Source organism: Methylobacillus arboreus (genome assembly GCF_020532725.1).
Lineage (GTDB): Bacteria > Pseudomonadota > Gammaproteobacteria > Burkholderiales > Methylophilaceae > Methylobacillus > Methylobacillus arboreus.
The window spans coordinates 115,343-230,685 of sequence record NZ_JAJAVC010000003.1 but is presented as its reverse complement, the minus strand read 5'-3'; the positions used below and the strand labels follow the sequence as shown (position 1 = coordinate 230,685).

At 53.9% G+C, this 115,343-nt stretch carries 117 protein-coding genes, 2 tRNA genes and 1 riboswitch (1 of these 120 cut by a window edge); of the genes, 53 read left to right on the top strand and 66 right to left on the bottom strand.

Features of this window, described 5'->3' with window-relative positions:
* The 15 genes in view from LG198_RS01155 to LG198_RS01085 are tightly spaced (at most 50 nt apart) and all read left to right on the top strand, a layout consistent with a single transcriptional unit that may run on beyond the window.
* On the top strand, positions 1-281 hold the end of the coding sequence (locus LG198_RS01155) for a type I secretion system permease/ATPase (protein WP_230341338.1). The gene continues 1,432 nt to the left of window position 1, outside the view; only the last 281 of its 1,713 coding nucleotides appear in the window; its start codon lies beyond the left edge, outside the window; it ends in the stop codon at positions 279-281.
* Positions 282-292: 11 nt separating this feature from the next.
* Positions 293-1,654 carry an HlyD family type I secretion periplasmic adaptor subunit gene (locus LG198_RS01150; RefSeq protein WP_230341337.1) on the top strand — a complete coding sequence of 454 codons (1,362 nt, stop codon included), beginning with the start codon at positions 293-295 and terminating at the stop codon, positions 1,652-1,654.
* An 11-nt stretch (positions 1,655-1,665) separates the two neighbouring features.
* Positions 1,666-3,006: a TolC family outer membrane protein gene (locus tag LG198_RS01145; RefSeq protein ID WP_230341336.1), complete on the top strand. Its 1,341-nt coding sequence runs from the start codon at positions 1,666-1,668 to the stop codon at positions 3,004-3,006.
* 1 nt (position 3,007) lies between these two features.
* Positions 3,008-3,985 carry a hypothetical protein gene (locus LG198_RS01140; RefSeq protein WP_230341335.1) on the top strand — a complete coding sequence of 326 codons (978 nt, stop codon included), beginning with the start codon at positions 3,008-3,010 and terminating at the stop codon, positions 3,983-3,985.
* A gap of 46 nt (positions 3,986-4,031) precedes the next feature.
* Entirely contained in the window at positions 4,032-4,484 is a 453-nt protein-coding gene (gene gspG, locus LG198_RS01135) for a type II secretion system major pseudopilin GspG (RefSeq protein WP_230342035.1), read from the top strand.
* A 28-nt stretch (positions 4,485-4,512) separates the two neighbouring features.
* Positions 4,513-5,700 (top strand): type II secretion system F family protein, encoded by a 1,188-nt coding sequence (locus LG198_RS01130; RefSeq protein ID WP_230341334.1) that lies wholly within the window; start codon positions 4,513-4,515, stop codon positions 5,698-5,700.
* Positions 5,701-5,750: 50 nt separating this feature from the next.
* Complete coding sequence (locus LG198_RS01125) at positions 5,751-7,418, top strand: GspE/PulE family protein (protein ID WP_230342034.1); 1,668 nt, start codon at positions 5,751-5,753, stop codon at positions 7,416-7,418.
* Positions 7,399-8,256: a hypothetical protein gene (locus LG198_RS01120; RefSeq protein ID WP_230341333.1), complete on the top strand. Its 858-nt coding sequence runs from the start codon at positions 7,399-7,401 to the stop codon at positions 8,254-8,256. Before LG198_RS01125 ends, LG198_RS01120 begins: the two co-directional genes overlap by 20 nt.
* Complete coding sequence (locus LG198_RS01115; protein WP_230341332.1) at positions 8,247-8,777, top strand: hypothetical protein; 531 nt, start codon at positions 8,247-8,249, stop codon at positions 8,775-8,777. The genes LG198_RS01120 and LG198_RS01115 overlap by 10 nt, the downstream gene beginning before the upstream one ends.
* Positions 8,762-9,325 (top strand): type 4a pilus biogenesis protein PilO, encoded by a 564-nt coding sequence (pilO, locus tag LG198_RS01110; protein WP_230341331.1) that lies wholly within the window; start codon positions 8,762-8,764, stop codon positions 9,323-9,325. Before LG198_RS01115 ends, pilO begins: the two co-directional genes overlap by 16 nt.
* Positions 9,322-9,852, top strand: coding sequence for a hypothetical protein (locus LG198_RS01105; protein ID WP_230341330.1), 531 nt, complete (start codon positions 9,322-9,324; stop codon positions 9,850-9,852). The genes pilO and LG198_RS01105 overlap by 4 nt, the downstream gene beginning before the upstream one ends.
* A complete protein-coding gene (locus LG198_RS01100; protein WP_230341329.1) occupies positions 9,849-11,798 on the top strand; it encodes a secretin and TonB N-terminal domain-containing protein in 1,950 nt (649 codons plus the stop codon). The genes LG198_RS01105 and LG198_RS01100 overlap by 4 nt, the downstream gene beginning before the upstream one ends.
* A complete protein-coding gene (locus LG198_RS01095) occupies positions 11,795-12,271 on the top strand; it encodes a type II secretion system protein (RefSeq protein ID WP_230341328.1) in 477 nt (158 codons plus the stop codon). The genes LG198_RS01100 and LG198_RS01095 overlap by 4 nt, the downstream gene beginning before the upstream one ends.
* 2 nt (positions 12,272-12,273) lie before the next feature.
* Positions 12,274-12,663, top strand: a complete 390-nt coding sequence (locus LG198_RS01090; protein ID WP_230341327.1) for a type II secretion system protein — start codon at positions 12,274-12,276, stop codon at positions 12,661-12,663.
* The gene (locus LG198_RS01085) at positions 12,650-13,141 is read left to right on the top strand and encodes a type II secretion system protein (protein WP_230341326.1); all 492 of its coding nucleotides are present in this window, start codon (positions 12,650-12,652) and stop codon (positions 13,139-13,141) included. The genes LG198_RS01090 and LG198_RS01085 overlap by 14 nt, the downstream gene beginning before the upstream one ends.
* Positions 13,142-13,535: 394 nt before the next feature.
* On the opposite strand, the gene LG198_RS01080 is transcribed toward LG198_RS01085, so the two are convergent.
* From LG198_RS01080 to glyA, 4 genes are all read right to left on the bottom strand, one after another.
* A complete protein-coding gene (locus tag LG198_RS01080; protein WP_230341325.1) occupies positions 13,536-14,336 on the bottom strand; it encodes a TatD family hydrolase in 801 nt (266 codons plus the stop codon).
* The gene (gene ribD, locus LG198_RS01075; RefSeq protein WP_407659135.1) at positions 14,330-15,460 is read right to left on the bottom strand and encodes a bifunctional diaminohydroxyphosphoribosylaminopyrimidine deaminase/5-amino-6-(5-phosphoribosylamino)uracil reductase RibD; all 1,131 of its coding nucleotides are present in this window, start codon (positions 15,458-15,460) and stop codon (positions 14,330-14,332) included. Before ribD ends, LG198_RS01080 begins: the two co-directional genes overlap by 7 nt.
* A gap of 184 nt (positions 15,461-15,644) precedes the next feature.
* On the bottom strand, positions 15,645-16,091 hold the full coding sequence (nrdR, locus tag LG198_RS01070; protein WP_230341323.1) for a transcriptional regulator NrdR: 447 nt from the start codon (positions 16,089-16,091) through the stop codon (positions 15,645-15,647).
* A 151-nt stretch (positions 16,092-16,242) separates the two neighbouring features.
* Positions 16,243-17,490: a serine hydroxymethyltransferase gene (glyA, locus tag LG198_RS01065; protein WP_230341322.1), complete on the bottom strand. Its 1,248-nt coding sequence runs from the start codon at positions 17,488-17,490 to the stop codon at positions 16,243-16,245.
* 257 nt (positions 17,491-17,747) lie between these two features.
* Here glyA and LG198_RS01060 point away from each other — a divergent pair, with 257 nt between their 5' ends.
* The 5 genes from LG198_RS01060 (at position 17,748) to LG198_RS01040 (ending at position 22,639) form a co-directional block, all read left to right on the top strand.
* Positions 17,748-19,271, top strand: coding sequence for a fumarate hydratase (locus LG198_RS01060; protein WP_230341321.1), 1,524 nt, complete (start codon positions 17,748-17,750; stop codon positions 19,269-19,271).
* A 29-nt stretch (positions 19,272-19,300) separates the two neighbouring features.
* Positions 19,301-20,368 (top strand): NADH:flavin oxidoreductase/NADH oxidase, encoded by a 1,068-nt coding sequence (locus LG198_RS01055; RefSeq protein WP_230341320.1) that lies wholly within the window; start codon positions 19,301-19,303, stop codon positions 20,366-20,368.
* Positions 20,369-20,545: 177 nt separating this feature from the next.
* On the top strand, positions 20,546-20,740 hold the full coding sequence (gene iscX, locus LG198_RS01050; protein ID WP_230341319.1) for a Fe-S cluster assembly protein IscX: 195 nt from the start codon (positions 20,546-20,548) through the stop codon (positions 20,738-20,740).
* A 46-nt stretch (positions 20,741-20,786) separates the two neighbouring features.
* Positions 20,787-22,160: a phosphomannomutase/phosphoglucomutase gene (locus LG198_RS01045; RefSeq protein WP_230341318.1), complete on the top strand. Its 1,374-nt coding sequence runs from the start codon at positions 20,787-20,789 to the stop codon at positions 22,158-22,160.
* Between the two features lie 2 nt (positions 22,161-22,162).
* Complete coding sequence (locus tag LG198_RS01040) at positions 22,163-22,639, top strand: retropepsin-like aspartic protease family protein (protein WP_230341317.1); 477 nt, start codon at positions 22,163-22,165, stop codon at positions 22,637-22,639.
* Here the strand turns inward: LG198_RS01040 and LG198_RS01035 are convergent.
* Positions 22,620-23,198 carry a GNAT family N-acetyltransferase gene (locus tag LG198_RS01035; protein ID WP_230341316.1) on the bottom strand — a complete coding sequence of 193 codons (579 nt, stop codon included), beginning with the start codon at positions 23,196-23,198 and terminating at the stop codon, positions 22,620-22,622. The genes LG198_RS01040 and LG198_RS01035 overlap by 20 nt on opposite strands.
* Entirely contained in the window at positions 23,198-24,829 is a 1,632-nt protein-coding gene (locus LG198_RS01030; RefSeq protein WP_230341315.1) for an alpha-D-glucose phosphate-specific phosphoglucomutase, read from the bottom strand. The genes LG198_RS01035 and LG198_RS01030 overlap by 1 nt, the downstream gene beginning before the upstream one ends.
* A 107-nt stretch (positions 24,830-24,936) precedes the next feature.
* On the opposite strand from LG198_RS01030, the gene LG198_RS01025 reads away from it, so the two are divergent.
* Positions 24,937-25,012: transfer RNA gene (locus LG198_RS01025), tRNA-Lys, on the top strand.
* A gap of 938 nt (positions 25,013-25,950) precedes the next feature.
* Here LG198_RS01025 and LG198_RS01020 read toward each other — a convergent pair.
* The gene (locus tag LG198_RS01020; protein ID WP_230341314.1) at positions 25,951-26,457 is read right to left on the bottom strand and encodes a Crp/Fnr family transcriptional regulator; all 507 of its coding nucleotides are present in this window, start codon (positions 26,455-26,457) and stop codon (positions 25,951-25,953) included.
* A gap of 177 nt (positions 26,458-26,634) precedes the next feature.
* Between LG198_RS01020 and epsA the strand changes: the two genes are divergently transcribed.
* Positions 26,635-27,408 carry an XrtB/PEP-CTERM-associated transcriptional regulator EpsA gene (gene epsA, locus LG198_RS01015; protein ID WP_230341313.1) on the top strand — a complete coding sequence of 258 codons (774 nt, stop codon included), beginning with the start codon at positions 26,635-26,637 and terminating at the stop codon, positions 27,406-27,408.
* A gap of 302 nt (positions 27,409-27,710) precedes the next feature.
* On the opposite strand, the gene cheZ is transcribed toward epsA, so the two are convergent.
* The 16 genes from cheZ to flhD form a co-directional block, all read right to left on the bottom strand.
* A complete protein-coding gene (cheZ, locus tag LG198_RS01010) occupies positions 27,711-28,379 on the bottom strand; it encodes a protein phosphatase CheZ (protein ID WP_230341312.1) in 669 nt (222 codons plus the stop codon).
* Between the two features lies 1 nt (position 28,380).
* Complete coding sequence (cheY, locus tag LG198_RS01005; RefSeq protein WP_230341311.1) at positions 28,381-28,779, bottom strand: chemotaxis response regulator CheY; 399 nt, start codon at positions 28,777-28,779, stop codon at positions 28,381-28,383.
* A gap of 62 nt (positions 28,780-28,841) precedes the next feature.
* Positions 28,842-29,909, bottom strand: coding sequence for a protein-glutamate methylesterase/protein-glutamine glutaminase (locus tag LG198_RS01000; RefSeq protein WP_230341310.1), 1,068 nt, complete (start codon positions 29,907-29,909; stop codon positions 28,842-28,844).
* Between the two features lie 58 nt (positions 29,910-29,967).
* Positions 29,968-30,579, bottom strand: coding sequence for a chemoreceptor glutamine deamidase CheD (cheD, locus tag LG198_RS00995; protein WP_230341309.1), 612 nt, complete (start codon positions 30,577-30,579; stop codon positions 29,968-29,970).
* Positions 30,580-30,581: 2 nt separating this feature from the next.
* The gene (locus LG198_RS00990) at positions 30,582-31,433 is read right to left on the bottom strand and encodes a CheR family methyltransferase (RefSeq protein ID WP_230341308.1); all 852 of its coding nucleotides are present in this window, start codon (positions 31,431-31,433) and stop codon (positions 30,582-30,584) included.
* Positions 31,434-31,461: 28 nt separating this feature from the next.
* Positions 31,462-33,273 carry a methyl-accepting chemotaxis protein gene (locus LG198_RS14365; protein WP_328484874.1) on the bottom strand — a complete coding sequence of 604 codons (1,812 nt, stop codon included), beginning with the start codon at positions 33,271-33,273 and terminating at the stop codon, positions 31,462-31,464.
* A gap of 94 nt (positions 33,274-33,367) precedes the next feature.
* Complete coding sequence (locus tag LG198_RS14360; RefSeq protein WP_328484873.1) at positions 33,368-35,047, bottom strand: methyl-accepting chemotaxis protein; 1,680 nt, start codon at positions 35,045-35,047, stop codon at positions 33,368-33,370.
* Between the two features lie 59 nt (positions 35,048-35,106).
* The gene (locus tag LG198_RS00965) at positions 35,107-35,628 is read right to left on the bottom strand and encodes a chemotaxis protein CheW (protein ID WP_230341307.1); all 522 of its coding nucleotides are present in this window, start codon (positions 35,626-35,628) and stop codon (positions 35,107-35,109) included.
* Between the two features lie 11 nt (positions 35,629-35,639).
* A complete protein-coding gene (locus LG198_RS00960; RefSeq protein ID WP_230341306.1) occupies positions 35,640-37,991 on the bottom strand; it encodes a chemotaxis protein CheW in 2,352 nt (783 codons plus the stop codon).
* A gap of 70 nt (positions 37,992-38,061) precedes the next feature.
* Positions 38,062-38,427, bottom strand: coding sequence for a response regulator (locus tag LG198_RS00955; RefSeq protein WP_230341305.1), 366 nt, complete (start codon positions 38,425-38,427; stop codon positions 38,062-38,064).
* Between the two features lie 66 nt (positions 38,428-38,493).
* Positions 38,494-39,042, bottom strand: coding sequence for a chemotaxis protein (locus LG198_RS00950; RefSeq protein ID WP_230341304.1), 549 nt, complete (start codon positions 39,040-39,042; stop codon positions 38,494-38,496).
* Between the two features lie 67 nt (positions 39,043-39,109).
* The gene (gene motB, locus LG198_RS00945; RefSeq protein ID WP_230341303.1) at positions 39,110-40,036 is read right to left on the bottom strand and encodes a flagellar motor protein MotB; all 927 of its coding nucleotides are present in this window, start codon (positions 40,034-40,036) and stop codon (positions 39,110-39,112) included.
* Between the two features lie 23 nt (positions 40,037-40,059).
* Complete coding sequence (motA, locus tag LG198_RS00940) at positions 40,060-40,920, bottom strand: flagellar motor stator protein MotA (protein ID WP_230341302.1); 861 nt, start codon at positions 40,918-40,920, stop codon at positions 40,060-40,062.
* 160 nt (positions 40,921-41,080) lie between these two features.
* Positions 41,081-41,878, bottom strand: a complete 798-nt coding sequence (locus LG198_RS00935) for a class I SAM-dependent methyltransferase (protein WP_230341301.1) — start codon at positions 41,876-41,878, stop codon at positions 41,081-41,083.
* Between the two features lie 43 nt (positions 41,879-41,921).
* The gene (gene flhC / locus LG198_RS00930; protein WP_230342033.1) at positions 41,922-42,470 is read right to left on the bottom strand and encodes a flagellar transcriptional regulator FlhC; all 549 of its coding nucleotides are present in this window, start codon (positions 42,468-42,470) and stop codon (positions 41,922-41,924) included.
* 40 nt (positions 42,471-42,510) lie between these two features.
* Positions 42,511-42,828 (bottom strand): flagellar transcriptional regulator FlhD, encoded by a 318-nt coding sequence (gene flhD, locus LG198_RS00925; protein WP_230341300.1) that lies wholly within the window; start codon positions 42,826-42,828, stop codon positions 42,511-42,513.
* Between the two features lie 574 nt (positions 42,829-43,402).
* Between flhD and flhB the strand changes: the two genes are divergently transcribed.
* From flhB to motD, 7 genes are read left to right on the top strand one after another with little or no spacing between them, the layout of a single operon-like run.
* Positions 43,403-44,548: a flagellar biosynthesis protein FlhB gene (flhB, locus tag LG198_RS00920; protein WP_230341299.1), complete on the top strand. Its 1,146-nt coding sequence runs from the start codon at positions 43,403-43,405 to the stop codon at positions 44,546-44,548.
* A 3-nt stretch (positions 44,549-44,551) separates the two neighbouring features.
* A complete protein-coding gene (flhA, locus tag LG198_RS00915) occupies positions 44,552-46,624 on the top strand; it encodes a flagellar biosynthesis protein FlhA (RefSeq protein WP_230341298.1) in 2,073 nt (690 codons plus the stop codon).
* Positions 46,621-48,015 (top strand): flagellar biosynthesis protein FlhF, encoded by a 1,395-nt coding sequence (gene flhF, locus LG198_RS00910; protein ID WP_230341297.1) that lies wholly within the window; start codon positions 46,621-46,623, stop codon positions 48,013-48,015. Before flhA ends, flhF begins: the two co-directional genes overlap by 4 nt.
* On the top strand, positions 48,012-48,836 hold the full coding sequence (locus tag LG198_RS00905; RefSeq protein WP_230341296.1) for a MinD/ParA family ATP-binding protein: 825 nt from the start codon (positions 48,012-48,014) through the stop codon (positions 48,834-48,836). Before flhF ends, LG198_RS00905 begins: the two co-directional genes overlap by 4 nt.
* Positions 48,837-48,849: 13 nt before the next feature.
* Positions 48,850-49,584 carry an RNA polymerase sigma factor FliA gene (locus LG198_RS00900; RefSeq protein ID WP_230341295.1) on the top strand — a complete coding sequence of 245 codons (735 nt, stop codon included), beginning with the start codon at positions 48,850-48,852 and terminating at the stop codon, positions 49,582-49,584.
* A complete protein-coding gene (locus LG198_RS00895) occupies positions 49,566-50,306 on the top strand; it encodes a flagellar motor protein (protein WP_230341294.1) in 741 nt (246 codons plus the stop codon). Before LG198_RS00900 ends, LG198_RS00895 begins: the two co-directional genes overlap by 19 nt.
* Positions 50,307-50,322: 16 nt before the next feature.
* Entirely contained in the window at positions 50,323-51,099 is a 777-nt protein-coding gene (gene motD, locus LG198_RS00890) for a flagellar motor protein MotD (protein ID WP_230341293.1), read from the top strand.
* Positions 51,100-51,185: 86 nt separating this feature from the next.
* Here motD and LG198_RS00885 read toward each other — a convergent pair whose 3' ends face one another.
* The 3 genes from LG198_RS00885 to flgA form a co-directional block, all read right to left on the bottom strand.
* Positions 51,186-51,635, bottom strand: coding sequence for a flagella synthesis protein FlgN (locus tag LG198_RS00885; RefSeq protein ID WP_230341292.1), 450 nt, complete (start codon positions 51,633-51,635; stop codon positions 51,186-51,188).
* 30 nt (positions 51,636-51,665) lie between these two features.
* Positions 51,666-51,968 carry a flagellar biosynthesis anti-sigma factor FlgM gene (gene flgM, locus LG198_RS00880; protein ID WP_230341291.1) on the bottom strand — a complete coding sequence of 101 codons (303 nt, stop codon included), beginning with the start codon at positions 51,966-51,968 and terminating at the stop codon, positions 51,666-51,668.
* A gap of 154 nt (positions 51,969-52,122) precedes the next feature.
* A complete protein-coding gene (gene flgA, locus LG198_RS00875; protein WP_230341290.1) occupies positions 52,123-52,830 on the bottom strand; it encodes a flagellar basal body P-ring formation chaperone FlgA in 708 nt (235 codons plus the stop codon).
* A gap of 221 nt (positions 52,831-53,051) precedes the next feature.
* Between flgA and flgB the strand changes: the two genes are divergently transcribed.
* From flgB to flgL, 11 genes are all read left to right on the top strand, one after another.
* Positions 53,052-53,447 carry a flagellar basal body rod protein FlgB gene (flgB, locus tag LG198_RS00870; protein ID WP_230341289.1) on the top strand — a complete coding sequence of 132 codons (396 nt, stop codon included), beginning with the start codon at positions 53,052-53,054 and terminating at the stop codon, positions 53,445-53,447.
* A gap of 36 nt (positions 53,448-53,483) precedes the next feature.
* Entirely contained in the window at positions 53,484-53,891 is a 408-nt protein-coding gene (gene flgC, locus LG198_RS00865; protein ID WP_230341288.1) for a flagellar basal body rod protein FlgC, read from the top strand.
* Positions 53,892-53,921: 30 nt separating this feature from the next.
* Entirely contained in the window at positions 53,922-54,608 is a 687-nt protein-coding gene (locus tag LG198_RS00860; protein ID WP_230341287.1) for a flagellar hook assembly protein FlgD, read from the top strand.
* A 35-nt stretch (positions 54,609-54,643) separates the two neighbouring features.
* Positions 54,644-55,852: a flagellar hook protein FlgE gene (flgE, locus tag LG198_RS00855; RefSeq protein ID WP_230341286.1), complete on the top strand. Its 1,209-nt coding sequence runs from the start codon at positions 54,644-54,646 to the stop codon at positions 55,850-55,852.
* 37 nt (positions 55,853-55,889) lie between these two features.
* Complete coding sequence (gene flgF / locus LG198_RS00850) at positions 55,890-56,630, top strand: flagellar basal-body rod protein FlgF (RefSeq protein WP_230341285.1); 741 nt, start codon at positions 55,890-55,892, stop codon at positions 56,628-56,630.
* Positions 56,631-56,705: 75 nt separating this feature from the next.
* On the top strand, positions 56,706-57,488 hold the full coding sequence (gene flgG / locus LG198_RS00845) for a flagellar basal-body rod protein FlgG (protein WP_230341284.1): 783 nt from the start codon (positions 56,706-56,708) through the stop codon (positions 57,486-57,488).
* 34 nt (positions 57,489-57,522) lie between these two features.
* Complete coding sequence (locus LG198_RS00840) at positions 57,523-58,191, top strand: flagellar basal body L-ring protein FlgH (protein WP_230341283.1); 669 nt, start codon at positions 57,523-57,525, stop codon at positions 58,189-58,191.
* 10 nt (positions 58,192-58,201) lie between these two features.
* Entirely contained in the window at positions 58,202-59,308 is a 1,107-nt protein-coding gene (locus LG198_RS00835; RefSeq protein ID WP_230341282.1) for a flagellar basal body P-ring protein FlgI, read from the top strand.
* Between the two features lie 12 nt (positions 59,309-59,320).
* Positions 59,321-60,196 carry a flagellar assembly peptidoglycan hydrolase FlgJ gene (flgJ, locus tag LG198_RS00830; RefSeq protein WP_230341281.1) on the top strand — a complete coding sequence of 292 codons (876 nt, stop codon included), beginning with the start codon at positions 59,321-59,323 and terminating at the stop codon, positions 60,194-60,196.
* Between the two features lie 175 nt (positions 60,197-60,371).
* Positions 60,372-62,309, top strand: a complete 1,938-nt coding sequence (gene flgK / locus LG198_RS00825) for a flagellar hook-associated protein FlgK (protein WP_230341280.1) — start codon at positions 60,372-60,374, stop codon at positions 62,307-62,309.
* A 14-nt stretch (positions 62,310-62,323) separates the two neighbouring features.
* Positions 62,324-63,238 carry a flagellar hook-associated protein FlgL gene (gene flgL, locus LG198_RS00820; protein ID WP_230341279.1) on the top strand — a complete coding sequence of 305 codons (915 nt, stop codon included), beginning with the start codon at positions 62,324-62,326 and terminating at the stop codon, positions 63,236-63,238.
* A 64-nt stretch (positions 63,239-63,302) separates the two neighbouring features.
* Here the strand turns inward: flgL and LG198_RS00815 are convergent, their stop codons facing one another.
* The 14 genes from LG198_RS00815 to fliF form a co-directional block, all read right to left on the bottom strand.
* A complete protein-coding gene (locus tag LG198_RS00815) occupies positions 63,303-64,520 on the bottom strand; it encodes an EAL and HDOD domain-containing protein (RefSeq protein WP_230341278.1) in 1,218 nt (405 codons plus the stop codon).
* Positions 64,521-64,548: 28 nt separating this feature from the next.
* Positions 64,549-65,349, bottom strand: coding sequence for a flagellar biosynthetic protein FliR (fliR, locus tag LG198_RS00810; RefSeq protein WP_230341277.1), 801 nt, complete (start codon positions 65,347-65,349; stop codon positions 64,549-64,551).
* 10 nt (positions 65,350-65,359) lie between these two features.
* Positions 65,360-65,629, bottom strand: a complete 270-nt coding sequence (gene fliQ / locus LG198_RS00805) for a flagellar biosynthesis protein FliQ (protein WP_230342032.1) — start codon at positions 65,627-65,629, stop codon at positions 65,360-65,362.
* 17 nt (positions 65,630-65,646) lie between these two features.
* Positions 65,647-66,399 (bottom strand): flagellar type III secretion system pore protein FliP, encoded by a 753-nt coding sequence (gene fliP, locus LG198_RS00800; protein ID WP_230341276.1) that lies wholly within the window; start codon positions 66,397-66,399, stop codon positions 65,647-65,649.
* A 6-nt stretch (positions 66,400-66,405) separates the two neighbouring features.
* Complete coding sequence (gene fliO, locus LG198_RS00795; RefSeq protein WP_230341275.1) at positions 66,406-66,834, bottom strand: flagellar biosynthetic protein FliO; 429 nt, start codon at positions 66,832-66,834, stop codon at positions 66,406-66,408.
* Positions 66,835-66,845: 11 nt separating this feature from the next.
* The gene (gene fliN, locus LG198_RS00790; RefSeq protein ID WP_230341274.1) at positions 66,846-67,274 is read right to left on the bottom strand and encodes a flagellar motor switch protein FliN; all 429 of its coding nucleotides are present in this window, start codon (positions 67,272-67,274) and stop codon (positions 66,846-66,848) included.
* Positions 67,264-68,271: a flagellar motor switch protein FliM gene (fliM, locus tag LG198_RS00785; RefSeq protein ID WP_230341273.1), complete on the bottom strand. Its 1,008-nt coding sequence runs from the start codon at positions 68,269-68,271 to the stop codon at positions 67,264-67,266. Before fliM ends, fliN begins: the two co-directional genes overlap by 11 nt.
* 12 nt (positions 68,272-68,283) lie before the next feature.
* Positions 68,284-68,793, bottom strand: coding sequence for a flagellar basal body-associated protein FliL (gene fliL / locus LG198_RS00780; RefSeq protein WP_230341272.1), 510 nt, complete (start codon positions 68,791-68,793; stop codon positions 68,284-68,286).
* Between the two features lie 233 nt (positions 68,794-69,026).
* Positions 69,027-70,142, bottom strand: coding sequence for a flagellar hook-length control protein FliK (locus tag LG198_RS00775; protein WP_230341271.1), 1,116 nt, complete (start codon positions 70,140-70,142; stop codon positions 69,027-69,029).
* Positions 70,143-70,156: 14 nt separating this feature from the next.
* Entirely contained in the window at positions 70,157-70,609 is a 453-nt protein-coding gene (gene fliJ, locus LG198_RS00770) for a flagellar export protein FliJ (protein WP_230341270.1), read from the bottom strand.
* A gap of 24 nt (positions 70,610-70,633) precedes the next feature.
* Positions 70,634-72,052: a flagellar protein export ATPase FliI gene (fliI, locus tag LG198_RS00765; RefSeq protein ID WP_230341269.1), complete on the bottom strand. Its 1,419-nt coding sequence runs from the start codon at positions 72,050-72,052 to the stop codon at positions 70,634-70,636.
* Positions 72,045-72,725 (bottom strand): flagellar assembly protein FliH, encoded by a 681-nt coding sequence (locus tag LG198_RS00760; protein WP_230341268.1) that lies wholly within the window; start codon positions 72,723-72,725, stop codon positions 72,045-72,047. The genes fliI and LG198_RS00760 overlap by 8 nt, the downstream gene beginning before the upstream one ends.
* Positions 72,718-73,713 (bottom strand): flagellar motor switch protein FliG, encoded by a 996-nt coding sequence (fliG, locus tag LG198_RS00755; RefSeq protein WP_230341267.1) that lies wholly within the window; start codon positions 73,711-73,713, stop codon positions 72,718-72,720. Before fliG ends, LG198_RS00760 begins: the two co-directional genes overlap by 8 nt.
* Positions 73,706-75,466, bottom strand: a complete 1,761-nt coding sequence (gene fliF, locus LG198_RS00750; protein WP_230341266.1) for a flagellar basal-body MS-ring/collar protein FliF — start codon at positions 75,464-75,466, stop codon at positions 73,706-73,708. The genes fliG and fliF overlap by 8 nt, the downstream gene beginning before the upstream one ends.
* Positions 75,467-75,706: 240 nt before the next feature.
* Between fliF and fliE the strand changes: the two genes are divergently transcribed.
* The gene (fliE, locus tag LG198_RS00745) at positions 75,707-76,072 is read left to right on the top strand and encodes a flagellar hook-basal body complex protein FliE (protein ID WP_230341265.1); all 366 of its coding nucleotides are present in this window, start codon (positions 75,707-75,709) and stop codon (positions 76,070-76,072) included.
* On the opposite strand, the gene LG198_RS00740 is transcribed toward fliE, so the two are convergent.
* From LG198_RS00740 to LG198_RS00700, 9 genes are all read right to left on the bottom strand, one after another.
* Positions 76,069-76,371, bottom strand: coding sequence for an EscU/YscU/HrcU family type III secretion system export apparatus switch protein (locus LG198_RS00740; RefSeq protein ID WP_230342031.1), 303 nt, complete (start codon positions 76,369-76,371; stop codon positions 76,069-76,071). The two genes, fliE and LG198_RS00740, sit on opposite strands and share 4 nt — an antisense overlap.
* Positions 76,364-77,386 (bottom strand): flagellar hook-length control protein FliK, encoded by a 1,023-nt coding sequence (gene fliK / locus LG198_RS00735; protein ID WP_230341264.1) that lies wholly within the window; start codon positions 77,384-77,386, stop codon positions 76,364-76,366. The genes LG198_RS00740 and fliK overlap by 8 nt, the downstream gene beginning before the upstream one ends.
* Positions 77,383-77,724 (bottom strand): flagellar protein FliT, encoded by a 342-nt coding sequence (locus LG198_RS00730; protein ID WP_230341263.1) that lies wholly within the window; start codon positions 77,722-77,724, stop codon positions 77,383-77,385. Before LG198_RS00730 ends, fliK begins: the two co-directional genes overlap by 4 nt.
* Entirely contained in the window at positions 77,721-78,185 is a 465-nt protein-coding gene (fliS, locus tag LG198_RS00725; protein WP_230341262.1) for a flagellar export chaperone FliS, read from the bottom strand. Before fliS ends, LG198_RS00730 begins: the two co-directional genes overlap by 4 nt.
* A gap of 14 nt (positions 78,186-78,199) precedes the next feature.
* The gene (gene fliD / locus LG198_RS00720; protein WP_230341261.1) at positions 78,200-80,212 is read right to left on the bottom strand and encodes a flagellar filament capping protein FliD; all 2,013 of its coding nucleotides are present in this window, start codon (positions 80,210-80,212) and stop codon (positions 78,200-78,202) included.
* Between the two features lie 40 nt (positions 80,213-80,252).
* On the bottom strand, positions 80,253-80,603 hold the full coding sequence (locus LG198_RS00715; protein WP_230341260.1) for a flagellar protein FlaG: 351 nt from the start codon (positions 80,601-80,603) through the stop codon (positions 80,253-80,255).
* Positions 80,604-80,673: 70 nt separating this feature from the next.
* Positions 80,674-81,516 carry a flagellin domain-containing protein gene (locus LG198_RS00710; RefSeq protein ID WP_230341259.1) on the bottom strand — a complete coding sequence of 281 codons (843 nt, stop codon included), beginning with the start codon at positions 81,514-81,516 and terminating at the stop codon, positions 80,674-80,676.
* 442 nt (positions 81,517-81,958) lie between these two features.
* Positions 81,959-82,606: a response regulator gene (locus tag LG198_RS00705; protein WP_230341258.1), complete on the bottom strand. Its 648-nt coding sequence runs from the start codon at positions 82,604-82,606 to the stop codon at positions 81,959-81,961.
* A gap of 34 nt (positions 82,607-82,640) precedes the next feature.
* A complete protein-coding gene (locus LG198_RS00700) occupies positions 82,641-84,077 on the bottom strand; it encodes a sensor histidine kinase (RefSeq protein WP_230341257.1) in 1,437 nt (478 codons plus the stop codon).
* A 197-nt stretch (positions 84,078-84,274) separates the two neighbouring features.
* On the opposite strand from LG198_RS00700, the gene LG198_RS00695 reads away from it, so the two are divergent.
* The 4 genes from LG198_RS00695 to LG198_RS00680 all read left to right on the top strand — a co-directional run bounded on the left by LG198_RS00695 (position 84,275) and on the right by LG198_RS00680 (position 90,880).
* Positions 84,275-86,335, top strand: a complete 2,061-nt coding sequence (locus tag LG198_RS00695) for a TonB-dependent receptor plug domain-containing protein (protein WP_230341256.1) — start codon at positions 84,275-84,277, stop codon at positions 86,333-86,335.
* A gap of 24 nt (positions 86,336-86,359) precedes the next feature.
* Positions 86,360-87,619, top strand: coding sequence for an ABC transporter substrate-binding protein (locus tag LG198_RS00690; RefSeq protein ID WP_230341255.1), 1,260 nt, complete (start codon positions 86,360-86,362; stop codon positions 87,617-87,619).
* A 157-nt stretch (positions 87,620-87,776) separates the two neighbouring features.
* Positions 87,777-89,150 carry a di-heme oxidoreductase family protein gene (locus LG198_RS00685; RefSeq protein ID WP_230341254.1) on the top strand — a complete coding sequence of 458 codons (1,374 nt, stop codon included), beginning with the start codon at positions 87,777-87,779 and terminating at the stop codon, positions 89,148-89,150.
* Positions 89,151-89,236: 86 nt separating this feature from the next.
* Positions 89,237-90,880 (top strand): SulP family inorganic anion transporter, encoded by a 1,644-nt coding sequence (locus LG198_RS00680; RefSeq protein ID WP_230341253.1) that lies wholly within the window; start codon positions 89,237-89,239, stop codon positions 90,878-90,880.
* Positions 90,881-90,908: 28 nt separating this feature from the next.
* Here the strand turns inward: LG198_RS00680 and LG198_RS00675 are convergent, their stop codons facing one another.
* Positions 90,909-91,103, bottom strand: coding sequence for a DUF779 domain-containing protein (locus LG198_RS00675; protein WP_230341252.1), 195 nt, complete (start codon positions 91,101-91,103; stop codon positions 90,909-90,911).
* Between the two features lie 65 nt (positions 91,104-91,168).
* Positions 91,169-91,267, top strand: a riboswitch (TPP riboswitch).
* Between the two features lie 75 nt (positions 91,268-91,342).
* Between LG198_RS00675 and LG198_RS00670 the strand changes: the two genes are divergently transcribed.
* Positions 91,343-93,499 (top strand): TonB-dependent siderophore receptor, encoded by a 2,157-nt coding sequence (locus LG198_RS00670; protein ID WP_230341251.1) that lies wholly within the window; start codon positions 91,343-91,345, stop codon positions 93,497-93,499.
* Between the two features lie 167 nt (positions 93,500-93,666).
* On the opposite strand, the gene LG198_RS00665 is transcribed toward LG198_RS00670, so the two are convergent.
* From LG198_RS00665 to LG198_RS00590, 16 genes are all read right to left on the bottom strand, one after another.
* Positions 93,667-94,041: a DUF779 domain-containing protein gene (locus tag LG198_RS00665; protein ID WP_230341250.1), complete on the bottom strand. Its 375-nt coding sequence runs from the start codon at positions 94,039-94,041 to the stop codon at positions 93,667-93,669.
* Positions 94,042-94,143: 102 nt separating this feature from the next.
* The gene (gene adh / locus LG198_RS00660) at positions 94,144-95,664 is read right to left on the bottom strand and encodes an aldehyde dehydrogenase (RefSeq protein ID WP_230341249.1); all 1,521 of its coding nucleotides are present in this window, start codon (positions 95,662-95,664) and stop codon (positions 94,144-94,146) included.
* Between the two features lie 253 nt (positions 95,665-95,917).
* Positions 95,918-95,994: transfer RNA gene (locus tag LG198_RS00655), tRNA-Pro, on the bottom strand.
* A gap of 84 nt (positions 95,995-96,078) precedes the next feature.
* Positions 96,079-96,495 (bottom strand): MerR family transcriptional regulator, encoded by a 417-nt coding sequence (locus tag LG198_RS00650; protein WP_230341248.1) that lies wholly within the window; start codon positions 96,493-96,495, stop codon positions 96,079-96,081.
* Positions 96,476-96,778, bottom strand: coding sequence for an integration host factor subunit alpha (locus LG198_RS00645; protein ID WP_230341247.1), 303 nt, complete (start codon positions 96,776-96,778; stop codon positions 96,476-96,478). The genes LG198_RS00650 and LG198_RS00645 overlap by 20 nt, the downstream gene beginning before the upstream one ends.
* A gap of 24 nt (positions 96,779-96,802) precedes the next feature.
* Entirely contained in the window at positions 96,803-99,157 is a 2,355-nt protein-coding gene (gene pheT, locus LG198_RS00640; RefSeq protein WP_230341246.1) for a phenylalanine--tRNA ligase subunit beta, read from the bottom strand.
* A 27-nt stretch (positions 99,158-99,184) separates the two neighbouring features.
* Complete coding sequence (pheS, locus tag LG198_RS00635) at positions 99,185-100,168, bottom strand: phenylalanine--tRNA ligase subunit alpha (RefSeq protein ID WP_230341245.1); 984 nt, start codon at positions 100,166-100,168, stop codon at positions 99,185-99,187.
* 152 nt (positions 100,169-100,320) lie between these two features.
* Positions 100,321-100,683 carry a 50S ribosomal protein L20 gene (gene rplT, locus LG198_RS00630; RefSeq protein WP_230341244.1) on the bottom strand — a complete coding sequence of 121 codons (363 nt, stop codon included), beginning with the start codon at positions 100,681-100,683 and terminating at the stop codon, positions 100,321-100,323.
* Between the two features lie 11 nt (positions 100,684-100,694).
* Complete coding sequence (gene rpmI, locus LG198_RS00625; RefSeq protein ID WP_025872951.1) at positions 100,695-100,892, bottom strand: 50S ribosomal protein L35; 198 nt, start codon at positions 100,890-100,892, stop codon at positions 100,695-100,697.
* Positions 100,893-101,000: 108 nt separating this feature from the next.
* Positions 101,001-101,510 (bottom strand): translation initiation factor IF-3, encoded by a 510-nt coding sequence (gene infC / locus LG198_RS00620; RefSeq protein ID WP_230341243.1) that lies wholly within the window; start codon positions 101,508-101,510, stop codon positions 101,001-101,003.
* A gap of 83 nt (positions 101,511-101,593) precedes the next feature.
* Positions 101,594-103,501, bottom strand: a complete 1,908-nt coding sequence (gene thrS / locus LG198_RS00615; protein ID WP_230341242.1) for a threonine--tRNA ligase — start codon at positions 103,499-103,501, stop codon at positions 101,594-101,596.
* Positions 103,502-103,612: 111 nt separating this feature from the next.
* Positions 103,613-104,623, bottom strand: a complete 1,011-nt coding sequence (locus tag LG198_RS00610) for a TIGR03790 family protein (RefSeq protein WP_230341241.1) — start codon at positions 104,621-104,623, stop codon at positions 103,613-103,615.
* A gap of 119 nt (positions 104,624-104,742) precedes the next feature.
* A complete protein-coding gene (locus LG198_RS00605) occupies positions 104,743-105,186 on the bottom strand; it encodes a PEP-CTERM sorting domain-containing protein (protein WP_230341240.1) in 444 nt (147 codons plus the stop codon).
* A 10-nt stretch (positions 105,187-105,196) separates the two neighbouring features.
* Complete coding sequence (locus tag LG198_RS00600) at positions 105,197-105,673, bottom strand: PEP-CTERM sorting domain-containing protein (RefSeq protein ID WP_230341239.1); 477 nt, start codon at positions 105,671-105,673, stop codon at positions 105,197-105,199.
* Positions 105,674-105,851: 178 nt separating this feature from the next.
* Positions 105,852-106,862, bottom strand: a complete 1,011-nt coding sequence (galE, locus tag LG198_RS00595) for a UDP-glucose 4-epimerase GalE (RefSeq protein WP_230342030.1) — start codon at positions 106,860-106,862, stop codon at positions 105,852-105,854.
* A 42-nt stretch (positions 106,863-106,904) separates the two neighbouring features.
* Positions 106,905-108,572, bottom strand: a complete 1,668-nt coding sequence (locus LG198_RS00590) for a glycoside hydrolase family 5 protein (RefSeq protein ID WP_230341238.1) — start codon at positions 108,570-108,572, stop codon at positions 106,905-106,907.
* A gap of 59 nt (positions 108,573-108,631) precedes the next feature.
* Between LG198_RS00590 and rfbB the strand changes: the two genes are divergently transcribed.
* The 7 genes from rfbB to LG198_RS00555 all read left to right on the top strand — a co-directional run bounded on the left by rfbB (position 108,632) and on the right by LG198_RS00555 (position 114,875).
* Positions 108,632-109,723: a dTDP-glucose 4,6-dehydratase gene (gene rfbB / locus LG198_RS00585; RefSeq protein WP_230341237.1), complete on the top strand. Its 1,092-nt coding sequence runs from the start codon at positions 108,632-108,634 to the stop codon at positions 109,721-109,723.
* Complete coding sequence (gene rfbA, locus LG198_RS00580) at positions 109,720-110,598, top strand: glucose-1-phosphate thymidylyltransferase RfbA (RefSeq protein WP_230341236.1); 879 nt, start codon at positions 109,720-109,722, stop codon at positions 110,596-110,598. The genes rfbB and rfbA overlap by 4 nt, the downstream gene beginning before the upstream one ends.
* Entirely contained in the window at positions 110,598-111,146 is a 549-nt protein-coding gene (rfbC, locus tag LG198_RS00575) for a dTDP-4-dehydrorhamnose 3,5-epimerase (RefSeq protein ID WP_230341235.1), read from the top strand. The genes rfbA and rfbC overlap by 1 nt, the downstream gene beginning before the upstream one ends.
* Entirely contained in the window at positions 111,146-112,066 is a 921-nt protein-coding gene (gene rfbD / locus LG198_RS00570) for a dTDP-4-dehydrorhamnose reductase (RefSeq protein WP_230341234.1), read from the top strand. The genes rfbC and rfbD overlap by 1 nt, the downstream gene beginning before the upstream one ends.
* Before the next feature lie 429 nt (positions 112,067-112,495).
* A complete protein-coding gene (locus tag LG198_RS00565; RefSeq protein ID WP_230341233.1) occupies positions 112,496-112,894 on the top strand; it encodes a c-type cytochrome in 399 nt (132 codons plus the stop codon).
* Positions 112,891-113,286, top strand: a complete 396-nt coding sequence (locus tag LG198_RS00560) for a hypothetical protein (RefSeq protein WP_230341232.1) — start codon at positions 112,891-112,893, stop codon at positions 113,284-113,286. The genes LG198_RS00565 and LG198_RS00560 overlap by 4 nt, the downstream gene beginning before the upstream one ends.
* Positions 113,287-113,297: 11 nt before the next feature.
* The gene (locus LG198_RS00555; RefSeq protein ID WP_230341231.1) at positions 113,298-114,875 is read left to right on the top strand and encodes an FAD-dependent oxidoreductase; all 1,578 of its coding nucleotides are present in this window, start codon (positions 113,298-113,300) and stop codon (positions 114,873-114,875) included.
* The last annotated feature ends 468 nt before the right edge of the window (positions 114,876-115,343 follow it).

Sequence of the window (115,343 nt, the reverse complement as noted above, 5' to 3'; positions counted from 1 at the left end):
GCCTGGCAAGGGCGATCTACCAGCAACCGGCTGTCATTGTCCTCGATGAGCCCAATTCGCACCTTGATGACCAAGGCGAAGCCAGCCTGATTACCGCGCTGCTGTTGTTGAAAAACCAGGGCAAGACCATCGTCATCGTCTCGCACCGCACGCACATCCTCAAGATTACAGACAAGTTACTGGTGCTCGACCAGGGCGCCGTGGTGTGCCATGGCCCGCGCGACCAGGTGATCGCTACGCTCAACCGAGCAAGACAAGCCCCAGCAAGCAAGGTGGCATAAGGATGGAGCATATGAACCTGCCTTTGAAGCATGAATTAGCAGAGTTGCCTGTGGATGATCACAAGGTCATCCCCTTGCATGAGAAAAAGCATGAACAGCATACGACCCGGCTGGGATTCATCATCCTGCTGCTCGGCTTTGGCGGCTTCATGGCATGGGCTGCCTTTGCCCCCTTGGATGAAGGCGTGCCTACAGAGGGCGTGGTGACGGTAGAAGGACGGCATAAAACGGTACAGCACCTGACTGGCGGCATCATCAGCAAGCTGATGGTGCATGAAGGCAAGGCCGTGCAGGCAGGCGACGTGCTGTTTACGCTGGATGAGACTGCCAGCAAGGCGCGCTTTGACGAAGTCAGGCAGCGCTACCTGGGGCTGCTGGCGCAGGAAAGCCGCCTGGTTGCGGAAAAGTTGGGTGCCAGCAGCATCAGCTTCCATGAAGAATTGCTCAAGCAGCAAAGCGACCCCTATGTACAGCAGTTGATGCTGAACCAGTCGCAGTTGTTGCGGGCACGTCAATATGCCTTGCGCGCCGATGTGGAGGCATTGCGTGAATCCATCCAGGGCCAGGAAGCCTTGATCGAAGGCTACCAAGGGGTTGCAGGCAGCTACCGCTCGCAACTGGAATTGCTGACCCAGCAGACTGCCGGCATCAGGCAACTGGTCAGCGAAGGCTATGCCCCGCGCAACCAGCAGAACGAACTGGAACAGAAGCTCGCCCAGACCTACGGCCTGATCGCCACCAACGATTCCAATATCCTGCGCAGCCGCAAGGCGATCCTCGAACTGCAGCAACGCATTACCGCGCGCGAGCAGACCGAGAAAAAGGAAATCGACACCGAGATGGCGCAGGTCAAGCTCGCCGTGCAGGCCGATGCCGAGAAATACAAGCCGCTATGGGATGAATTGCAGCGCGTGACAATGACTGCGCCGGTGAGTGGCCAGGTGGTGGGCTTGCAGGTGCACACCCTGGGGGCAATTATCCAGCCCGGGCAGAAGATCATGGATATCGTGCCGTTCGACGAGCCCCTGATCCTGGATGCGAGAATCCCGCCGCACCTGATCGACAAGATCCATGTCGGGCAGGATGCCGATGTCCGCTTCTCAAGCTTTTCCAATACGCCGCAGCTATTGCTGGAAGGCAAGGTCAAGACGGTTTCAAGCGACCTCCTGGTAGATACGGACCACCAGCCCCCGTCGAGCTACTACCTCGCCCGCATCAACATCACGGAAGAAGGCATGAAAACGCTGGGCGACCGTCGCCTGCAACCCGGCATGCCGGTGCAGGTCGTGATCCGCACCGGCGAACGCACCCTGCTCACCTATCTCATGCACCCCCTGGTCAAGCGCATTGCGGCTTCAATGAAGGAGGAATAAGGGTTAGCAATATGGGCAAGCATTTCCATCACATCCTATTGGGCGGTTTGCTGATCGGCGCCAGCGTGCCGCTGCATGCTACGGAAAACCTGCTCAGCCTGTACGAGAAGGCGTTGCAATATGATGCCCAGTACAAAGCGGCTGAGGCCAACACCGCTGCGGAACGGGAGGAGATCAACAAGAGCCGCGCCCTGTTCCTGCCCCGGGTGCAATTTGGCGCCAGCGTCGGCCACGGCGTGACCGACCGTACCACGCAAACCAGCCTGGGCGCTGTGGACAGCAGGCTCAACTACGACATCCACAACTACACCTTGAGCCTCAGGCAGTCCCTGTTCAACAAGGAAAGCCTGGCGACCTATCGCGGCGCGGAAGCCAGCGTGCAAAGCAAGGAGGCCCTGCTGCTCAAGGAGAATGCCACGCTGATCAGCCGGCTGGCCGCGACCTACTTCGAAACCCTGTATGCGCAGGAAAAGGCCGAGGTACTGCGCAGCAACATCGCCGCCACCAGCCAGCAGCGCGACCAGGCCCAGCGTCGCTATGACAATGGCGAAGGCACGATCACCGAGATCAACGAGGCGCAAGCCAACCTGGAGCTCGCCCAGGCCGAACTCATCACCACCGAAAATTCACTGGACGTGTTCAAGCAGACCTTGAGCAACATGACCGGTACCATCGTCAACGAAATTGCCCCGCTCAATACGGCACAATTGCCGCTAAACGTGCCGGATTCGGACAACCTGGATTTCTGGCTGCAGCAATCGCTGGGCAACAATCCCGAGATTGCCGCCGCCAGGCTATCCGTCGAGGTCGCCAGGCAGGACGTGGAAAAGAGGCGCGCCGGGCACTTCCCCACCCTGGACCTGGTCGGGGTGCGTTCCTATAGCGAAAACGACAGCAACAATACGCTGGGCTCGCGCTTCGACACCACCACGTTTGCCTTGCAGCTCAATATGCCCTTGTTTGCCGGCGGCTTTACCAGCGCCAGCGTGCGCCAGGCATTCAACCGGGTAGATGCCGCTGAGGAATTGCTCAATTTGCGCACCCGCGACATTGAAGCCAATACCAGGAAATACCTCAACAGCATCCGCAGCGGCCTGCAAGCGCTGGCCGCCTACCGCCAGGCAGTCAAGTCCAGCGAAATCGCCCTCGAAGGCACGCAAAAAGGCTTTGCCGCCGGCACCCGCACCAACATCGAGGTTTTAAATGCACAGCAGAAGCTGTTTCGCAGCCGTTTGGAGCTTAGCCGCGTGCAGTATGTCCTGGTCAACGACATCATCAACCTCAAGCAGGCCGCCGGGATGCTCAACGAGTCCCAGCTGCATGCATTGAACCAGTATTTTTCGGTGAACTAACATGATGATGACGCTGCGCTATCATCCAATCGGCAAACGGCTGACACCCGGCGCCGGAGGGTACCTGCTTGGCGGCCTGCTTAACATGATGGGTTTGTTCGCCTCTGCCGCGCATGCAACAGGCTTCGAACCGTTGCCTATTGACGGCGTACCGCTGGAAAACGGTAAGAGCGCCTATATCCTCTGCAACGATACCGGCAAGTTCGACCCTGCCAGCCATCACGACATCCCGCATAAGCCCACTCCAAGCAACAGCAATACCTGCGCGGTGTTCCCCGACCGGGAAATTGTCGCGCCATTGCCGGATTTCAGCCTGGTCAAGCATGCCAGCCGCCAAGCGCTGATGAATAATGCGCTGACAGGGCACCAGGACAAGAAGGTCGCCAGCGTAATGGATTTTGTCTGGCGCAACCCGGCAGCAGGCGAATGCATTTATGGCACCAAGGTATTGGCCCTCTCCAGCAAGGATGCCGACTACAACACCCAGTTGGCAGGCAAGCAGTTTTTCAAGATCAGCGACATTGCCAGGGGCGGCTTTGCCGGGCAAGCGCTTGAGGTGGCATATACGGTGTATTCGTCGAGTGCAGAGCCTGTCTACCGCATCGGGCGCAGCTTTACCTCGGTGCAGTACCGCAAGCACGCCGGTTTTCAACGCCAGCCTCCCATCGAGCCGGCATATCACCGGGCAATCAATGGAGTGGAGAGCAAACAGCGTGTTGCGCCAGACCCTGGCCAGCAATCTGCATCGCTCAATGACAACTGGGTCAATTTCACGACATCGGTCGGCCTGACCAAGCGCCCTGCATCGCCAACGCTGTACATCAAAGCGCGTTGCGGCGACGAGACACCTGTTGAGCTCTCTGGCGCCATTCGCCTGCGCCAGACCATGCCCCCTTTCATTGAACTCAGCGTCCCCGGCTTTGCACCGCCCGGGGCAACACTGGATGAAATACCCGAACATGAAACAGCAAAACCTTGAGGATATCGCCATGCCCATTTTCACAACACGTTCTATCGCAACCAATATGCACCAATGCGGAATCCAGCACTCCGCACCATCCCGTTTCCAAGGTTTCCATAAGGGCTTCACGCTGCTCGAGCTGCTGGTGGTCATGGTGATCATCGGCCTGCTGGCAGGCTACGTGGGGCCAAAGTACTTCGCCCAGATCGGCAAGTCGGAAGCCAAGACGGCAAAGGCGCAAATCGAGGCCCTGGGCAAGGCATTGGACCAGTACCGCCTTGATACCGGGCGTTATCCCAGCACCGAGCAAGGCCTGGCGGCACTCAACACGGCACCATCGGACGAACCCCGCTGGCATGGCCCCTATCTGCAAAAAGCCCTGCCCCAGGACCCTTGGTCCAAGGCTTATCAATACCGCTCACCCGGCGAACATGGGGAATACGACTTGTGGTCTTTCGGCAAGGATGGACAACCCGGCGGCACGGAGGAATCTGCCGACATCGTGAGCTGGCAGTAGCCCCTCACGAACTTCACAGGATGCCGGCATGAAATTCGAGCTCAAAGTCGCACGCGGCGCCGAGGTGCAATCCCTGACCTTGGAGGCCAGCGATAGCCTGCAGGCGCAACTGCAGGCAGAAGCCCAGGGTTATAGCGTGCTCGGCTGGAAACGCTCGGGAAAAACCGGGATAGGCGCACGTTTGCGCAAGCCCAGGTTCAACCTCATGCTGTTCAGCCAGGAGCTTCTATCCCTGCTGGATTCCGGACTGAGCCTGGTCGAGGCAATCGAAGCCCTGGCGGAAAAAGAAGGCCATGGCGAATCCCGCAGCCTGCTCAAGCAGCTGCTGGCATTGCTTTACGAGGGCCTGCCGCTGTCGAGCGCGCTGGAGAAATTTCCCGCCATCTTCCCCCCGCTCTATGTTGCGCTGATCCGCAGCAGTGAGCGCACCGGCGACATGGTGCAGGCACTGGGCCGCCATGTGACGTATCAAGGCCAATTGGACGCAGTGAAAAAGAAGATCACCACCGCCTCGATCTACCCGGTGCTGCTGATCGTCGTCGGCGGCCTGGTCATGCTGTTCCTGCTCGGTTACGTCGTGCCGCGCTTCAGCGCCATCTATGAAAGCGCCGGGGACAGCCTGCCCTGGATGTCGCAGCTCCTGCTCGCCTGGGGCCGCATGCTGCATGACCACGGACAAGCGGCGCTGATGATTTCCATCGTCGCCATGGGATTGCTTGCGCTGATATTGAGCCGTCCCATGGTGCGCAATACGCTGATGCAGCAGCTCTGGAAAATACCCGCGCTGGGCGAAACCATGCGCATCTACCAGCTGGCGCGCTTTTACCGCACCCTGGGCATGTTGCTGCAAGGCGGCATTCCCCTGATGACGGGCATGCAGATGGTGTCTTCCCTGCTGCAGCCCAGCCTGCGTCATCAATTGCAGTTGGCAGAGCAGGATATCCGCGAGGGCAAGCCGCTTTCCAGCGCCATGGAGGAGCACGGCATGACTACCACGATTGCACTGCGCATGCTGCGCGTCGGGGAGCGGACCGGCCGCATGGGCGAGATGATGGAGCGCATCGGCAGCTTCTACGACGAGGAGATCGCCCGTGCCGTGGACTGGTTCACCCGCCTGCTCGAACCCTTGCTGATGGTCGTGATCGGGCTGATTATCGGCGTTGTGGTCGTACTCATGTACATGCCGATTTTCGACCTGGCGGGGAGTATCCAGTGAACCAGCCATTGGACCACCTGCCCTTGCTCCAGGCGGATTCCCACGCCTCCATGGCCCAGCTCGACCTTGCTAAAGTTCAACAGGCGCGCGTGCTGGCACAGCACAGCCAGCAGCATCTGCTGGACGTGCTGGAAGAGATTTCCGGGCTGGACTCGGAGGGGTTCATGCGGGCGCTGGGTCACCTCATGCGCTATCCCGTCCTGGACATCCTGCAATTGTATGAGCTGCAGCCGGATTTCCAGCTGTTGCCCTTTGCCGAGGCCGGCAGGCAGGAATGTATCGCCTTGCGTGATGCCAGCGGCAGGCTGCACATGGTATATGCCAACCCGTTCGATGCGCAGCTTTACAGCCGCATGAACCAATTACTGCCAGCGCCTGCGCAATGGAGCATTGCGCACCGCAAGGATATCGCCGCCTTCCTCTCGCGCTTCGAGGACAGCATGCGCGCCATGGATGGCCTGCTGCCCGAACAGGCAGTCAGCGAGACAGGAAGCAATGGCATTGAGGACATCTCGCTGCGTTCGATTGCAGAGGACACATCGCCCGTCGTGAAGCTGGTGCGCTCCACGCTGTATGACGCGCTCAAGGCAGGCGCCAGCGATATTCACATGGAAACCGACGCCCAGGGTCTGACGATCAAGTACCGCATTGACGGCGTACTGAGCAATGTCGGCAGCGCCCATGGCGTGATGCAGGCGGAACAGGCCATTTCACGCATCAAGGTCATGTCCGAACTGGATATCGCGGAACGCCGCATTCCGCAGGATGGCCGCTTCAAGGTCATGGCGCTGGGCCGTGAGGTGGATATGCGCGTATCCATCATGCCGAGCGTGTTCGGCGAGGATGCGGTGCTGCGCATCCTGGACCGCAAGGCCTTGTCCGACCAGGCCCAGGGATTGAGCCTGGATGTGCTTGGCTTTGAAGCCGAGATCATGGCGCGCTTCCGCCTGCTTGCCGAGGAGCCCTACGGCATGCTGCTGGTCACCGGCCCGACCGGCTCCGGCAAGACCACGACGCTGTATGGCGCCATCTCCGAAATCAACCATGGGCAGGACAAGATCATCACGATCGAGGACCCTGTCGAATACCAGCTGCCCGGCGTGCTGCAAATCCCGGTCAACGAGAAGAAAGGCCTGACCTTCGCTCGCGGCCTGCGCTCCATCCTGCGCCACGACCCGGACAAGATCATGGTCGGCGAAATCCGCGACCCGGAAACCGCGCAGATTGCCGTGCAATCCGCGCTGACCGGCCACTTGGTGCTGACGACGGTGCACGCCAACAACGTGTTCGACGTAATCGGCCGCTTCACCAACATGAATGTCGACGCCTACAGCTTCGTGTCCGCTATCAACGGCATCATGGCCCAGCGCCTGGTGCGCACCATCTGCCCGCATTGCGCCATTGCCGACACGCCGGACACGGAACTGCTCGCCAAGTCCGGCATTCCGGCAGAAACAGCCCATGAGTACCGCTTCCGCATCGGGCAGGGATGCGGCCAATGCCATGGCACAGGCTATAAGGGACGCAAGGCAGTCGCGGAACTGCTGGTTTTCAACGACCTGATTCGCGAACTCATCGTCACCCGGGAACCGGTGCGCAAAGTCAAGGAAGCCGCACGCGCCAACGGTACCCGCACCATGCGCGAGGCCGCGCTCGACATGGTAAAACGCGGCGAAACCACCTTACAGGAGATCAATCGTGTTACCTCGCTCGTTTAACTGGCCGCCAAGCGGATGGGAGCTCCCATGGCGGGATGAGCTCCGTATCCTGATCCAGCCCCACAAGCTCAGCCTGCTCAGGGTCAAGCGCGGCATCAGGCATCAACCGGTGGCAAAAGAGGATATCCTGCTGGAAACAAGCGGTGCATCATTACCCAGCAGCGAGTTCTGGCAACCCGCAATCTCCAGCCTGCACCAGCAACTGCAAACGCGCCAATGGCATGGCTGCCAGCCCAGAGTGGTGGTATCCAACCACTTTGCACACTACGCCATCGTGCCCTGGAATACGGCGCTGAGTAACCGCCAGGAGCAGAACGCGTTTGTGCGCCATTGCTTCACCCAAGCCTACGGCGACTTTGCCCGCGGTTGGGATATCCGCACGACGCCCGTGCCTTACGGGCATCCGGCGCTTGCAAGCGCAATCGATGACAAGCTGTTGCAAGCCCTGCGCGAAGAATTCCGCCTGGCAGGCATGTCCGTGCGCCACATCAACCCTCACCTGATGGTCGCCATCAACGTCGTCCGCCACCGACTTGCCCGCACCCCGTTGCTCAATTCGCTGAATCTCGTCATGCTGGAAAACGACCGTTTGATCGTATCGCTGTTCCATCAAGGGCAATGGTTGAGCCTGCAAAGCTATGCGGCTGAAAGCGATATTGAAGACCAGTTGCAGGCACTGCTGGAGCGCGAGTCCATCATTGCAGGCATCGATACCAGCCAATGGCCTGTCATCTTCTACGCGACGGAAACGCTGGAGGAGCTCAATCTTCCCGGCCGCAAGGTCTACAACATCCTGCCCCACGCCCAACATCATCATGGCTTGGAGGCATGGCATTGATGCTGCCCGCGGTTTCACTCAACCACGCCCCGACCAGGCAATTCAGCAATCCTTGGGGCATTCCATTGCTGGTGCTGTCCATTGTCGGCGCCATTCTCCTCATGGCCTGGCTGCAGCAACTGAATGCAGAGCGCCAGCGCTTGAATACCGACATGCAGCGAATCCAGCAGCCAGCCAGCGCACCAGCACTTACCGGCAAGGAAAACCAGGCCAAGCAACAGGAAATCGCCGCAGTGAAAGATGCCATGAACGAACTGGCCCTGCCATGGCAAAAGCTGTTCACGGCCCTGGAAAACATCCAGGGAACGAACATCAGGCTGACTGCAATCGAGCCCAATGCCAGGCTGCGCAAATTGCGCATCACCGCCAATACCGATGACGTCATGCATATGTTTGGCTATGTGCGCAGCCTGGCCGCACAGCCCATCTTCAACGATGTATTGCTGATGTCGCATGAATATCACAACGACCAGCCCATGCCTGTGCATTTTATTGTGGAGGCGGTATGGATACAGCAGTAAGCGGCAGAAAAATGGACCGTCTGCGCTATGGCCTGAACCGGCTTGGCTGGCAGGGGAAGCTGGGATTACTGCTGCTGGCGGCATGCATGGCCATTGCACTTGCCTACGCATGGCCCCAAGCCAGGTCATTGAAACAACTCAAGCTTGATGTCACGGCCATGCATCGCGCCATCCCCCAGCACCAGGGCCAATGGATAGACCGCTCCCCCCAGGCCTCGCTCAACACCTTTTACCAGTTTCTGCCGCCTGAAGGCGAAGCCACCGGCCTGCTGAGCCAGATATTGCTGATGGCAGAGCAACATGGCCTGATCCCGGAAAAAGTGGACTATTCCCTGATCCGCCACCCTGCGGCAGCGTACTCCCGATATCAGCTCAGTTTGCCCGTGCAGGGCAGTTATGTGGAGATTCGCCGCTTTATCGCCGCAGTGCTGACTTCCCTGCCCTCTGCCGCATTGAACGAGGTCTCGCTCCGGCGGGAGGATGTGCTGAGCGACCATGTCGAAGCCAGGTTGAAGTTCACGCTGTATTTGCACAAGGATGGGCAATGAAACTCACGCCAGGACAGTGGCTGGTATGGTCGGCATTGCTCGCGACATTGGCCGCCACAGCCTGGACTTCGTTCACCGATACCGATATTGACGCGGTGCAGGCAGCTGCCCGCCAGCCAGACACCCCCCGGCAAGCGGCAAGCATGCCCAAACCCGGAGCACCTGCCACCGAGGTCGAGATTGCCGGGACAGGTTCCCTGGACCTTGCCCAGTTGAAACGAACGCCCTGGCAGGACAGCGAAAACAATCTGTTCAGCGGCACGCGGGCTGCGTCATTGGCGATGGCAGAAGCACCGGTCGTGCAACAAGCCATGGAAATTCCCCCGGTGCCGTTTACCTATGCAGGCACGCTGGAAGACCAAGGCCAGTACATCGTCTTCCTGTCCATGGGAGACAAGAATGTCAGCGTCAAGACCGGCGATGTGATCGGTGACTGGAAAATCAAGGAAATCAAACCGCCGCGCATGACCTTGAGTTATCAACCATTGCGAGCAGATGTGCCATTAATGATGGGAGAGAGCAATTGAACGCGAACATAAGATTAGGTGTGGTATTGCTGGCCCTCACGCTCGCCGCTTGCTCGACAAACGAAATGCGGCAGAACCAGGGAAACCTGGAGTTCCAGCAAGCCAGGGAAATAATCAACGCCGGGCAGATCGAAGCGGGAATAGAAAGACTCAAGAGCCTGGTTCGCACTTTCCCCGACAATCCGGAATATCGTAACTACCTGAAGCAGCAGCAGGATCTGCAGCTTGCCATCCTGTTGAAGGAGGCCGACCAATTCAAGCAACAGAAACGCTGGGGAGAAGCCGATATCGCCTATCGGCGCGTGCTTGACCTTGACAGCCAGAACCAGCGGGCGCAGAACGGCATACAACAAATGCGCATTGCCACGACGCATGACGCCGCACTGCAACGCGCTCAGGACATGCTGGCTAACAACGACTGGGAAGGCGCACAGAACCTGGCACGTGAAATATTGGCGGAAGACTCCGGCAATGGCAGTGCCCGCGGCTTGTTCGAACAGATCGAGCAAAGACGCCTGGACAAGGTAGTCAACCCGCCGCATATCCGCTCATCGTTCAAACGCCCTATTTCACTGGAATTCAAGGACGTCACCATCAAATCCGTTTTTGAATTCATTTCCCAGGCCGCCAATATCAACTTCACTTACGACCAGGAGCTGCGCAGCGACCAGCGCACCAGCGTATTCCTGCGCAACACGCCGATCGAGGAGGCGATTGACGTGATTCTCGCCAGCAACCAGCTGGGGAAGAAAATACTCAACGACAACACGCTGCTGATCTATCCCTTGAGCCGCAGCCATGAATATCAGGAGACCTTTGTCCGCAGCTTTTATTTGAGCAACACCGATGCCAAGAAACTCATGAACATGGTCAAGACCGTGGTAAAAACCAAGGACATCTACATCGATGAAAAGCTCAACACCCTGGTGATGCGCGATACGCCGGAAGCGATCCGCACCGCGGAAAAGCTCATCATGTCGCAGGACATGGCAGAACCGGAAGTCATGCTGGAGGTCGAGGTGCTGGAAATCAACCGCCGCAGCCTGGAAAACATCGGCATCCGCTATCCCACCACGGCCAGCATCGGCGTGCAGGGGCGCGACACTGTCAATGGCACCACCACGCTCACGCCAGGCAGGCTCACCATCAACGAGCTCAAGAACTTCAATTCCAACCTCGGGGTATTCAGCATCAGCGACCCAGTGCTGGCATTGAATTTGTTGCAGCAGGACACGGACACCAACCTGCTCGCCAACCCCCACATCCGCGTCAAGAACCGTGAAAAAGCCAAGATTCATGTAGGAGACCGCATTCCGGTGCTCACCAGCGTCGCCAACTCCACCGGGTTCGTGTCGCAAACGGTGAACTATATCGAGGTCGGCATCAAGCTCGACGTCGAGCCCACCATCCTGCTGCGCGACGAAGTCTCCATCAAGGTAGGTCTTGAAGTCAGCAACCAGATTGACCGCATGACCACCAGCTCCGGCACCGTCACCTACACAATCGGCACCCGCAATGCGAGCACCATCCTACGCCTCAAGGATGGTGAAACCCAGATTCTTGCCGGCCTGCTGCGCGATGACGAGCAGAAAATTTCCAACCGCGTGCCCGGCCTCTCCAAACTGCCGCTGGTCGGCAGGCTATTCAGCGACCGCAACAATGACCGCAGCAAGAAGGAAATCGCCCTGTTGATCACGCCGCGCATCATCAACAACCTGACGCCTGCACAGGCAATCTACACGACCTTTCCCGCTGGCATAGACCGCAGCGCAGCGCGCCCCGGGCGCAGTCCGGATAACGCGGCGGTTGCCACACAGGCTGTTGCGCCTGCGCCAGCCAAGACAGCGCAGGAAATCCAGGCTGAACGCGCCGACGCAGACCGCGATTTTGCCGGGTCGGTGATGCGGCCGGTGGAAGAGATTGCCCTCCCGGATGACCCGCGATGAAAAAACAGCTGGCAGGATTCACGCTGATCGAGCTCATGGTAGCGCTGGTATTGCTGGCGCTGATCCTGAGTTCGGCGGCGCCCGTCATGCAAATTACGGCCAAGCGCGCCAAGGAGCAGGAGCTCAAGCGCAACCTCTGGCAATTGCGTGACGCAATTGATGCCTACAAGAAGGCAGCGGACGATGGCCTGATCAAGAAAAGTCCCGGGGAATCCGGCTATCCTCCCAACCTGCAAATCCTGGTGCAAGGCGTGGAAAACCCGCGCGACCCGAAGAAGCGCAAAATCCATTTCCTGCGCAGCATTCCGCGCGACCCGTTTGCCCCCGACACAGAGCTGCCCAATGACGCAACCTGGGGCAAGCGCAGCTACGCCAGCTCATTTGAAGAGCCAGCCGAAGGCGAGGATGTCTATGACGTGTACTCCCTTTCCGGCGATACCGGCCTCAACCAGCAACCCTACCGGGAATGGTGAGCATGAAAAATCAATTATCCAGACTGCGCGGGTTCACTCTGATCGAGGTCCTGGTCGTGCTTGCAATCATCGCCACGCTCCTGAGCCTGGTCACGCCGCGTTACTTCTCCAGCATTGATCGCGCACGGGAAAGCTCGCTCAGGCACGACCTGATCGTGATGCGTGATGCGATCGACAAGTTCTACAGCGATACCGGACGCTATCCCGACAGCCTGTTTGACCTGGTGGAGCGCAAGTATTTGCGCGCGATTCCTGAAGACCCGATCACGGAAAGCACCGAAAGCTGGATATTGGTTGCACCCGAGGATGCCAATATCCCCGGCGAGATTTACGATATTCGCAGCGGCTCGGAAGCCGTGGCCTCGGACGGAAGCTATTATGCCGAGTGGTAAGCACCAGCACGGCATGGCGCTCATGGGTGTGCTGATGGTCATCATGCTCGCGGGCCTGGGCCTGGCCGAGGCGGGAAGCCGCTGGAGTGACATGCAGCGGCGCGAACGCGAACAGGAGCTGCTCAAGGTCGGCGACACCATGCGCAAGGCCATCGGTAATTACTACAACCTGTCGCCCGGCATGGTAAAACAGTTCCCCCCGACGCTGGAAGCCCTATTAAGGGATGAGCGCTTCCCCACTCCGCAACGCCATTTGCGCAAACTCTACACCGACCCGGTCACCGGCCGGCCTGGCTGGGGACTGCTCTACGCACCCAGCGGCGGCATCATGGGGGTGTATAGCCTCTCCGGCGAACAGCCGTTCAAGACGCGGAATTTCCCCCATCCTTACCAGGACTTTGAAAAGAAAAAGGCCTATATCGAATGGATATTTGCCTATATGCCTGAAACCGACAACAGCAGCGCTATATCGCCTTAGAGCCTGTTCAAAGTCTTTTTATGGGGTACGCATGGCTTCAGATTTAGTTTCACCCCTTTGTCCGATCAAAGCGCAGTCCACAGGTAATGCTCATTGCCTTGCCAAGGACTGCAACGCAGAGCGGGCGCTTGGGGTCATGCCCTTCGGGTTGTCCCGGCAGCGCGGCCGGGGCAACGTGCCCTATGAAAAGACTTTGAACAGGCTCTTAAATTTACTGAAACTGAGCTATCCACAAAAACTGTGGATAATTGTGTGGATAGCTGTGACTTAAAAGTGTAACTTCCCAATTCATAATGGTTTTTTCATTTCGCACAAAAAATGAACTTATAATTTAATTATTAATAATCAATGACTTATTTTAAGTCATTGGATTATTAACATTTTTTAACACATCTTAAAGTGTCACATGAGGTGATGTGTATAAGTTTGCCAGTCCTGGAAAAATGTCAAGCGCATTTTGCGTAGTCATTGTGGCAATTTTTTCAACCTCTTCATTCCTGATTTCCGCCAGGGCATTGGCAATCTGCAATAGCTGATCGGGCCGGTTGCGACCATGATGGCCCAGCCATGAGGGAGGAATGTCGGGCGCATCGGTTTCCAGCACGATGGACTCCAATGGCAAATCCCGCGCCAACCCACGGATTTTCAGCGCTCGATCATAGGTCATCGCCCCGCCGAACCCCAGCTTGAATCCCAGCTTGATGAACTCCTGTGCCTGTTGCAGGCTGCCATTGAAGGCATGGGCAATGCCGCGCACCTTGAAGCGCCGCACTTGTTTCAACACCTGGTCCACCGAGCGCCGCACATGCAGCAGCACCGGCAGGTCATATTCGCGGGCCAGCTTAAGCTGTTCAATGAAATAAAATTCCTGGCGCTCACGGTCATAATGCTCAATGAAGAAATCCAGGCCAATCTCGCCAACCGCGACCACCTCCGCGTGGCTCTGCTCAATTTCCTGCGCCAGGAAGGCCAAGTCCTCTGGCTCGGACTGGTCAACAAACAAAGGATGTATCCCCAGCGCCATGGCACAGCCGGAATAACGTTCCGCGAGCGCGCGCACCGCGGCAAAATTACTGCGCACGACAGCAGGCACGACAATCACGCCGACGCCCGCTTGCCAAGCCGCCTCGGCCACTTTCGCCCGGTCCGGATCAAACTCGGGGGCATCAAGGTGGCAATGGGTATCGATCAGCATGGCATTACCAAAACAGGCCTGGCGCGCACAAACCAGTCCACACCCACCTGGCGGGTCTCTAACGCTTGCAGCTGAATTTTCTGCTGCATGCTTTGCAAGGCTGGCATGGCAAACATATCGCGGGCCTCACCACCCAGAAATACCGGTGCGTAATAAAGCAGAAGCTCATCCATCAGCCCTGCCTGCAGCAGGCTGCCGTTCAGCACAGCACCGGCCTCTACCATCACCTCATTGATCTGGCGTTCGGCAAGCGCTTGCAGCAATCCTGCAAGATCAACCTTGCCCGCCTCGCCGGGCAAGGCGAGCAAGTCGGCACCGGCACCACGCAATGCCTGCGCTTGCTGCGGCAGGCTTGCCGCATGGGCGATCAACACTCGGCCTGCTTGCAAAATAGTGGCATCCGGCGGGGTATGCAACTGGCTATCGACAATCACGCGCCAGGGCTGGACGCCATGCCGCGCAGCCAATAATTCAGGATCGCGCACCGTCAGCATGGGATTGTCGGCAAGCACGGTTCCCACACCTGTCAGGATCGCGCAGGATTGGGCCCGCCATTGCTGCACGTGCTGTCGTGCTGCCGGGCCGGTGATCCATTGGCTTTCCCCGTTGCTCAGCCCAGTCTTGCCATCCAGACTGGCTGCGATCTTGCTGCGCAGCCAGGGACGCTGCCTGGTCATGCGTGAAATAAATCCTGCATTCAATGCCCTAGCCTCGGCTTCCAGCAAGCCAGAGGCGACGCTGATGCCATGCTCTGCCAACCGCCTCAAGCCGTTGCCGGCCACCAGGGGATTCGGGTCCTGCATTGCGGCGACCACGCGCTTGACGCCGGCCTGGACCAAGGCATCCGCGCAAGGCGGAGTACGGCCAAAATGGCTGCAAGGTTCCAGGGTAACGTAGGCCTCTGCACCCGCGGCCAACGCACCCGCCATGCGCAAGGCATGCACTTCGGCATGCGGTTCTCCCGCCTTGAGGTGGGCGCCCTGGCCAACCACGCGGCCATCTTTCACAATGACACAGCCGACCCTGGGATTGGGGCTGGTGCCGTACAAGCCTCGCGCGGCCTCACGCAATGCCAAGGCCATATAGGCGTGGTCATCGGCAGAAAAATTAGGGGAATCAGTCATCATGCAGCCATGATAAAGGCTGGCGAGGCAGTGGCACAAGCCGGGAATCAGCCTGGAGAAAGGTTAAGGCGCTTGCGGAATCAAGCGCCTCTTAATGGTTTTGCCTTCAAGCTTAGAACAAGGCGGATCGCCACAGACAGTACTTATGTCCCAACGCGGTTATATACTCGAAGGCAAAGCCTTATCAATCCAGGTCGCGGATCACGTCGCTGAAATCATCCACATCCTGGAAGCTGCGATAGACAGAGGCAAAGCGGATGTACGCTACCTTATCGATGGCTTTCAACTCCTGCATGACAATTTCGCCGAGATCGCGGGCAATGATTTCACGCTCGCCCTTGGCGAGGATTTTCTGCACGATGTGCTCAAGCGCCCGGTCCACATATTCGGTAGGCACCGGCCGTTTGTGCAAGGCGCGCGTGAATGAAAGGCGCAACTTGTCGCGGTTGAATTCTTCACGGTTGCCGTTCTGCTTGACCACCTGCGGCAAGTGCAGCTCTGCTGTCTCATAGGTAGTAAAGCGCTTGTCGCAGGCATTGCAGCGACGACGACGACGGATGGAGTCACCTTCCTCGTTGACCCGGGAATCGATCACCTGTGTATCATCGGCACCGCAAAACGGACATTTCATCGAGTAATTTTGTCCTGCAATTCCTGCAATTTAAAGAAGAAATCCATATGTAAGTGCTGCTAACAAAACTCAGCCTAGCAGTCCTGGCTAGGCGCTCTGCTGCAGTACGACAAGGCAGAGCAACAACGCCAGGAGAATTTTGTTAGTCGCACTAAGCGCCGTAAACCGGGAAGCGCGAGGTCAAGGCATGCACCTTGGCCTTGGTCGCGGCAATCACGGACTCATCCGTCGGATTATCCAGGATGTCGGCGATTAAATTAGCCACCTCTGTAGCTTCAGCTTCCTTGAAACCGCGTGTGGTGATTGCAGGCGAACCGATACGGATGCCGGAGGTTACGAACGGGCTTTCCGGATCGTTCGGGATCGCGTTCTTGTTGACAGTGATGTGCGCCTGGCCGAGGTAGGCATCGGCGGCCTTGCCGGTCAATCCCTTTGGACGCAAATCCACCAGGAACACATGCGACTGCGTGCCGCCGGAAATAATGCGCAGGCCACGTGCCGCCAAGGTCTTGGCCATGGTATCGGCATTTTTCAATACCTGTTCCTGATAAGCCTTGAACTCAGGCTGGGCCGCTTCAAGGAAAGCCACCGCCTTGCCCGCAATCACGTGCATGAGCGGGCCGCCCTGCAGGCTTGGGAATACGCTTGAGTTGAGAGACTTCTCAAACTCGGCCTTGGCCAGGATCAGGCCGCCGCGCGGGCCGCGCAGGGTCTTGTGCGTTGTCGAGGTCACAAAATCGGCATGCGGAACAGGATTGGGATAAACACCCGCCGCAATCAAACCTGCATAGTGCGCCATATCCACCATGAAATAGGCGCCTACCTTTTTGGCAATCTCCGCCATGCGCGCCCAGTCGAAACGCAGCGCATAGGCGGACGCGCCGCCAATCAGCAGTTTGGGCTTGGTTTCCAGCGCAATACGCTCCATCTCGTCGTAATCGATCTCTTCCTTGTCATTGAGGCCATAAGCCACAATATTGAACAGCTTGCCCGACAGATTGGCCGGGGAGCCATGAGTCAGGTGACCGCCGTGTCCGAGATTCATCCCCATCACGGTATCGCCGGGCTTGAGGATGGAGAAATACACTGCCTGGTTGGCCTGCGAACCGGAATGCGGCTGCACGTTGGCATACTCGGCACCGAACAGCTTTTTCAGGCGGTCGATCGCCAGCTGCTCGATTTCATCCACGAACTCACAGCCGCCATAGAAGCGCTTGCCTGGATAACCTTCAGCATATTTATTGGTGAGTTGGGAGCCTTGTGCCTGCATAACTGCGGGACTGGTGTAGTTTTCAGAGGCAATCAGCTCGATGTGCTCATCCTGGCGATTGCGCTCAGCTTCCACATATTTCCACAAATCTGGATCAACAACGCTGAGGTTTTTGGCCGTGCTAAACATGTTCTATTCTCGGATAAAAATGAATAGGCAGGATTTTAACATGTTCGCAGCACAGCAGCTTTGAAACAGATTCACAGCCAATGAAAATGATTCATTGGCTTACTTCATGGCAATTGATCACGGCCACCATCCGGTCATAAACAGCCACTCATGCGTTCCCATTTTCGCCAGAGCCAGTTAACCCTCTGGTTGCTGGCAGTCTTTTCTCCCCGGTCAGGTATAATTCCCTTTAACTCCATCATCGGCTCTTTCGCAACATGGCATTGATCCGCCAAGAAGATTTCATCAGCAGCATCCACCAGGCATTGCAATACATTGCCTGCTACCATTCGCCCGACTTTCTCGCGGCGATGCACGATGCATGGCGACGCGAACCGTCCCCTGCCGCGCGCGACGCCATTGGGCAAATCCTCATCAATTCCTACCTCTGCGCACAGGGCCAGCGCCCCTTGTGCCAGGATACCGGGATTGTCGTGACTTTTATCAGCGTAGGCATGAGCGTGCAATGGCAAAGCGAGTTGAGCCTACAGGCCATGGTGGATGAGGGCGTGCGGCGCGCCTATCTCGACCCGGACAACCGCCTGCGCGCCTCCATCGTCAATGACCCCGCCGGAAAGCGCCTGAATACCCGCGACAACACACCCTCTGTCGTCCATGTAGAAATGGTGCCCGGCGATACGGTGGAAGTCCACATCGCGGCGAAGGGCGGCGGTTCGGAAAACAAATCCAAGCTTGCCATGCTGGAGCCTTCTGACGATATCGTGGAGTGGGTGCTCAAGACCGTGCCAGGCATGGGCGCCGGCTGGTGCCCGCCTGGCGTGCTCGGCATCGGCATCGGCGGCACCGCAGAAAAAGCCATGCTGCTCGCCAAGCAATCCCTGTTTGCCCCCATCGATATCCAGGCACTGAAAACACGCGGCGCGCAAAGCCGTGCCGAGGAATTGCGCCTGGAAATCTATGAAAAGGTCAACCGGCTTGGCATAGGCGCTCAAGGGCTGGGCGGGCTCACCACCGTGCTGGACGTCAAGATACTGGAGGCACCCACGCACGCCACCTCGTTGCCCGTCGCCATCATTCCCAATTGCGCCGCCACCCGCCATGTGCATTTCACCCTGGATGGCAGCGGGCCTGCCCACCTGCCCGTTCCCAGGCTGGAGGACTGGCCACAGATCGCGCTGGATGCCAGCACGCCCATGCGCCGCGTCAACCTGGACCAGGTCACGCATGCAGATGTCATCGCCTGGCAACCGGGCGAGAAGCTGCTGCTGTCAGGCAAGCTGCTGACCGGCCGCGATGCCGCCCATAAGCGCATCGTGGACCTGATTGCCCGTAACGAGCCCATGCCGGACGGCCTGGACTTCACCAACCGCTTCATTTACTACGTTGGCCCTGTGGACCCGGTAGGCGAAGAAATCATCGGCCCCGCTGGCCCGACCACGGCAACGCGCATGGACCGCTTTACCGACACCATGCTCGGCAAGACCGGCCTGTTAGGCATGATAGGCAAGGCCGAGCGTGGCGAAGCCACCGTGCAGTCGATCCGCCGGCACCAGTCCGTTTACCTGATCGCGATAGGTGGTGCCGCCTACCTGATTTCCCAGGCGATCAAGGCCTCCCGCGTCGTGGCCTTTCCCGAGTTGGGCATGGAAGCCATTTATGAATTCACGGTGGAAGACATGCCAGTCACAGTCGCGGTAGACAGCAGCGGCCACTCTGTCCATGACTCGGGCCCGGCCGAATGGCGGCCCCGCATTGCAGACATACCGGTGTTCAGCGCATAACCACAGCAATCATTCCAAGACGGCGACCCATGGCAAAACTTTTCACCCCCATACGCTTCCGCGATACTGAAATCAAGAACCGTATTTTCGTGTCGCCCATGTGCCAGTATTCCGCCGAAGATGGTATCGCCAACCACTGGCATCTCGTACACCTTGGCGGCCTTGCCGTTGGCGGCGCTGGCCTGGTTATCGTCGAGGCCACGGCTGTTGCGCCTGAAGGGCGCATCACCCCTTTCTGCCTGGGATTATGGTCGGATGAACACACCGAGGCATTCAAGCCCATCGTGGACTTCATCAAGCAGCAACATGCCGTCCCGGCGATCCAGATTGCGCATGCGGGACGCAAGGCATCCTGCGATGTGCCCTGGCGCGACGGAAAATTCTTAACTGCTGAGCAAGGCGGCTGGCAGACGGTGGCGCCATCCGCCATTCCAGTTACTCCGGAGCATGGCACGCCACGTGCGCTGAGCAGGGAAGACATCCAGCAAGTCGCAACCCAATTCCGCACTACGGCACAACGTGCGCTGGAAGCAGGCTTTGAGGTATTGGAACTGCATTGTGCCCACGGTTATCTGCTGCATGAATTTCTCTCTCCCCTGTCGAACCAGCGTGATGACGAATATGGCGGCAGCCTGGAAAACCGCTGCCGGCTGACATTGCAAATTGCAAAGGAACTGCGTGACCTGTGGCCGCAAGGCAAGGCCATGTTCGTACGTATTTCGGCTACGGACTGGGTGGAAGGCGGATGGGATATTGAGCAATCCATCCAACTTGCCCAGTGGCTCAAGGAAATCGGCATTGACCTGATAGACTGCTCCAGCGGCGGCTTGATCCTCGATGCGAAAATTCCCGCAGGTCCAGGCTATCAAACCGAATTCGCTGAACGCATCCGCCATGAAGCAGGCATTGCCAGCGGCGCAGTGGGCCTTATTACGTCAGCATTGCAAGCCGAGCATGTCCTGGTCACAGGCCAGGCCGATGTCATCATGCTTGCGCGCAAATTGTTGAGCGATCCGCACTGGCCATTGCATGCAGCAAAAGAATTACGTGTGGATTTAACCTGGCCAGACCAGTATGTCCGCGCCAAGCACATTTAGAGTGGCTAACAAAACTCTCCTGGCGTTGTTGCTTCGCCTTGTCGTACTTACTTGTACTGCCTGCGGCAAAGCGCCTAGCCAAGAGCGCTTCGCTGAGTTTTGTTAACCGCTCTTAGAGCGACTCTTAATTTTCACAGTTGCCGGATAATATAGGCAGACAATTGCAAGGAAACCATCATGAAATGGACTGATAGCCAGCGCATTGCTGAAGAACTCTTTGATAAACATCCTGATGTCGACCCCAAGCTCATCCGCTTCACCGATCTTTACGACTGGATATTGGCGCTGGAGGATTTCAATGACGATCCGGAGAAATGCGGAGAACGTATTCTGGAAGCCATCCAGCTTGCCTGGATAGAAGAAGCGGAATAACTCGGCATTCACCACACCACATTCAAAATCAAATCAAGGGAGCACCATGACGGCACCAAAGGAAATCTTCAAGGCCTACGATATACGTGGCATCGTCGGCAAGACCCTCACCCCGGAAATAGTGGAGGCAATCGGCCATGCGATCGGCAGTGAAGCCGCGCAACGCGAGCAGAAAACCATCTGCGTCGGCTATGACGGCCGATTGTCAGGCCCCGAGCTTGCTGCTGCGCTCTCGCGCGGCATCCGTAAAAGCGGCCTGGATGTGATCAATCTCGGGCTGGTGGCAACCCCCATGGTGTATTTCGCAGCCTACCACCTCGACACAGGTTCCGGCGTCATGGTCACCGGCAGCCATAACCCGCCTGAATACAACGGCCTGAAGATGGTTGTGGCTGGCGAGACCTTGTCCGGCGACACCATCCAGCGCCTGCGCACACGTATCGACAAACAAGACTTTGTACATGGCGAGGGCCAGGAAAGCAGCCATGACATTGCGCCCGCCTATATCGAACGCATCGCCTCCGATATCAAGCTCAAGCGTCCACTCAAGCTGACTGTAGACTGCGGCAACGGCGTACCAGGCGCTTTTGCAGGCAAGCTCTACCGTGCGCTGGGCTGCGAGGTGGAAGAATTGTTCTGCGAGGTGGACGGCCATTTTCCCAATCACCACCCCGACCCGTCCGTTCCAGAGAATCTCAAGGACCTGATCAAGAACCTGATAGCGGGCCAATCAGAAATCGGCTTCGCCTTCGATGGCGATGGCGACCGTCTCGGTGTCGTCACCAAGGATGGCAGCATCATCTATCCTGACCGCCAGCTCCTACTGTTTGCAGAAGACGTACTCAAGCGCAATCCGGCGGCCACCATTATTTACGACGTGAAATCTACCCGTAACCTCGCCCCATGGATCAAGCAACGCGGCGGCGAGCCCTTGATGTGGAAAACCGGACATTCACTGGTCAAGGCCAAGATGAAGGAAACTGGCGCCGCACTGGCCGGGGAAATGAGCGGCCACGTATTTTTCAAGGAACGCTGGTACGGGTTTGACGACGGCCTCTACGCCGGCGCCCGCCTGCTGGAAATCCTCAGCCAGTTCGATGATCCCTCTGCCGTCCTGAATGGATTGCCCGATAGCGTCAGCACCCCAGAGCAGCACATCAACATGAAGGAGGGCGAGCCGCATCAACTGATCAGCAAGCTGCAAGCCAGTGCCAGGTTCGAAGATGCGAAAGAAGTCATCACTATAGACGGCCTGCGTGTGGAATACAGCGATGGCTTTGGCCTCATGCGCCCTTCCAATACCACGCCGGTGATTGTATTGCGCTTCGAGGCGGATAGCACTGATGCGCTCAAGCGCATTCAGGAGCAGTTCCGTAGCGTGATTCTTGCTGCTGTGCCTGACGCCAAGTTGCCGTTCTGAACATGGGCGGCACGCGTCTGCTATGGTGGGTGGTCTGGCTGGCATTGGCCGGCGGCGTCTATTACCTGGCAGACCGCGCCATCAATCCCAATAAGCTCAGCATCCTGGGGGATGCGCCCAACGTCACCTTGCAGCGCGGACAAGATGGCCACTACCGTGCCGAAGCATTGATCAATGGCAGCAAGGTCAATGTATTGGTCGATACAGGCGCCACTGGGGTCGCAATATCGCAACGGGTTGCCGACCGCCTGCAACTGCAAAGCAAGCAGGCCATCCGCACTTCCACAGCCAATGGCAATACCGTCGCCTATATGACCCGGCTGGAGTCGGTCCAGCTTGGCGGCGTGAAGGCGCAGAATGTGGCTGCTGTCATTGCGCCGGGACTCGAAGGCGATGTGCTGCTGGGCATGTCCTTCCTCGGCCGCATGGATGTACGCTTATTTCAGGGGAAGATGACGATCACCCAGGTTGAGGAGTAGCCCAAGCCTGCTGCACCCAATCCTCACGCCGCAGACGATAGAGCACATGCACGCGTAGGGAAAGAATATGCAAAACACTGGGATGATCGAATGTTTCGGCGTCCTGCTGCATGCCGAGGCGTTCCATCAAGGCACGTGAACGCGTGTTTTTGAGGGTAGTGAATGCCACAATCTCGTCTAAGCCTAAAGCGCCGAACCCAATATTCAAGGCTGCTTTTGCCGCCTCAAATGCATAGCTTTTTCCCCAATACGCGCGAGACAAACGCCACCCGATTTCGACACAAGGCATGAAAGGCAGGTCATGCGAGGGCACGTGTAAACCGACAAAACCGATGAAAGCATGGCTTAGCCTATCCTCCACAGCCCAGAATCCCCAGCCACGTTCCTTGATCAGGCTGGCGCAACGCTGAACCATCTCATCGCTGCGCGGCCTGTCCAAGGCTTGCGGAAAATACGCCATCACCTCAGCATCTGCATTAAGTGCAGCAAATGGCGCAAGATCATCCTCCCGCCATTGTCGTAATATCAACCTATCTGTCAGGATCGAAGCAAACTGCATCAAGTAATGACAGTGGGTTGCTCGCGGCCTGTACGCTGCTTCAACTCGGAAATTTGGTGAGCAATCTCAATCAACTCGCCTAGCGCCTCCTGCGCATCCAGGCCATGCTTGGATGCATTGGGCTCAAAAGCCTCCAAGTAAATCCGCAAGGTTGCGCCTTCAGTCCCCGTTCCCGAAAGCCGGAACACAATCCGCGAACCATCCTCGAACAGGATACGGATCCCCTGCTTCTGGCTGACACTGCCATCGACAGGATCGGTATAACTGAAGTCGTCGCAAGTCTTGATCGTGTAGCGCCCCAACACCTTGCCTTCAAGCACAGGGAAGCTCGCACGCACATGCTCGATCACACCTTGAGCGGCCGCACTCGGCAACTCCTCATAATCATGACGCGAATAGACATTGCGGCCAAAACGCGCCCAATGCCGCTTCACGATAGTTTCCACCGGCTGGCGCTTGATGGCAAGAATGTTGAGCCAGAACAACACCGCCCACAAGCCGTCCTTTTCACGTACATGGTCCGAGCCAGTACCGAAGCTCTCCTCGCCACACAATGTCACCTTGCCGGCATCCATCAGGTTGCCGAAGAACTTCCAGCCAGTCGGCGTCTCGAAGCATGGGATATCCAACTCTTCGGCCACACGGTCTACCGCCGCGCTGGTCGGCATCGAACGCGCCACACCGGCAATGCCTTGCACATAGCCTGGCACCAGGCGCGCATCCGCCGCAATCAACGCCAGGCTGTCAGAAGGCGTCACAAAGAAATGCTTGCCCAGAATCATATTGCGATCGCCGTCACCATCCGATGCAGCGCCGAAATCTGGCGCATCCGCACCATACATGATCTCGACTAGGTCATGCGCATAGGTCAGGTTGGGATCAGGATGTCCGCCACCAAAATCAGGCAATGGAACGGCATTCATCACAGCGCTTGCTTCAGCGCCTAAGCGATCAACCAGAATGGCACGAGCATAAGGCCCTGTGACCGCATGCATGGCATCAAAACGCAGCCGGAAACCACTTGCCAGCAATTGGCGGATCGCCTCAAAGTCGAACAGAGTCTCCATCAGCTCGACATAATCGGTGACCGAATCAATCACTTCGACCTTCATTCCCGCTAGTTCTGTTTCACCCAAGGCATCCAGTGCCACATCAGGCGCATCAATGATCTTGTACTGAGTGATCTCCTTGCTACGCACAAAAATCGCCTCAGTGACCTTTTCCGGCGCCGGGCCGCCGTTGGCTGTGTTGAACTTGATGCCGAAGTCGCCTTGCGGGCCGCCGGGGTTATGGCTTGCCGACAGGATAATGCCTCCGAAGGTCTGATACTTGCGGATCACACAGGAGGCAGCGGGCGTGGACAGAATGCCATTCTCCCCCACCAGCACATGGCCGAATCCGTTGGCTGCCGCCATTTTGAGAATGATCTGGATCGCTTCAATATTGTAGAAACGGCCATCCCCGCCAACAACCAAAGTTGAACCGGCCGGCGCCTTGATAGCATCGAAAATACTCTGGACGAAATTTTCAAGATAATGCGGCGCCTGGAAAACTGTGACACGTTTGCGCAACCCGGATGTCCCCGGCTTTTGGTCGCTGAACGGCTGGGTTGGGATAATTTGAACTGCCATGCAATGTACTTTCGGGGGAGTGGTGGAAAAAGCTAAGGTACTCGATTAATTTGCCGCTTTCAAGTTGACACGTGCCTCAAAGGCACGCATAATGCCGTTCCTCGATTGGGGCATTAGCTCAGTTGGTAGAGCAGCGGACTCTTAATCCGTTTGTCGTAGGTTCGACCCCTACATGCCCCACCAGTCATATTAAGGCTTACAGCAATGTAGGCCTTTTTCATTTTTTCCGCAAAGACCTCAATCATTTGCAAACTATCTTAGCTTAGAAATTCGTGAAGCACTCCAAAACTTTCAGTCTGGGTACTACTGTATGTCAGCCGCGGACGCCACAAATCCAATGCATTTTTCACTTATAACAATTTGAATTGACTACCTGCATTAGCCAATCCATTGTCAAATACCTAGCGGTCCTTCAACCTAAAAATGGTAATACATATCTCGGGAGTAGCCATGACAAAAACCACGCCGCACGGCGTAGCTTTGAAATATCTTCCCTTGAAACCATTCAGCATCAACTTAATATCGCGGACTCTGGCAAACTCGCGGATCTGGCGCTTTATTTTACTTTTCTTACCCAGCAACCTGGCTTCCAGATTAAAGAGAAAATACATCTACCTCTTTGAAATTCTTCTCGATTACATACCTGGCATTGTTGGTTAGTACGAATTCATCACCATTGGACATGCCAATCCAGCCCCCATTATTGACTAATCACAATGAATTAAGCCATTTTTAATATAAATGCATATTATTTACTATATAATATGACAATTTATTTGACAAATTAATTCTATTCGCGCTATTGCACAATCTAGAGGCTTTAGTCAACGTTGGTCTATCTGGATTACTTGGCGGATAAAGCCTGGATGGTATTCATGTGAATCTTTACTACGCTAATACAGGATAAGGAGATATCTGCACTGCTAGTAATCGTGGAAGTCGCCCGCCTTACTGGACAAGCGTGGTCTTGGCAATAGCACCCAGCATTTATGGTAGTTACATTTCTTAATATCCTGCCAGTCATAAAAAAATCCCGCGATGCGGGATTTTTTTATGACTTTATTTTTAGCGCGCTATTCAACTTTCCCAACCAGAATGGTCCGTAACGCAGGCATTTTCGGTCAAATCAATTCGCCTAGCGTTTTTGGAAGGAATCTATCAGAACTCTCACGGAAACGAGCGGTAAGCAATTGCAGCAATCTGACCAATACTTTATTTCCCAGCTTGGGCATATTGGCAAGCAACTGATAAAGAGAGTCACGAGTCAGCACTGCAAAATCGGTGGGCAAGCTGGTGACACAACTCGCCGACCGTGGCAAGCCATCAACTAGGGACATTTCACCGATGATAGCGCCTGCGCTGACCTTGGCAATGGTTTGTATTCCTTTAGTCGGAATGTCTTTGATGACATTCACTTCGCCGGTCAAAATCAGAAGAAGGTAATCGCCCGCATCGCCCTCCGTCAGTAACTGACAGTCCCGGGGAGCGGCATAGCATTGCATATAGGAGCATAAATAGCGAACTTCCTCATCAGTAAAATCCCCGAACAGCTTGATTGTATTAACAATCTCAAGGATTTCCTCGACGTATTTGTCAGCACCACCTAAATGCACCAGATCGGGATACATGTAATTTTTGCCTTTAACTAAAGGAATGCATTAATATCCGTAAAATATTTATGGACATAACACATAAAAGCTATCAAAAACTCTCATCAATCAAGCTATTTACGTCATAATAATGTCAGCTTATACATATGACACAAGAATTAGACCTGAATTGCTTAGCAAATTATAACCGAGTTCATGTCCCTAAATAAAAACTTAAACGATATTGAAAAAAGCCAGTTAATTGAGTTAATGCATGAATCTTTGAGAATTCGCTCACACTTTGAGCTTTTTCTCTGGATGCAGGGGAAACTCCAGATTTTCCTGCCGCATGAAATCATGATTACGGCTTGGGGAGACTTTTCACTTGGAGTCATATACTTCAATATTGTCTCTCCCCTTCCTGGCATACGTTCTGACAAAATTGCCAGCCAGGAAATCAATCAATTTCTGCAAAATCTGTTTAACTATTGGCTAAACCATGCCAAAGCACCCTTTACGCTTGCGGCTGCCGATAACATTTTGCATGACTATCAATTTTCCAATGCAGAATCAAGCTATTACTTAAAAAACATGAAATCAGCGCTAGTCCATGCGATCAAGGATCATCGTGGTCGGCATGATTGCCTTTATGTGTTGCTTAGCTCCAACTTAAGCTTCCCACCGGCTTCCCGCCCTATGCTGGAAGCGCTTTTGCCCTATATCGACAGTGCGTTGCGACAAATTGAGCACCTGCCAGAGCAACAGCCAACGCCTATCAAGATCGAGCCAGAGCCCAAGGATGAAACCTTGAATATCCTTTCCGGTAGAGAACTTGAAATCATGGACTGGGTTACCAAAGGCAAAACCAATCAGGAAATCGGCATGATTCTTGATATCAGCGCTTTTACTGTCAAAAATCATCTGCAACGCATATTCAAGAAGCTTAATGTGCTGAATCGTGCGCAAGCAGTTTCCAAATTCCGCAAATAATATTTTTAACTACTCTACGCATCAAAAAGGCTGTGATCTTCACAACCTTCCTTTGCTTTTTAATATTGCTTAACCACGAACTTAAGCAATATTTAGTTACTGCTAAGCTGAATACCTTACGGGAATTCCCCTGAAAATGAGATATGAAGCGTGTTTTTTACACATTTTATTTTTTCACTACTGCTGAGCTAGAATAGTCACTGATTGCCATCTAATAAGCAATAGCCCAATCGGACTAGCATTACTACCTCCAGAGGTCCAGATACAACGACCTCATACAGAAAAGTTCAGCGGCGGTAAATTTAAAAACCCAGGCTGTCAAGCAAGTCGTCAACCTGCTCCTGACTAGCCACAACATCAATGGCCGCTTCTGGATTAATTTGCGGACCGTTCATCAAGCCAGTGTCACCTTCTTTTTTGGTAACTGTCGTTGGCGAAAAGTCTATCAGCACCTGTACCAGCTGTTGCTCAATCTCTTGCGCAAGCTCAGTAATTTTCTTGATCACCTGCCCAGTCAGGTCCTGGAAATCCTGCGCCATCATGATATCCAGCAGTTGCGCTTTCGTCGCATCGGTATGCCCAACCGCCTTGGTCATAAACGCAACGGTTTCATCCGCAACCTGATCATAGTCCTTCTTGAGTGAAGGTACTGTCAATATGCTTTTCCAACGCGCTTCCAGGCTGGCCGCCTCCTGATTCAATTCATCCTGCAACGGTGTGGCGATATCTGTCGCATTCAGCACACGCTCCGCTGCCTGCTCCGTCATCCTTGCCACATAGTTGAGACGATCCCGTGCATCGGGTATGCCGTGGGCCGCCTGCTCCAGCAACTTGTCAAAACCCAAGCCGCGCAAACTTTCATGGAGGTTGCGAGTCAGCAGACCAATCCGATGCAACATCTCATCATGCTGCGTTTGCAAACTCTCAGCTTCGTCATGGACATGAGGTATGTTTTGAAGCGAGTCATTCATATCAGCCCCCTGCTTTTTCAAGCTTTTCAAAGATTTTGCTGAGTTTCTCATCCAGGGTAGCAGCCGTGAACGGCTTCACCACATAGCCATTGGCACCAGCCTGCGCGGCAGCAATGATGTTTTCCTTTTTGGCTTCAGCGGTCACCATTAACACGGGTAACGATGACAATGCAGGATCAGCGCGTATTTGCTGCAACATCGTCAGTCCATCCATGTTGGGCATGTTCCAGTCGGACACAACAAAGTCAAAATTTCCGCTTCTCAGCTTGGCCAGGGCCATTACGCCATCTTCAGCCTCATCTACATTGTTGTAACCCAGCTCCTTGAGCAGGTTGCGTACGATGCGGCGCATGGTGGAGAAGTCATCGACCACCAGAAATTTGGTATTGGGATTTGCCATTCGTTACTCCATTTCAACTTTTATTTGTACTATTCGCAATTACCAAGCATTCATGCCTGGAATTAGACACGCAACGCGCGTGCGCTGTTTGCGGCAAGGTATTGCAAGACCTTGCCGGGCATTTCGTGCAACGCGCTCACTTCATCAACACCGCCTGCCGCAATCGCCTCTTTCGGCATGCCAAATACGACACAACTCGCCTCATCCTGGGCAAAGTTATATGCACCAGCCTGCTTCATTTTCAGCATGCCGTCCGCACCATCCTTACCCATGCCCGTGAGAATAACACCAATTGCATTCTTGCCTGCGCTACTTGCGGCAGAACTGAACAAGACATCCACGGATGGCTTATGCCGGCTGACAGGCGGCCCATCATCCAGCTGGGTGACATAGTTGGCACCGCTCCGTGAAAGCAACAGGTGTGAATGTCCCGGAGCAATATAGGCATGCCCAGGCAGGATGCGCTCACCACCTTTCGCTTCTTGCACCGAGATTTTGCACAAGCCGTCAAGCCGATTGGCAAACGATTGGGTAAAGCCGGCCGGCATATGCTGGGTTATCAGGATGCCAGGGCAGTCCGATGGCATTTGCATCAAAAAGGACTTAATGGCCTCCGTACCACCGGTAGATGCGCCAACAATAATCAGTTTCTCGCTACTGATCAGGGGATTGCCCACCGCTGGCAAACCACTTCCGCTTCCATTTGCAACGACCGGCTTGCGCGCAATCAGTCGGGCCTTGGAAGCTGTCCTTATCTTGTCGGCAATCAATTCACTATATTCATGCATGCCGCTGGCGATCGACATTTTCGGCTTGGTAATAAAATCAACTGCCCCCAACTCCATGGCACGCATGGTAATTTCCGAGCCACGCTCGGTCAGCGATGAAATCATCACCACCGGCGTTGGGCGTAAACGCATCAAGCGTTCAAGAAAATCCAGGCCATCCATTTTAGGCATTTCTACATCCAGCGTAAGCACATCCGGATTTTTCTGCTTGATCATTTCACGTGCGATCAAAGGATCAGGCGCAGCACCAACCACTTCCAAATCTGGCTGCTGATTGATAATTTCAGTCAGCAGGCTGCGAATCAGCGCCGAGTCATCAATGATAAGAACTTTTATGGTCATGACATTGCCTTTTATTTAGTTATTGCTTGGCATCTGGTCTCCTCCCAGTCACCACCTGCTAGAACAACTCCACATCGCCAGCCACCTTGTCCGTCTTGAGTTTTTTCGCGTAGGTTTCCTCGCGCGTAATCAAGGTGTTATTGTGCAGTTGCTTCAACTTTTTCACTAATACGCGCCCGGTTCTTGGAAAGAAATACACCTTGCGCGGATAAACATCATTCAGGTCCTCGCCTACCACCCGAATATTCTCGTTCTTCAGATATTTGCGTACAAACGCGGCATTTTTCTCGCCGATATTGATGGAGGTGAAGCCACTCAGCACGTTCCCGCCGCCAAAAATCTTTGCCTCGAGGTTTTCGCGACGGGCACCTCCCTTGAGCAACTGATTGATCAATACTTCCATTGCGTAAGTACCATAACGGGCCGACTCCGAGATCGGGTTGTTGGCATCTGCCGGACTGCCTTCTGGCAGCATGAAATGATTCATGCCGCCAATACCCGACACCCTGTCGCGAATGCATGCCGATACACAAGAACCCAACACTGTCACAATCACAATATCCCTATTGGTTGTGTAATACTCCCCAGGCAATATCTTGGCAGCCTCGCAATTGAAAGTCTTGTCAAAATACAGGTTGGTAGCCAACTGTTCGTCTATAGCATTGACCATATTCAGCCTCCTCGTTGACTGAGGGTATATACCGTCTTGCCTAGGAGCCTGAATGCATCGGTCGCATAAAGGAAGTTTTCAGAATGTCCGGCAAAAAGCAACCCATCGGGCTTCATCAATGGTACAAAACGCTTGAGAATCGCGGCCTGTGTCGGCTTGTCGAAATAGATCATGACATTGCGGCAGAATATGGCATCGAACTGTCCGCTTAGCGGCCAGCTGCCGCCAAGCAGGTTCAAGGGCTTGAATGTAATGAGCTTGCGCAGATCATCACGAACCCGCACCAAGCCTTGCTGGCTGCCTGTGCCTCTGAGAAAGAACTTTTTCTTCTGCTCCATTGACAGTTTCTCTATGCGGTCATGGTTATAGATACCTGCCGCCGCTGTCGCCAACACATTCGTATCAATATCCGTGGCAATGATCTCGACCGGTGGGCGCAGGCTGCCAAATGCTTCACATGCCGTGATAGCGAGACTATAAGGCTCCTCCCCGGTGGAACTCGCGCAGCACCAGATTGAAATCGGTTGGGAAACTTTGCGGATGTGTTCTGTCAGAATAGGGAAATGATGGTGTTCACGAAAGAATGATGTCAGATTGGTGGTCAGCGCATTGGTAAATGCCTCCCACTCCTCAGAGCCAGACTGGTTCTCCAAAGCATCAAGGTAACGCTGGAAGCTGGAAATTCCAGTAGCACGCAACCGTCTGGCAAGACGGCTATAGACCATTTCGTGCTTGGATTCAGAAAGAGAAATTCCCGCAGCCTGGTAAATCATTTTGCGCACACGCGCAAAATCCTCCTCCGTAAAGTCAAACTCCTTGCCTGAATTTGATTTGCTTGCTGTGCTTGGATTCAATTACGCAATTCCCTCTGCATAAGCGCTGTTAAAACTCTTCCCACTCATCGCTGGAGAGGTCCGACCCAATGACTTTTTTGGCAGGCACAACCTTGGGTGTAGATGCAGACGGAGCGATAGGATCCCTACTTTTTATATTCGTCGTTTTTGCTGCGACAACTTTAGCTTTGGCTGGGGCTGCTTGCACAAGCTCGGCTTTAGGCTTTGATGCCGGCGCAGCCGTATTGGACGCTGGCTTGGTCTTAGCAAGGGCAGCCTGTTGTTCCAACCTGGCATCCATCCCACTGCCTAGCTTGAACACACTTGCCGCACGCTCAAGCTGTAAAACATCGCTTTTCAAATCTTCTGCCGCAGCCGCGGACTCCTCAACCAGCGCAGCATTACGCTGCGTCACCTCATCCATGTCATTCACGGCATGGTTGACCTGGTCTATGCCTGAACTTTGTTCAGTGGAGGCCGCGGAAATCTCGGCCATGATATCGGTGACACTGCGCACGGAAGCCACAATTTCTGACATGGTAGTCCCTGCCTGGTCAACAAACACCACCCCGGCTTCAACACGCTCTACCGAGTCAGAAATCAAGCCCTTGATTTCCTTGGCGGCCGCAGCTGAACGGTGTGCGAGATTGCGTACCTCCGCCGCGACGACAGCAAACCCGCGGCCCTGCTCACCAGCGCGTGCAGCTTCGACGGCGGCATTCAATGCCAGGATATTGGTTTGGAAGGCAATACCGTCAATGACGCCGATAATGTCTGAAATTTTGTTGGCAGACTCACTGATCAAACGCATTCTATCCCTTGCTTCACCAATAACCTCTCCGCCGCGCGCAGCCACACTGGAAGCAGATATGACCAACTGGTTGGCTTGCCGGGCGTTATCGGCATTCTGCTTCACGGTAGAAGCCAGTTCCTCCATGGAACTGGCAGTTTCCTCCAGCGAGCTGGCCTGTGATTCGGTGCGTGCCGACAAGTCATTATTGCCTTTGGCAATCTCACTCACACCCGTATTAATCCGCTGCACATTGGTACGGATATCGGAAATCATCGCCACAATGTTGACATTCATCTGATTGAGCGCGCGCAACAACATCCCGGTTTCATCAGTCTTGGCGCTACTGAACTTATGCGAGAGATCGCCGCTCGCAAGCGCGTTGGCAATATCCGTCGCCTCGCGCAGAGGCCGGATCACGGAAGCAGAAAGCGAAACAGCCAGGCTCACAGCCGCCACAATGGCAACCAATGCACCACCGATCACAAACGTTGAGCCTAACCCACTCAACGTTGCCACAATCACAATGATCATCGCCAGAACCGTGGCAAGTGCCGTCGCTGCCACTCGTGTTTTCAACGTCATTTGCATTGCCCTTCTTATCCTGGATATCACATCCGTTTTCAGGATTTCACCACGGTATAGCTTGAGACCGTGATGCTTGCTTTCACGCAGGCGCGCATAAATACGCGATGCATTTTCCACCTGCTGGCGTGTGGGCTTCACCCGCACAGACATATATCCCACGACGTTACCGTTCTGACGCATGGGTGTTGCATTTGCCATGACCCAGTAATAATCGCCATTCTTGCGGCGGTTCTTCACCATTCCGGTCCACGGCGAACCTGCCTTCAGCGTATCCCACATATCGGCAAAGGCCTCGGGCGGCATATCTGGATGTCGCACAATATTATGAGGAGCGCCTATCAGCTCTTCTTCAGTAAAGCCGCTGACCCGGATGAAATCCTGGTTGATATAAGTAATTCGCCCTTGCAAGTCGGTGGTGGAAAGAATGGACTCACCGTCTTGCAGCAAATACTCATTGGTAGTTACAGGCATGTTGACACGCATATTACTGTTCTCCTGATATCAGGGCGGATTCCGTAAATCCGCCCTGTGTGCGTTTTTCTGCCTTTTAACGAAACAAGTACTTTTTTATTTATTTTTAATTAATTTTGAAAACACTGACTGTGGATGACAGTTTCTGCGCCTGTTCCTCCAGACTTTCGGCAGCGGCGGCTGCTTGCTCAACCAATGCAGCATTCTGCTGTGTCATTTCATCCATCTGCCCAACCGCAATATTGACTTGCTCAATGCCCGAGCTTTGCTCCTGGCTGGCAGAGGTAATTTCACCCATGATGTCAGCGACACGTTGAACCGAATTCACAATCTCGCTCATCGTGGCGCCGGCCTGATCCACCAATTTATTGCCGACATCCACCTTTTCTACTGAATCGCCAATAAGGCCCTTGATTTCTTTTGCAGCCGCAGCCGAACGTTGGGCCAGGTTACGCACTTCACTCGCAACCACAGCAAAACCACGCCCTTGCTCACCCGCACGTGCAGCCTCCACCGCCGCGTTCAGGGCCAGGATATTGGTCTGGAATGCAATGCCGTCAATCACGCCAATGATATCGACAATCTTGCGGGAGCTTTCCTTGATTGAGCCCATGGTGTTGACAACTTGGTCCACTACCTGCCCGCCGCGTACCGCAGACTCTGAAGCAGTAATCACCAATTGGTTGGCCTGCCTTGCATTGTCAGCATTCTGCCGTACGGTAGAGGTCAGCTCTTCCATGGAGCTGGCTGTTTCTTCCAGGCTTGAAGCCTGGGATTCGGTACGAGAGGAAAGGTCGGCATTGCCGGAAGCAATCTCACTGGTAGCCACCAGCATGGTGTCGGTGCTGCCACGCACTTCAGTAACGAGTTTGCGCAACTCCTGGACCATGAATCGGATACCAACCAACAACTTGCCTGGTTCATCAGCTGCATTTTCATCAATCATGTCGAGCAAATCATTTTGCCTTGGCGCAAGGTCGCCTTTTGAGACGCGCCCGATGACGCGAATGCCATAATTGATCGGCTCAACAATGGACACTGTGATGACCCGGGCGAATACCACGCCCAACAGAATCGCAACCAGGCCAAGCACCACCACCAGGATCCGGCCCTGGTTACTGGCGCTCCTGTTGGCTTCAGCAAGCTCCAGTGACCTTGCACGCTCATGCTGCAAGAGCTCGTCCACTGCACCCTGATATGCAGTGCGTGCAAGCTGGAAGCTCTGGTCAATGCTTGCATAGAAGTCTTTTTCGTCAGCAAGCAATTTATTGCTCACATTGCGTTTTTCTTCCAGGCTGACTTGTTCATTCGTGAGCCAGTTCTCAAAGGCGGCTACCCGAATATTGAGTGCTACCCGCACCTTGAAAGCATCGGCACGTATCGACCGGTATTGCTCTCGCGCATCCTGGATTTTTTGCAGAAAAGGCTGGTACTCCTCACCCTTCATGGACTCGATCACTTGAGACTGCAACTTGTCCACCTCTTGGGAATACTCATCCATTCTTTCCTGGAAGTATGCTTCTTGGTCCTTGCTGCGATTTCTCATATAGGACACTGCATTGATGATGTTCATATTGGTATACAGCTTCCAATCATTGAGCATCGCCTGCCTGGCAGCCGACTCTTCCACAATCGCATTAGTCCGACTGCTCATGGATGTCATCAAGCCAATGCTGAGCACCACAATGACGGCCAGCAATACCAGCAACGTCCCGAAACCAATCACAAGGCGCTTGGTAATCTTCAGGCTGTACATATAATTCATTAATGGATTCAGTAGCTTCATTTCTCGTCTCCGCCCTTCTTAGTTCAATTTTTTAGTTCAAACTTTTGTCGTTATAGTTATTAAATGTCTGCCACAATAGTCTCGATCAGTCCCATTTCTGAACTGGTCATTAATTTGTCAATATCGATCAGAATCAACATCCGGTCATCCAACGTTCCCAGCCCGATCAGGTAATCCGTGCTGAGGATAGACCCCATTTCTGGTGCCGGCTTGATCTGCTGTGGACTCAGCGTAGTGACATCCGATACGCTATCCACCACGATCCCGGTGACACGACCATTGATGTTGAGGATGATCACGACGGTAAACTGGTCATAGGTAGGCGAACCCAGCTTGAATCTGATCCGCATATCGACGATAGGCACGATAATGCCGCGCAGGTTGATCACCCCTTTGATAAACTCGGGGGCGTTGACAATCCGGGTAACACTTTCATAACCCCGTATTTCCTGCACCTTGAGGATATCGATTCCGTACTCCTCGCTGCCCAGCGTAAAAGCAAGGAACTCACTGTTTTCGCCTTGCGCTGCCCCTGGTGGGGCCGATTGACTTTCAGCCTTACTGCCTGCTGCTTCTAACATGACAACACCTCTTAATGAATGGAAGGTTCAGCGATCAATTGCCTGCTGGATCGCAGCAGATTGGCCACATCGAGAATCAGTGATACGCCGCCATCACCGAGTATGGTGGCACCGGAAATCCCCGCAACCTTGCGATAATTGGATTCAAGATTCTTCACCACGACTTGCTGCTGACCCACCAGCTCATCAACAAATAAGGCGGCTTTCTTGCCATCTGCCTGCAATACCACGAGGATGCCGTTTTCCGGCTCACGATGGAGCGGCTCAATACCAAACATCTGATATAACGGGATCAATGGCAGGTAGTCTTCGCGAACCTTGACCAGGCGCCCCTGCCCGGTCACATCCTTGACGTCATCCGCCGAGGGCTGTAACGACTCCATGACAAAGCTGAGCGGCAGGATATATACCTCGTCACCGACACGGACAGACATGCCATCCAGAATGGCGAGGGTGAGCGGCAGGGAAATTGAAATAGTAGTGCCATAGCCGGAAGCCGAGCGTATGTCGACCACGCCGCCCATGGCTGTGATGTTGCGCTTGACGACATCCATGCCCACACCGCGCCCGGATACATCAGTCACTTGCTCGGCAGTGGAAAATCCGGGAGCAAAGATCAATTGCCAGACATCGCTATCAGGCATGTTGTCTGAAACGCTGAGCCCCGAGGATTTGGCCTTGTTGAGGATACGCTCGCGGTTGAGGCCGCCACCATCATCACTCACCTCAATAATGATATTGCCGCCCATATGGCCTGCTGAAAGCGACAAACGGCCGATCGGGTTCTTGCCTGCAGCGGTTCTCACCTCAGGCGACTCTATGCCGTGGTCCACACTGTTGCGCACCAGATGGGTCAATGGGTCGACAATGCGCTCGATCAGTCCCTTGTCCAGTTCGGTCGCGGCACCATTAGTGACAAATTCGACCTTCTTGCCGAGCTTGCCTGCAAGATCACGCACCATGCGTGGAAAACGCGAAAATACATAATCCATCGGCATCATGCGGATGGACATGACGGCTTCCTGCAAGTCGCGCGTATTGCGCGTGAGTTGGCCTACGCTATTAAGCAGCCGTTCATGCAGCATGGGATCCAACGTACTGGTGCGCTGCTCTATCATGGCTTGCGTAATCACCAGCTCGCCCACCAGGTTGATCAGCTGGTCAACCTTTTCAATGCCGACCCGGATAGAAGTCGTCTCCTGGCTGGCAACTGCCTTGTCTGATTCACGGCGCGGTGCAACACGCTTGTTTTCCACCGGCTCCCCTTGCTGCACCTTGGCTTCAGGTTGCGGAGCAGCAGATGCCGGCTTGGCCTCGCTGCTGTCAAACAAGCCAAAATCACCTTCATCCAGTGACTTAGCCTTGGCTGGCGCTGCCTGGGCAGGCGCTAGTGTTACGGCATCGCCTCGCTCGCTGATTTTCAGCTTGTCTGCATCCACGACAAATGAGCTCACGGCCAGAATACTGTCCCGGCTTTCCTCAGTTTCCAGCCACAACGATTGCAGGTTGCCGGCCGCAGGTTGTAGCGTGACTTTGCCCAGCAACTCCAGCTCGGAGACGAGCGTCGCCATATCCTTGTCTGCAACATCCGGGATTTCCAGCAAAAGCTGTTGCTTGCCGCTCGCCGCTGCCTTTGTGTGGCCTGACGAGTCAGTCGCAGCTTCCAGTTCGGTGATTACGAGGTCATCCGGATCAAGAATAAAGGAGCAAATTGCCACAATATTGTCCAGACTCTCTTCTGTGCTCAGCTTGAGCACATGACACTTGCCAACGGCAGGCAATGCCTCCACCGTGCCGAGCAACGCGAGCTCCTCGCTCAGTGCAGTCACGTCTTTCTCGGGAAGCTCCGGCAATTGCACCCGGTATTGCTTTGTTGCATCCGTCGATAACGCCTGCTCTGCTTCCTGGGCCACTGTCTCAGCAACCTGCGCAGCAACAGCCAATGTGACCGGCGGCGGAGTAACGGCCCTCCCCCCCTCCTGGGCCAGCTTCTGCAATGTCAGCTTGATATCGTTGACCGCATCCTGGTCCACTGCCGAACCACTGCGATGCCCATCCAGCTGCATTTTGAGGATATCCTTGGCAGCCAGGAACACATCCACATGTTCGGCCTTCAGTTCCATCTCGTTCTTGCGGATGCGGTCCAGCAGGTTCTCAAGCACATGGGTAATCTCGGTCATATCGGTCATGCCGAAAGTGGCCGCCCCGCCCTTGATCGAATGCGCTGCCCGGAAAATCGCATTGAGGTCTTCCGAACTGGGATCCCCGATATCAAGTTCGAGCAGCAAACGCTCAGCCTCTGCCAGCAGTTCATCCGATTCATCGAAGAACACCTGGTAAAACTGGCTCATATCAATTGTCATTGTTCACTCCACATTGATTCATGCTTATCCATCCCTGCCGGGACAGGAGTTCTGTGCAGTACTGACGGCATCATCCGATGACGCGCTGAACAACATCCAATAAACGCTTTGGGTCAAATGGCTTGACCAGCCAACCAGTCGCTCCCGCTGCCTTGCCCAATGCTTTTATCTCGTCGCTAGACTCTGTCGTTAACATTAATATCGGCACTTTCTCGTAAGAACTGAGGCTGCGCAGCGACTTAATCAGTGTCAGGCCATCCATGTTCGGCATATTCTGGTCAGTCAATACCAGGTCTACGACGTTGGATTTGGCCTTGCTCAGCGCATCTTCCCCATCCACAGCCTCTATCACCTGATAGCCAGCCGCATTCAGACTGAATACGACCATCTGCCTCAACGACCCAGAGTCATCTACAGCCAGTATTGTCTTTGCCATATTTAAATCCCCGTTTTTGCGTGCCTAAGCGCTCCCCGGCACGCATCTACTTGTTAAAAAAGAATCCTAGAAAAGCTCAATATCACCCGCCCCCATATGCTGCTGATTCACGGAGGACTGCAAATCCTTGTGCATGGAGGCACGCCTTTCGTTAAGCGACTCACTCATCCGCTGCAAAATGGCAGCAATATCTTCATGAGAATGGCCAGAAACCAGGGACTCGTGCTGATCTGCCATTGCCAGCAGCAACATCTTGAGCCCCCCTACGCGGGCAAGCGCGCGCATCAACAATTGATTGGTCATGTCCTCAAACTGCATGCCCGTCACTACGCGGTTGACCTCGCTCTCGATCTGGCGGCTATACATCGCCACTTCGGCAATATGCTGTTGAGACAATTGCGTGCTGCTGCTTAAACTCAGCAATATCTGTTGTTGTGCCTGGGCTGCGCGGTTAATGGCCATAAAACCATCCACCAGCATGCTGATCGCTTCGCGCAACAGTCCATTGGCGCGGTTGAGGTCGGTCTCAACATGCTCAAGATGTTCCTCGCCCCAGCCCCCGAGGCTGACCAGCAACTCTTTTAATTCATCTACCGGTATAGTCTGACCTGCCATATAAGCTACCTTGTCCAGACTGTATTCAATCTGCAAAAAACAAGAGAAAAATCCTGCTTGATCAATATCATTGGTTATTGAAATTCTCAGTCAAGCCAGGCACCTTGTCGGCCGCATCCACCTCTGCCGAACCATTGTCACTCATGGTTTCCTCCTCGGCTTTCTTGTTCATGATGATGATGCTGATACGACGATTCACAGGGTTTAGCGGATTATCGTTGTCGAACAACACCGCAGAGGACAGCCCGACCACACGCAACAGCTTTTCTTCCTTCAACCCGCCCGAAACAAGCTCACGACGCGAGGCATTGGCCCGGTCTGAAGATAACTCCCAGTTGCTGTAATAACGTCCGCCATTGGGATAAGGGGCCGCATCAGTATGCCCGGACAAGCTGATCTTGTTAGGCACATCGTTGAGCAGTTGGCCGATTTCGTGCAGTATCTGCCGGGCATAAGGCTGGAGCTCAGCTTTCGATAAGGCAAACATGGGCCGGTTCTGCTCATCGACAATCTGGATGCGCAGGCCCTCAGTCGTAATATCCAGCAACAGCTGTTTCTTGAACTGCTGCAACGTTTTGCTGGCCTCAATTGCCTCCTCAATACGCTTTTTCAGTTCCTTGAGCTGTTGCAATTCGGCCTTGGCCACTTCCTCTTTGGCGGTCTTGAGATCAGGTTTCTTCTTGGCCTCGATATCCTCGGCTTTTCTGATCTGCCCCTGCTTCTTGGTCATATCATTGCCGCCGCCTTTGAGAACACTATCGCTGGCACCCGCACCCGAACCGCCCTGCATGGCAACCTTGAGCGGTGTCTTGAAGTATTCGGAAATCCCCTGCAAATCTGCCTTGGTCGTGGAACCCAGCAACCACATCAGCAGAAAGAACGCCATCATGGCCGTGACAAAGTCGGCATAGGCTATTTTCCAAGCGCCCCCATGGTGGCCGCCACCATGGCTTTTAACGCGCTTGACGACAATCCTGACGTTTTCCTGGGCCATTTCGTTCTCCGCTGCTTCCGGTCCTAGCGGGCCTTGGCCTGCTTGACGTGAGCCTCCAGCTCGGCAAATTCCGGGCGCTCGGTGGAATACAACACCTTACGGCCGAATTCCACCGCAATTGCAGGCGCATAACTATTGAGGCTGGCAAGGAAAGTCACCTTCGCGCACTGGAACATCTTGGAAGATTCATCCGCCTTGCGTTCCAGCAAGCTCGCAAGCGGGCCGACAAAGCCATAAGCGAGCAGGATGCCAAGAAAGGTTCCTACCAAAGCATGGGCAATCAGCATGCCCAGCTCATTCGGCGGCAAACCGACTGATTCCATGGTATGCACTACCCCCATCACGGCAGCCACAATGCCGAATGCCGGCATGCCGTCGCCCAGGCGCGCAATGCAATGCGAGGGCACCATGCTTTCGTGGTGGTGGGTCTCGATTTCATTTTCCATGAGGTTCTCGATCTGGAACGCATCCATGTTGCCCGACGACATCAGGCGCAGGTAGTCGCAGATAAAATCCATCAGGTGGTGGTCGGACAAGAGGTCCGGATACTTGGAAAAAATCGGGCTACTTTCAGGGTTTTCGATATCGTTTTCGATCGCCATCATGCCGTCGCGGCGGATCTTGGTGAGGATTTCAAACAGCAGCGCCAGCAGATCCATGTAGCGCGACTTACTATATTTCGAACCTTTGAAAACACTGGGCAAGGCTTTCAGCGTAGCCTTGATAGCTTTTGCATCATTGCCAACTAGGAAGGCGCCGATCGCCGCACCGCCGATCATGAGCAACTCTATCGGCTGGAACAGAGCCGCCAGATGGCCACCCGCCATGGCAAATCCGCCAAACACACTTCCAAGTACTACCAGATACCCCGCTATCACCAGCATAATCAGCAAGCTCCGTTCGGGTTTCAACAGACCCGATTCTCAAGTTATTTTCAGCATAACAATCAAGCTGATGTTCTGATCGCGGTAATTAAAGTGCAATAACCCTTTATATCTGAATCATCGTGGCTTGAATGCCTTCCTAAAGCGCAATGCTCCGCGCTTAAAATTCCCAGACGAAAATACTTGGGGCATCCGGCCTCTCCTGAATCTGCAATTTGGGAGCCACTCCCGGAATCTCAAATTCATAACTGATCAGCAAACTGCCTGCCTGCATTTCCTTCTCAGCCTTGCGCCATAAATCAGGCATCGCAGCCGGGGAAAGGTATGCAAAAACTACGTCATACCTAGAAAGGTTAACGGCTTGGTAATCGCCATACTTGAATATCGCAGGGGATTTTTTTAATACTGCCAGCAGGACGCTAAGCAGCCATGGCAAAGGAGCTAGCTCGATTCCGGCACATGTGGCATTCGGGCGCTCCCGTGCAAGATACATGACAAGCCCGCCCAGGCCGCTACCAATGTCGAGCACACTGACTGGCTTGTCTACCGGGATCAAATCCTTGACCTGGCGCCAGGTTGCGGGCAGCGATGGATAAAAAGGCACCTGGGTACGATAGGTACTCCAGAATAGGGCCAGGGTAAAACAAAATGCCAGCAGGTACGCCCACGCAGGCACCTGCCATTGCAGCATGAATAGGATGGCCAACGGAAATAACAGGTGGATCAAACGCCACCAAACTGCCATCCCCAATAGCATTGAGAGGAGGCTGGCAAAAGCGCCTTGCGCGAGAAACAAGGCCCAGCCTGGCAGGCTGCCCCACTCGAGCCACGACACCACCTGCCCCATGCACCAGAGAAGGACAAGGGCGGCTACCTGAATAAAAAAAGCCAGGATAGCGGGGGGAAACCGCCTCCTGGCACCACTCAACTCCGGGGTTGGACCTTGCTTAAACTGCATGGGCAAGGTCGCATGAAAGAATTTTACGCAACATACTTATGTATTATGCAATCAGTGCCGCAGCCTGCTCCTTGGCTTTTTTGGTCTTGCCTGCGCGAGAAGGCACATGACAGAGGTTGCATTGATAATGCTCATGCAGGTCATAGGCATTGACGACAAACTCGCCGCCACAACAGCGACACTTCTGCATTTTCAACATATTGCTATCAAGGAAGCGAATCAACGTCCAGGCGCGTGTCAGGGACAAGACCATTTCATCATCGGGCTCGCTGCCCACCTGCTGCAAATACAGTTTATAAGCCTTCATGACTGCCGTGATCCCTCTCACACCGGCATGTTCAATCAGAAAACGGTAGATATTCACGAAAATCGAGGAATGGATATTGGGTTGCCAGGTCAGGAACCAGTCGGTTGAGAATGGCAGCATTCCCTTGGGAGGCGACATGCCCTTGATCTCTTTATACAGCTTGATCAGCCGCTCGCGCGACAAGGTAGTTTGAGATTCCAGCAATTGCAGCCTTGCACCCAGATTGATCATCTGGATAGCCAACTGGATTTGTTCCGCCTCATTGATAACACTCTTGGCCATGATACCCCCCGATACCTAAATTAACCGTCGACTACTTAATTATTTAAGCTATTTCCTCAACACCCTGACCTGCCATCAAGATAGCGGCATGCGCTTGTGCCTGCATGCGATCCTTGGTGTAGCTGGTCAACATGCTCAGGATAGCGGTATCGTCAAAGCGGAAGCGTGTCAGCATCATATTGAAGCTGCTCAGCTTAAGAAGCTGGGCGTTACTCAGACCTTCCAGCAGATCCGCAATTTCCTGGCTCAACCCCAGGCGGAAAATTGCAGTTGCCTTGTCGGCACGGATCATTTGTTGAGCAAGCATCAGATAACTAAGATTAGCGTCTTTAATTTCTGCCATGATTTCTTGTTCATTCATTTTCCAGTCCCCTTTTACTTGAGAAGCCAGCACTGCTTAAGTGCAGAGCAAGTGAGACGTACTTTGAACTTTTTACGGCAAGGGAGAAACTAGTGTCTGTCGGTTTTTTACGTAAGACGAACGCGCACAGCCGATACAGTGTTTGTCTTACAAACACTGTATCGGCCTTGGGAGGCAAGGCTTTCAGAGGAGGAGCACCAGCATTTTTCAGTTAAAAACTAATTCTAACGACACTTATCCTTCAGAATATTTTTTACATCCATGAATTGCTTAACGGCAATGCTTTAAAAACCTTTAGGGTAATTTTTAAAATATTTTTAAAAATTTTATAAGTGATTAATTTTAAAATTAAATTAACCAAAAATATTTTCAACGTATTTCATATATCGGCAGGCTTTAAACAAACTTTAGGAATTTTTTAAGAAATTTTTAAACTTTTTTATCAGGAATAACCGGTTTTCCCCCTTCTATTCTTCAATTTCATTATTTTCTCCGTGACCAATAATGCAGCCATCGTGGAAGGCAATATGCACTAGATAGGCATGCCGCCTCCATCAATGAAGGATAGACGAGCATGGCGCAAGACAGCGATTTGGAAAAAACGGAACAGCCCACGCCACGGCGCATAGAAAAAGCCCGTGAAGATGGCGATGTGCCGCGTTCGCGCGAGTTTTCCACCTGCGCCGTGCTGCTTACGGGAGGCATCGGACTCATGATCATGAGCGGCCGCCTCAACCAGGCCATGCTGGGGAACATGAGCAGCAACCTGCGCTTCAGCCGCGAGGCTGCATTTGATTTCAGTTTGTTATTGAGCCAGATTTCAAGCGGCATTCTGGATTTGTTGATTGCCTTTGCACCGCTGGTCCTGCTACTGCTGCTGGTGATTGTCGGCGCCCCTGTCCTGATTGGCGGCTGGAATTTCAGCAGCAAGGCATTTACGCCGAAGTTCAGCAAGCTCAACCCGCTCAATGGCATCAAGAACCTGTTCTCCAAGAACTCACTGGTCGAACTGATCAAGGCCATACTCAAGGCCACGCTGGTCGGCACTGTCTCTTATATGGTGATGGCGCATGACTTTGACACCATCATTTCCCTTTCAACGCAGCCGCTGGAAACCGGGATTGCCCAGGTGGACGGCATCCTGATCAAGGGGTTTCTCTTCATCGTCTCGGCATTGGTGCTGATTGCGCTCATTGATGTGCCTTATCAGCGCTGGAATTACACCAACAAGCTCAAGATGACCAAGGAGGAAGTCAAGCAGGAAGCCAAGGAAAGCGAAGGCAATCCGCAGATCAAGGGCCGCATTCGCCAGCAACAACGTGAAATGGCCCGCCGCCGCATGATGGCCGAGATTCCCAAGGCAGATGTCGTGATCACCAACCCAACCCATTATGCGGTTGCGATCAAGTATGACGATAACGCGATGGCCGCCCCGCGCGTCGTCGCCAAAGGTGCCGATGACATTGCGCTCAAGATCAGGGAAATTGCCAGTGAGCACAAGGTGCCCACGCTCGAATCTCCCAAGCTGGCACGTGCGCTCTTTGCCCACACAGAACTGGGCGATGAAATCCCTCAGGCACTGTATGCGGCTGTTGCCGAAATCCTTGCCTATATCTTCCAGTTGCGCACCTACAAGACACACGGTGGCTACTACCCTGATATGCCAACCGCACTGGATGTGCCGGACGCCCTGGATCCGCACCTGAAAGGAGCCAAGTAAATCATGAATTCGTTCAGAATCCCTGCCTGGCTAAGCGGCAGCAGCTCCGTGGCTGCGCCCATCATCATCGTCATGCTGCTGGCGATGATGATTCTGCCATTGCCAGCTATTGCCCTGGATGCATTGTTCAGCTTCAACATTGCACTTTCCATCCTGGTACTGCTGGTCGGCCTGCAAACGGCCAAGCCTCTCGATTTCATTGCCTTCCCTACCGTGCTGCTGGTTACCACCATGCTGCGCCTCTCGCTTAACGTCGCCTCTACCCGAGTGGTATTGACTGAAGGACATACCGGGCCTGATGCGGCAGGCAAGGTGATCGAAGCCTTCGGCCACTTCCTGATCGGCGGCAATTACACCGTGGGTATCGTGGTGTTTGTCATTCTCACCATCATCAATTTTGTGGTGGTCACCAAGGGTGCCGGCCGTATTGCTGAAGTGGGTGCCCGTTTTACCCTGGATGCCATGCCCGGCAAGCAGATGGCGATCGATGCCGACCTGAATGCCGGCCTGATCGGTGAAGAAGAAGCGCGCAGCCGCCGTAAGGAAATCGGCCAGGAAGCCGAGTTCTACGGCGCGATGGACGGTGCCAGCAAATATGTACGCGGCGATGCGGTTGCAGGTATTCTGGTGATCGTGATCAACATTATCGGCGGCCTGATTGTCGGCATGGTCCAGCACGATCTCAGTTTTGCCGATGCCGTGAAGAATTACACACTGCTCGCGATTGGCGACGGCCTGGTGGCGCAAATTCCCGCGCTTATCATCTCGGTGGCAGCCGGTGTTGTGGTTTCCCGTGTTGCCGATGAACGCGACATCGGCAATCAATTGACCGACCAACTATTTGCCAAGCCGCGAGCGATTTATGTCACCGCTGCGATCATTGCCGGGCTGGGGCTGATCCCCGGCATGCCACATTTCGCATTCCTGATACTGGCCGCGCTTCTGGCAGGCATCGCTTATGCCGCCGAGAAAAAACAGCAAGTACAGGAAGTCGAGACCGAGGCAGCCCCCTCGCCTGTCGCAGAATCTCCCGAAGCCAGCTGGGATGACGTCACTCCGGTTGATGTGATTGGCCTTGAAGTCGGCTATCGCCTGATCCCGCTGGTGGATATGGCCCAGGGAGGTGACTTGCTGAAACGTATCAAGGGATTGCGCAAGAAATTTGCGCAGGAAGTCGGCTTCCTGCCACCACCTATCCATATCCGCGACAATCTGGAACTGCGCCCTGCAGGTTATCGCATCACATTGAAAGGCGTCGAAATCGCCAACGGCGAATCCTTTCCCGGGCAATACCTGGCAATCGATCCAGGCAATGTCACCGGCTCACTCAGTGGCACTGCAACGACCGACCCCGCATTCGGGCTGCCTGCCGTATGGATCGAGGCCAATATGCGCGACCAGGCACAAGCCATGGGCTATACCGTGGTGGACACCAGCACCGTGATTGCCACTCACCTAAACCACATGATTACCTCTCATGCAGCCGAGCTGCTGGGCCGCCAGGAAGTGCAGCAACTGCTGGACCATATCGGCAAGGAGTCACCAAAACTGGTGGAAGACCTGGTACCTAAGTCGCTCAGCCTGTCCACCGTGCAGAAAGTGCTGCAGAACCTGTTGGTAGAAGGCGTGCACATCCGCGATATGCGCACCATTATCGAAACCCTGTCCGAGCACGGCCAGCGCGTCCAGGATACGGATGAACTGACCTCTTTGGTCCGCATTCAACTAGGCCGCGCCATCGTGCAGCAACTATTCCCCACCGGTAATGAGGTACCCGTCATGACACTGGACCATAACCTGGAGCGCCTGCTAATGCAGGCATTGCAGGCAAGCGCTGCAGGAGGGGCGGCTATTGAGCCTGGCCTGGCCGAGACCCTCTCCACCCAGACAGCCAATGCCGCAAAACAGCAGGAGCAAATGGGCCTCGCCCCGGTGCTGCTGGTGCCCGGCTCATTGCGTACCGCATTATCAAGATTCCTGCGCCGTGCGGCACCTCGCCTGCGCGTGCTCTCACATGAAGAACTTCCTGATACCAAAACCATACGCGTTACCAGCCTGATTGGAGGCCAAGCATGAACATCAAACGTTACTTCGGCAAAAATTCCCGTGAAGCACTGAATATGGTGAAACAAGAACTGGGAGCCGATGCCGTCATTCTTTCCAACCGTGCCGTCGAAGGCGGGAACGAAATCCTGGCGTTCCGTGAGGAGGATATGGCAAACCTGGTCGCCCGCAACAAGCCCAAACCAGCCATAGTCCAGCCTGCACCCGCAGCTCCTGCCGCAGAGGAAACCCTGGTTTCCATGCTAAGCCGCAACCAGCGTATCCTGAAAACGGCACAGCCACTGAATCACCAGGAGCTGCAACAACAACGCAGCCAGGCCACCAGGCAAAAAACAGTGCTGACTGCACCCCAGGTTGCCAAGCCTCAAGTCGCCAAACCGCTGGTCCAGAATGCAGCCAAGCCAGTGCATGAGCAAGTTAAGCAAACCAACCACACCCAGCGCGAAATGGCACACATGATGCAGGAGCTGCGCTCCATGCGCGGCGCCATAGAGTCGCAATTGACTGAAATGACCTGGACCAACATCCAGCAACGTGACCCGGTCAAATCCAGCATGCTATGCAAGATGATCGCGGCAGGCTTCAGCGCCGGCCTTGCACGCCAGATTGCCGAGAAGGTGCCCGCTGACCGTACCGAGGCTGAAGCCATGAAATGGCTGCACAGCGTTATCGGCAACAACATTCATACCATCAGCGATGAACAGCAGATGCTGGACCAGGGCGGTATTTATGCATTGATCGGCCCGACTGGCGTCGGCAAGACCACCACCACGGCCAAGCTTGCCGCCAGGTTCGTCATGAAACATGGCGCAGGCAAGCTCGCGCTCATCACCACGGATTCCTACCGGATAGGCGGGCATGAGCAGTTGCGTATTTACGGCAAAATCCTCGGCGTCATGGTACACGCCGTGAAGGATGAGGCCGACCTGCGCATTGCACTCAATGAGCTCAAGGGCAAACACACGATCCTGATCGACACCGTTGGTGTCAGCCAGCGTGACCGCATGGTGACAGAGCAAATTGCCATGCTCTCCAACACCGGTTTGCCAATCAAGAAAATTCTCTGCATGAACGCGACCAGCTCTGGCGAGACGCTGGCAGATGTCATTGATGCCTACAAACGCCGCGGCCTGGATGGTTGCATCATCACCAAGCTGGACGAAGCCGCTTCGATAGGCAGCACTTTGGATGTCATCATCCGCGAGCGGCTCAAGGTTTATTACGTCGCCAATGGCCAGCGCGTGCCTGAAGATATTCATCTCGCCAACAACACATTCCTCGCGCACCATGCCTTCAAGATGGCGCGCAAGAAAAGTGAGCAGTTCCAGTTTCGCGATGCAGAAATGCCCTTCCTGATGGCTAACATTGCCAGCAACAACAAGATGTCAGGAGACTTGGCATGATCCAGCCTCATAAAGACCAGGCCGCAGGCTTGCGCCGCCTGATGACTGGCCCTAGGCCAAGAGTCATCTCACTGCTCTCTGCCGCCAGCAAAACAGAACATGCAAGATTCATGACCAACCTTGCAGCATCACTGCACCGCCAGGGCAACAAGGTACTGATCATGGAAGCGACAAGCACCTCCATGCAGGAGGTAAAACATTACGGTATTGATGAGAATCAGGGCACGTTGCTTGAAGCCGTGATGCGGCCGGAACTGCACCAACCGTTAATAAATCATGGCAGTCAGGGCTATTCTGTTGCAAAATTACTATCAGGCAGCGCCGCTCATCGTTTTTTGCATCATGAAAACACCATGAGGCACATCGAGCGGATATTCTCGGCCATGGCAAGCCAGCATGACGTTATTCTGGTTGATGCTGCGCTCACTATTCAAGATACCATGCCACTGAACATACTGAATCATGGGGAGATATTGATACACATGACACGGGACGCGAGCTCAATTACACAAGCCTATTCCCTCATCAAGCAGCTATGCCAACAGGTTGGCAGGCGCTCTTTTGGCATTGTCGTCTCGCATGCCAGCGAATCCCAGGCCCGGGTCATATTCAACAACATTGCAGAAGTAGCACGCCGCCACCTTTATATTGAGCTCAGCTTTGCCGGGCTGATCCCCTCCGATGAACACCTGGGAATTGCAGCAAAGCTTGACCGCAGTGTCATTGACGCTTTCCCCATGACCAGGGCTTCAGCGGCATTTAAGGCATTAGCCGGCAAAATAGACCATAATCACGGTTTATTAGAAACATCGCTCAGCTAAGAGGACTGTATTGATGTACACCTTGCATGGAAAAACCAGCCAAAAGGAAGAACTGCTGAAGCAGCATGCAAGCCTGGTCAAGAAAATTGCCTACCAGCTCAAGGCCAAGCTACCTGCCAGCGTCGAGATAGACGACCTGATACAGGCGGGCATGATGGGGCTGCTGGATGCAAGCAATCGCTATGAGGACAATCATGGCGCCCAATTCGAGACCTATGCCGCCCAGCGCATCCGTGGCTCCATGATTGACGAACTTCGCCGTGCCGATTGGCTTCCGCGCAGCGTGCGCAAGAACATGCGCGACGTGGAAACGGCCGTGCATACGCTGGAACAGCAGCTTGGCCGCCCGCCCACTGAAGGCGAAATTGCCCGCGAACTCAACCTGCCCATGGATGATTTCCATGAAATGCTTGACGACTGCAGCGGCCATCAACTGATCTACTATGAAGATTTCAGCGAGCAGGAAAATGGCGATCACTTTCTTGACCGCTATCAATCCGATGATTCCGACGACCCGCTCAAGGCATTGCTTGCCACCGACTTCCGCGAGGCATTGATTGATGCAATCGACACCCTGCCAGAACGCGAGAAAATCCTCATGGGCCTTTATTACGAACAAGAAATGAACCTCAAGGAAATCGGCGCCATCATGAGTGTCTCTGAATCCCGGGTTTGCCAATTACACACACAGGCTGTTGCTCGCCTGCGCGCCAACCTGAAAGAGAAACTGTGGACTGGAGCAGCCTAGGCGGCATAGTCCTCGCCCTGGCTGGTATCCTGCTGGGACAAGCGCTCGAAGGCGGCAGGGTCAGTTCGCTGATCCAGCCAGCCGCGTTCATGATCGTGCTGTTTGGCACCATGGGCGCCGTGCTGTTGCAAACCCGCCCCAATTTCTTTATTCAGGGAATACGCCTGCTGAAATGGATAGTCCGCCCGCCTATAGATGACAGGGAAAAGCTTGCACGCCGTATCAGCACCTGGAGCCAGATTGCCCGCAAGGACGGTGTACTGTTGCTGGAAAACCATATGTATTCCGAACCGGACCCTTTTGTGAAAAAAGCCTTGCGCCTGCTTATTGACGGCACCCCGCCAGAGAAAATCCGTGACATCTGCAATGTTGACATCAACCGTTACGAGGCTGCACAACGCAATGCCGTCAAGATCTGGGAAGCGGCTGGCGGCTATGCCCCTACCATCGGCATCCTTGGTGCAGTACTCGGCCTGATCCATGTCATGGAAAACCTTTCCGACCCGAGCAAGCTGGGCAGCGGTATCGCCATTGCTTTTGTTGCCACCATTTACGGCGTTGGATTCGCCAACCTGTTCTTCCTGCCAGTCGCCAACAAGCTCAAGGCCTTGGTGCAACTGGAGACGACACGGCACGAAATGGTAGTCGAAGGCATGGTTGGCATCGCCAACGGAGAAAACCACAAGATTGTAGAAGAACGTTTGAACGCTTACCTACGTTAAATCCGGGACTGGCTGCATGGCAAGAAGAAGAAAATTCGAGGAAGAACCAGATAACCATGATCGCTGGCTGGTCTCCTATGCCGACTTCATCACCCTGCTTTTTGCCTTCTTCGTGGTGATGTATGGCATATCCTCGGTCAACGACCAGAAATACAAAGAACTGACCTCCGCACTCGGCAATGCATTCAGTGGCACCTCAAGCAATAGCGAGAACAATACGCCCCCGCCAAATACTGCGCTGCCCACAGACAAGCACGTACTTAAGGGTACGCCGCCCCCTTCGCTGATCCAGTCACTGCCGCTTGCCCGCCTGCAAAAAGACAGGCAGCGCCAAGAGCAGGAAAACATCGTAGCCATTATCACCAGCCTCAACCGCTCGCTCAGCACCCTTGCAGGCAACGGTAAAATCAATATCAGCAAAACTGACCGTGGCATGCGCATTGATATTGCCGACGGCGTGCTGTTCCCGGCTGGCTCTTCCCAGATCAAGGCTGAAGCCAGCGAGCCGCTCAATGACATTACCCAGGTACTGGCTGACACAGCCTATGTCATACAAGTTGAAGGCCATACCGACAACCTGCCCATCAAGAACGTCCAATTCCCTTCCAACTGGGAATTATCTGCCATGCGTGCCACCAGCGTCGTACGCAAGATGATAGAAAACGGCATCAGTGAAGACCGCCTGAGCGCAGTGGGATATAGCGATACGCAGCCCGTTGCGGACAACGATACGGCAGAAGGCCGCGCACAGAACCGGCGTGTTTCCATCATGGTGCTGTATAAGAAGCCTTAGAGCCTTTTTATGATCTTTATCCGCAACAATTTTCAGCAATAAAAAAGCCGGGAATTCCCGGCTTTTTGTGCCTGTCTGTCAGCTAGTTACGCCTGTGTATTGTAGAGTCCGGAACCCGCGCTGGCCTGGCCATTTGGGCCATAAAACTGGCTTGAGGCAGGAGGACGTCCCAAGGTATCCAGCACTTGCTGGTTGCGGTTGAAATGCTTGTTGATCAGCATGCCATTCAGGCGATTGAACTCTTTCGCCTGCCCAATCAGCCCCTGGAAGTGGTTCCATGAAGTCTTGATATCATCATCCTGAACGGCCAGCCAGGCGGCGAGTCCACGTTCATTGGCATCAAAACCCAAAGCTGCCACTGCCTGATAACGGGCCTGGGTATGACTGTTGAGATCCTGCAAGACGCGGGATTTCTCATTGAGCAATCCTTCCATGGCATCCACATCTACTTTTACCAAACTTGTCTGCTCGCGCTTCAGAAGCTCCAGCAGGTTGTCAGTCAAGGCAATTTCACGTTCAAAGCTAGCCGTGGTCATGGTCAGGATCACCTTTTCTCCTGTGCAGCCTTAACGTGGGGCCGTCAACAGGTCTCTTACTGTGTTAATAAGGCCATCCGCAACCTTTTCAGAATCTACTCTGAATTGACCACTGGAAATGGCAGACTTGATCGCGCTTACTTTTTCCGCGTCATACACTTGCTCATTAGCGCCGGCAGCCTCTATTGACTGCAGCTGCGAGGCCAATGGAGACAGGGTAACACTCTCACCGGCAACAGGGGTTTTGGCTTCGCTTGCGCGCGGAGCTGGCTTGTTTTCCGTCTTGTCATTGTTAAGCGCAACTGCTTTTTGAAGTGCGTCATCGATTTTCATGGCAAATCCTTAAGCTCGTTCATCTACGGCATGGACACATACCGATATATTGCTCTTATCGGCAGCATTTGTGTTAACTTTAGTAAAAAATTCCAAAGTTTTCCACTCGAATCAATACCATCCATGCTCTAAATTACGGGCTTACATCGCCACGCTAGAAAATCACCTCAATCAGCCCTCCATGGCGTGCCAACCCGCTCACTACCTGGCCATTGGTGACTTTTACCTTGACACGCTGCCCCTCACCCGCATTGCTCAATGCCGTGCCTTCGGCCGACACCCTAAACCCATTACCTATCGTGTTAAGTACCACTTTCTGGCCTTGTTGCACCACCGGCAGTACCCGTAGCATTTCCTGGCGGAGTACCGTGCCTGCGCTCAATGGCACATAAACAGCACGGCCCACGGCCTGAGTGACATCAGTGAATACGCCTGGGGGCAGTTTAGCCAAGTCACCCTGGCTCTTGGCCAGATCCTGTTCGGTGATAATATGCCCCTGCGCCAACGGCCCGGCCGCAATCAGGTAGTCAGCCATGACCTGTACATTGGCCTGCACATAAATTGTCCAGACCTGGGGAGCATTGCAGCGCACGCCGACGCTGGTACGCCCCCATATCCTGCTGCCATTGGGCAGAAACAATTGCAAATTGTCGCAACTGGCTAGCTTGAGGCGCGCATCCACCGCCACAGCCGACACCAAAACCTTGCCCGGATGCCCTGTACTCTGGCTCAGCAAGAATTTTTCAACCTGCTGGCGCAATTGTGTCAGATCCTGATGGCTACTGCTGGCAGCTGCTGGCGTGGCACAAAGACAGGCAAACAATAAGGCCACAATACGCCCACTGTTATATACTTGCCTCATTGCACACCTCCTTGTCGCCGTCCCTGCCGGATGGCCTGGGATTAAGAATCACGGTGCATTTTGGCTCAGTTTCACCAATGCAAAAACCAGGAACAAAGGGAAAAATCCCCTTTTGTTCGCACAATGGAATTTGCAAGACAGGTTCTAGACTCGCAATCATCTGAAATAACGGCAGTCGCAAGCATTTCTTGACCGCCGCCGTTAGCAAAGGAGGTTGTACGATGAACAAGCTGGATGCCACACTCAATTTTCATGAAACCGCGCTACGCGTGCGCGGGCAGCGCCAGGAGCTATTGGCCGCAAACATCGCCAATGCCGATACACCGGGCTACAAGGCACGCGACATCAACTTCACCGAAACCTTCAAGCAGGCGCTTGCGGGTGCATCAGGCGGACTAAAAGCCGCCACCACCGACGCTAGCCATATCCCGGCTACAGCCGGCCATCAGAATGGCGTTCTGTTCCGCTCCATTATCCAGGGAAGTGTTGACGGCAATACTGTGGACATGGATGTAGAACGTACCCAGTTTGCCGATAACGCATTGCGTTACGAAGCCAGCGTGACCCTGATCAGCGGCCAGATCAGGAAGATGCTGGCAGCGGTGCAAGGCCAATGAGCATGTCCGCCTACCATATCCTGAAAGGAGACATCCATGTCGCTTTTTAACGTATTCAATATTTCCGGGTCGGCCATGAGCGCCCAGGGGCAACGCCTGAACGTCGTGGCAAGCAACCTGGCCAATGCCGATAGCGTCACCAGCTCCAACGACCAGCCGTACCGCACAAAACATATTGTGTTTTCCGCCGTGCCAGTGAATGCCAATGGTGATGCTCAAGGCGTCAAGGTGCAGCAGGTCATGGAAGACCAGGCGCCGCCGCAACTCAAGTATGACCCCAAGCACCCGCTGGCAGACGAGAATGGCTATGTCGCCATGCCCAACGTCAATGTCACCGAGGAAATGGTCAACATGATTTCTGCCTCCAGGTCTTACCAGAACAATGTTGAAACCATGAACGCAGCCAAATCGATGCTGCTGAAAACCCTGACCATTGGCCAATAACCTCAATAACCCTGAAAGCGAGTAAATACCATGGCTAGCACCTCAGGCATTTCCGACACGCTGTTCAATACCATGAACAGTACCAGTTCCAGCACGTCCACAGGCAGCATTTCCGAGGTACAGGACCGCTTCATGACGCTGCTGATCGCCCAGATGAAGAACCAGGACCCGCTCAACCCCATGGACAATGCCGAGGTGACCAGCCAGATGGCCCAGCTTTCCACGGTGACCGGTATAGAAAAAATGAATGCCTCGCTTGCGACCTTCATCAGCAGCATGCAGGCCACTCAAGCGTTGCAGTCCTCAAGCCTGATCGGCCACGCGGTATTGGTAGAAGGCAATAGTACCTATCTTGCGGCAAGCGAGGTTGAAGGCGAATCGGAAGCTTATTTCGGCGTCGAGCTACCAATAGGCGCGGACAGCCTCAAGGTCAACATCAAGGATGCATCGGGCGCAGTCGTCAAAACCATCACGGTCGCCAACCAACCCGCCGGCATCACGCAACTGAGCTGGAACGGCTACAGCGATGACGGCACCAAGCTTGACAACGGCCGCTACACCATCGAGGCCACCGCTACCACTGCCAATACCACGGTGACTTCCACGACATTGAGTTATGAACAAGTCATGAGTGTTTCCACCGGCGCGGATGGCGTCAAGCTCAACCTAAGCAACCTGGCGGCAATTACCACCGACCAGATCAAGCAGATTTTCTAACGGCAACCCAGGCGTATTTTTACCAGGAGAACAACATGGCTTTCCAGCAGGGTTTGAGCGGCCTTAACGCCGCTTCCAAAACAATCGAGGTAATAGGCAACAACGTCGCCAATGCCAGCACCGTAGGCTACAAGCAGTCGCGTGCCGAGTTTGCCGATGTCTACGCAAACTCGCTCGGCGGCGGCAGCGCTTCCAAGATCGGCATTGGCACCAAGATCGCCGCAGTCACGCAGCAGTTTACCCAAGGCAATATCTCGAACTCCACCAACCCGTTGGATGTCGCGATCAACGGCAATGGCTTTTTCCGCATGAGCGACAACGGCACGATCAGTTACACCCGCAACGGCCAGTTCCAGCTTAGCAAAGAGGGCTATATACAAAATGCCTCGGGCCAGCGCCTCACCGGGTATGCCGTCGTCAACGGCGTCGTGCAGACTGGCGCGCTCACTGAGCTACAGATCGACGCCTCCGACCTTGCACCTCGAACAACTACCTCGATTACCGGGCCACTCAACCTCGACTCCAGGGCTAGCGTATTGGATATCGCTGATTTCGATATCAATGACCCTACCAGCTATAGCCACTCTACCCCGATTGAGGTTTACGATTCTCAAGGCAACTCCCATAGTGTCCAGCTTTACTACATCAAAACCGCTGCCAATGAATGGAACATCATGGCAAGCGTGGATGGCAACCTTGTCACAACCGCCCCTGGTGGCAGCATCGTCTTTTCTGAAGGCGGTATTGCACAGACGATTTCCCCACCAGCGATCAACGCAACACTCACCAATGGCGCAGAAGATCTAGCAATCACGCTGGATATCACAGGCAGCACGCAGTTTGCAAACTCCTTCAGTGAGAGCGACCTGGGCCAGGATGGCTATGGTGCAGGCAGGCTTTCCAGCTTCAGCGTAGGCGCCGATGGCTCCATCCTGGGCCGTTATTCCAACGGCCAGAGTTCAGTATTGGGCCAGGTAGCACTAGCCAACTTCCGCAACCTCAATGGCTTGCAACCACTGGGCGATAACCTCTGGGCGGAGACTTCAGAATCCGGGCCTCCTATTGTCGGCGTGGCAAATTCCGGCGGCCTCGGCGTATTGCAGTCCTACCGCCTGGAAGAGTCCAACGTGGACCTCACAGCGGAGCTGGTCAACATGATTACCGCACAACGCGTCTACCAGGCCAATGCGCAAACCATCAAGACGGAAGACCAGATCATGCAGACCCTGGTCAACCTGCGTTAATTGATCACCTGAGCATCAGTAAAGGAAAGGAACCGCCATGGACCGCTTGATCTATACCGCAATGACCGGCCTGAAACACATCATGGAGCAGCAATCGACCACGGCCAACAACCTGGCGAACTCCACGACCACCGGATTCCGTTCGCAAATAGACAGCTTCCGTGCGGTTCCGGTATTGAGCGATGGCCTGCCTACGCGCGCGTTCGTCGTCGATGCCACAGTAGGCACCAATTTCAACAGCGGCGTAATCAACAATACCGGCCGCGAGCTGGATGTGGCCATCCGTGACCGCGGCTGGTTTGCCGTGCAACGGCCCGATGGCACCGAAGCCTATACCCGCAACGGCAATTTCAAGCTCAATGAGAACGGCGTCCTGCAAACCCAGGATGGGCTGACGGTTGTCGGTGATGCCGGCCCGATCACCATCCCGCCCGAAGCCAAGGTGGCTATTGCCAACGACGGCACGGTTTCAGCAGTTGCCACCAATGTAGTCCCGCTTTTCACCAACATGATAGGCCGCCTCAAGCTGGTCAACCCCAATGATGCCGACCTGGTGCGTGGCACGGATGGCCTGTTTGAAACAAAAAACCGCCAGCCACTGGGGGCAGATGCCGCCGTCACCGTTGCCAGCGGCGCGCTGGAAGGCAGCAACGTCAACGTGGTGGAGGAAATGGTCAACATGATTACCCTCGCCCGCCAGTTCGACCTGCAAAGCAAGCTCATACAGAATGCCGAGAATAACGCCACAAAAGCCGGTCAGATCTTCAGTATGAGTTAATCATGGCTGGAGTAGCATAGAAGTTAATTTCTAGGATTTCGGCAGCATGACGCTGCCATTGCAAAGGAGCAGACCATGATACGTTCGCTATGGATCGCCAAGACCGGCCTTGATGCCCAACAGATGCAGATGGACGTGATTGCCAACAATCTCGCCAACGTCAGCACCAACGGTTTCAAGAAAACCCGCGCCGTATTCGAGGACCTGCTCTACCAGAACATCCGCCAGCCGGGCGCGCAATCCTCCCAGCAAACGCAATTGCCTTCCGGCCTGCAACTAGGTACCGGTGTGCGCCCGGTTGCGACTGAACGCATCCATATCCAAGGCAACCTGCAGCAAACCGGCAATTCCAAGGATGTCGCCATCAGTGGCGATGGCTTTTTCCAGGTGCTGCTGCCCGATGGCAACACAGCCTACACGCGCGATGGCGCGTTCCAGCTGGATAACCAGGGGCAACTGGTCACGGCCAGCGGCTTTACAGTCCAGCCGGCGATTATCATTCCACCCAATGCGCAAAGCATCACTGTGGGCCGTGACGGCACAGTCTCCGTGGTATTGCCTGACAGCCCGAACGCGGTGCAGGTCGGCACTTTCCAGCTGGCGACCTTCATCAATCCAGCCGGGCTACAGTCGCGCGGTGAAAATTTGTATGTAGAAACCGCAGCGTCTGGTGCCGCCAATATCAACCAACCAGGCATGAACGGCACCGGCCTGCTGATTCATCAATATGTGGAAACCTCCAACGTCAATGTGGCGGAGGAACTGGTCAGCATGATCCAGACCCAGCGCGCCTACGAAATCAACAGCAAGGCGATTTCCACCTCGGACCAGATGTTGCAGCGCTTGTCGCAACTGTAAACCTAGCATGAACATGGGTGGCAAAGGACAACATATGCAATCGCTTATTCATTCAAGACCATGGCTGATATTAGGCCTGTTGCTGCTGTGCGGCGGCTGCGCCGTGACGCCCAAGACCATCACCCAGGCACCTAATACCGCACGTCCGGCAGTGCCCAGCCAGGCAGTCTACAACAGCGGCGGCATCTACAATCCCGCAACCTATCGCCCGCTGCTTGAAGACAAGCGCGCACGCTTGGTCGGCGACACCATCGTCATCAACATCACCGAAAATACCTCTGCCACCAAGTCGGGCACCAACTCTGCCAGCAAGTCCGGAGCCGTCAATGCCGGCATCACCGGCCTGTTCGGCCACAATGTGCCCAAGGCAAGTTTCAATGCCGCCTCGGACAACTCCTATGATGACGCTGCCGCTTCCAACTCACGCAATGTCTTCACCGGCACCATCAGCGCCACTGTGACGGAAGTATTGCCCAATGGACACTTAGTCGTCAGTGGTGAGAAACAGGTGGCGTTCGACCGCGGCACCGAGTTCGTGCGCTTCTCCGGCGTGGTGGACCCGATGTATGTGGCTGCAGGCAATAGCGTCGCCTCAAGCCGGGTTGCCGATGCACGCATTGAATACCGCACCAACAGCAATATGGATACTGCCCAGGTCATGTCCATCCTGACCCGCTTTTTCCTGAGCTTTGTGCCCTTGTAAGGTTGACATCATGACACTCACACGCCCGCTTGCCCTGATCTCCGCACTGGCTGCACTATTGCTTGCCCTTCCAGCCGATGCAGAGCGCATCAAGGACCTGACCAACATCCAGGGCGTGCGCTCCAACCAATTGATCGGCTATGGCCTGGTGGTCGGCCTGGATGGTACAGGCGACCAGACCACGCAAACCCCGTTCACGGTGCAAAGCATTATCAGCATGATGCAGCAGATGGGCATCAACCTGCCCGCGGGTACCAACCTGCAATTGCGCAACGTCGCTGCCGTCATGGTCACCGGCAACCTGCCGCCGTTTGCCCAGCCTGGACAGAACATGGATGTGACCGTGTCCTCCATGGGTAATGCACGCAGCCTGCGCGGCGGCACCCTGCTCATGACTGCACTCAAGGGCGCAGACAACCAGGTATATGCCATGGCCCAGGGCAACCTGGTCATTGGCGGCGCGGGTGCCGGCGCCAGCGGCACCAGCACGCAGATCAACCACCTTGGCGCAGGACGCATCTCGGCCGGTGCCATCGTGGAACGCGCCGTACCCAGCCAACTCACAGAAACCAACACCGTCAAGCTGGAACTCAAGGAAGCCGATTTTTCCACTGCCAGCATGGTGGTCGATGCCATCAACAAGCGCTTCGGCAATGGCACGGCAACTGCACTGGACGGACGTGTCATCCAGGTGCAGCCGCCCATGGACACCAACCGCATCGCCTTCATCGGCAATCTGGAAAACCTGGACGTCAAGCCATCGCAAGGCCCGGCCAAGGTCATTCTCAATGCACGCACCGGCTCTGTTGTCATGAACCAGGCCGTAACGCTGGATGACTGCGCGATCTCGCACGGCAACCTCTCCGTGGTCATCAATACCGCGCCTGCCATCAGCCAGCCAGGCCCGTTCTCTGGCGGGCAGACCGTGGCGACCCAGGTTTCGCAGGTTGAAATCAACAAGGAGCCGGGCCAGGTCATCAAGTTGGACAAGGGCACCTCGCTGGCGGATGTCGTCAAGGCATTGAACGCCATCGGCGCCACACCGCAAGACCTGCTCGCGATACTGCAAGCCATGAAAGCCGCTGGCTCTTTGCGCGCTGACCTGGAAATCATCTAGGGCGCACCAATCATGGCCGCTTACAACTTCAGCACTGACGTCAACAGCCAAGTTGCTGCCGATGCCAATAGCCTGAACAACCTGAAATACGCCACGCGCGACAATAGCCCGGAATCCATCAAAGCCGCGGCAGTCCAGTTTGAAGCCTTGATGGTCAATATGATGCTGAAAAGCATGCGTGACGCGACCCCCAAGGAAGGCATGTTCGATAGTGAACAAAGCCGCACTTTCATTTCCATGCTGGATCAGCAGCTCAGCCAGCAGATTGCCAACCGGGGCACAGGCCTGGCAGACATGCTGGCACGCCAGTTGCAGGGAAGCCTTACCAGCGTGCCGCCTGAGGCCTTAGACTCACTGGCGGCCACGCCAAGGACAATGCCGTCAAACATCAATCCGGCATTTAGCAGCGCCAGCAGCACATCAGTGCCGCAAAATGCGCGTGAATTCGTTCAGCAAATGAGCAGGCACGCGGAGGCTGCCAGCCAGGACAGCGGCATCCCCGCCCACCTGATGCTCGGGCAAGCCGCATTGGAGACTGGCTGGGGCAAGCGCCAGATTACAGGCACGGACGGCACTGCCAGCAATAACCTGTTCGGCATCAAGGCAGGCCCTAACTGGAAAGGCAAGACAGTGGAAGCGCTGACCACGGAATATATCAACGGCGTGCCGCAAAAGCGCATCGAGAAATTCCGTGCCTATGACTCGTATGCCGACTCCTTCCGCGATTTTGCCAGCCTCATGCAAAACAACCCGCGCTATGAAAACGTGCTGGGCAGCACAGGCAGCGCGGCTGGCTATGCGCAAGCGATGCAGGATGCGGGCTATGCCACCGACCCCAATTACGCCAGCAAGCTGCGGCGGGTCATTGAAAGCATTGGCACCGCTTAGAGCTGCTAACAGAATTCAGCAAAGCGATTCTGTCTAGGCGCTCTGCCGCAGGCAGTACAAGTAGTACGACAAGGCAGAGCAACAACGCCTGAAGAATTTTGTTAGCGGCTCTTGAAGTAAAGTTTACGGTTTTTATGCCGTTCATTCATTTACGTTACATTGATCGATAAGCATCATGTCCAACATATTTAACATCGGCAAATCCGCACTGAATGCAGCGCAAGTCGGTATCAGCGTTACTGGCCACAATATCGCCAACGCCACCACCGATGGCTATTCGCGCCAGGTGATCGTGCAGGCTACCGCCCAGGCGCAGAACTGGGGTTTTGGCTATATCGGCAACGGGACTCAGGTCGATACGGTCAAGCGCGTCTACAACGAACTGCTGACGCGCCAGATCAACAACAGCCAGGCCATCAGCAGCGCCATCAACACCCAGCTTTCCAGCATCAACCAGATCAATAACATGCTGGCGGATTCAAGCGCAGGCCTTTCTCCTGCTATTCAGGACTTTTTTGCCTCCATCAATGACCTTGCCTCGGCCCCCAGCGACTCGGCCTCGCGCCAGGCCATGCTATCCACCGGTGAAGCGCTGATCAGCCGTTTCAACAGCCTGGGCACGCGCCTGCAGGAAATGCAGAGTACCGTCAATTCGCAACTCACTGCAAGTGCCAACTCGGTAAGCTACTACGCCAAGGAAATCGCCAGGCTCAATGAAGCGATTGACGCCGCAATGACCAGCACCGGGCAACCGCCCAATGACCTGATGGATCAGCGCGACCAATTGGTCCTGAATCTCAACAAGGAAGTCAAGGCGACTGTCGTCGTGCAGGACGGCACCAAATACAATATCTCGATCGGTAATGGCATTCCCCTGGTTTCCGGTTTTAATGCCTATTCCCTGACCACTGTCAGCTCACCAACCGATCCCAGTCGGCTAATGATTGCCTACCAGAGCGGCTCCACCACCTCCATCCTGTCGGAGAGCAGCCTGCAGGGCGGCACCATTGGCGGCTTGCTGGAATACCGCAGCGGCGCGCTGGACAAGGCGCAGAACACCCTGGGCCAGATCGCAATTGCCATGGCGCAGTCATTCAACACCCAGCACCAGCAGGGCTTGACCAGCAATGGCACCCAGGGTGGCAACTTCTTCAATATTCCAACCCCCTTGGTCAACGCCAGCAGTTTCAATACCGGCAATGCCTCCTTAGGCAGCAGCATCGTCGACGCCAACGCACTCAATGCCAGCGACTACCGCTTGCGTTTCGACGGCACAAACTACACTATCACGCGCCTGAGCGACAATACCACGCAGAGCTTCAGCAGCCTGCCGCAGACAGTGGACGGCGTCAGCTTCAGCATCGGCTCAGGCACAATCAACAGCGGGGACAGCTTCCTGATCCGTCCGACCGCCAATGCGGCCACTGACATCAGCATCGCCGTGACGCAGATCGCCGATATCGCTGCGGGGGCGCCCGTGGTCGCCACGGCAGCTGACGGCGGCAACACCGGCACTGGCACGATCAGTGGCGCCACAGTCGGCAGCGGCTACGCGGGCTCGCCGCTTGCCAGCCCGTTCACCTTGACCCACAACGGCGGCGACCTGAGCGGCTTTCCCGCAGGCGAGGCCATCACGGTCACGACAACGGCAGGCGTCACTACGACCTACCCCGCTGGCAGCCCTGTGCCTTATAGCGCCGGCGCCACCATCAGCGTGGCAGGCATCAGCTTCAGCCTGAGCGGTAGCCCCGCTGATGGCGACCAGTTCACTGTCAGCGCCAACAGCAGCAATGCCGCCGGCGACAACCGCAATGCCTTGCAACTCGCGGCATTGCAGACCGGCAAAGTCATGAACAACGGCACCGCCTCCTACCAGGATGTGTTCAACCAACTTGTGAGCTTTGTGGGCAACCGCACGCGAGAGTTGCAGATCACCAGCGCAGCCGAGACCGAACTACTGAACCAGACCATTACCGCGCAACAATCCGAATCCGGCGTCAACCTGGATGAAGAAGCCGTCAACCTGTTGCGCTACCAGCAAGCCTATCAGGCAGCAGGCAAAGTCATGCAGATTGCCAGCACCCTGTTTGAAACCGTGCTCTCGATCAGATAACCGGGGAATTCGCCATGCGTATCAGCACCAACACCATGTACCAGAACGGCATCAAAAAATTGTCGCAGCTACAAGTCGAGCAGGACCGATTGATGCAGCAGATTTCCAGCAAGAAGCGCATCCTGACCCCGGCAGATGATCCCGTAGGTGCGGCCCGCTCCCTGGAAATCCAGAATTCGCAAAGCATCAATACCCAGTTTGCCCGCAACCGCCAATTTGCCGAGAACAATATGAACGCTGTGGAGGGCAACCTGCAGAGCGTGACCGACCTGTTGATTGCAGCAAAATCCAGGCTGGTGGAAGCCGGCAATGCCTCTTATGACGATGTGCAGCGCAGCTATCTCGCAATCGAGCTGCGTAACGACCTTGAAGCCTTGGTAGGCTTGGCCAATGCGACGGATGGCAGCGGCAATTATCTTTATTCCGGCTACAGCACGGATACCGCGCCATACACGCTTACTGCCGCTGGCGCCGACTACAATGGCGATGCCCAGGTACGCAAGCTGCAAGTGTCCAACAGCCGGCAGCTTGCCATCACCGATACCGGGCCCAATGTATTCCAGGCCAACGGCAATGATGTTTTTGCCGCCCTAGCCCAGATCACCGCATTGCTGGAGACACCCGTCACAGACAGTACCCAGGAACAGGCGCTGCGTGATGGGCTGGACACTGCCAGCAACGCCTTGCAAGGCACGCTGGACAATGTGCTCACCGTGCGGGCGCGCAACGGTTCCAGCCTAAATGAGCTGGAATCGCTCAACACCGACGGCAGCGACCGTGACTTGCAATATGCAAAATCACTGTCCGAATTGCAGGATCTCGACTATGCGCAAGCCCTGTCCGACCTTGCCAAGCAGCAAACCGTGCTGGAAGCCGCGCAAAAGTCCTTTGTTGCGACGACCAGCCTCTCATTGTTCAACCTGATCTAGGATCAAGAAAATAAAAAAAGCCGGAATTATCCGGCTTTTTCTTTTGTCTCTTACTAGGTTAGCTCTAGATACCAAGCGCCTCCACCCAGGAAAGGGAGGCAATATGACAATCATTGACCTTGTTAGAATCCAGTTGCAGGCTTTCGGCAAGGGTCACAATGCGGCTGTTGTCCTGATTCTCGCAAGCTTCGGCAAGCGCAAGAAAAGGCCCGTATACTCCCTTGCGATGCAGCAGCGCATCCTGAATAGCCTCGGGCAAGTCCACTTTTTCCAGCACTCGCTCCATCGGCATTTCCAGCATCAGGTCCAGCATCGAGAACACCCCCACTACAAACAGGTTGTCGCGTCCAGCCTTGTCGAAATAGCCCTCCCCCAGCAGTTCTGTCAGGCGGCCACGTGTAATCGAGGTTTTCATGAGTGCGGGCGCAGCTGAATTCTCTCCCGCCGTGATCATGAGCAAGGTCAGCCAGCGGTAGAGCTGCTTGGTGCCGATGATGGTCAACGCATGGCGCAAGGATTGTATTTCGCACGAAAGCCCGAAACCAACAGAGTTGATATAGCGCAAGAGCTTGAAGGAAAGCGCTGCATCGCGCTTGAAGCCGTTTTCAACCTCGCGCATATCAGCATCGCGGCTAATCATGTTGAGCAAATCCAGTACCGCAGCAAATGCCGGATTGATGACTTTGGCAGTAAAGGTCTCGGTGTGGGCAAAATAAAATCCCTGAATCAGGTGAAAGCCGATTTTCTTGCAGGCGTCATATTGTTCATGATGCTCAACCCGCTCGGCAACTACTTTGATAGTTAGGCTCTGATACTCCAGGAAACGTCGCGCGACTTCATCAAGGGTATAGGCCAATATGTCGATCTTGATGTAATCGGCACAATCGATCAGCGGTGAACTCAACAACGACTCACCCTTCTCCTTGAGTGCAATGTGGTAGCCGCGCTTGCGCAAAAACTGGCAGCGTTCGACCACTTCCGGGCTTGCGCTGACCAATGTTTCCAGCTCTAGCACCGTTTTTGCCGGCGGCAATAGCTCCAAAAGCTCGCTATGCAGCATTTCCTCGCTGACATTGATGAAGGCCATCTTGTCGCCCAGCAGCCATTGAGCCCCCATATCACTGACGGTGTTGACCAGCACGCGGGTACAAGCCTGCAGGCTGTTTTCATATATTGCAGTCGTCGCTTCCGCGCTATGGCGGAAAAACAACTCGTAAGCCACAATCTCCTGATTGGGGTTCATGATGGGTTGGCGGCCGATATACGCCTGGTCTTGTCTCATACAGTCAAACTTTCCAATGACATCTTGTTTATTGTGCCTGTGGCACGCCCACCACAGGGTTGGCTATCTCCTGCATGAAGATCATGCTTTCATGCATCAGCTTTTGCACCGGCTGCATCATATAGGGCAAGGCCAGGGTCAGCAGCAGGAAGCCCAGCGATATTGTAATCGGGAAGCCGATACCGAACAGGTTGAGTTGTGGTGCCGTCCTCGTCAATATCCCGAGCGCCAGGTTCGCCAGGAGCAACGCGGTAATAATGGGCAGCGAAATCAGTAATCCTGCGCTGAATATCTTGCCGCCCCACAATGCGATTTTATAGGGGTTCAAGCCAAAATTGGGCTCCGCCGTGATGGGAAAGCTGGAAAAACTCTCCACCAGGGTAGAAATCACGACCAAGTGCCCATTGATGCTAAGGAAAACCAGCATGGTCAGCACTACCAGGAACTGGCCGATGGCAGTGCTCTGCCCCTGGGTTTGCGGATCATAGAACATAGCAAACCCCAATCCCATGGTCATGCCCGCAGCATGGCCGGCCAATTCCACAGCCGAGAAGATAATGCGCAGGCTGAACCCCATGGCCGCCCCGATAAGGATCTGCTGCGCAAGGATCAGGAGACCGCTCATGGAAAACACTGAAACCGGCGGAATATCAGGAATGGCCGGCATCACAGCCACAGTCAGGACCAGCCCGACCCCGAGCCTAACATTGTTGGGGATGGCGCGATGATTGAACAGGGGCGCTGCCACCATGAAAGCGAGAATGCGCGTGAGCGGCCACATCAAGGTGGCCAGCCATACCTGCAGGAACTCACTGGTGATTGTGACCATGGGCCCTTATTCAACCGGCAAGGGTGGGAATATTGGTCAGCACTTGCCTGAGGTAATCGGTAAAGACAGAAAGCATCCATGGCCCGGCAATCAGCAAGGTGGCGAAGACGCCCAGCAGCTTGGGGATGAAGGTCAGCGTCGCCTCGTTGATTTGGGTTGCCGCCTGGAAAATACTCACCAGCAGGCCGATAGCCAGCACCGTCAGCAATACCGGCCCAGCCATCATCAACAAGACTTCCGCAGCCTGGCGGCCAATGGTCATGACATTCTCGGGACTCATACTCATGCTTCGGCCTTTCAGTAAAAACTCTGGGCTAGCGAGCCCAACAACAGTTGCCAGCCATCCACCAGCACAAACAGCATCAGCTTGAATGGCAAGGCCACAATCGCGGGCGACACCATCATCATCCCCATGGACATCAGGATGCTGGCCACCACCATGTCAATGATGAGGAACGGGATGAAAATCGCAAAGCCGATCTGGAAAGCCGTTTTCAGCTCACTGGTCACAAACGCGGGCACCAGCACGCGCAACGGCACCTCTTCCGGGGTGGCAACGGCATCGGTGCGCGACATCCTGAAAAACAGCGCGAGGTCGGACTCTCGTGTTTGCTTGAGCATGAACTCCTTGAGCGGAATCGAGCCGCGCACCATAGCCTCCTGCATGCTGATGCGGTCTTCATCAAACGGCTGGTAAGCCTCGGTATAGATGCGCTCGAACACCGGCCCCATGACAAAGAAGGTCAGGAACAATGCCAGGCCCACCAGCACCTGGTTGGGCGGGGAAGACTGCGTGCCCAACGCCTGGCGCAGCAATGACAGCACAATGATAATGCGGGTAAACCCCGTCATCATGAGCAAGGCTGCAGGCAGGAAAGACAGCGAGGTGAGCAGGATCAGCGTCTGGATGCTCAGCGCGTAATTCTGTCCGCCGCCGGCGGCCGGCTGGCTGTTGATCAAGCCCAGGCCACCCGGCTCGGCAGCATGGCCCAGCAAAGGCAAGCCCAGCAAGACCAGTGACAGCAATGGATAGAAATAACGGGGCAACATGGCGACTCAGGGCTTTCTTTGCAGGGATTTATTCAACCAGGCAGAAAATGGCACAGACGGCTGGTCCACCGTAGATGCTGCCACAGGAATTTCCTCACCCGGCTCAAGGTCGGCGAGGCTGGTCACTTGCCCCGGCGCTACGCCCAGCACCAGCCAGCGTCCAGACACTTCCACGACCACCACCCGCTCCCGGCTGCCGACGCTCACGCCGCCGACAATACGTACCACAGACTGCTGCTTGAGTCCGGGTGTCATGCGCTTCATGAGCCAAGCAATCGCCATCATCACACCCAGCACCAACGCCAAGCCAAGCACCATGCGCACCAAGCTGCCAGTGGCGGAAACCTCATCGGCTGCCGCACAGGCCAGCGCAGGCACAAGCAACCAACCAGCCAGAGTAACGCTGCATGCAGTCAGGCGTTCAATCTTCATCATAAGCCGTTCCGCTACTTGTTGATTTTGCGGATGCGCTCGGCCGGGGTGATGATGTCGGTCAACCGGATGCCGAACTTGTCATTCACCACCACCACTTCACCTTGCGCGATCAGGCAGCCATTCACCAGCACATCCATCGGCTCGCCCGCCAGGCCATCCAACTCGACTACCGAGCCCTGTGCGAGCTGCAACAGGTTCTTGATCGCGATCTTGGTGCGGCCAAGCTCCACGGTAAGCTGCACCGGGATATCAAGAATAAAGTCGATATCGTTCTGGGTTTCATGCAGCTTGTTCTTGGCAGAAAACTCGGTGAATACCGGCGCCTGCTCCGTCTTGCTGTCCTGCAATACAGAGGCTTCTGCTTCTTCTGCCTGGCTTTGTTCCGCCATGGCGGCGCCCCAGTCATCCATCAACTCTTCATCGTTGGGATCAATCGCCATCGGATAATTCTCCTTTTACATATTCGCTGGAATTGGATCGCAGCAACTTCTCTACGCGCAATGCATACTGGCCATTGAAGACCCCATACTTGCATTGCATGACTGGCACATTGTCCACCTTGGCTTCCACCTGTTCAGAGATGGAGAGAGGGATCACATCGCCCACCTTCATATTGAGGATGTCGCCCAAGCTCATCTGTGCCTTGGCAAGATCTGCCACTAGCATTACCTCTGCACTCTGTATCTGCTGCGTCATGAGACGCACCCAGCGCTTGTCCACACCCAGCGCCTCTCCCTGCAATGGCGAGGTCAGCACATCACGGATCGGCTCTATCATCGAATAAGGGAAGCAGAAATGGATTTCACCGCTGGCAGCGCCAAGCTCGATATTGAAGGTAGTGGACACCACCACTTCATTTGGCGTCGCAATGTTGGCAAACTGGGTATTCATCTCGGAGCGGATATATTCGAAGTCAAGCTTGTATACCGGCTCCCAGGATTTGGCATAAGTCTCGAACACGATTGAGAGCACACGCTGGATGATGCGCTGCTCGGTTTGCGTAAAATCACGCCCCTCGACACGGGTATGAAAGCGTCCATCGCCGCCAAAGAGGTTGTCCACAATCAGGAATACCAGAGTCGGGTCGAACACCATGAGTGCCGTGCCACGCAAAGGCTTCATCTGCACCAGGTTGAGGTTGGTCGGCACTACCAGGTTGCGGATAAATTCGCTGTATTTGGAAATTTTGACCGGGCCGACCGAGACTTCCGTGGTACGGCGCAGAAAATTGAACAGGCCGATACGCAACAAACGGGCAAAGCGCTCATTGATAATTTCCAGAGTAGGCATACGCCCACGCACAATGCGCTCCTGGGTTGCCAGGTTGTAATTGCGCACTCCCGCAGGGTCGACAGCAGGAGTATCGTCATCCTGCTCATTGGTCACGCCCCTTAGCAGGGCGTCGACTTCTTCCTGGGAGAGAAAATTATCGGCCATGGTTGTGCACGCTTACTGAATCACAAACGAAGTAAAGAACACATCATTGACCACTTGCGGTTTTGCGCCAGGACTGAATGGCTCTGAAAGCTGGGCGATGATTTCATTGGTCAATGCCTTCTTGCCCTCGCTGGTGAGCAATTCTGAAGACTTCTTGCTGCTCAACAGTATCAGGATACGATTACGCACACTTGGCATATGCATCTTGATGCTATCGGCCTGAGACGAATCTGCCACCTGCACGGTCAAATCCACTTGCAGGTACTGATCGTCCGGGTCAGGCTGCAAATTGACGGTAAAAGTCTCGAGTGTCACGAATACTGGCTCCTTGACGACTACTTTTTCTTCCTTGGGCGGTTTGTCACCATGAGCAGCATTCTGCTGGCTGAGATACCAATATGCGCCGCCTGCCCCCAGCACAGCCAGCAGCAAGCCGCCGACCAGTGCCAGGATCAGACCCTTTTTTGATTTTTTTGGCTGAGCCTCTTTTGCCGCCTCTTGTTTTGCCGCCTCTTGTGCCATCTTGCAATCCTTCTCGCCGTTCTGCTATCAGTTAGGAAATATTATGAAAGAATCGGCAGAATAGCATGCAGGAAATAGAAGGAGGAAATCACGCCAAATCTGCGAATAGGCGCCAGGCCAGGCAGTCTATCCATTTTTCACACCAGGATTTCTGCCTTTAAGCGGCCGACAAAACCCAGCGAAGGGATCCTGGCTAGGCGCTCTGTCGCAGGTAGTAAAAGGAGTGACCGCGCTTACGCGAAAGTATCCACCAGGCCCATTACCCTGGCGGCCTTGGCCAATACCTGGCTGGCCTCCTCACCCTGATCGCCGACACTGGCACGGCTAATGCCTGCTGCCTGTTGCTGCTGTGCCTCCTGCTGCCCTGAACGCACGTTAGACTGGCCTAACTGCAAGCCTGACTGGCTCATCATCTGCCGCAGGTTATCCATACCGTCCTCCAGCGCCCGGCGCACGTCTGCCTGGTCTGAAAGAAAAGTGGTGTCCGCCTGGTTGTTATGCACATGGATAATGACCTGCAACGGCCCCAGGTCCGGCGGATTCAGCGTCAGCGAAGCCGTCTGCTCGCCGCCTGCCGCCATCCACACTACCTTTTGCCCGATGGCCTGGTTCCAGCCAGGCTGGCCAAACGGTGTGGGAATCTGGTTGCCGCGCACATCCAGGGCCGCGGCCGCCTGTGGCAATTGTGGCTGCTGCAATGATGGCGCCACAGCCAACGGAATCTGACTAGCCTGTTCCAAAGCGTCGGCAAACTGTATAACTGCTCCAGCACCTGCAGCCGCTTTGGGCACAGCAGTCTGAGCCGCTTGTATTGTTGTTTTATTAAGCTCAACTTCAGGTGCAGGCTCCTTGCCCTTTCCACCCCACTCCAAAGGCTCCCGCTTTACATCTACAGTGTCAAGCTCGTCTGCCACCGCCTTAGCCACCGGCTTGCGCTGTACATCAGGAGCGACAGCCGCCAGCAAGGGCTGTCCTTCCATCGCCACAGGCATGGCCTCTGGCGCAACCAGAGCCGCTGCCTCGACCTCCTGTGGCACTTCCTCGACAATCGCCAGTGCATCTTCCAGTTGAACCTCCTGCCCATCATCCAGCTCCAGTTTGACCAACGCAGGATTGAGCAATTGTGTTTCATCACTTGCCTGGACCTGCAATTGCAGGCGCTGCCGCTGCAACACCTGCCCTGTAGCGGCAGCCTCTTTAGCTTCCAGCTTCACCTGCCGGGCCAGTACCTGTTTGAAGTCAGCGCCATCATTGGCGGCATTGGCCTGTTTGCCAGCCTTGGCCGCAGCGGCACTGGCCGAGGTATTGCTGAGCATGGCCGCCTGGTTGGGCAATGGGATATTCTGCATGGTGAAACTCCTGCTTATTGTCTGGTCTGGTTGCGGCTCACACGCATGGCATGCTCGTCCATCATCTTCTGGTCACGCTTGGTTTCAATTGCCTGCGCGCGCTTGTCGGCACGGTCAATCAATACATCGTAGGACATTTTCTTTTTCTGGCACTCCTGCCACTCCTGCTTGCGCAGATGGCACACCTGGCGCAAACGCTCGACACTTTCAGTCTGGCTTACAATCGCCTGCGACAATTTGCCAAGAAAGCTCTGGTAATTCTGGTAAATCTCCGCTGTCATGCCATTGGCCATGGCCTGGTCACGTTGGCCTACATAGTCCGCACGGTACTGCATCAGGATATTCAGGCTTTTTTCCGCCTCCACCAGTTGCCGGTTGGCTTCGCCCAGGCGGTCAGCCGCAGCATCCACATCCTTTTCCGCCAGGCCCTGCAATGTTGTGAGCACTACTTTCTTTTGGTCAGACATGCCATTCCCTCTCAGGCTTGCTCATCAATTACCCACCCCTGCGCCCACCAAGCCTGCCAGCGCATCGACACTGTTCTCCCAGCTTGCCGATTCATTAATGTCCTGTTGCAGAAACGCCTCTATCGCCTCATGGCGCATAATCGCCTCATCCAGCACCGGGTCACTTCCTGTTTCATAAGCCCCAACATTGATCAGGTCCTGGTTGCGGGTATAACGGGAGTTGAGCTGCTTGAGCCTGCGCGCATTTTTCTGGTGTTCAGAGGCAGTAATGTTATGCATCGCACGGCTGATGGACTGCTCGATATCAATCGCAGGATAGTGCCCGCTTTCCGCCAAGCTGCGGCTCAAGACAATATGTCCGTCAAGAATCGCACGGGCGGCATCGGCAATCGGGTCCTGCTGGTCGTCGCCTTCGGTCAATACCGTATAGAAAGCCGTAATCGACCCCTCGCCCGGCCTGCCATTGCCCGCACGTTCCACCAGTGCCGGCAGCTTGGCAAATACCGAGGGTGGATAACCCTTCGTCGCGGGCGGCTCGCCGATCGCCAGTGCAATTTCACGTTGCGCCATGGCGTAACGCGTCAGGGAATCCATGATCAGGAGCACATTCTTGCCCTGATTGCGGAAATACTCGGCAATCGCCGTGGCATAACTAGCGCCTTGCAGCCTCATCAGCGCAGGAACATCTGCGGGCGCTGCCACCACCACGGAACGCGCCAGTCCTTCAGCGCCAAGAATCTGCTCAATGAATTCCTTTACTTCACGGCCGCGTTCGCCGATCAGGCCAACCACAATCACGTCGGCAGTCGTATAACGCGCCATCATGCCCAGCAAGACGCTCTTGCCCACACCTGACCCGGCAAACAAACCCATGCGTTGCCCCCGGCCTACCGTCAACATGCTGTTGATCGCCCGCACCCCGACATCCAGCACATCCTCGATCGGTGCGCGTGACAAGGGATTCAAGGGGCGTGTATTCAAAGGCACGCTGTTTTCACTGTTGAGCGGGCCGAGATCATCCAACGGACGCCCGGCCGCATCCACCACACGCCCGAGCAGGGCCTCACCTACCGGCAAATGCCGCGCACGGTCAATGGCACGGCGGCGCGGATGCTTGGCCTGGTTAGGCTTGGGCAAGGCTTCCGCCACTTCCAGCGCAAATACCTTGGCACCTGGCGTGACACCTTCAACACCGCTTTGCGGCATCAGCAGCATGCGTCCGCCATCAAAACCCACCACTTCGGCCTCAACGCGACGGCCTTCGGCCAAGGGAACGTAGCAGGCACTGCCTATCGGCAACTTGATGCCGACAGCCTCCATCACCAGGCCGGTCAACTTGGTGATGCGGCCCGATACTTCCAGCGACTCGACAATCTCGAGAATCTCGCTGCAATCCTTGAGATAATCCTTCCAGCCTTGTTGATACGCCGCTGTGCTACTCATTCGGATCAACCCAGTTGCTATGTTGTGCAAGCGCATCGCAAATGCGCTTCCAGCGCGTCGCATTGCTTCCATCAATCTGGTTGTCGCCGGTTTCTACCATGCAGCCGCCACGTTCCAGGCTGGCATCCTCATGAATCTGCCAATTGCTGTCTGCCATATCTTCCTGCAGGTATTTTTTTACCATCGGTGCGTCTTGCGGGTTCACAATCAGCTTGGCCGGTCTTTGTACGGTAGGCAGGTAGTGAATGGATTCCTGCACAATTGGCAAAATAATGGCAGGGTCGGCATGCAACCTGTCCTTGACCATCGCCTTGGCAATATCCAGCGCCAGCGCCAGCAATTGCTCTGAAATCGCATCATTGGCGGTTTTAAGCGCTTCATCCATGCTGGTAAGCAAAGCCTGCAGGCGCTCGCTGTCCTGTTTCGCCTGGGCCGCGGCATCCGCAATACCTGCATCGAACCCTTGCTGCAGGCCGATCTTGTAGCCTTCGCGCCTTGCCTGCTCAAGCTCGGCCTCCAGGCGCGCATTCTTTTCATCTTCGCTTTCCTGCACCGCCTGCGGCACAGGTTGTTGTGCAGCTGGGACCTCTTCATGCGGCTCCTCTGAAAAAGAAGCCATCTCCCAGCGCTGATAGGCTGTCTGCTTCTCTTTTGGGATGACCACATTAGACATAAGCATCCTCGCCCTTGCCGCCCAGAACAATCTGGCCTTCATCCGCCAACCTGCGGACTATCTGCAGAATCTGCTTCTGCTGGGTTTCCACTTCAGACAATTTGACCGGGCCCTTGCTTTCAAGGTCTTCCTTCATCATTTCGGCAGCGCGGCTGGACATATTGCGGAATATCTTGTCGCGCAGTTCATCTGTCGTGCCCTTCAGGGCAACAATCAGGGTCTCTGACTGGACTTCGCGCAGCATGATCTGGATGCCCTTATCGTCGATTTCCATGATGTTATCGAACACGAACATTTCATCCATGATGCGTTGTGCCATATCATCATCATAGCTCTTGAAGCCCTCCATCAGGTTGGTTTCATTCTCGCTGTTCATGTAGTTCATGATCTCGGCTGCCGCCTTGATGCCGCCAATCTGCTGTTTCTTGATGCTTTCATTACCACTCAGGAGCTTGGTCAGCACATCATTGAGTTCACGCAATGCAGTCGGCTTGATGCCATCCAGGGTAGCAACCCGCAGCATGACATCCTGACGCAGGCGCTCCGTGAAGTATCCAAGAATTTCTGCAGCCTGGTCAGGTTCCAGGTGCACCAGAATCGTCGCAATGATCTGGGGATGCTCATTCTTGATAAATTCAGCCACCGTCTGCGCATCCATCCATTTGAGGCTTTCAATGCCGCTGGAGTCGCGCGTTTGCAAAATACGGTTAAGCAGGCCAGATGCCTTGTCGTCGCCTAATGCCTTGGTCAATACGGAGCGAATATATTCATCGGAATCCAGACCAATGGTCGTATTTTTTTCCGCTTCTTCCAGAAAGGAAGTCAGCACGGATTCAACCTGATCGTGGCCAATCGACTTCATTGATGCCATGGCACTGCCCAGCTTCTGCACCTCACGCGGACCCAGATACTTCATGACCTCGGCAGCCTCGTCCTCGCCCAGGGCAAGCATCAATACCGCACTCCTGATTACGCCGTTATCACTCATTGCCATTCACCCAATTCGTCACAATGCTGGCTACCACTTTCGGGTTGTCTTTTGCGAGCTGCCGCGCAGTCTCAAGGTTCTTTTTATACCCACGCTCTGCCGGAGTTCTGAGATCCTCTGCATCATCATCCCCCGCGCCCGTTTCGCCACCAGTCAGGCTCACGATTGCATCCTGTTCCTCTTCATCGTCTTTGGCAAGCCCGTCTTTTTTCTCTTCTTCTGGTGACAGCTTGCGCAGCAATGGGCGCAAGAACCGACGATACAACATGAACAATACCAGGAGCACCAGGCCATTCTTCAGCCATTCCTTCGCCATGTCGATATTTTGCGGATCTTTCCATAATGGCACCTCGGGGAAGACTTCCGCAATTTCCGGCATGAAGGAGCTGTTCACCACGCTCAATGAGTCGCCACGCTCTTCACTGAAGCCCATCGCCTGCTTGGCAAGATCACTGATCTGGTTTTTCTCGTCATCAGTTAGCGGACGACTGGTCACCTTGCCCTGGTCATCCACGACCTGCTTATGGTTCACCACCACAGCAACCGTCAGGCGTTTGATTCCCCCCATGGGCTGCTGTTGATACCGAACGGTCTTATCCACCTCGTAATTGGTCGTGGTATTCCTGTCCGAATTCATTACCGGTGTTGTCACCGTAGTACCGGGCGGTGTCGTCGTGGTCGTCGTGACCACATTGGCATTGGTTGTCGTTGTCGTCCCATCCCCAGCAGGCGCTGGCGTGGTAATAGGCGCTGTTGCCGGGGCAGGCGGCTGGTTGGTCAGCGCGCCAGGCACTCCGCCTTGGCCCTGGCCCGGCAAGGTTTGTGACTCATTGCTTTGGCTGCTGCGCACTGCTGCGCTGTCTGGCGCCTGGTTGGGCTTGTAGCTTTCCGCAGCTTGTTCAACCACAGAAAAATCCACCTCGGCACTGGCTTCGGCATGCACGTTCTTGGACCCTACCAGAGGCGCGATGATGGATTCAACCCTGCGCACAATGTTTTGCTGCAACTCATCGACATACTTCAACTGGGTAGGATCAAGCTGATTGCTTGCCCCTTGGTCCTTGCCGTTATCCGAGAGCAGGTTGCCATTCTGGTCAACCACGGTCACGTTGGATGTCGGCAGCTCAGGAACGCTGCTGGCCACCAGATGCACAATTGCGCTGACCTGGCGCAAATCCAGGGCACGGCCAGGATGCAGGTTCAGCATGACAGAGGCAGTAGGTTTTTGCTGGTCGCGCGTAAATACGGTGGGTTTTGGCATGGCCAGATGAATACGGGCTGCCTGCACAGCGCCGATAGATTGGATGGTGCGCTCAAGCTCACCCTCCAGGCCACGCTGAAAATTGACCTGCTCGACAAACTGGGAAACCCCAAACTTCTGATTCTCCAGCAATTCAAACCCGATATTGCCGCCCTTGGGCAGCCCCTGCGACGCCAGCCTGAGCCTGATGTCATGGACATTATTGGATGGCACCAGGATAGCGCTGCCACCCTCGGCAATCTTGTAAGGGATATTCATCTGCTCCAGCGCTGCGACAATCGCGCCACCATCCTTGTCGGAATAGCTGGAAAACAGCACACGATACTCAGGTTTCTGGCTCCAGAGCCAAAACACCACCATGAGCGCAATCACAGCAGCCGCGCCCAAAGCCAGCATCAGCTTGTTCTCCAAGAGTGACCTGAAGTTAAACGAGCTTGGTGCTGCTTCGGTGGTGGTGTCCGCGGCCAAGGCCGCTTCATTGGCTGCTGCCATAATACTTCTCCCATGCAATGGCAAAATTACAGAATTCTTGCAATGCTTGCGGCACCGATTACCAACAATCTGGCTACCGCTTTATCACTGCGATGCCATTATCACGAGCGGCCTGCAAATTTAATCAGGAGAATAAACTGGTTTTTTCCACCCTATTCCTACCAAGAGAGTATTTCCCCAGGTGTTAAGCTGCTGCCATGTTGAAATGAGTCCGCAAGCGGCTGTAATCAGGAGAGCCCCATGAAAACTTCAGCGATAGATTCAGGCAGGATAGAAGCCATGATGGCGCAGCTCAAGGCTGCTGCGCAAAGGCCGGGCGCTGAAGCGCCCGTGCAAGGCGTGACTAGCGCCAATATCGCGCAGAAACCGCAAGCCACCAGCCGCGTCGACTTTGCGGATGTCCTGAAATCCTCGATCAATCAGGTCAATCAAGCCCAGGTGAAGGCCGAAGACCTGGGCAAGAGTTTTGCCATGGGAGACGACAAGGTCAGCCTGTCCGATGTGATGATTGCCGGGCAAAAAGCCAATATCTCCCTGCAAGCCACAATCCAGGTACGTAACCGGCTGGTATCTGCCTACCAGGACATTATGAATATGCAGGTCTAAGGCTGTGTCGGGAGCCTGGCTGAAGAAGCCGCCTCGTCACCGTGCTCAAGACGATAAAGCCAGGCCAGGACTTCAGCAATCGCCTGATATAAGGCTGGCGGGATATGGTCATCCAGGTCCACCTGCATCAATAACGTCAGCAGCTCTTTGGACTCATGCACAAACACATCATGCTCCTTGGCCCTGGCAATGATCTGCTCGGCAATAATCCCCCTGCCCTTGGCAACCACGCGCGGCGCGAAATCACCAGACTCATAAGCCAGTGCCACCGCCTGCTGCTGCAATACAGGGTCATTCATCATGCACCACCGTCAAGGCATCCAGTGCTTGTCCATGGCTGGTCAATGCCGTCGCCAGTTCAGGCAGGTCTGTTTGCAAACGCCTCATGGCTGCATGGTCTGCCGCTGCGATACGCACGCACAAATGCCCTACATGCAGTGTGACATTCGCAGTAATCACGCCCAGGCTCGGCAACTCCAGCCTCAAATTACTTGAAACAGGCCTGTCCTCGGCAGACTCACCATCGGCAGCCTGCCCATCGGGATTCAGCGGCTCCTCATGCAACTGCACTTGCCAATCCATTTTCTGCCCTGGCCAGATTTCACCCTGCCATTGGAAGCGATGATTCTCCAGCACGGCAAGCTGCTTGTTGATCATGAATTCTGCCGCCGCGGGCTGTTGGTTCTGCGGTTCTTGCAGCAGGCTGGACAATGGCAGTTTGCCTGCAGTGAATTTTTCCAGGTGGGATTCATAAAACAGACCGGAACCGGTCAGAGTACGTTGCATATCCTGTGCCAATACACGCGGATTTTGTGGGGCATGGCTCACCACAGCCTGGCTTGACAGCGTTTGCTTGGCCTCGCCATTCGCCTGTAACAATTGCTGGCTCAATATGCGGGCACCACTGCTAAGCGCTGTGGATACGCCACTATCGGCGGCAGATGCCGGCAAAGGCACGGCAGGCAACATCATGCCAGGCAACCTAGTCGCCTCCAGCTGCCCGGCCGGCTGGCTTAACAAACGGAATGTGGGAACAGGGCTATCGCCAACAAATCGGAGCAGCATTTGCTGCCCAACCGCCGCTTGTTGCCCAAGCTCCATTCTGAACGTGTTGCCTTGCACATTCACCTGGAAAACCCCCGGCTGGAGGCGGCTCATCACCTGGCCAAAATAGCTCTGGCCCTTGACCAGCTGTGCAATGCGAAAATTAAGGTCTTGGACAGTATCGGCAATCTCCTCCACCGCCTGCACTGGAGCCACCCTTGCAAGCGGGGCCACTGCAGCAGAGGGATCGGGAGATTGCTTGATGATCATCTGCCAGGCCGTATCAGCTGCTTATAGGTGTCAAACATCTGCCGGTTTGCAGCGTTATTGGTGAGAATATCGGAAAGGCGCACCATCCACGGGTCGATGATATTGCGGATTTCGCGGTCAGAATCCAGGATACGCTTGAGATGGGCAAACTTGATCTTCTGCTCGGGCTCGCGCAAAGGCTCATTACAAGTATCCTCATCCGCACGCTTGATGCGTGCGGCACATTCAGCCTCCAGAACAGCCAGTTTTCCCCAGTCCTGCTGCTGGGCAGCAACCAGCATTTGATCGGTAATCTCCGCCACGGCGGCATACAAGGACAAAGTTTGCTGAGTGCTCATGAATATGCCTTCTCGAGATTCGGGTGGTTCTGCTGCTGAATATTGGTTGGACGTGCGTCCTGCGCTACTGGTGGTTGGCTGGCAAGAGAGGTCCAGGCTTCGTTCAGTTCATTAAGCAATTTTACCACCTCCTCCACAGCGCCAATATCGCTTTTGCTGTTGGCAAAATACAAACGCTTGCCCATATAGATATAGAGGGAATCCAGGCTCTCGGCAATTTCACCGCCGCCCTTCTTGTCCAGGCTGGCGCGCAAGCCGTTTTCTATGATGGAAATGGCCTTGGTCAAGTCTGCGCTTTTACTCGCAAAATCCTGCTCGCGTATATGCTTGATGGCCAGGTTACATGCAGTAATTGCACCCTCATACAACATGACGATCAGACGGCTAGGATTAGCAGCGATCACGCCGGTTTCCACCCCAACACGCGCATAAGCATTGACACCAGCATTGAACCCGAACATGAAGAACTCCTTAATTACCTATTATTGAGAGAGCTAAGCGCTGCAAGCTGTTGTGTCAGGTAGGACTGTGTCGACTGCATTTGGGTCATCAACACATCCAATGCCACAAACTGGGAGCGATAACGTGCCTCTATCGCTGTCAGCCTGATCTGTAACGCATCCTCCTGCTGGGTGACACGCTTGATCGAATCCTGCAAACCATCTGTCCTGGAAGCAAGGAGACCGGTATCACTGACAAATCCCTTGACCAGGTTGTTTAACTGCGCGGCATATCCCACACTTAATGAAACACTGCCACGATCCCCGATGGCCGACCCGCCAATGGATACAACAAGGCCTTCTGCCGGATTGCCGCTGGCTGTGCTTGTCAGCACCTGGCCGTTACCGGTCGCCTCGGCACCATTGATCGTACCGGCAACATCAAGCCCTGCAACGGCAAGCGGGTTGCTGCCGAACAGGCTGCTCGCAGCCGTACCGCCTGCTACTTCAAGCACTGAGTTACTGCCGTAGTTTGCCGAAATGATCTTCAGCATTCCATCTTCTACAGCCACTTCTGCTGATGACTTGGCGTTACCAAGCTGAGTACGCAGTTCCTGGGCCAAATCCTCGACAGAAGCATAAATGCCAGCAGAGAGTGTCAGGTTGTAGCTTGCACTACCAATCTTGATACTAAGCGTATCATTCACCCCAGCAACAATATCCAGGTCTGGACCAGCGCTTCCGGTCAATGTTCCTCGTGTTGCCGCCTGGGTGATATTGATTGCATAAGTACCGGATTGCGTCTTGGAACCTTGGGTGACAAAGCGCGTTTCAGCATCGGAAGCAGTTCCCACCGCGGCAAAGAGCTTGGCCACATCGTCCAGATTGGTTTCAATCGCTTTTTCAAGTTTGGTCGAATCCAGGGCGAGAGAACCATCCCGCTGCAAAGAGACGCCGATCTGGCTTAGTGTGCTGAAAGCGTCGGTACCGCCCACTGACTTGGTTAATGCCATCTTTATCTGTGAAGAGATGGATCTTGCAGTGGCATCCCCAAGCAATGCGCCATTTTTTCTATCAGCGGCTGTCGTAGTGCTGTCATCAAACTTGGTGAGATTGCGCAATGTGGTATTCACCGCATTAAAAGCAGTCACAAACGAGTTGACTGCCGTCTTGATGGCATTGACATCCCTGGTCACTTCAAGGGATACACTGGTGTCAGGGCTTGCCTTGAACAGGTTAAGCGTAATGCCGCTCAACACCCCGGTCACGACATTGCTGGCGCTTTCAACATCAATCCCATCTATATTCAGCTTGGCATTACGTGCTTCTTGCAACTCAACCAGGTTTTTGCCCGCGCCTGTGGCGGCTGTCGGATCATAAGTCAGGCTGGACAAGCCGCTACCATCCGCGTCATCACCATCGCCGTCTGAAACCGTGACCTTGATGCTGTTTGCCTCACCCGATTCCTTGGAGGTCAATACCAAGCGCCCGCCTCCGTTTTGCCCGTCATTGACAATCGCCGCTGTTACGCCCATATCGCCGGCATTGATGGCATCACGAATCCCTGCCAGGCTATTATTGGCTGCGGTGATGGTGATGCTGGTCGCAGTTTTGTCAGGATTAGGCGTAAATGTGTTGTCCCCATCGTTATATGTGCCCAGGGCAATGGTAATGGTGCCGGTACCGACTGCAGCACTGGTGCTGGAGAAACTGGAGGTTGCCACCTTGTGCGACTGTGCAAGTTGCCCTACCTTGATAGCATAGTTGCCAACGGTAGCATTGCCATCGGATGTCGCGGTAAAAACCGAACTGTCACTGGAAGTGGCAGCCTGGGCCTTGAATTTACTACTGGAAGAAAGATTCGCCAGTGCAGTTTGGAAACTGGACAGTGAGCTTTGCAAGGTAGCATAGGCAGATATCTTGGACTGGTAAGAGGTCTTCTGCTGACTCAGCAATGTAAGGGGTTTTTGCTCAACCGTCATCAAACTGCTGACAATTGCATCAATATCAAAATTGGTGCTGGCAGAAATTCCGCTGGTACTTGCCATAACGATGCCTCGCTTCCTTATAACCCTTTTAATAGACAGTTTAGGCTGTCTGCCTGATGATCAATCCCTGCAGGCTATCCAGCGCCTTGGAAATTGCCAATGCTTCTTCACTGGGAATTTGCCGCAATACTTTTTGTGTTTCCGAATCCACTACCTTGACGACTATCCGGCCAGAGTCATTATCAGTGGAAAACTGGATGGATTGCATGATAGGCGCAATAAATTCGTTGATCTGCTTGACTGCAGCCTCCACATTTCCTTTGCTTGCTTCTGCCACCTGTTGTTGTGTCTCTAGCTTGGCACCTGGCAATGACGCAACAGACACAGTATTACGTACAGTAGTTGCCAGGCTGCCTGCCTGGCTATATGCCTCTATATTCGCAATAGCCATTTTGATTTCCTCAAGCAAAACCCGCAGCCGCTTATGCGGAACTGCGGGGGTTAATACCTAGGCGGCCTAATTACCCTTGCAGCAAGGTCAGCACACTGTTAGGCACCGAGTTGGCCTGCGCCAGCATTGCAGTACCTGCTTGTTGCAATATCTGCGCACGCGTCAGGTTGGCTGTTTCTGCCGCAAAGTCAGCATCTAGAATCCGCGACTTGGCAGCAGACTGGTTCTCAACCGAAACCTGCAAACTGCTGACCACCGATTCAAAGCGGTTCTGTACGGCACCCAAAGTTGCACGTTCGGTATTAACGGTATCCAATGCGTCATCAATTGCATCAATTGCTGCTGTAGCGTTGGTATTGTCAGCGCCATCGATTGAAATACCGCTGGCAGCCGCAGTCGCCACATCGCCAGTGGACAAATTAATCCCGGTTACCGTAATCGTATCTTGGCTAGTCGTACCGGCGCCCACCTGGAAAGTCAACGAGCCAGCAGTACCATCAAACAACGCCTTATTATTGAACTTGGTACCGTCAGTCAGGCGGGTGATTTCCTCCTGCAACTGCTCGAATTCAGCTTGCAGATTGTCACGGTCACCAGTTTCATTGGTCGCATTGGCAGACTGCACAGCCAGCTCACGCATACGTTGCAAGGCATCAGTGATCTTGCCTAGTGCACCTTCGGCAGTTTGCGCCAGGGAAATAGCATCGTTGGCGTTACGGATTGCCACGGTTTGGCCGCGGATCTGCGCATCCATACGGGTAGCGATGGAAAGGCCGGCAGCGTCGTCCTTGGCACTGTTGACGCGCAGGCCGGAAGAAAGACGTTGCAGGGATGTGTTCAAACTGGATTGTGAAGTCGTCAGGTTACGTTGCGCATTCAGCGAAGCCAGGTTGGTGTTGATAATTGCAGCCATGTTTGGTTCTCCTTCGATTTAGTTAATTTCAAAAACAACATTTCGTTGCTTTTGGTATCGCTTCACAGCCTTGAATCACATCACTGTTAAGACTGTTATCGGTAGCTTCTGGAGAAAATTTAGGTGCTTGACTACACTTGTTTTTCTCTCGAACAGCATCTGATCGCAATGCCATGCCCCTGATGTCGGATTGATTAAAAAAATCTTTAGAGCCCTGCCCTCCATGCAAACAAAAACCAACTAAAAAATCAAATAAATCAGTTATATATAGTTAAAAATAAAATTTTTTTATTTTTAACCCTAAAGTTTTCAGGCATCTGACGGCGCATTGAGAATATGAAAAAAAAGCGCATGCATGAGACGCAGAGATATCTTACCCTCAAGGAATAGAATGCAATCAGGATAAAAAGCGGGAGAAAAAGCGCCAGATCTGCGCTTGAAATTAATCGATCAGGTTATTCTTGATCGCGTAATGCGTGAGATCGGAGTTATGACGCAGGTTGAGTTTTTCCAGCAGGCGGGCACGATACATGCTCACGGTTTTGACGGAGAGCGATAGATTGTCGGCAATTTCGCCCACAGACTGTCCAGACGCAATCATGGTCAGGGTTTGAAATTCACGGTTGGAGAGAGAATCATGTATCGGTTTTTCCAGGCCGCCGTCCACTTGGTCAGCAAGTGCCAATGCCACCTCTTCGCTGATGTACTTCTTGCCCTTGGCAACTGTGCGTATTGCAGTCACCAGTTGGTCAGAAGCGCTCTGCTTGCTTAAATAACCCGATGCGCCGGCACGCAAGGCACGAATTGCATACGCGTCTTCCCGGTGCATGGAAAGCATCAGCACTGACACCCGTGAACGTTCTTTCTTAATGATATTGCATGCCTCTATACCGCTACGATCAGGCAGGGAAATATCCAGGACCAATACATCCAACCCCTTGGTACCAGCAAGCTTGATGGCTTCAGCCGCATTCTTGGCATCGGCAATCACCTCAATATCCTCGGTTTCGGCAAGAATCTGCTTCAATCCCTCACGCAAGATCGCGTGATCGTCAGCAATAATGACTTTAATAGTGGGCGTTGATGGCATGGGAAATGCAATGCTTAAAAGTGATTGTTGTTATTTATTCTGCAACTGCAATATTGACAGGCTGCACCGGTAAAGTAACAGTAACTATTGTACCCCCTTGCCCGCATGCTTGCACCTTGCATTGTCCAGCAAGAGCTACGGCGCGTTCCGCCATGCCGCTGATACCAAATGCATTGGCCTTTAGCCTGTCCACTGGCGCAATACCCACACCATCATCAATGACCTGCATCACGATATCATCAGTTGACGCTTCCAGCGTCACTTCCACATGGCTGGCCTGCGCATACTTGGCAATGTTGGACATCGCCTCCTGGCAGATACGAAACAAGGTAATCGCATGATCAGTAGAAACCGTCAACTCCGGCTGATTGCAGACAAAATCACACGGAATCCCGATTTTCTCGACAAACTGGGCAGCCTGCCATTCCAGCGCCGCCACGATCCCCAGCTCCAGTACATTAGGCCGCAGATCGCTCGCAATCCGGTGCGTTGCCTCAAACGTATCATCCACAATCGCTTCCAGCTGTCTTACCTTGGCAAGCAGGGCTGCCTGCTCAGGCTCCAGACGCTTGATAATTGACGACAAGCCCAGGCGGATTGCCGTCAGGTTGCCCCCCAAGTCATCATGAACTTCCTGGGCAATTCTCAAACGCTCTTTTTCCTTGATCTGTGCCATCTGGGCAGAAAGCCGTGCCAGCTTTTCATGGGATTGACGTATGGCCTGCTGTTCACGCCGGCTTTGCGTGATATTCGTCATGATGCCCTCCCACACCACAGTACCGTCAGGCATCTTGCGCGGGCTGGCACGCAGGTTGATCCACTTGGTATCCTGCCATGCCTGCATCCAGAAACGACCGGTCCAGTTCAACACACTCAAATTATGGGCAGACTGACTGACATTCTTTTCATAAGCCCCGCGGTCTTCTTCGTCAATCAAGGAAAGAAAAATGTCGGGATTGGCAATCAACACCTCAGCATCCTCACCCAGCAATGGCTTGCAGGCATCACTCAGATAAAGAAACCCTATCACGCCATCACGGCTCATATGGGCCTGGTACACCACGCCAGGGGCATTTGAAATCAAGGCACTCAAATTGGCCCCCTCATTCAGTACATGCAGGATATGCCGGCTGAACGCCCGGCTATCCCGCATGACCAACAATACCCGGCCCCTGCCGCGCCCCAGCAACAATAGCCGGAACTCACCGAAATAACGATTGATATCATGCAGCTCGTGGCTGATATCCACCATGGGCTGTTCTAACGGCACGGCATCCAATAACGTCCGAACCGGCTGCTCCCTCAACGCCTGCAACAAATCCTCCAGGGGGTGCTCAGCAACCGATGCCTCGGCACCATCAACCAGAACCCCGACCAGCTCCCATGACTGTGGATCAATCGCATAAATATCATCCAGCGAACTCTGTGCGGCAGACTCAAGATACTTGCGGATTTCAGATAATGGCGACACGGCAACACCCATTGAAAATATCAGGAAAGCCTACCAGATCAAGCCATTAATTCAAGACAACAAACTCCCCATCCAAATATGAATTCTTGAAAGATTGATACGTTGATCGCCGAAAACTTACGTTATATATTTACAAATATAATGAAATATTATCTAATCCTGCCTTTGTTTCAATTACTTAAGTATCGGGGAGAATAATGTCAAATCACTACAAACCGCTGACACTCGCAGTTATTGCTGTGCTTGCAGCCAGCACTGCCCAGGCCGAAGTTGCGCCGTTTACGCTGGGTGAAATCAAGGTCACCACCTTCAAGGAAGAAACCACAAGATTCGCAAGTGACACCATCACACAAGATGACATGCGCCTATTCAACCGAGAAACACTAGACTCAGCCCTCAATTTACTCCCAGGCGTCAGCCTGACTGGCGCTCAGCAAAATGGCCAAGGTGCCCAGCGTAATGAACAAATGGTACAAATCCGTGGCTTTAACCTGAGACAGGTACCTATATTTATAGATGGCATTCCGGTCTATGTAAGCTATGACGGCTATGTAGACTTGGGGCGATTCACAACTTATGACCTATCCAAAATCCAAGTTTCAAAAGGCTTCAGTTCGGTACTCTTTGGTGCAAATACCTTGGGCGGCGCAATCAACTTAGTCAGCAGAAAACCGGTCAATGAATTTGAAGGCAGTGTTACCGCTGGCCTTAAGACTGACCGCGATTTTCAACACAATGGCTACACAACAGATGCCAGCTTTGGCGGCAACCATGGCACATGGTATTGGCAAGCAAATGCATCCCTCATTGACATCAATCGCTACCGATTATCCAGCGACTTCACCCCCAACCGGTTTGAAGATGGTGGCGTACGCGACAACTCATACAGCCGCGATGGCAAGATCAACCTGAAGTTTGGTATCACCCCACGGGAAGGGGACGAATATTCGATCAACTATATCAACCAGCAAGCCAGCAAGGGTTCCCCCCCTTATGCTGGCAGCACAGACCAACCGGTGAATCGTTGGCAATGGCCGCGGTGGGATAAGGAAAGCCTGTATTTCATTTCCAACACAAAACTCGGACAAGACAGCTACATCAAGGTACGGGCGTTTTACGATAAATTCAAAAACAGGCTGGAAAACTTCGGGACTGATGCCACCTATACACAATATGCAGTGGGCTTCCCCAGCCATTACAGCGATCACACCTACGGTGGAAGTACTGAATTCGGCACGAAACTGAGCGACAACAATACATTAAAAGCCTCAGCGCATATTAAATATGATGTGCATCGCTCAAATGCGGTCGGTGAACCTAAAGAGCGCGCCGAAGATCGTACAGTCTCGATCGGCATTGAGGACACCCATGCGTTTACTGAGAAACTATCCTTGGTTACAGGCGTCAGTTATGACAAGCGCAAGAATGTAGATGCTTCAGCCTTTACCAGTTCTGGACAACCTTTCCAGTTCGATCATGGCAGAGCTCAGGCATGGAATCCGCAGGCAGGTTTGTTTTATCGTCCCACCGAAGATAGTGAAGTTCATGTCACCATCGCCCGCAAGAGCCGCTTCGCCACGTTGAAAGACCGCCTGTCCACTGGCATCGATGGCACTGGACTACAAAACCCCAACCTGAAAAATGAAACCTCAACCAATTATGAAATTGGTGCATCTGGTTTTGTCGTTCCGCAACTGCGTTTGCAAGGTGCGGTCTTTTACTACAACACCAAGGATATGATTCAACAAGTTGCTGGCTTGACTGGCTGCGCCAATCAAATCGTAAATCCCGGAGCAAATTGCTTTCAACAGCAAAACGTGGGCAAAGTCATTAGCAGCGGTGTTGAACTAGGCGCAACCTATTATGCAAATGATGTACTAGAACTTGGCATCACATATAGCTATATTGACCGTGACAATAAAAATAAAGAGTTTGACCTGCTCGGCGTTCCACGCAATAAGCTATTTGCCTATGGCCGCTGGCAAGCCAACAGCCAACTTGCTATCAGTGGCAACATCGAAGCGAGTGATGGCACAGCATTCTCAAGACGCCGTACTGGTGGAGGTTCAGGCAATAACCCATATTGGTCTAGCAGCGATGGCTTCGCATTAGTCAACCTCAAAGGCTCCTACCTCATCAACCAGGACTGGACTGCTAACATGGGCGTCAACAACCTGCTCGACAAAAACTACGCCTACATGGAAGGCTTCTTCCTGCAAGGCCGCAACCTGTTCGTCAATGTCACTCGCAAGTTCTAGTTTGGTTTTATAGATAGGAAACCCATGGCCCGCTCTCTTACTATCAAGGCAGCATTGAGCTGGCCAACCCGTCTTCTGCTTGCCTGGCTGATTATTTTCAGCCAAGCAGCATTCTCCGATCCCGGCAAGGTCATTGTCATGACCAGTTACCCGCAAGAGGTTGTCTCGCAGTTCGAGGCAGCGTTTGAGCAGCAATACCCGCAATACAAGCTGGAAGTGCTCTGGCGCCAGTCGCGCGATGCCATGGCTTATTTCAAGGACTCATCACATCCTGTCGATGTGTACTGGACACCGGCACAACGCAACTTCGCACAGCTTGAGAAAATGCAGGCATTCCAGCCACTAAAGCTGGATCTCGCAGGCTTGCCCGCAGCTGTGAATGGCTTTGCATTGCGTGAAGGCAACCATATCGCCACTGAAATTGCCGGCTATGGCATCGTGGTGAATCCGCAGGCGCTTGCCAATGCCGGCCTGCCCGTCCCCAAAAGCTGGGAAGACCTGGCCAGCCCTGCGCTGCAAGGCAAGGTAGCACTGCCTGTGCCCTCGAAAGTGGGATATGCGCCGCCATTAATCGATATTCTGCTCCAGGGCCATGGATGGCAGACTGGCTGGAACTTGCTACAGCAAATTGCGGCCAATGCAGAACTGGTGACCTCTGGCGCTACTTTTGTCAGCGATGATGTTGCCAACGGCCGTCTGTTTGCAGGGCTGACCATCGACTTCTTTACTGCATCCGCAATTGCCAATGGCGCACCTTTGCAGTTTGTTTACCCTGCAGTCACGGGCTACTCTCCTGCCCATCTTGGCATTATGAAAAATGCTGCCAACCCTGAGGGAGCGCAGGCCTTCAGTACTTTTGTACTATCTGACCAGGGGCAACGCCTGCTGTTTCATCCTGATATCCGCAAGCTACCGGTCAGGCCAGCCGTATATGCCGACAAGCCGCCTGCCTACTTCAACCCTTTTGAGAACAATCCCGCTTTTGTGTATGACTCCCGGCGCGGCCTAGCGCGGCAGGATACAACCAACGCCTTGTTTGATGCCGTCATCACGCTCAACCTCAATGCCCTGCAGAATGCAGTACGGCAAATCCAGGCAGCCGGCAGCCGATTGGGGCCTGATGCGCCGCAAGTGATACAGGCAACCACACTACTGCACACCCTGCCGGCTAATGAAACAGATGCTAAACACTCACAAGCACCAACCGCTACTGATATAGAGAGTTGGCAGCAGATCATGCAACAGCGCTATGAAGAGGCTGCACGCATCGCATCACAGCCATAGAGCCTGTTCAAAGTCATTTCATGGAGTACGCATGACTTCAAAACGCGTCCGATTAAGGCGCAGTCTGCAGGTAATGCCCATTGCCTTGCCAAGGACTGCAACGCAGAGCGGGCGCGTTTTGGGGCCATGCCCTTCGGGTTGTCCCCATGAAATGACTTTGAATAGGCTCTTAACCTCCATGCGCCGTTTTCCGCCACTGGTTCTTTGCATACTCGCCAGCCTGCCTATCAATGCCAGTGAAAGTGAGCCTGCCCAGGTGCTCACTACCAATACCAGCCGCGAGGCCTACACCCAGGCTGTCACCCCGCTCACTGCGGAACAAAGGCAGCATTTCGTGCAAGGCAGAAGCCTGGTGCGACAAAGCTGGATCATTTCCCCGGCGCTGGATCGTGACACTGCTGGACTAGGGCCTTTATACAACCGCAATTCATGCATTGCCTGCCATGCCAAGAACGGGCGCGGCTTTGCGCCCGATGGGCCGGCGGAATCCATGCGCGCCATGCTGGTACGCCTGAGTCTGCCGGGGCAATCCGCCACCGGCTCCCCTTTGCCGCATCCACATTATGGCGATCAATTGCAGGAATTTGGTGCCCCCGGCGTTATCGCAGAGGGCCGCGCCCATATTGAATATGAAGAAACCGAGGTGCTACTGAACGGTGGAGAAATGGTCAGGCTGCGCAAGCCCAGCCTGAAATTAAGCCAACTCGCTTACGGGCCGTTGCCAGATGACTTGCAAACCTCTGCCCGCATTGCGCCTGCCATTTATGGCATGGGCCTGCTGGAAGCCATCCCTGACAGCACATTGCTGGCACTACAGAATCAGCCAAAACCCGGCAAGATCAAGGGGCGCGTCAATATGGTATGGGGCGTGGAACAAAAGCAGCATGTGATCGGCCGCTTTGGCTGGAAAGCCAACGTTGCAACATTGCGCGAGCAGACTGCCAGTGCATTGGCAGGCGACATGGGCCTCAACTCCAGCCTGTTTCCTCATGGGAATTGCGCAGCGAAGCAAACCGCCTGTCAGGCAGCGCCTGTTTCCGGCAACCCTGAAATCAGCACAGCCCAGTTACAGCAAATGGAGTTCTACCAGCTTGCACTCGCCGTGCCTGTCCCACGCCGTCAGCACCATCCGCTGGTACGACAAGGGGCCTTGGTATTCCGCCAGGCGCAATGTGCCGCCTGTCACCAGCCCGAAATCAAGACCGGTGAATTTTTAAGGTTGTCTGCCCTCAGCAACCAGACCATCTCACCCTATACCGATCTGTTGCTGCATGATATGGGTCCGGACCTCGCCGACAACCGTGCGGATTTCGAGGCCAGCGGCAGCGAATGGCGCACCTCTCCATTGTGGGGTATAGGCCTGGCCAAACAGGTAGAGGAAAAAATCGGCTTCCTGCATGACGGACGTGCAAGAACCCTGCTGGAAGCCATACTATGGCATGGCGGAGAAGCCGAAGAATCCAGGGAAATGGTACGACAGATGACGCCAGAAGATCGCCGGGCGTTGCTGGCTTTCATCGAATCATTGTAAGCCTCCTGACCTTCTTGCGGGCAGTATAAAAAGGCCTATGATATGCATATTGCCTACATACCATTTACATTGCAGCCCATTAGATCATGATCGCCATCCTCGAAGCCCAGCGCGCTGGTTTGCTTTCCCGCAAATACTGGGCCCGCAACATCATGTCGGGGTTGATTGTCGGCGTAGTCGCACTGCCGCTGGCAATGGCGTTCGCGATTGCTTCGGGCGCCAAGCCCGAACAAGGTTTGTACACCGCGATCGTCGCCGGGACACTGGCCTCGCTGTTTGGCGGCAGTCGCTTGCAGATCACCGGTCCGACAGGCGCATTTATCGTCATTCTCTCGGGCATCACCGCCAAGTATGGGTTTGCTGGCTTGCAGATCGCCACCCTGATGGCAGGTGCCATGCTGCTGGTCATGGGGCTTACCCGCATGGGCAGCGTCATCCGTTACATTCCCGAACCCGTCATCATCGGCTTCACCAGCGGTATCGCCGTCATCATCTTTGTCGGGCAATGGCAGGATTTCTTCGGGCTCGCGCCGCAAGCTTCGCACCACTTCCACGAAAAACTGCTGCATCTGGTCGCAGCCCTGCCACAACTACAGCTAGAAACCACGTTGCTTGCTGCATTTACCCTGGCTGTATTGATACTTTCAAATAAATACCTGAAAAAAATCCCGGGTCCCTTGGTTGCCATCGTGATCGCGACCATCGCCCAGTCCATATTCAGCTTTAAAGAGGTGGCGACGATTGGCAGTGCATTCGGCGGAATTCCGCAGGCACTCCCCCATTTTGCGCTACCAGAGGGCATCAGCACCGCCACCATGATCGAGTTGATCGGGCCGGCGTTTACCATCGCCCTGCTGGGTGCCATTGAATCGCTGCTGTCCGCGGTCGTGGCCGACAACATGGCCGGTACTCATCATCAATCAAACCAGGAGCTGATCGGCCAAGGCATTGCCAACATCGCCTCCCCGTTATTCGGCGGCTTTGCAGCCACGGGCGCATTGGCCCGCACCGCAACCAACATCCGCAATGGCGCCAACAGTCCGCTCTCAGGTATCGTGCATGCGATTACCCTGGTGTTGATCGTCGTATTCCTGGCGCCGCTGGCCGCGAATATCCCGCTGGCCGCGCTCGCGGCGATTCTGTTTGTCGTTGCATACAACATGAGCGAAGCCCATCGCTTCCTGCATATGGTCAGGACTGCGCCGCGTGCGGATGTGGCCGTGCTGCTGATCACTTTTTTGCTAACCGTGTTCAGCGACCTGGTGATTGCAGTGAATATTGGCGTCATGCTGGCAACGCTGCTTTTCATGAAACGCATGGCCGATACGGTGAATGTCACACAATTGAACGAGCAGGATTTGGCAGAGGAATATGGCCAACGCCCATGGGGCCTGCCTGCGAGCACACTAGTGTATCGCCTGGAGGGGCCGTTTTTCTTTGGAGCTGCGGAGCATCTGCAACACCGCCTGCAAACCATACGCAACGATACTGACACCATCATCCTGCGGATGGCACGCGTCCCCATTATAGATGCTACGGGCATACAAGCATTGTGGAATCTATGGGATACCTGCAGGCAGCACCAGATCCGCCTGGTGATTGTCGAGGCCAGGCCCAATATCCTGGAAAAACTGCGCAAGTCTGGCCTTACAGCCCAAATCGGCGAAGACAATGTATTGCCGCACTTACATCTGCTATGGCCTGATATTCCCCAGAATCGCCATCATTGAACGCTCTTCCGTATCAGCCACATTGCTTTCACCGACTCCAACTCCTGATCCGTGGATAATCTGGAACGGATGAGGAAACACCGCCCTGTCTCGCCTGCTTCAGCGAAAACATGCCGTCATGTCTTGGAATGGCATCCAATGTTGGATAGGCATGCTCCCAGTATTCAAACTGGGTCTTGTGCATGATGAATTTCACTTGAGCAGATAGCCGATTATCTGCCATACGCAATATCTAACCCTGTTCGCGACGGAAAATTGGCATTTTCTGCACATTCTTTGTTAGTATACGACCCACGCTAGGGGTCCTGAAGAGCCGATCTTCGGGTGAGACATACCCTTGAACCTGACCTGGATAATGCCAGCGTAGGAAAGCGCAAAGCCACTCAAGGTCGATTCATTTCCCCGAGGTGGGCTCTTTGTTTGCTCCTGCGCGTGCTTGTCCCTAACGCGAGTGAACAAACAATGCCTGCTTTTACTTTCCGTCAACAACTCAGCATGCTGGCTGTCGCCTGCGCATATGCGCCTGCTGCGCTGGCCCAGACCGCCGATACTGCTGATGCCCAATTGCCAGAGGTCGTTGTCAGCTCCACCACGAATGCGAGCATGGCACGCCGCGCCAGCATCGGCAGCTTTCCCGAAGCATCGCTGCTGGAGACGCCAGCCTCGATCAACGTGATCACGCAGGAGCAGATGCAGGACCGCAGCGTGCGTTCCGCGACTGATGCCGTGAAGTGGGATGCCAGCGTGCAGAACTCCTACAATGCGGTAGGCCTGGCGGACTGGTTCGCGATTCGGGGCTTCGTGCTCGACCAGGGCGCCAACTATCGAAAGGATGGCATGGTGATTCTTGCGCAGGCCATGGTGCCGATGGAGAACAAGGAGCGCATCGAGATACTGAAAGGCCTGGCCGGCCTGCAGGCAGGGATTGCCGCGTCGGGCGGCATGCTCAACTACGTGACCAAGCGCCCTACCGATGCCCCGCTGCGTTCGGCGACGTTCGAGGTGCGTGAACGCGGCACGGTGTACGGTGCGGTAGACCTGGGCGGCCGCTCTGAGGACGGCGTCTTCGGTTATCGCATAAACGCCGCGGCGGAAGACATCAAGTCGTATGTCGATAGCTCGACAGGCAACCGCAACTTCATTTCGGGCGCGTTTGACTTCCGCCTGAGCCAGCGCGCGCTGTTGCAGCTCGACCTCGACTACCAGCACAAATCGCAACTGACCGTGCCGGGTTTCCAGCTGCTCGGGCCTGAGCAGCGCATCCCGACCGGCATCCGCGCCAAGCAGATGCTCAACGACCAGTCCTGGAGCCGCCCTGTCGTCGATGACAGCCACAACATCGGCCTGAAATTCGATTACACATTAAATGACAACTGGCGCACCATCCTGCAAGCCAACCAATCGACCTTGCATCGTGATGATGCGGTGACCCTGCCTTCCGGCTGCCAGACCCAGGGGCTGATCGTCGGCTATTGCAGCGACGGCGGCTATTCGATGTACGACTTGCGCCGCAAAAACGACAAGCGCTCGATCACGACAACCCAGGCGCTGCTGCAGGGAAATTTCACGACAGGCAGCGTGCGCCATGACCTGACCACTGGCGTATCCACGCTGAACCGTCGCGATCGCTTTGCCGACTACGTATTCAACTATGTTGGCGAAAGCAATATCTATAACCCGGTCTACTACGACAATTTTGCACTCGCCGATGTCAATCCGGTCCGCTTGCGCCGCAAGGATGAGGAACGCGCGGTATTTGTGCAGGATGTCATGGCCTTGACTGACCAGCTCAAGCTGCATGCCGGCGTGCGCTATGTGCAGCTCAAGCGCGACCAGTTCAATGCTTCCGGCGAGACAACGCGCCGCACGGATGACGATTTTGTCTTGCCGAGCGTCGCCCTGCTCTACAACCTTCAGCCGTCACTGGCGGTTTACGGCTCATATTCGCAAGGCCTTGAACCAGGCGGCACAGCGCCGACCGGCACCACTAACGCCGAAATCATCATGGATCCCAGCAGGTCGAGGCAGGTCGAACTCGGTGTGAAAGCGGACGTGACGCGCGATGTCAGCCTGTCTGCCGCCGTATTCCAGATCAAACGTAACCATGAATATGTGGATGCCACGCCGACCTATGTCATCAACGGCACGCAAGTCAACCGTGGCCTGGAATTCGCTGCACAAGGGCGCGTCACGCGCGACTGGATGCTGGGCGGCAGCTTCACCGCGTTGCAAGCCAAGGCTGAAGGCACGGACGATGCGCGCATCGAGGGCAAGCAAGTTGGCAACGTGCCGAGATTCAAGTCTGCGGTGTATACCGAATATGCAATGCCGGGCCTGCCAGCGCTCAAGCTGAATGCGACCTGGCTTCACTCATCCAGCAAGGTCTTCGCGCCAAGCAATGAGATCGCAGCATTGAACAGGAAATTGGAGGGCTACCACGTGCTGAACCTGGGCGCACGCTACACCGCCAAGCTCGGCAATACGGCCACCACATTCCGCGCCGGCGTGGACAACGTGTTCAACAAATTCTATTGGGGCGACGCATCCAGCGCGTTCGGCGGCTACCTGATCCCGGGCGCGCCGCGCGTATTCCGCTTGTCGGCACAGGTCGATTTCTGACCAATACCGAAATTAAAGAAAAAGCCCCACCCAACTTTTGGAGCCACATTCACGTGAAATATTCGTTCAGTTAAGGTAAAAACGCCGCTACGGAATCATGCTTAGCGGCGTTTTTCTTGACTTACTATTGGATCATGAGCAATGCCGACACTCATTACCTATTTTGATCACCCGCATTGCTCCACAGGCTCCAGGTCCGCAAGTTCTTCATCCGTAAACAAACGCGAACGAATGAGGAAATGCTTGCCGGTAGCCTGCTCCAGCGAGAACATGCCGCCATGTCCGGGAATGGCATCAAGGGTCAAATGGGTATGCTGCCAATATTCGAACTGGGTCTTGTTCATATAGAACGGCACGCCGTGCACTTCGCCCACTTTGACATCCGACGTGCCGAGCAGAAATTCGCCCTCCTGCAGGCACATGGGCGCGCTGCCCTCACAGCATCCGCCTGACTGGTGAAACATGAGATTGCCATGCCTGGCCCGCAGCTCATCAATCAAGACTGCGGCAGACGGAGTAGCGGTAATCCGGCTCGCACTCATAAGTCCTCCTGATATCTTGGCAATTTGGCATGCCACAAAATAATAACGCCCAGGTTTGAACTCACAAACCCAGGCGTTGGACTAGCTACACGACATTAAAGTTTAGAAGAAGCCTAATGCATCAGGACTATAGCTCACAAGCAGGTTCTTGGTCTGCTGGTAATGGTCCAGCATCATGCGATGGTTCTCGCGGCCGATACCGGACTGCTTGTAGCCGCCAAATGCCGCATGAGCAGGATACAGGTGGTAGCAGTTGGTCCAGACACGCCCGGCCTGGATACCGCGGCCAACGCGGTAGGCACGGCTGCCGTCGCGGGTCCATAAACCGGCGCCGAGGCCGTACATGGTATCGTTGGCGATTTCCAGCGCTTCCTTCTCGTCCTTGAAAGTGGTGACGGACAAGACCGGCCCGAAGATTTCCTCCTGGAAGATACGCATCTTGTTATGGCCCTTGAACACCGTAGGCTCGATGTAATAGCCATCGCTCAAATCGCCACTCAGCTTGGTAGCCTTACCGCCTGTGAGCAGCTCCGCGCCTTCTTCCTGGCCAAGCTTGATGTAGGACATGATGATCTCGACCTGCTCGCTGGAAGCCTGCGCACCGATCATGGTCGACTTGTCCAGCGGGCTGCCTTGCCTGATCGCCTTCACACGCTTAATGGCACGTTCAATGAAGCGTTCGTAGATGGACTCCTGAATCAAGGCACGGCTCGGGCAGGTGCAGACTTCCCCCTGGTTCAAGGCAAACAGCGTAAAGCCTTCCAGCGCCTTGTCGAAATAGGCATCATCCTTGTCTATCACATCTTCAAAGAAGATATTGGGCGACTTGCCACCCAGCTCCAGCGTCACGGGAATCAGGTTCTGGCTGGCATATTGCATGATCAGGCGGCCGACAGAAGTCGAACCGGTAAACGCGATCTTGGCGATGCGCGGACTGGTCGCCAATGCCTTACCTGCCTCCACCCCATGGCCGTTCACCACGTTGAGCACGCCAGGAGGCAACAAGTGGCCGATGATTTCCAATACCACCAGGATCGATGCCGGCGTCTGCTCGGCAGGCTTCATGACTATGCAATTGCCTGCTGCCAGTGCGGGCGCCAGCTTCCAGGCTGCCATCAGAATCGGGAAGTTCCAGGGAATAATTTGTCCCACCACGCCCAATGGTTCATGGAAATGGTAAGCCACTGTTGTATGATCAATCTCGCTGATCCCACCTTCCTGGGCACGGATACAGCCTGCAAAATAACGGAAATGGTCGATCGCCAGCGGAATATCAGCCGCCAAGGTTTCACGGATGGGCTTGCCGTTATCGATGGTTTCCGCAATCGCGATGGTTTCAAGATTGGCTTCCATCGCATCTGCGATCTTGAGCAGGATATTGGCACGCTCAGAGCCAGAAGCCTTGCCCCAGGCATCCTTGGCAGCATGCGCGGCATCCAGCGCCAGGTTGATGTCCTTTTCATTGGAACGCGCCACCTGGCAAAACACCTTGCCAGTCACCGGACTGATATTGTCGAAGTACTGGCCGTCTACCGGCGCAACCCACTTGCCGCCAATGTAGTTGTCATATTTATTTTTGTACGGAACCTTAATACCTAGACCCTTCAAACTATCAATACTCATACTACACTCCTCCGAGAGTTATTAGACGAATGTGCTGATCAATCAGCTTCAGATATAGAAACAAGCAAAGCCGCCCCTACATATTTCGCCAATATACTCTCTAGTATAAATTTTGTCCTGCTCATGAGTATCTTTGGCGCCGCTCCTAATTTCAGACTTCATACAGAGGAACAAGCGGACAGTTAAGCGATGCGGAAACTAGCCAACAAAAAAGCCAGACACTTGAAAAGTATCTGGCTTCGATGATTCATTCTGGTCGGGACGGTGTGATTCGAACACACGACCCCTTGCACCCCATGCAAGTACGCTACCAGGCTGCGCTACGCCCCGAACCTATGCTCCAGATGTTACTGAAAGCAAGAAAGGGATTATAGCGAAAATCCTAGATTTGCGACAGGTAGAAACTGGATTTTATTAGTGTGGACTCAGCAGATTCAACACTTCGCGCAGTTCTGCACGCAACCCTGTGAGATCAACGCCAGGGGAGGTTGCTGCAATAGCATTTGGCGCCTGAACATTGGATGCTACCCCTTCAGAAGCTTCATGGCTCAAGCCATTTCCAGCATTTTCATCAAGACGGTTACGCGCACCGCTGATGGTAAAGCCCTGCTCATACAATAATTCACGTATGCGCCTGATCAGCAGGACTTCATGGTGTTGATAATACCGACGGTTGCCCCTGCGCTTGACCGGCTTCAACTGGGTAAATTCCTGCTCCCAGTAACGCAGCACATGAGGCTTGACGCCACACAACTCGCTTACTTCACCAATGGTGAAATAGCGCTTTGCCGGAATCGGCGGGAGCTGGATCTTAGGCGTTGGCTCCGGCATAAGCCTCCTCTACCTTGCTCTTGAGCTTCTGGCTGGCATGAAAAGTCACAACACGACGGGCGGTGATGGGGATTTCTTCACCGGTCTTGGGATTACGGCCTGGACGCTCTGATTTCTTACGCAACTCGAAATTGCCAAAACCCGACAGCTTGACGCTATCACCGGCTTCAAGGGCGGTGCGGATTTCCTCGAAAAATGCTTCTACCATGTCTTTGGCTTCACGCTTGTTCAGCCCTACCTGTTCAAACAGCAAATCAGCCAAATCAGCTTTTGTTAATGTCATGCAAAACCCTTCCCTACTACTTTTTTAATTTCTTAATGCTGCACCATGGTGCCGGACCAACAAATCCAGCAACTCGGCCATTACTGCATCGGCTTCTGCATCGGTCAAAGTTTTTTGAGTATCTTGCATAAGCACAAGAAATGCAAGGCTTTTCTTCCCTTCGGCTATGCCTTTTCCCCGGTAAACATCGAACAATGAAATCTCGCTTATCAGTGTATTTTTGCTGGAGCGCATAGTATCCAGCAAGGACTGGATAGGCGTGATTTCATCCACTACCACGGCAATGTCGCGACGCACCGGCGGGAACTTCGCCACCTGCGCATAAGAGGCGACCTCGCGTTGCAGCAGTGGCTCCACATCCAGCTCAAACAGGACGGCACTGCGAGGCAATTGATAATGCTGCTGCCACTTGGGATGCAGCTTGCCGATCCACCCGACCGGCTGGCCATCCAGCACGATCTGCGCCGTCTGGCCCGGATGCAATGCGGCATGCTGCGCGGCGACATATTGCGCCCGCCCATTGGTCAAGCGATCCACGGCAGCCTTCACATCGAAGAAATCCACTTCGCGCGCCGCAAGCGCCCATTGCTCTGGCTCGGCATCGCCATAAGCCAGACCGGAAATGCGTCCGACCTCGCGATATGCCGCATCCTCGGCAAAATAGGCCGAACCGATTTCAAACAGGCGCACGCGTTCCTGCCTGCGGTTGAGATTGTAAGTCAGGGTTTCGATGAGCCCAGCCCACAATCCGCTACGCATGACACTCAAGTTGCTTGCAATCGGGTTCTTCAATGCAATGGGATTGGCATTACCAAGAAAATCACGTTCCCAGGCTTCATCAACAAAGCTATAGCTGACGATTTCCTGATAGCCGCTGGCGGCCAAGGTATCGCGCAACCAGTTACGGCTCAGCCTAGCTTCTGCCGCGGGCAGCATCTGCAAATCATCATGCGGTGCCAGGGCTGGGATATTGTCATAGCCATGCAGGCGGGCAACTTCCTCGATCAAGTCTTCCTCGATCTCAATATCGAAACGGTAGCTCGGCGGTACCACTTCAAAGCCGCCATCAACCAACGTAAAACTGAAATTCAGACGTTCAAGCAGCGTGCCAACAATGGCAGCATCCAACACAATGCCCAGCACGGAATTTAAACGATCCAGCCGCAAGCGTACTGGTTTGCGCTCAGGCAAATCATGCAGCACTTCGGTGACAGGACCAGCTTGACCACCACAAATCTCCAGGATCAACTGGCTCGCCCGCTCAAGCGCCTGCACCGTATTGCCAAAATCAACCCCGCGCTCAAAACGGTAAGAGGAGTCGGTGGAGAAATTCAGGCGCCGCGCCTTGCCAACAATGACGGCCGGGGCAAAAAATGCACTCTCCAGGAAAATATTGCGGGTAGCGTCGCCAACTGCACTGCCATCTCCGCCCATGATGCCGGCCAGCGCCAGCGGGCTGCTATCATCGGCAATCACCAGCATGTCGTTGCTAAGGGTGACATTTTCATCATTGAGCAACAGCAATGCTTCACCACTGCGTGCATAGCGCACTTCGATGTCACCCTTGAGCTTATCCGCATCAAAGGCATGCAAAGGCTGGCCTTGCTCAAGCAGGACATAATTGGTGATATCCACGATCGCGCTGATACTGCGAATACCGCTACGTTCCAGCCTACGCACCATCCAGTCCGGTGTCGGCGCAGTGGCATTGACTCCCTGTATCAGGCGCCCCGCATAGCGCGGGCATGCGTCAGGCTCGCTCACTTTCACGCCCTGCTGCTGCGTATGCACAGCAGCCACGGGATTAATTTCTGGCAATGTCAGCGATGCTCCGGTCAACGCTGTCACATCCCGTGCAATCCCGGCAATGCTCAGGCAGTCAGTGCGGTTAGGCGTCAGTTTAAGCGTAAACAGCTTGTCATCAAGATCAAACAGTGCACGGATATCCTGTCCAACTTGTGCATCTGCGGATAATTCGAGTATGCCGTCGCTTTCTTCAGCCAGACCCAGTTCCTTGGCAGAGCACATCATGCCAAACGACTCGACGCCACGCACCTTGGCCTGCTTGATCTTGAAGCCCGGCAATTCTGCGCCCACCAGCGCACAAGGGGCCTTCAGGCCGGCACGGGCATTGGGCGCACCACAGACAATCTGCAACGGCTCGCCATTGCCGACATCGACCTTGCAGACTTGGAGGCGGTCGGCATCAGGATGTTTTTCGGCACTAATAATCTCGGCCACTACGACCTTGGTAAAGGCGGCCGCAACCGGCTCCAGTTCCTCCACCTCCAGGCCAGCCATGGTCAGTGCATGGCTGAGTCCCTGGCTATCCAGGGCAGGGTTCACATATTGGCGCAGCCAGTGTTCAGAAAATTGCATAGTGTTGATCTGTCAAAAAAATAAGGGCTAGGCAAACTGCTTGAGGAAGCGCAGGTCGTTTTCAAAGAACAGGCGCAGGTCATTGACACCGTAACGCAGCATGGTCAAACGCTCGACGCCCAGGCCGAAGGCAAAGCCGCGGTATTTCCCGCTATCGATGCCGACATGGCGGAATACCTCGGGATGCACCATGCCGCAGCCACCGATTTCCAGCCAACCATCGCCCCAACTCATGTCCATCTCGGCCGAAGGCTCGGTGAACGGGAAAAAAGACGGACGGAAACGCACCTGAAGGTCATCGCGCTCGAAAAAGCGCTGCAGGAAATCCTGTACCACACCCTTGAGGTTGGCGAAACTGATGTGCTCATCCACCCACAAGCCTTCCACCTGGTGGAACATGGGGGAATGCGTGGCATCGGAATCGACGCGGTATACGCGGCCAGGGGCAATGATCTTGAGCGGCGGCGCTTTGTCCTGCATATAGTGCACCTGCACAGGTGACGTGTGGGTGCGCAGGACATGCTTGTCATCCACATAGAAGGTGTCATGCATCGCACGGGCAGGATGGTCTTCCGGAATATTCAGCGCAGTGAAGTTGTAGAAATCGGACTCGATTTCAGGGCCTTCTGCTACCTCGAAGCCGATGGAGCGGAACAGCTCCTCCACCCGCCTCAAGGTCAGCGACACCGGGTGCAATCCTCCTGCGCCAGCGCTGCGGGCAGGCAATGTCACATCAATCGTTTCACTTGCCAACTGGCGATCCTGCTCTGCCTGCAGGATGGCATCCCGCCTTTGCCTGAGTGCTGCCTCAACCTGTTGCTTAACGACATTGATAGCGGCCCCTGCTGCCGGCCTTTCTTCTGCAGAGAGTTTGCCCAGGCCTTTCAATGCCTCTGTCAAACTGCCGCTTTTGCCAAGATAGCGCGCCTTGGCCTGCTCCAGGTCGGCGATACTGGCACAGGCTGCGAAATCCTGCTGTGCTTCGCTGATGATGTGATCGAGATTTTGCATGTTATGGTTTTGCCCTCACGGATGCTTTCACAAACAACCACTGACCCTTAGTTTACTCAACGCGGAAACCATGAGTCACTCAACAATGGCAGCTTGTGGAAAAACCCGGAAAAAAAAGGAGGCACAAGGCCTCCTTTTCTTATTGCTGTTGCTTAGGCAGCTGAGAGACCGGATTTAGCAAGTTCGGCAAACTTGGCAAACGCCTGCTTGTCGAACACAGCCAGATCGGCCAGCACCTTGCGGTCAACTTCAACCGCAGACTTCTTCAGGCCGTTGATGAAACGGCTATAAGTCAAACCATACTCACGGGCACCGGCATTGATACGTGCAATCCACAGTGCGCGGAATTGACGCTTTCTTTGACGGCGATCACGGTAAGCATACTGGCCAGCCTTCATCACCGCCTGTTTGGCAATGCGGTAGACGTTCTTGCGACGACCACGATAACCCTTGGCAGCGTTCAGAACCTTCTTGTGACGTGCACGGGCAATAACACCACGTTTTACTCTAGGCATCTCTTACCTCCTTACTGAGTAGGCATCATGGCGCGTACGCGCTTGACGTCAGTTGGGGAAATAATGGCCGTGCCGCGCAGGTTACGCTTCTGCTTGGTGGTCTTCTTGGTCAGGATATGACGCAGGTGAGAGTGAGTGCGCTTCACCTTGCCATTTCCCAAGAACTTGAAGCGCTTCTTGGCGCTGCTCTTGGTCTTCATCTTTGGCATTTTGTTCTCCTAAAAGGGATATTGAAAAAAGAGCAATCGGGCATGCCTTTAGGCCACGTCGCTACTTCCTTACTGCTTGCTACTACTCACAAACCTTGAAGCCAGGCCTCAAGGTTTTGCTTTCTTCTGCGGTGACAACACCATCACCATCTGGCGGCCTTCCATCTTGGGAAACTGCTCCACCACTGCATGTTCAACCAAATCAGCCTCAACCCTTTTCAACAGGGCCAAGCCAATTTCCTGATGGGTAATCTCACGACCACGGAAGCGCAAGGTCACTTTGGCCTTGTCACCTTCCTGCAGGAAACGGATCAGGTTGCGCAACTTCACCTGGTAATCGCCTTCGTCTGTGCCAGGCCGGAACTTGACTTCCTTGACCTGCACCTGCTTTTGCTTGAGTCGCGCCTCATGCTGACGCTTGCTCTCGGCATATTTGAATTTGCCGTAGTCCATCAAGCGGCATACAGGCGGGCTAGCCTGCGGCGCAATCTCGACCAGGTCGGTATCAACTTCTTCCGCCTTGGCAAATGCCTCATTCAGACTGACGATGCCTAACGGCTCGTTATCCACCCCAACCAACCGAATCTGTGGCGCAGTAATATCGCCATTGATCCGCAATTCCTTGTCCTGAGCTATCGCAAAATCTCCCGTTATTTAATAATGATGGTCAAAATAATAGACCGCGCTACTCGCGAGGCACCTTAGACCTTGTTGGCAATGTCGTTTTTCAAGCGCTCAATGAAAGCGCTTATCGGCATTGAACCCAGGTCTTCACCCTTGCGAGTACGCACGGCCACTTGACCAGCCTGCATTTCGCGCTCTCCAGCCACCAACAGGTAGGGGAGCTTCTGCAAACTATGCTCGCGGATTTTATAGGTTATCTTCTCATTTCTCAAGTCCGACTCGACTCTGAAGCCATTTTTCTTCAGTTCATCGACTACGGATGCCACATATTCCGCCTGTCCATCGCTGATATTCAGCACCATGGCTTGCAATGGTGCCAGCCACACCGGCATGGCACCTGCAAAGTTCTCGATCAGGATGCCAATGAACCGCTCCATGGAGCCGACAATCGCACGGTGCAGCATAACTGGATGCTTGCGGGTGTTGTCTTCATCGACATACTCCGCCCCCAAACGCTCAGGCAGATTGAAATCCAACTGGATAGTACCACATTGCCACAACCGGCCCAGGCTATCTTTCAATGTAAACTCGATCTTCGGGCCGTAAAAAGCACCCTCGCCCGGCTGCAAATCAAACTCCAGATTATTTTCGCGCAAGGCGGCCGCCAAGGATTCTTCAGCTTTATCCCAACTTTCGTCCGAACCCACGCGCTTTTCCGGACGTGTGGAAAGCTTGACCAGGACATCAGTGAAACCGAAATCCTGGTAGGCCTTGTACAGCATGACGATGAAGTTGGCGACTTCCGCCTTGACCTGGTCTTCGGTACAGAAGATATGCGCATCGTCCTGGGTAAATCCACGCACGCGCATCAGGCCATGCAAGGCGCCGGAAGGCTCGTTGCGGTGGCAGGAACCGAACTCCGCCAAGCGTAGCGGCAAGTCACGATAGCTATGCAGGCTGTTATTGAAAATCTGCACATGCCCGGGACAGTTCATCGGCTTCACCGCATAATCGCGGTTTTCCGAAGCGGTAGTAAACATGTTGTCGTGGTAGTTCTGCCAGTGGCCGGACTTTTCCCACATGACGCGGTCCATGATGGTAGGCGTGCGCACCTCCTGGTAGCCGAACTCGCGGAACATATTGCGCATGTATTGTTCGACTTCCTGCCAGATGGCCCAGCCGCGCGGATGCCAGAACACCATGCCTGGCGCTTCATCCTGCATATGGAAGAAGTCGAGCTGACGCCCCAGCTTGCGATGGTCGCGCTTTTCCGCCTCCTCCAGCATATGAAGATAGGCTTCCAGGTCATCCTTCTTGGCCCATGCAGTACCGTAGATACGCTGCAGCATTTCATTATTGGAATCGCCACGCCAGTAGGCCCCCGCCACCTTCATGAGCTTGAAAGCCTTGAGCTTGCCGGTAGATGGCACATGGGTGCCACGGCACAGGTCAGTGAAGTCATCCTGGGTATAAAGCGAGATTTCCTGATCCTGCGGGATGGAGGCGATGATTTCCGCCTTGTAGTCTTCGCCGATGGACTTGAAATAAGCTACCGCCTCGTCGCGCTCCATGACGCTGCGTATGATGGGGATATCACGCTTGGCCAGCTCCTGCATACGCGCCTCGATCTTTTCCAGGTCTTCCGGCGTAAAGGGCCTCTTATAAGAAAAATCATAGAAAAATCCGTTTTCTATGACCGGCCCGATGGTCACCTGGGCTTCAGGAAACAACTGCTTGACTGCCTGTGCCAGCAAGTGGGCGGTGGAGTGGCGGATAATTTCCAGTCCTTCCGCATCGCGGTCGGTAATGATTGCCAGATCTGCATCCGCGGTAATTTCATAAGAAGTATCCACGGCCTTGCCGTTGACCTTGCCGCCCACGGCAGCACGCGCAAGGCCGGTACCGATATTCAATGCGACATCGGCAACCGTCACCGGCCCGTCAAACTTGCGTTCGGAACCATCTGGCAAACGAATAACTGGCATATATCCCCATCCAATAAACAGCAAAAGCCGCATAACGGCTTTATCCACGTCAAAAATACGCAAAAACAGAGGCGAATTATCGCATAGAGGCAAGCCGTACCACAACCACGGCTAGCGGCGGTAAGGCGAAGCCAGCGGCTCGCCAATAAACACGCCCTGCACAGGCCAGGCCACGCTTTTCCAGTACGCCTCGATCGCAGAAGCCCCCATCAGGTAATGTCTGAGCAATACCGCAGGGTTGGGAAACTTTTGCCAGTAGTTGCAGGGCTCCGACACCGTGCCATAGCTTGCCGTGGCTCCGGCTTCCAGCCAGCGCAGGCTGCTCATCTGGCCGCTACCCAACAAATCGCCACCTGTTGAAGTCAAGTGATCCGCTATCGCACCCGGGAAGAACTGCAAGGTATCAAGATGCGGCACGGTGACCAGCCCGGTCTGGTAAATCATGACATCCTGCACATCGCGTATGCTGTCGGTCTTGAGGTTCTTGATCTCAAGGTAGCGCTGCGCCACCTTGCCGGACGGCGGGAAGAACACCGAGCGGCTGCTGCGATTGGTATCCGAAGTGGTCAGGTAATAAGCCGTGGCGGCAGGTGCGCTATAGTCGCTGGCAAATCCACGATCAATCAATGCCTTGGCCTCATCAAACGACTGCACTGGCAACAACATGGAAAGCCGGTAACCCAGGTCGTTAAAAGGCTTTAGCGAGCGCGAATTGAAATAGCGGTTTGGATGCTTGGCCGGGGCGCAGGTATTGGCGCATTGCTCCGGGTCAAACCCCATGGTGATGGCAGAAGTAATCGAGTTGCACTCTACAGCATAAGGCGCAGTCCACATCAGCACGATGACCTGGTGCCCTGGCTGCAACAGCGCATCCAGCTCCTGCCTGAACTGGCTGAAATACTGCGCACTCAGCTTTTTCGGGCTTCCAGGAATACTCACCTTGATGAGGTTATCCGCCGGAATGCTGCGCACCTTGAGATAGTATTCGCCTGCCCGCACACTATCCGGGTTATCGGTATTCACAATCACAGCCACATTGGCAGGTTGCAGATTATAGCCATCCTTGTTCGGCGTACGCAGGGAAATCGCCTCACCAGCCACCACCCCGAGACTTTGCAGCATCAAACAAAGCAGTAATAAGTAACGCACGTCAGCCTTTTAATGTTGTTATTAGGTCAATACCAATAAAAATGGGAGCCTAGGCTCCCATGAATCTTACAATGACTGAACGCCTAGCGCCATCATGCCTTGCGCTTGCGCCGTATCCTGAAGGCAATCAAACCCAATCCGGCCATCAGCATAGCTGCCGTTTCAGGCTCAGGTACGCTGCTGATGACCAAGTTTACCGGGCCAATTCCACCCTGCGCATAAAGCACTGCAGTGTAGATGCCAGTTGTCAAAATGGAGAAGTTCAAAGTACCTTGATCCACAGGTCCCAGCAAACTCAATGAACCCAGCTGGGTTGCCCCTTGACCCAAGGTAATGCCCAGGAAGGAAAAGCTGCTGTCAACATCCTCAAGCGTCAAGGAATACTCGCCAGCCAGCAAGGCCACATTGTATTTATATCCGCCAGGAATCGTAGTCGCTGCATCCAGCTCAAACACAGGTGTAGCATGAGCACTTAAGCTGCCCGAGAATACGACTGCCACAGCCAACCATTTCATCATATTGAGCAATTTTTTCATGATCTGATCCTTATGTTTTATCAGCAATCAAAGGTGTTTTGCGACGTGAAGTGTAAGCAACCAACAAACCGATGCCTACAGCCAGCAACGCCCAGGTATCCGCTTCAGGCACAGGGGAAACCGTAAAACCAAAAACGCCGAACCCAAAATCGTTATTGGCATCACCAAACACACTAAACAGATAAGAACCAGCAGTCAGCTCCGGCAACAGGAAAGTGCCGGAACCATACAATGTGCTGACAAGTGAGCCACCCGTGTATATCTCGATACCAAAGCTTCCAGGTAAAAATGCGGCAGGAAACTCATAATCAAGCAGCGACAACTCATAAACACCTGCATCAAGACTGTAAGAAAATACAGCTTCACTAGGCAAACTAGGGTCAGCGTATAGATAGCCGACCTCATCCACCTTCGTAGCTGCACTGGCAACTGTCGCAATGACTAGCAACAGCGCACCCACAAACCACGACATCACTTGGTTTTTCATTTCGTACTCCCATCAAGGTTGATACACTTGATAGAGAGCAATAATCAGGCCAATTGGTAAAATTAAAAAACTATATATAAATCAATAATATATAAAGAAATACATCAGGCATGCAAACCAATCGTGCACCATAAACAGCGCTCCGGGACAAACCAGCACCAAAGCCGAACATGGCGAATCAGGCAGTCTGGGCTAATGTCTGCTGCCAACGCCAGCTATCCACACACATCTGCTCAATACCTCGAGTCGCCTGCCAATTAAGCAACTGCTCTGCGTGGCTAGGATCGGTATAAGTCGCCGCCACATCCCCAGGGCGACGCGCTACCAGTTTGTAAGGCACACTGCGGCCACTGGCAATCTCGAATGCCTTGACCATTTCCAGCACACTGTAACCCTGCCCGGTACCCAGATTGCAGGTAAATACCCCTGAGGCATGCTCAAGCTTTTCCAGCGCACGCAAATGACCAACCACCAGGTCCACTACATGGATATAATCCCGCACCCCGGTGCCATCCACTGTCGGGTAATCGCTACCAAACACCGATAGATACTCACGCTGCCCCTGAGCCACCTGTGTGATATAAGGCATAAGGTTATTAGGGATGCCGTTCGGGTTTTCGCCAATCAACCCGCTCTCATGCGCACCAACAGGATTGAAATAACGCAGGATGGCTATGCGCCACTCCGGATCAGAAGCTGCAAGATCGCGCAGTATATTCTCCACCATGAGCTTGCTCGCCCCATAAGGATTGGTGGTCGATAGTGGGAAATCCTCGCGAATCGGCACGCTGGCCGGATCACCATACACCGTCGCCGAAGAGCTGAAGACAAACTGCCTGACGTTGAACGTTTGCATGACCCGCAGCAAGGTGACACTGCCAGCCACATTGTTGTCGTAATACCGCAAAGGCTGCGCCACCGACTCCCCAACCGCTTTCAAACCTGCAAAATGCATTACTGCCTGAAACTGATACTTGGCAAACAAATCACGCAACAACGCCTCATCGCGCACATCCCCTTCAACCATCACGGGCGCCTTGCCCGTAATCTGTTTGATGCGGTCCACAACATGAGCTTGGCTGTTGCTGAAATTATCCAGTACTACAACCTTATACCCTGTATTAATCAACTCAACACATGCGTGAGAACCTATATAACCTATACCACCTGTAATTAATACCAAAGCAATGTCTTCTTCAATTCTTACAAATAAATCTTCCAAAATATACTATCAATCACAACTTACTTTTGCCACAGCACTTCTTGACAACTTAGTATTTTGCATTTTTGTCAAACTTGTAGCCGTTGGCATCCAACCATCCCATATCTTATAAGCATGATATGTCCAAGACCAACCATACCCCTCAAAAACAGTAGTCAGTGCATTGATATACATATCCCTATCACTACTATTTGCATGATAATTTATCCCAAACTCCCCAACGTAAATTGGCTTATCATATTTACATTGAAACTTTCTAGCTTCATTGACATTTTTCTTTATATATTCGATCAATGCAGAGGGAGTTCCCATATTATATTGAAGTAAAGTAGTTCCCTTAGGATACTGGTTAATGCCTTGATGAGTCACTTCAAATGGCGCATATAGATGAGGGCTGTAAACAATGAATGGATCATCAAACACTTCCATTTCAGAAAACCTAAATGGTTTAGCCCAGTCCACCGGCTCTACAATAATGGGCATACAAGCATCCAGCTTTCTTATTTCACCAATAACTTCCTTAGCCAGCACCATCCAATCATCAGCCGTTCCCTTACGCTGACTCCACGTTTTGGTATAAACACTTCTCGGAGTTGGTTCATTTAAAATATCGATGCCGGCAACGTTAGGGTAATTCTGCATTTCCTTGACAAAAGCAAGTATCACACGCTTGTAGTTTTCTTTTAACTGAGGTGAGCCCCATAATACTCCAGTCTGACCTGCCCCTCCCTCAGCTCTATGTAAATCTAAAACTACGTCAACATTATGCTGTATCGAATTTTGCATAAACTGTTGCACTCGATTTTTGAATTGAGGCAGCGCATCTAATCCCCCATTGGCAATTAGTCTTAAATTGGTATCTGTCAAGATAATTTGCAGCCTCACAACATTAACATGCCAATCACTAGCCAATATCTCCCAATCTTTAGAAGTTATCTGATTCAAAACATTTGCTCCCTGATAAGCTGCAGACTCCCATCGCTCCCAGATCAGCTTATTTTGGCAACTAAGGGGGGGGTAGCCATCACCTTTAATCAATTCTGTCCCGCCTGTGGTAGCTTGGTTGCCTGTGGTAGCTTGGTTGCCTGTGGTAGCTTGGTTGCCTGTGGTAGCTTGGTTGCCTGTGGTAGCTTGGTTGCCTGTGGTAGCTTGGGGCGCTATTGTGGTTTTTCCACTCGACGAAGATGAGCCACCACCTGTACTGCCAGAACTGGCTGCCCCTCCGCTACCGCCAGAAACAGTTGTTTTGCTTGCATTGCTGCCACTTGACTTATTCATCAAAGCAGGTTTATTTGATGGTTGGTCATTAGTGTTTGCCTGTCCGCCAGACAGAATTTCATTTGAAGATGTTGGAACATCAACAGTTTTTGCACTGCCTGCTCGGCTTGCACCTACTTTTCCAGGATATACTTTTATAGCTTTAGAAGTAGCGGATGGAGAATCAGAATACGTGATCGCACCGTCAGGATTTACTGTTTTATAAACCTCATTAGCAAAACCCCAGCTTTGAAAATATCCCGTAACCATAAGTAAAAAAAGGATTTTTTTCATAACCTCTCTCCAAAAAAGCAAACTTTTCACCTGGCATAAACCTGAACAATTCATTGGTACATGATTGCAAATAACATTCAAAATGGGTATATATTTGACCATAACTGCTATTAAGACAGTTTTCAAACTATCCTACACTAAAATAAACTAACGGCACGTTCCGTAAAAACTTGAAGGCCTAAAAATTGACGAACACTATTTTGGTTACCGGTGGCGCAGGCTTCATCGGCAGCAACTTCGTATTGGACTGGGTTAAGGCAGGGCTTGGTACCGTGATCAATCTTGATAAACTAACCTACGCAGGTAATCTCGAGAATCTTTCTGCTATTGCTGAGCACCCTGATCATCTCTTCATACAAGGCGACATTGGTGACCGCGCCCTTATCGCCAAGCTCCTCGCCGAACATAAGCCAAGAGCAGTCATCAACTTTGCAGCTGAAAGCCATGTAGATCGTTCTATTCATGGTCCTGAGGATTTTATTCAAACCAACGTCGTAGGCACCTTTAATTTGCTGGAAGAAGTACGAGCTTACTGGAACTCTCTGGTCGAAGCTAATCCAGAAATAAAAAATAATCCGCCGTTCCGATTCTTACATGTTTCCACCGATGAGGTTTACGGCACGCTGGGTCCACAGGATCCAGCGTTCACAGAAACAACCCAGTATGCCCCAAACAGCCCATATTCAGCATCAAAAGCAGCTTCAGATCACCTAGTTCGCGCCTATCATCATACTTATGGCTTGCCGGTGCTTACGACCAACTGTTCAAACAACTATGGTCCCTACCATTTTCCTGAAAAACTCATTCCGCTTTGCCTGCTCAACGCCCTTAACGGAAAGCCTTTACCCATTTATGGCGACGGCCAGCAAATTCGTGACTGGCTATTTGTCAAAGATCATTGCAGCGCCATCCGCCGTGTGCTTGAGGCTGGAAAGCTGGGAGAGACCTACAATGTTGGGGGGTGGAACGAGAAAGCAAACCTCGATGTAATCAACACATTATGTCAGATCTTGAATGAATTGCAGCCACGCACCGATGGCAAGGGATATGAAGAGCAAATTACCTTTGTCGAAGACAGGCCAGGGCATGATCGTCGTTATGCCATTGACGCTACTAAACTTGAACGCGAACTGGGCTGGAAGCCGGCTGAAACCTTTGAGACTGGCATCCGCAAAACCGTTGCGTGGTATTTGCAGAATCAGCAATGGGTTCACAATGTAACCAGTGGAGAATATCGAAATTGGGTCAATAAACAGTACAGCGGGAGTGTAGCATGAGAAAAGGCATTATCCTTGCTGGTGGATCCGGCACACGACTCTACCCAGTCACACAGGCGGTATCCAAGCAGTTACTGCCGGTCTATGATAAACCCATGATTTACTATCCTTTGTCCACCCTTATGCTGGCGGGGATTCGCGACATTCTGTTGATATCCACCCCCCAAGATACTCCCCGATTCGAACAATTATTAGGCGATGGCAATCAATGGGGTCTGAACCTCAGCTATGCCGTCCAACCCTCCCCTGATGGCCTGGCCCAGGCATTTATACTCGGCAAGAATTTCATCGGTAATGATCCGAGCGCACTGGTGCTAGGCGATAATATTTTCTACGGACATGACTTGGCACATGATCTCCTGAATGCAGACCAGCGCCAGCAGGGTGCCACCGTATTTGCCTATCCTGTGCACGACCCAGAACGCTATGGTGTGGTTGAATTCAATGATGCCGGACAGGCGATCAGCCTGGAAGAAAAACCTAAGCAGCCGAAATCACGCTATGCCGTTACTGGTTTGTATTTCTACGACAATCAAGTCAGCGATATTGCCGCCAACCTGAAACCTTCTCCACGTGGTGAACTCGAGATTACGGATGTTAACAAGACCTACCTTGAGCACGGTGCACTCAATGTTGAGCTGATGGGTCGCGGCCACGCCTGGCTGGATACCGGCACACATGAATCCCTGCTGGAGGCCTCACTCTTTATCGAGACCATAGAAAAGCGCCAGGGCCTCAAGGTTGCATGCCCTGAGGAAATCGCCTATCGCAAGGGCTACATTACCGCTTCTGATGTGGAAAAAATTGCCCAACCTTACTTGAAGAATGGCTATGGTCAGTACTTGTTACGCATGTTGAAAGAAAAGGTATTTTAATGAACGTCGTTACAGCTAAAATTCCGGATGTCATCATATTTGAACCCAAGATATTTGGTGACGACCGTGGCTTTTTCTTTGAAAGCTTCAACCAAAAACTTTTTGAACAAGCGACTGGCAAACATTTTGATTTTGTACAGGACAATCACTCAAAATCCAACAAAGGGGTACTGCGTGGCTTACACTATCAGGTAGAGCAAGCCCAGGGCAAACTGGTGCGCGTAGTCTCAGGTGAGGTATTTGATGTTGCGGTGGATATCCGCCGCTCCTCCCCTAGCTTCGGTCAGTGGGTGGGTTATCACCTTTCGGGTGAAAATAAGAAACAAATGTGGGTGCCTCCTGGCTTCGCCCATGGTTTCTTGGTATTGTCAGAGACTGCAGAGTTTTTGTACAAGACCACGGATTTCTACGCCCCCGCTCATGAGCGCTGCATCGCCTGGAACGATCCTGCCATCGGCATTCAATGGCCCGACATTGGTACTACACCTTTGTTGTCAGGCAAGGATCAGCAGGGCCTGGGCCTCAATCAGGCAGAACTGTTCACATAATGGCCAAATTCAAGAAAATATTACTGACCGGCATCAACGGTCAGGTCGGCAATGCTCTATACCCCAAACTCGGTGCCTTGGGTGAAGTCATTGCCCTTGATCGCAGTCAACTTGACCTTGCCGATGCAGATGCTATCCGTGGCCTAGTACAAAGCATCAAGCCTGACCTCATCATCAATCCTGCTGCCTATACTGCTGTGGACAAGGCAGAATCGGAACCTGAACTAGCCTATGCCATTAATGCCATAGCTCCGAGGGTATTGGCTCAAGAAGCTGCCAAACTAGGGGCACTGCTGGTGCACTATTCCACCGATTATGTCTTTGATGGCAGTAAGGCCAGTCCCTATGTTGAAACCGACACGCCCAATCCCCTAGGCGTTTATGGGGCTACAAAACTAGCGGGAGAGCAGGCGATTCTTGCCACGGGGGCATCTCACCTCATCTTCCGCACCAGCTGGGTTTATGGCGCCTACGGGAAAAATTTTCTGCGCACCATCATCAGGCTGGCTGCAGAGCGCGATCGCCTTACTATCGTAGCTGATCAATTTGGCTCACCGACTTCAAGTTTGTCTATCAGCGATGCCACTATCAGCGCGCTGAAAAATTGGGATGAGAGCAAGAATGGCCTTTATCACCTAGTAAATACCGGCGAAACCAGTTGGCATGGCTTTGCACGAGAGATCGTCGCACGCTATAGTGAATTACAAGCTGAAAAAAATTGGCCTTCATTAAAAACCGCTGTGGAAAATGTCAGTGGCATCACCACTGCAGAATATCCAACGCCTGCCAAGCGCCCAGCCAACTCGCGTATGGAAGTTGCCAAGCTAGCCAACAACCTGGGAGTTACCTTGCTTCCCTGGCAACTAGCACTGGAAAAAGTGCTAACCCATTCCGACTTTGATCTAGCTGCAACAGCATAAAAAGCCGTTTGTATTAATCTGCTCCTGATTGTCATACGAAAATTAAAGTTCGTGAAATCATCAACTTTATAGAGAATGACCGATATGAAACCCATACAATTCACGGAAGAACGGATCAACGGTTTTTCCCGATCAAATCGGGATGGCCAATGCAAAACGGCTCTAGCGAGGACCTCAATGCAGGTTGCGTGCAAAATGTCTGAACGAGCACTGGTTTGAGTCATTGTGCAGACTAAGAACCTTATTGCGGATTTGCGGCAGGGTAACAATGAAGTAGAACCGCATAGTGTTGCAGTGCATGCGTAGTATTATTACTACGTCAGTAACGGAATAGGCTATGGATTGCATCATGATATTCAAAATGTGTATACTCGGGCGGCCTAAAGATCGTGGCTCGCTGGAACGGATGAACATGATAGAGAGGATTTGATGAAGTTTGGTCTGGCTTTTGCCGTATCCGGTGCAGCGTTGTTTGCTGCACTAAGGTTGCTTGTGGGGAATGCACCAGATGTGCCCATTGCTGATCCTGCTGTTGCCGAACGCGGCGCTCGGGTAAGCAACAAGTGCACTGCATGCCATGCTCTGGAAGCTCGGCGTCATGGGGTCGGCCCATACTTGGTTGGCTTACTGGGTCGACCTGCCGGCAGTCTGACAGATTTCAACTATTCGACAGCCATGAAAGAAAGCGGCGTGACATGGGATAAGTCAAATCTGAAACAATTCCTGATGGCCCCCCAAGAGTTTATCAAAGGCACCAACATGGGAATTTCCCCGTTGACTGAGAGTGAAGCCGAAGAACTGATCTCCCATTTGGAAAGCTTGCAATGAGCAACTCAATAAATACTGGTGTTTTGACTAGGCGAAACATGCTCCTGCTAATTGGGGCCGCCATGATTCCTGGAGTAGTATATGCTGCCCTCCCTACCTCGACAGCAATGGGATATTTTGGAAATTTGCGCCGTGTCGCTGAATTGGAGTTACTGTCGCTACATATGAAATCAGTTTTAAGTCGGGAATCTGTCGATGTCATCAATGAATTGCAGCAGTGGAGTGCCTCTTCGGCGTTATGTATCAGAACGGTTGTTGGCGATCAATGGGAAACGCTGGAGCACACCATTCCTACGTTGGTAGATGATGATTTGCTAGCAGGGCGCACTCGCGAAGTGATGGGCCTGCATTTCACTGCCACGGAATTGGCAATGCTACTGACTGACGACTGATAGAGGATATCATGACGAAGCCCTTTGGGAACGCCGATCAGGTGGAAAAAGACTCTATTGTCGAAGCGGATGTTTGTATCATCGGAGCAGGAGCCGCAGGTATTATTCTGACCACGCAGCTGGCAAGGAAAGGCATATCTGTATTACTTCTGGAAGGGGGGCGAGAGTCAATCAGCGGAGACTCCCAGTCACTATATCAAACCGAGCAAACAGGTATCCCTTACTTTGATATGACAGCATGCCGGTTGCGTTTCCTGGGAGGTACGACGAATCACTGGGGGGGATACTGCCGTGAAAATGATCCTATTGATTACGAGGCCCGCCATAATCTAGGGTTGCAGGGATGGCCGATTTCATACAAGGACGTGCGGCCATATGTCGAGCAAGCAGCGCAGATTCTAGGTATTGATGCACATAACTTCGACCCTCGGGAAGCCTTATCTGACTATCCGGACTTGTCCTCTGGGCTGCTTGATGATCGCTCATCAAAACTTGAAACCAAGGTATTCTTGATGGCACGAAATAAGCGTTTCAAGACAGACTTTGGAGATGAGCTAACATCAAATAAAAATATTAGGGTTTTATTAGGTGCCAATGTAGTGGGTTTGAATGTCGGAGAAGGGGGTACCGATGTATCATCAGCTCAAATCAAGACAACTAATGGCAATGCTTTCATGGTGCGCGCAAGAACTTTTATTTTAGCGACGCATGCGGTAGAGAACGCGAGGTTGTTGCTAGTGTCGAATACTGTGCACAAGACTGGCATCGGGAACCTGTATGGCCATGTCGGCAAGTATTTTATGGAACATCCGGTTGTCGCTTCGGGTTTGTTTTTCCCCAATGCGAGCTTCCCAAAAGTCTATAGTCACGAAACGATGTATCGCATTGGCGTCAATGCTAATTTAAGCCTGACGAGAGAAGCAATGCTGGAAAAAGGCATTCTTCAATACTACTGTCGTTTTGTTCCGTTGTATGGTTTCGAGGATACCGAAAAGGCGCTCAAGAAGGTTTATGATGGCTCCCTGCATCCTTTGGACCAGCGCATGCTAAAAGCACTGACGAGAGTGACTCAGCGTCCTTTTGACTCCATGCGTGTTCTAGGAAATCATTCGAAAGTGTATAGCCCGGAGCCGATTGCCTATAGTCTTGAACATCGTATCGAACAGGCTCCCAATCCGAACTCTCGCATAGAACTGTCGGAGGATGTCGACGCCCTGGGTGTTCGCAAGGTTGTACTGAACTGGGACTTCAATGAGCTTGATTACCGGACATTTACAATCGGGCAAGAAGTGGTTGCATCAGAGTTAGTGCGCTTGAAATTAGGGCGTTTTGAAAGCCCTACGTTAACGCCTGATGTGATTCGACGTAGCGCAGAGGGACATTATCACCATATTGGCTTGACCCGAATGGGGGCGTCCGAGCGTGACAGTGTTGTGGATGCAACTTGCAAGGTGCATGGCATCAGTAATTTGTATGCGACAGGCAGCGGGATTTTTACAACTTCGGGATATTCCGGACCAACAATGATGATTGTTGCCTTTGCACTGAGATTGGCCGACCACCTAGCCAATCAGCGAGGGGCAAAATGATAAGTAGTTGGATTTTTATGATTATCGGTTGGATCTTGCCACCATGGACATTTTGGCGCCAACTTAAACGACCGATGGCCTTGCTAGCCAGCGCTGCATGGTTGATAGCGTGCGCTTGCACAGTATTTTTGTGGGCAGGTCCGGGGCTGATTGCCATGCTATTTTTGTCATGTATGGCCGGAGCTCTTGAACTTCGCAAGTGGTGGCCATGAGTACGGAGCAAGTGTTGTCCAAGCAACTGCATTAATCCGGCAACGCCAAACAGCGCAATCACATTGCATACTTGACTGATCTGTCGCGCGCCGGCAGGCTTTCAAAAATCATCGCTCAAGTAGTCGTTCCATTCTGGCGAATACATTGACAAGAAAATCATCAACTGGCTTGCTTATTTTACGCCGATTGCTGAGCAAGCTTGACGTGATGAACTTTCAAATTGTCCAGAATCCAAAAAACTCTACCTTTGCTTGT

Coding starts and splice junctions, on each gene's coding strand:
- ribD (WP_407659135.1), bottom strand. CDS start 15,460: ATGACTGATTCCCCTAATTTTTCTGCCGATGACCACGCCTATATGGCC.
- LG198_RS01115 (WP_230341332.1), top strand. CDS start 8,247: ATGGCATTGATGCTGCCCGCGGTTTCACTCAACCACGCCCCGACCAGG.
- gspG (WP_230342035.1), top strand. CDS start 4,032: ATGCACCAATGCGGAATCCAGCACTCCGCACCATCCCGTTTCCAAGGT.
- LG198_RS14360 (WP_328484873.1), bottom strand. CDS start 35,047: ATGAAGCTACTGAATCCATTAATGAATTATATGTACAGCCTGAAGATT.
- LG198_RS01095 (WP_230341328.1), top strand. CDS start 11,795: ATGAAAAAACAGCTGGCAGGATTCACGCTGATCGAGCTCATGGTAGCG.
- fliR (WP_230341277.1), bottom strand. CDS start 65,349: ATGGTCACAATCACCAGTGAGTTCCTGCAGGTATGGCTGGCCACCTTG.
- LG198_RS00715 (WP_230341260.1), bottom strand. CDS start 80,603: ATGGCTATTGCGAATATAGAGGCATATAGCCAGGCAGGCAGCCTGGCA.
- LG198_RS00665 (WP_230341250.1), bottom strand. CDS start 94,041: ATGAGTGCGAGCCGGATTACCGCTACTCCGTCTGCCGCAGTCTTGATT.
- LG198_RS01080 (WP_230341325.1), bottom strand. CDS start 14,336: ATGCTGATCGATACCCATTGCCACCTTGATGCCCCCGAGTTTGATCCG.
- LG198_RS00815 (WP_230341278.1), bottom strand. CDS start 64,520: ATGAGACAAGACCAGGCGTATATCGGCCGCCAACCCATCATGAACCCC.
- LG198_RS00705 (WP_230341258.1), bottom strand. CDS start 82,606: ATGCCATCAACGCCCACTATTAAAGTCATTATTGCTGACGATCACGCG.
- LG198_RS01020 (WP_230341314.1), bottom strand. CDS start 26,457: ATGTATCCCGATCTGGTGCATTTAGGTGGTGCTGACAAATACGTCGAG.
- fliI (WP_230341269.1), bottom strand. CDS start 72,052: ATGAGTAGCACAGCGGCGTATCAACAAGGCTGGAAGGATTATCTCAAG.
- LG198_RS00960 (WP_230341306.1), bottom strand. CDS start 37,991: ATGACAATTGATATGAGCCAGTTTTACCAGGTGTTCTTCGATGAATCG.
- LG198_RS01000 (WP_230341310.1), bottom strand. CDS start 29,909: ATGACCATAAAAGTTCTTATCATTGATGACTCGGCGCTGATTCGCAGC.
- LG198_RS00935 (WP_230341301.1), bottom strand. CDS start 41,878: ATGCAGTTTAAGCAAGGTCCAACCCCGGAGTTGAGTGGTGCCAGGAGG.
- LG198_RS01130 (WP_230341334.1), top strand. CDS start 4,513: ATGAAATTCGAGCTCAAAGTCGCACGCGGCGCCGAGGTGCAATCCCTG.
- LG198_RS01150 (WP_230341337.1), top strand. CDS start 293: ATGAACCTGCCTTTGAAGCATGAATTAGCAGAGTTGCCTGTGGATGAT.
- flgM (WP_230341291.1), bottom strand. CDS start 51,968: ATGAAAATCGATGACGCACTTCAAAAAGCAGTTGCGCTTAACAATGAC.
- LG198_RS00775 (WP_230341271.1), bottom strand. CDS start 70,142: ATGCAGAATATCCCATTGCCCAACCAGGCGGCCATGCTCAGCAATACC.
- pilO (WP_230341331.1), top strand. CDS start 8,762: ATGGATACAGCAGTAAGCGGCAGAAAAATGGACCGTCTGCGCTATGGC.
- rfbC (WP_230341235.1), top strand. CDS start 110,598: ATGAACGTCGTTACAGCTAAAATTCCGGATGTCATCATATTTGAACCC.
- fliK (WP_230341264.1), bottom strand. CDS start 77,386: ATGATCATCAAGCAATCTCCCGATCCCTCTGCTGCAGTGGCCCCGCTT.
- LG198_RS00730 (WP_230341263.1), bottom strand. CDS start 77,724: ATGAGCACTCAGCAAACTTTGTCCTTGTATGCCGCCGTGGCGGAGATT.
- LG198_RS00690 (WP_230341255.1), top strand. CDS start 86,360: ATGGCCCGCTCTCTTACTATCAAGGCAGCATTGAGCTGGCCAACCCGT.
- LG198_RS00965 (WP_230341307.1), bottom strand. CDS start 35,628: ATGTTAGAAGCAGCAGGCAGTAAGGCTGAAAGTCAATCGGCCCCACCA.
- LG198_RS01105 (WP_230341330.1), top strand. CDS start 9,322: ATGAAACTCACGCCAGGACAGTGGCTGGTATGGTCGGCATTGCTCGCG.
- flgJ (WP_230341281.1), top strand. CDS start 59,321: ATGGCCGCTTACAACTTCAGCACTGACGTCAACAGCCAAGTTGCTGCC.
- rplT (WP_230341244.1), bottom strand. CDS start 100,683: ATGCCTAGAGTAAAACGTGGTGTTATTGCCCGTGCACGTCACAAGAAG.
- flgC (WP_230341288.1), top strand. CDS start 53,484: ATGTCGCTTTTTAACGTATTCAATATTTCCGGGTCGGCCATGAGCGCC.
- cheZ (WP_230341312.1), bottom strand. CDS start 28,379: ATGAATGACTCGCTTCAAAACATACCTCATGTCCATGACGAAGCTGAG.
- rfbD (WP_230341234.1), top strand. CDS start 111,146: ATGGCCAAATTCAAGAAAATATTACTGACCGGCATCAACGGTCAGGTC.
- LG198_RS00955 (WP_230341305.1), bottom strand. CDS start 38,427: ATGGCAAAGACAATACTGGCTGTAGATGACTCTGGGTCGTTGAGGCAG.
- cheY (WP_230341311.1), bottom strand. CDS start 28,779: ATGGCAAATCCCAATACCAAATTTCTGGTGGTCGATGACTTCTCCACC.
- LG198_RS00565 (WP_230341233.1), top strand. CDS start 112,496: ATGAAGTTTGGTCTGGCTTTTGCCGTATCCGGTGCAGCGTTGTTTGCT.
- motD (WP_230341293.1), top strand. CDS start 50,323: ATGGCAAGAAGAAGAAAATTCGAGGAAGAACCAGATAACCATGATCGC.
- fliL (WP_230341272.1), bottom strand. CDS start 68,793: ATGGCACAAGAGGCGGCAAAACAAGAGGCGGCAAAAGAGGCTCAGCCA.
- nrdR (WP_230341323.1), bottom strand. CDS start 16,091: ATGAAATGTCCGTTTTGCGGTGCCGATGATACACAGGTGATCGATTCC.
- LG198_RS01060 (WP_230341321.1), top strand. CDS start 17,748: ATGGCATTGATCCGCCAAGAAGATTTCATCAGCAGCATCCACCAGGCA.
- LG198_RS01035 (WP_230341316.1), bottom strand. CDS start 23,198: ATGCAGTTTGCTTCGATCCTGACAGATAGGTTGATATTACGACAATGG.
- flhD (WP_230341300.1), bottom strand. CDS start 42,828: ATGAATGAACAAGAAATCATGGCAGAAATTAAAGACGCTAATCTTAGT.
- LG198_RS00650 (WP_230341248.1), bottom strand. CDS start 96,495: ATGCCGGAGCCAACGCCTAAGATCCAGCTCCCGCCGATTCCGGCAAAG.
- LG198_RS01140 (WP_230341335.1), top strand. CDS start 3,008: ATGATGATGACGCTGCGCTATCATCCAATCGGCAAACGGCTGACACCC.
- LG198_RS01090 (WP_230341327.1), top strand. CDS start 12,274: ATGAAAAATCAATTATCCAGACTGCGCGGGTTCACTCTGATCGAGGTC.
- rpmI (WP_025872951.1), bottom strand. CDS start 100,892: ATGCCAAAGATGAAGACCAAGAGCAGCGCCAAGAAGCGCTTCAAGTTC.
- LG198_RS00695 (WP_230341256.1), top strand. CDS start 84,275: ATGTCAAATCACTACAAACCGCTGACACTCGCAGTTATTGCTGTGCTT.
- pheS (WP_230341245.1), bottom strand. CDS start 100,168: ATGCAAAATCTCGATCACATCATCAGCGAAGCACAGCAGGATTTCGCA.
- LG198_RS00645 (WP_230341247.1), bottom strand. CDS start 96,778: ATGACATTAACAAAAGCTGATTTGGCTGATTTGCTGTTTGAACAGGTA.
- fliP (WP_230341276.1), bottom strand. CDS start 66,399: ATGTTGCCCCGTTATTTCTATCCATTGCTGTCACTGGTCTTGCTGGGC.
- LG198_RS00675 (WP_230341252.1), bottom strand. CDS start 91,103: ATGGCAGATAATCGGCTATCTGCTCAAGTGAAATTCATCATGCACAAG.
- LG198_RS00835 (WP_230341282.1), top strand. CDS start 58,202: ATGACACTCACACGCCCGCTTGCCCTGATCTCCGCACTGGCTGCACTA.
- flgE (WP_230341286.1), top strand. CDS start 54,644: ATGGCTTTCCAGCAGGGTTTGAGCGGCCTTAACGCCGCTTCCAAAACA.
- fliS (WP_230341262.1), bottom strand. CDS start 78,185: ATGTTCGGGTTCAATGCTGGTGTCAATGCTTATGCGCGTGTTGGGGTG.
- flhF (WP_230341297.1), top strand. CDS start 46,621: ATGAACATCAAACGTTACTTCGGCAAAAATTCCCGTGAAGCACTGAAT.
- fliE (WP_230341265.1), top strand. CDS start 75,707: ATGAAAACTTCAGCGATAGATTCAGGCAGGATAGAAGCCATGATGGCG.
- flgA (WP_230341290.1), bottom strand. CDS start 52,830: ATGAGGCAAGTATATAACAGTGGGCGTATTGTGGCCTTATTGTTTGCC.
- LG198_RS01145 (WP_230341336.1), top strand. CDS start 1,666: ATGGGCAAGCATTTCCATCACATCCTATTGGGCGGTTTGCTGATCGGC.
- flgL (WP_230341279.1), top strand. CDS start 62,324: ATGCGTATCAGCACCAACACCATGTACCAGAACGGCATCAAAAAATTG.
- glyA (WP_230341322.1), bottom strand. CDS start 17,490: ATGTTTAGCACGGCCAAAAACCTCAGCGTTGTTGATCCAGATTTGTGG.
- LG198_RS00610 (WP_230341241.1), bottom strand. CDS start 104,623: ATGCTGCAAAGTCTCGGGGTGGTGGCTGGTGAGGCGATTTCCCTGCGT.
- LG198_RS14365 (WP_328484874.1), bottom strand. CDS start 33,273: ATGCGTGTCAACATGCCTGTAACTACCAATGAGTATTTGCTGCAAGAC.
- fliF (WP_230341266.1), bottom strand. CDS start 75,466: ATGGCAGCAGCCAATGAAGCGGCCTTGGCCGCGGACACCACCACCGAA.
- LG198_RS00710 (WP_230341259.1), bottom strand. CDS start 81,516: ATGGCTGCAATTATCAACACCAACCTGGCTTCGCTGAATGCGCAACGT.
- pheT (WP_230341246.1), bottom strand. CDS start 99,157: ATGCAATTTTCTGAACACTGGCTGCGCCAATATGTGAACCCTGCCCTG.
- flgK (WP_230341280.1), top strand. CDS start 60,372: ATGTCCAACATATTTAACATCGGCAAATCCGCACTGAATGCAGCGCAA.
- fliO (WP_230341275.1), bottom strand. CDS start 66,834: ATGATGAAGATTGAACGCCTGACTGCATGCAGCGTTACTCTGGCTGGT.
- fliQ (WP_230342032.1), bottom strand. CDS start 65,629: ATGAGTCCCGAGAATGTCATGACCATTGGCCGCCAGGCTGCGGAAGTC.
- cheD (WP_230341309.1), bottom strand. CDS start 30,579: ATGGTCAATGCTATAGACGAACAGTTGGCTACCAACCTGTATTTTGAC.
- epsA (WP_230341313.1), top strand. CDS start 26,635: ATGTCCCTAAATAAAAACTTAAACGATATTGAAAAAAGCCAGTTAATT.
- LG198_RS00740 (WP_230342031.1), bottom strand. CDS start 76,371: ATGAATGACCCTGTATTGCAGCAGCAGGCGGTGGCACTGGCTTATGAG.
- LG198_RS00600 (WP_230341239.1), bottom strand. CDS start 105,673: ATGAAAAACCAAGTGATGTCGTGGTTTGTGGGTGCGCTGTTGCTAGTC.
- LG198_RS00605 (WP_230341240.1), bottom strand. CDS start 105,186: ATGAAAAAATTGCTCAATATGATGAAATGGTTGGCTGTGGCAGTCGTA.
- flgF (WP_230341285.1), top strand. CDS start 55,890: ATGGACCGCTTGATCTATACCGCAATGACCGGCCTGAAACACATCATG.
- LG198_RS00760 (WP_230341268.1), bottom strand. CDS start 72,725: ATGTCTAATGTGGTCATCCCAAAAGAGAAGCAGACAGCCTATCAGCGC.
- LG198_RS00680 (WP_230341253.1), top strand. CDS start 89,237: ATGATCGCCATCCTCGAAGCCCAGCGCGCTGGTTTGCTTTCCCGCAAA.
- flhA (WP_230341298.1), top strand. CDS start 44,552: ATGAATTCGTTCAGAATCCCTGCCTGGCTAAGCGGCAGCAGCTCCGTG.
- motB (WP_230341303.1), bottom strand. CDS start 40,036: ATGGCCCAGGAAAACGTCAGGATTGTCGTCAAGCGCGTTAAAAGCCAT.
- LG198_RS01085 (WP_230341326.1), top strand. CDS start 12,650: ATGCCGAGTGGTAAGCACCAGCACGGCATGGCGCTCATGGGTGTGCTG.
- fliN (WP_230341274.1), bottom strand. CDS start 67,274: ATGGCGATTGATCCCAACGATGAAGAGTTGATGGATGACTGGGGCGCC.
- LG198_RS00555 (WP_230341231.1), top strand. CDS start 113,298: ATGACGAAGCCCTTTGGGAACGCCGATCAGGTGGAAAAAGACTCTATT.
- motA (WP_230341302.1), bottom strand. CDS start 40,920: ATGCTGGTGATAGCGGGGTATCTGGTAGTACTTGGAAGTGTGTTTGGC.
- rfbA (WP_230341236.1), top strand. CDS start 109,720: ATGAGAAAAGGCATTATCCTTGCTGGTGGATCCGGCACACGACTCTAC.
- fliJ (WP_230341270.1), bottom strand. CDS start 70,609: ATGTCTGACCAAAAGAAAGTAGTGCTCACAACATTGCAGGGCCTGGCG.
- fliG (WP_230341267.1), bottom strand. CDS start 73,713: ATGAGTGATAACGGCGTAATCAGGAGTGCGGTATTGATGCTTGCCCTG.
- LG198_RS01125 (WP_230342034.1), top strand. CDS start 5,751: ATGGCCCAGCTCGACCTTGCTAAAGTTCAACAGGCGCGCGTGCTGGCA.
- fliM (WP_230341273.1), bottom strand. CDS start 68,271: ATGGCCGATAATTTTCTCTCCCAGGAAGAAGTCGACGCCCTGCTAAGG.
- thrS (WP_230341242.1), bottom strand. CDS start 103,501: ATGCCAGTTATTCGTTTGCCAGATGGTTCCGAACGCAAGTTTGACGGG.
- LG198_RS00900 (WP_230341295.1), top strand. CDS start 48,850: ATGTACACCTTGCATGGAAAAACCAGCCAAAAGGAAGAACTGCTGAAG.
- LG198_RS00840 (WP_230341283.1), top strand. CDS start 57,523: ATGCAATCGCTTATTCATTCAAGACCATGGCTGATATTAGGCCTGTTG.
- LG198_RS01055 (WP_230341320.1), top strand. CDS start 19,301: ATGGCAAAACTTTTCACCCCCATACGCTTCCGCGATACTGAAATCAAG.
- flgG (WP_230341284.1), top strand. CDS start 56,706: ATGATACGTTCGCTATGGATCGCCAAGACCGGCCTTGATGCCCAACAG.
- LG198_RS01030 (WP_230341315.1), bottom strand. CDS start 24,829: ATGGCAGTTCAAATTATCCCAACCCAGCCGTTCAGCGACCAAAAGCCG.
- LG198_RS00670 (WP_230341251.1), top strand. CDS start 91,343: ATGCCTGCTTTTACTTTCCGTCAACAACTCAGCATGCTGGCTGTCGCC.
- LG198_RS00560 (WP_230341232.1), top strand. CDS start 112,891: ATGAGCAACTCAATAAATACTGGTGTTTTGACTAGGCGAAACATGCTC.
- LG198_RS01045 (WP_230341318.1), top strand. CDS start 20,787: ATGACGGCACCAAAGGAAATCTTCAAGGCCTACGATATACGTGGCATC.
- flgB (WP_230341289.1), top strand. CDS start 53,052: ATGAACAAGCTGGATGCCACACTCAATTTTCATGAAACCGCGCTACGC.
- iscX (WP_230341319.1), top strand. CDS start 20,546: ATGAAATGGACTGATAGCCAGCGCATTGCTGAAGAACTCTTTGATAAA.
- flhB (WP_230341299.1), top strand. CDS start 43,403: ATGGCGCAAGACAGCGATTTGGAAAAAACGGAACAGCCCACGCCACGG.
- LG198_RS01040 (WP_230341317.1), top strand. CDS start 22,163: ATGGGCGGCACGCGTCTGCTATGGTGGGTGGTCTGGCTGGCATTGGCC.
- LG198_RS00905 (WP_230341296.1), top strand. CDS start 48,012: ATGATCCAGCCTCATAAAGACCAGGCCGCAGGCTTGCGCCGCCTGATG.
- LG198_RS00950 (WP_230341304.1), bottom strand. CDS start 39,042: ATGGCAGGTCAGACTATACCGGTAGATGAATTAAAAGAGTTGCTGGTC.
- LG198_RS00885 (WP_230341292.1), bottom strand. CDS start 51,635: ATGACCACGGCTAGCTTTGAACGTGAAATTGCCTTGACTGACAACCTG.
- adh (WP_230341249.1), bottom strand. CDS start 95,664: ATGAGTATTGATAGTTTGAAGGGTCTAGGTATTAAGGTTCCGTACAAA.
- LG198_RS00860 (WP_230341287.1), top strand. CDS start 53,922: ATGGCTAGCACCTCAGGCATTTCCGACACGCTGTTCAATACCATGAAC.
- fliD (WP_230341261.1), bottom strand. CDS start 80,212: ATGGCAAGTACCAGCGGAATTTCTGCCAGCACCAATTTTGATATTGAT.